The organism is Hymenobacter oligotrophus (assembly GCF_003574965.1).
Taxonomy (GTDB): Bacteria; Bacteroidota; Bacteroidia; order Cytophagales; family Hymenobacteraceae; genus Solirubrum; species Solirubrum oligotrophum.
Map to the genome: position 1 here is coordinate 1 of NZ_CP032317.1, position 115,343 is coordinate 115,343.

88 protein-coding genes and 1 tRNA gene (1 of these 89 running past the window's edge) are annotated in these 115,343 nt (G+C 58.6%); 50 read left to right on the top strand and 39 right to left on the bottom strand.

The window, feature by feature from the left end:
• Window positions 1-1,575 carry a chromosomal replication initiator protein DnaA gene (gene dnaA, locus D3Y59_RS00005; protein ID WP_119443170.1) on the top strand — a complete coding sequence of 525 codons (1,575 nt, stop codon included), beginning with the start codon at window positions 1-3 and terminating at the stop codon, window positions 1,573-1,575.
• Between the two features lie 174 nt (window positions 1,576-1,749).
• On the opposite strand, the gene D3Y59_RS00010 is transcribed toward dnaA, so the two are convergent.
• Both D3Y59_RS00010 and D3Y59_RS00015 read right to left on the bottom strand, forming a co-directional pair.
• Window positions 1,750-2,247: a hypothetical protein gene (locus D3Y59_RS00010; RefSeq protein WP_119443171.1), complete on the bottom strand. Its 498-nt coding sequence runs from the start codon at window positions 2,245-2,247 to the stop codon at window positions 1,750-1,752.
• A 103-nt stretch (window positions 2,248-2,350) separates the two neighbouring features.
• Entirely contained in the window at window positions 2,351-2,776 is a 426-nt protein-coding gene (locus tag D3Y59_RS00015; RefSeq protein WP_119443172.1) for an OsmC family peroxiredoxin, read from the bottom strand.
• Window positions 2,777-3,004: 228 nt separating this feature from the next.
• Between D3Y59_RS00015 and D3Y59_RS18095 the strand changes: the two genes are divergently transcribed.
• Both D3Y59_RS18095 and D3Y59_RS00020 read left to right on the top strand, forming a co-directional pair.
• Window positions 3,005-3,433: a hypothetical protein gene (locus tag D3Y59_RS18095; protein WP_162910424.1), complete on the top strand. Its 429-nt coding sequence runs from the start codon at window positions 3,005-3,007 to the stop codon at window positions 3,431-3,433.
• A 42-nt stretch (window positions 3,434-3,475) separates the two neighbouring features.
• On the top strand, window positions 3,476-4,972 hold the full coding sequence (locus D3Y59_RS00020; RefSeq protein WP_119443173.1) for a GH3 auxin-responsive promoter family protein: 1,497 nt from the start codon (window positions 3,476-3,478) through the stop codon (window positions 4,970-4,972).
• Between the two features lie 44 nt (window positions 4,973-5,016).
• Here the strand turns inward: D3Y59_RS00020 and D3Y59_RS00025 are convergent, their stop codons facing one another.
• Window positions 5,017-6,039: a helix-turn-helix domain-containing protein gene (locus D3Y59_RS00025; RefSeq protein WP_119443174.1), complete on the bottom strand. Its 1,023-nt coding sequence runs from the start codon at window positions 6,037-6,039 to the stop codon at window positions 5,017-5,019.
• Between the two features lie 222 nt (window positions 6,040-6,261).
• Here D3Y59_RS00025 and D3Y59_RS00030 point away from each other — a divergent pair, with 222 nt between their 5' ends.
• Window positions 6,262-6,855 carry a DUF3575 domain-containing protein gene (locus tag D3Y59_RS00030; protein ID WP_119443175.1) on the top strand — a complete coding sequence of 198 codons (594 nt, stop codon included), beginning with the start codon at window positions 6,262-6,264 and terminating at the stop codon, window positions 6,853-6,855.
• On the opposite strand, the gene D3Y59_RS00035 is transcribed toward D3Y59_RS00030, so the two are convergent.
• Complete coding sequence (locus D3Y59_RS00035) at window positions 6,852-7,820, bottom strand: phytanoyl-CoA dioxygenase family protein (protein WP_119443176.1); 969 nt, start codon at window positions 7,818-7,820, stop codon at window positions 6,852-6,854. The genes D3Y59_RS00030 and D3Y59_RS00035 overlap by 4 nt on opposite strands.
• Before the next feature lie 150 nt (window positions 7,821-7,970).
• On the opposite strand from D3Y59_RS00035, the gene D3Y59_RS00040 reads away from it, so the two are divergent.
• The 6 genes from D3Y59_RS00040 (at window position 7,971) to D3Y59_RS00065 (ending at window position 12,416) form a co-directional block, all read left to right on the top strand.
• Window positions 7,971-8,426: a 3-oxoacyl-ACP synthase gene (locus D3Y59_RS00040; protein WP_119443177.1), complete on the top strand. Its 456-nt coding sequence runs from the start codon at window positions 7,971-7,973 to the stop codon at window positions 8,424-8,426.
• Window positions 8,427-8,481: 55 nt separating this feature from the next.
• On the top strand, window positions 8,482-9,648 hold the full coding sequence (locus tag D3Y59_RS00045) for a 1-deoxy-D-xylulose-5-phosphate reductoisomerase (protein WP_119443178.1): 1,167 nt from the start codon (window positions 8,482-8,484) through the stop codon (window positions 9,646-9,648).
• Between the two features lie 44 nt (window positions 9,649-9,692).
• Window positions 9,693-10,109, top strand: coding sequence for a four helix bundle protein (locus tag D3Y59_RS00050; protein WP_119443179.1), 417 nt, complete (start codon window positions 9,693-9,695; stop codon window positions 10,107-10,109).
• 8 nt (window positions 10,110-10,117) lie between these two features.
• On the top strand, window positions 10,118-11,434 hold the full coding sequence (rseP, locus tag D3Y59_RS00055) for an RIP metalloprotease RseP (RefSeq protein WP_119443180.1): 1,317 nt from the start codon (window positions 10,118-10,120) through the stop codon (window positions 11,432-11,434).
• Window positions 11,435-11,542: 108 nt separating this feature from the next.
• A complete protein-coding gene (locus D3Y59_RS00060; protein ID WP_162910426.1) occupies window positions 11,543-12,037 on the top strand; it encodes a DUF6702 family protein in 495 nt (164 codons plus the stop codon).
• A gap of 94 nt (window positions 12,038-12,131) precedes the next feature.
• Window positions 12,132-12,416 (top strand): GIY-YIG nuclease family protein, encoded by a 285-nt coding sequence (locus D3Y59_RS00065; RefSeq protein ID WP_119443182.1) that lies wholly within the window; start codon window positions 12,132-12,134, stop codon window positions 12,414-12,416.
• A 154-nt stretch (window positions 12,417-12,570) separates the two neighbouring features.
• Here the strand turns inward: D3Y59_RS00065 and D3Y59_RS00070 are convergent, their stop codons facing one another.
• Entirely contained in the window at window positions 12,571-14,571 is a 2,001-nt protein-coding gene (locus D3Y59_RS00070) for an OmpA family protein (RefSeq protein WP_119446248.1), read from the bottom strand.
• Window positions 14,572-14,857: 286 nt separating this feature from the next.
• Here D3Y59_RS00070 and lon point away from each other — a divergent pair, with 286 nt between their 5' ends.
• The 4 genes from lon to D3Y59_RS00090 all read left to right on the top strand — a co-directional run bounded on the left by lon (window position 14,858) and on the right by D3Y59_RS00090 (window position 21,210).
• On the top strand, window positions 14,858-17,320 hold the full coding sequence (gene lon, locus D3Y59_RS00075) for an endopeptidase La (RefSeq protein ID WP_119446249.1): 2,463 nt from the start codon (window positions 14,858-14,860) through the stop codon (window positions 17,318-17,320).
• A gap of 104 nt (window positions 17,321-17,424) precedes the next feature.
• Complete coding sequence (gene porQ, locus D3Y59_RS00080; RefSeq protein WP_119446250.1) at window positions 17,425-18,483, top strand: type IX secretion system protein PorQ; 1,059 nt, start codon at window positions 17,425-17,427, stop codon at window positions 18,481-18,483.
• Between the two features lie 480 nt (window positions 18,484-18,963).
• Window positions 18,964-20,385 (top strand): ATP-dependent protease ATPase subunit HslU, encoded by a 1,422-nt coding sequence (gene hslU / locus D3Y59_RS00085; protein ID WP_119443183.1) that lies wholly within the window; start codon window positions 18,964-18,966, stop codon window positions 20,383-20,385.
• A 93-nt stretch (window positions 20,386-20,478) separates the two neighbouring features.
• Window positions 20,479-21,210: an SDR family NAD(P)-dependent oxidoreductase gene (locus D3Y59_RS00090; RefSeq protein ID WP_119443184.1), complete on the top strand. Its 732-nt coding sequence runs from the start codon at window positions 20,479-20,481 to the stop codon at window positions 21,208-21,210.
• Between the two features lie 174 nt (window positions 21,211-21,384).
• Here D3Y59_RS00090 and D3Y59_RS00095 read toward each other — a convergent pair whose 3' ends face one another.
• From D3Y59_RS00095 to D3Y59_RS00110, 4 genes are all read right to left on the bottom strand, one after another.
• The gene (locus D3Y59_RS00095; protein WP_119443185.1) at window positions 21,385-22,779 is read right to left on the bottom strand and encodes a RagB/SusD family nutrient uptake outer membrane protein; all 1,395 of its coding nucleotides are present in this window, start codon (window positions 22,777-22,779) and stop codon (window positions 21,385-21,387) included.
• A 21-nt stretch (window positions 22,780-22,800) separates the two neighbouring features.
• Complete coding sequence (locus tag D3Y59_RS00100; RefSeq protein WP_119443186.1) at window positions 22,801-26,010, bottom strand: SusC/RagA family TonB-linked outer membrane protein; 3,210 nt, start codon at window positions 26,008-26,010, stop codon at window positions 22,801-22,803.
• A gap of 436 nt (window positions 26,011-26,446) precedes the next feature.
• A complete protein-coding gene (locus D3Y59_RS00105; RefSeq protein WP_240410426.1) occupies window positions 26,447-28,093 on the bottom strand; it encodes a RagB/SusD family nutrient uptake outer membrane protein in 1,647 nt (548 codons plus the stop codon).
• A 20-nt stretch (window positions 28,094-28,113) separates the two neighbouring features.
• Complete coding sequence (locus D3Y59_RS00110) at window positions 28,114-31,248, bottom strand: SusC/RagA family TonB-linked outer membrane protein (RefSeq protein WP_119443187.1); 3,135 nt, start codon at window positions 31,246-31,248, stop codon at window positions 28,114-28,116.
• Window positions 31,249-31,654: 406 nt separating this feature from the next.
• Between D3Y59_RS00110 and D3Y59_RS00115 the strand changes: the two genes are divergently transcribed.
• The 4 genes from D3Y59_RS00115 to D3Y59_RS00130 all read left to right on the top strand — a co-directional run bounded on the left by D3Y59_RS00115 (window position 31,655) and on the right by D3Y59_RS00130 (window position 41,305).
• Window positions 31,655-34,645, top strand: a complete 2,991-nt coding sequence (locus tag D3Y59_RS00115) for a SusC/RagA family TonB-linked outer membrane protein (protein ID WP_162910427.1) — start codon at window positions 31,655-31,657, stop codon at window positions 34,643-34,645.
• A gap of 24 nt (window positions 34,646-34,669) precedes the next feature.
• A complete protein-coding gene (locus D3Y59_RS00120) occupies window positions 34,670-36,097 on the top strand; it encodes a RagB/SusD family nutrient uptake outer membrane protein (RefSeq protein WP_119443189.1) in 1,428 nt (475 codons plus the stop codon).
• 443 nt (window positions 36,098-36,540) lie between these two features.
• Window positions 36,541-39,852, top strand: coding sequence for a SusC/RagA family TonB-linked outer membrane protein (locus D3Y59_RS00125; RefSeq protein WP_119443190.1), 3,312 nt, complete (start codon window positions 36,541-36,543; stop codon window positions 39,850-39,852).
• A gap of 19 nt (window positions 39,853-39,871) precedes the next feature.
• Window positions 39,872-41,305, top strand: coding sequence for a SusD/RagB family nutrient-binding outer membrane lipoprotein (locus D3Y59_RS00130; RefSeq protein WP_119443191.1), 1,434 nt, complete (start codon window positions 39,872-39,874; stop codon window positions 41,303-41,305).
• Window positions 41,306-41,453: 148 nt separating this feature from the next.
• Here the strand turns inward: D3Y59_RS00130 and prfB are convergent.
• From prfB to D3Y59_RS00170, 8 genes are all read right to left on the bottom strand, one after another.
• Window positions 41,454-42,531 (bottom strand): peptide chain release factor 2 gene (prfB, locus tag D3Y59_RS00135; protein ID WP_205590854.1). Its coding sequence is split into 2 segments (ribosomal slippage): window positions 41,454-42,479 and window positions 42,481-42,531, totalling 1,077 coding nucleotides; the frame shifts between segments, so codons are not numbered across the junction.
• A gap of 148 nt (window positions 42,532-42,679) precedes the next feature.
• Window positions 42,680-43,744, bottom strand: a complete 1,065-nt coding sequence (locus tag D3Y59_RS00140) for a branched-chain amino acid aminotransferase (protein WP_119443193.1) — start codon at window positions 43,742-43,744, stop codon at window positions 42,680-42,682.
• Between the two features lie 66 nt (window positions 43,745-43,810).
• Window positions 43,811-44,359: a cob(I)yrinic acid a,c-diamide adenosyltransferase gene (locus tag D3Y59_RS00145; protein WP_119443194.1), complete on the bottom strand. Its 549-nt coding sequence runs from the start codon at window positions 44,357-44,359 to the stop codon at window positions 43,811-43,813.
• A gap of 121 nt (window positions 44,360-44,480) precedes the next feature.
• Complete coding sequence (locus D3Y59_RS00150; protein ID WP_119443195.1) at window positions 44,481-45,209, bottom strand: ABC transporter ATP-binding protein; 729 nt, start codon at window positions 45,207-45,209, stop codon at window positions 44,481-44,483.
• Window positions 45,210-45,221: 12 nt separating this feature from the next.
• Window positions 45,222-47,933: a tetratricopeptide repeat protein gene (locus D3Y59_RS00155; RefSeq protein ID WP_119443196.1), complete on the bottom strand. Its 2,712-nt coding sequence runs from the start codon at window positions 47,931-47,933 to the stop codon at window positions 45,222-45,224.
• Between the two features lie 3 nt (window positions 47,934-47,936).
• On the bottom strand, window positions 47,937-48,224 hold the full coding sequence (gene gatC, locus D3Y59_RS00160) for an Asp-tRNA(Asn)/Glu-tRNA(Gln) amidotransferase subunit GatC (RefSeq protein ID WP_119443197.1): 288 nt from the start codon (window positions 48,222-48,224) through the stop codon (window positions 47,937-47,939).
• Window positions 48,225-48,260: 36 nt separating this feature from the next.
• A complete protein-coding gene (locus D3Y59_RS00165; RefSeq protein ID WP_240410428.1) occupies window positions 48,261-49,088 on the bottom strand; it encodes a lysophospholipid acyltransferase family protein in 828 nt (275 codons plus the stop codon).
• A 59-nt stretch (window positions 49,089-49,147) separates the two neighbouring features.
• Window positions 49,148-49,720, bottom strand: coding sequence for an NUDIX domain-containing protein (locus D3Y59_RS00170; RefSeq protein WP_119446253.1), 573 nt, complete (start codon window positions 49,718-49,720; stop codon window positions 49,148-49,150).
• Window positions 49,721-49,910: 190 nt separating this feature from the next.
• Here D3Y59_RS00170 and D3Y59_RS00175 point away from each other — a divergent pair, with 190 nt between their 5' ends.
• Together D3Y59_RS00175 and D3Y59_RS00180 are read left to right on the top strand one after the other, a co-directional pair.
• Window positions 49,911-50,159, top strand: a complete 249-nt coding sequence (locus D3Y59_RS00175; protein ID WP_059072483.1) for a hypothetical protein — start codon at window positions 49,911-49,913, stop codon at window positions 50,157-50,159.
• Between the two features lie 115 nt (window positions 50,160-50,274).
• A complete protein-coding gene (locus D3Y59_RS00180; protein WP_119443198.1) occupies window positions 50,275-50,850 on the top strand; it encodes a ribonuclease HII in 576 nt (191 codons plus the stop codon).
• 83 nt (window positions 50,851-50,933) lie between these two features.
• Here the strand turns inward: D3Y59_RS00180 and D3Y59_RS00185 are convergent, their stop codons facing one another.
• From D3Y59_RS00185 to D3Y59_RS00195, 3 genes are all read right to left on the bottom strand, one after another.
• Window positions 50,934-51,389: a response regulator gene (locus tag D3Y59_RS00185; protein WP_119443199.1), complete on the bottom strand. Its 456-nt coding sequence runs from the start codon at window positions 51,387-51,389 to the stop codon at window positions 50,934-50,936.
• Window positions 51,390-51,455: 66 nt separating this feature from the next.
• Entirely contained in the window at window positions 51,456-52,988 is a 1,533-nt protein-coding gene (locus D3Y59_RS00190) for a sensor histidine kinase (RefSeq protein ID WP_119443200.1), read from the bottom strand.
• 23 nt (window positions 52,989-53,011) lie between these two features.
• Window positions 53,012-53,380, bottom strand: coding sequence for a CZB domain-containing protein (locus D3Y59_RS00195; protein WP_119443201.1), 369 nt, complete (start codon window positions 53,378-53,380; stop codon window positions 53,012-53,014).
• 160 nt (window positions 53,381-53,540) lie between these two features.
• On the opposite strand from D3Y59_RS00195, the gene gcvT reads away from it, so the two are divergent.
• Both gcvT and D3Y59_RS00205 read left to right on the top strand, forming a co-directional pair.
• The gene (gene gcvT / locus D3Y59_RS00200; RefSeq protein WP_119443202.1) at window positions 53,541-54,644 is read left to right on the top strand and encodes a glycine cleavage system aminomethyltransferase GcvT; all 1,104 of its coding nucleotides are present in this window, start codon (window positions 53,541-53,543) and stop codon (window positions 54,642-54,644) included.
• A 90-nt stretch (window positions 54,645-54,734) separates the two neighbouring features.
• Complete coding sequence (locus D3Y59_RS00205; RefSeq protein ID WP_240410430.1) at window positions 54,735-55,475, top strand: 2-phosphosulfolactate phosphatase; 741 nt, start codon at window positions 54,735-54,737, stop codon at window positions 55,473-55,475.
• Window positions 55,476-55,609: 134 nt separating this feature from the next.
• On the opposite strand, the gene D3Y59_RS00210 is transcribed toward D3Y59_RS00205, so the two are convergent.
• Both D3Y59_RS00210 and dtd read right to left on the bottom strand, forming a co-directional pair.
• The gene (locus tag D3Y59_RS00210) at window positions 55,610-55,936 is read right to left on the bottom strand and encodes a nucleotide pyrophosphohydrolase (RefSeq protein WP_119443203.1); all 327 of its coding nucleotides are present in this window, start codon (window positions 55,934-55,936) and stop codon (window positions 55,610-55,612) included.
• A gap of 12 nt (window positions 55,937-55,948) precedes the next feature.
• Window positions 55,949-56,407, bottom strand: coding sequence for a D-aminoacyl-tRNA deacylase (dtd, locus tag D3Y59_RS00215; RefSeq protein WP_119443204.1), 459 nt, complete (start codon window positions 56,405-56,407; stop codon window positions 55,949-55,951).
• 46 nt (window positions 56,408-56,453) lie between these two features.
• Between dtd and D3Y59_RS00220 the strand changes: the two genes are divergently transcribed.
• Window positions 56,454-57,995 carry a hypothetical protein gene (locus tag D3Y59_RS00220; protein ID WP_162910428.1) on the top strand — a complete coding sequence of 514 codons (1,542 nt, stop codon included), beginning with the start codon at window positions 56,454-56,456 and terminating at the stop codon, window positions 57,993-57,995.
• Here D3Y59_RS00220 and mltG read toward each other — a convergent pair.
• A complete protein-coding gene (gene mltG / locus D3Y59_RS00225; RefSeq protein ID WP_119443206.1) occupies window positions 57,992-59,059 on the bottom strand; it encodes an endolytic transglycosylase MltG in 1,068 nt (355 codons plus the stop codon). The two genes, D3Y59_RS00220 and mltG, sit on opposite strands and share 4 nt — an antisense overlap.
• A gap of 115 nt (window positions 59,060-59,174) precedes the next feature.
• Window positions 59,175-60,653, bottom strand: a complete 1,479-nt coding sequence (locus tag D3Y59_RS00230; RefSeq protein ID WP_119443207.1) for a helix-turn-helix domain-containing protein — start codon at window positions 60,651-60,653, stop codon at window positions 59,175-59,177.
• A gap of 170 nt (window positions 60,654-60,823) precedes the next feature.
• Here D3Y59_RS00230 and aceB point away from each other — a divergent pair, with 170 nt between their 5' ends.
• Both aceB and aceA read left to right on the top strand, forming a co-directional pair.
• Entirely contained in the window at window positions 60,824-62,452 is a 1,629-nt protein-coding gene (aceB, locus tag D3Y59_RS00235; RefSeq protein WP_119443208.1) for a malate synthase A, read from the top strand.
• 238 nt (window positions 62,453-62,690) lie between these two features.
• Window positions 62,691-63,989, top strand: coding sequence for an isocitrate lyase (aceA, locus tag D3Y59_RS00240; RefSeq protein ID WP_119443209.1), 1,299 nt, complete (start codon window positions 62,691-62,693; stop codon window positions 63,987-63,989).
• A gap of 216 nt (window positions 63,990-64,205) precedes the next feature.
• Here aceA and D3Y59_RS00245 read toward each other — a convergent pair whose 3' ends face one another.
• On the bottom strand, window positions 64,206-65,390 hold the full coding sequence (locus D3Y59_RS00245; protein ID WP_119443210.1) for a ribonuclease D: 1,185 nt from the start codon (window positions 65,388-65,390) through the stop codon (window positions 64,206-64,208).
• Between the two features lie 596 nt (window positions 65,391-65,986).
• Here D3Y59_RS00245 and D3Y59_RS00250 point away from each other — a divergent pair.
• Entirely contained in the window at window positions 65,987-69,016 is a 3,030-nt protein-coding gene (locus D3Y59_RS00250) for a SusC/RagA family TonB-linked outer membrane protein (RefSeq protein WP_119443211.1), read from the top strand.
• A 36-nt stretch (window positions 69,017-69,052) separates the two neighbouring features.
• Window positions 69,053-70,444 carry a RagB/SusD family nutrient uptake outer membrane protein gene (locus D3Y59_RS00255; RefSeq protein ID WP_119443212.1) on the top strand — a complete coding sequence of 464 codons (1,392 nt, stop codon included), beginning with the start codon at window positions 69,053-69,055 and terminating at the stop codon, window positions 70,442-70,444.
• Window positions 70,445-70,607: 163 nt separating this feature from the next.
• Here the strand turns inward: D3Y59_RS00255 and D3Y59_RS00260 are convergent, their stop codons facing one another.
• On the bottom strand, window positions 70,608-71,084 hold the full coding sequence (locus tag D3Y59_RS00260; protein WP_119443213.1) for a hypothetical protein: 477 nt from the start codon (window positions 71,082-71,084) through the stop codon (window positions 70,608-70,610).
• Between the two features lie 152 nt (window positions 71,085-71,236).
• On the opposite strand from D3Y59_RS00260, the gene D3Y59_RS00265 reads away from it, so the two are divergent.
• The 3 genes from D3Y59_RS00265 (at window position 71,237) to msrB (ending at window position 72,691) form a co-directional block, all read left to right on the top strand.
• Entirely contained in the window at window positions 71,237-71,500 is a 264-nt protein-coding gene (locus tag D3Y59_RS00265) for a hypothetical protein (RefSeq protein WP_119443214.1), read from the top strand.
• Window positions 71,501-71,902: 402 nt separating this feature from the next.
• Window positions 71,903-71,975, top strand: a tRNA-Lys gene (locus tag D3Y59_RS00270).
• 149 nt (window positions 71,976-72,124) lie between these two features.
• Window positions 72,125-72,691: a peptide-methionine (R)-S-oxide reductase MsrB gene (msrB, locus tag D3Y59_RS00275; protein WP_119443215.1), complete on the top strand. Its 567-nt coding sequence runs from the start codon at window positions 72,125-72,127 to the stop codon at window positions 72,689-72,691.
• A gap of 24 nt (window positions 72,692-72,715) precedes the next feature.
• On the opposite strand, the gene D3Y59_RS00280 is transcribed toward msrB, so the two are convergent.
• A complete protein-coding gene (locus tag D3Y59_RS00280; protein ID WP_119443216.1) occupies window positions 72,716-73,144 on the bottom strand; it encodes a DUF2721 domain-containing protein in 429 nt (142 codons plus the stop codon).
• 156 nt (window positions 73,145-73,300) lie between these two features.
• Here D3Y59_RS00280 and D3Y59_RS00285 point away from each other — a divergent pair, with 156 nt between their 5' ends.
• Window positions 73,301-75,874 (top strand): M14 family metallopeptidase, encoded by a 2,574-nt coding sequence (locus D3Y59_RS00285; protein ID WP_119443217.1) that lies wholly within the window; start codon window positions 73,301-73,303, stop codon window positions 75,872-75,874.
• A 74-nt stretch (window positions 75,875-75,948) separates the two neighbouring features.
• On the opposite strand, the gene D3Y59_RS18420 is transcribed toward D3Y59_RS00285, so the two are convergent.
• The 3 genes from D3Y59_RS18420 to D3Y59_RS00300 form a co-directional block, all read right to left on the bottom strand.
• Window positions 75,949-76,425 (bottom strand): hypothetical protein, encoded by a 477-nt coding sequence (locus D3Y59_RS18420; protein WP_205590855.1) that lies wholly within the window; start codon window positions 76,423-76,425, stop codon window positions 75,949-75,951.
• Between the two features lie 56 nt (window positions 76,426-76,481).
• On the bottom strand, window positions 76,482-77,705 hold the full coding sequence (locus tag D3Y59_RS00295) for an S-adenosylmethionine:tRNA ribosyltransferase-isomerase (RefSeq protein WP_119443218.1): 1,224 nt from the start codon (window positions 77,703-77,705) through the stop codon (window positions 76,482-76,484).
• Window positions 77,706-77,835: 130 nt separating this feature from the next.
• A complete protein-coding gene (locus D3Y59_RS00300) occupies window positions 77,836-78,624 on the bottom strand; it encodes a class I SAM-dependent methyltransferase (RefSeq protein ID WP_119443219.1) in 789 nt (262 codons plus the stop codon).
• Window positions 78,625-78,834: 210 nt separating this feature from the next.
• Here D3Y59_RS00300 and D3Y59_RS00305 point away from each other — a divergent pair, with 210 nt between their 5' ends.
• The gene (locus tag D3Y59_RS00305) at window positions 78,835-79,416 is read left to right on the top strand and encodes a hypothetical protein (protein WP_119443220.1); all 582 of its coding nucleotides are present in this window, start codon (window positions 78,835-78,837) and stop codon (window positions 79,414-79,416) included.
• A gap of 84 nt (window positions 79,417-79,500) precedes the next feature.
• Here D3Y59_RS00305 and priA read toward each other — a convergent pair whose 3' ends face one another.
• From priA to rpsF, 6 genes are all read right to left on the bottom strand, one after another.
• A complete protein-coding gene (gene priA / locus D3Y59_RS00310) occupies window positions 79,501-82,026 on the bottom strand; it encodes a replication restart helicase PriA (RefSeq protein ID WP_240410432.1) in 2,526 nt (841 codons plus the stop codon).
• A 156-nt stretch (window positions 82,027-82,182) separates the two neighbouring features.
• Entirely contained in the window at window positions 82,183-84,240 is a 2,058-nt protein-coding gene (locus D3Y59_RS00315) for a thioredoxin domain-containing protein (RefSeq protein WP_119443222.1), read from the bottom strand.
• 92 nt (window positions 84,241-84,332) lie between these two features.
• Window positions 84,333-86,300 carry a GSCFA domain-containing protein gene (locus D3Y59_RS00320; RefSeq protein WP_119443223.1) on the bottom strand — a complete coding sequence of 656 codons (1,968 nt, stop codon included), beginning with the start codon at window positions 86,298-86,300 and terminating at the stop codon, window positions 84,333-84,335.
• Window positions 86,301-86,469: 169 nt separating this feature from the next.
• Window positions 86,470-86,913: a 50S ribosomal protein L9 gene (rplI, locus tag D3Y59_RS00325; protein WP_119443224.1), complete on the bottom strand. Its 444-nt coding sequence runs from the start codon at window positions 86,911-86,913 to the stop codon at window positions 86,470-86,472.
• A 30-nt stretch (window positions 86,914-86,943) separates the two neighbouring features.
• The gene (gene rpsR, locus D3Y59_RS00330) at window positions 86,944-87,195 is read right to left on the bottom strand and encodes a 30S ribosomal protein S18 (RefSeq protein WP_119443225.1); all 252 of its coding nucleotides are present in this window, start codon (window positions 87,193-87,195) and stop codon (window positions 86,944-86,946) included.
• Between the two features lies 1 nt (window position 87,196).
• Window positions 87,197-87,571 carry a 30S ribosomal protein S6 gene (gene rpsF, locus D3Y59_RS00335; RefSeq protein WP_119443226.1) on the bottom strand — a complete coding sequence of 125 codons (375 nt, stop codon included), beginning with the start codon at window positions 87,569-87,571 and terminating at the stop codon, window positions 87,197-87,199.
• A gap of 379 nt (window positions 87,572-87,950) precedes the next feature.
• Here rpsF and D3Y59_RS00340 point away from each other — a divergent pair, with 379 nt between their 5' ends.
• The 18 genes from D3Y59_RS00340 (at window position 87,951) to D3Y59_RS00425 (ending at window position 112,608) form a co-directional block, all read left to right on the top strand.
• Window positions 87,951-89,282 (top strand): cytochrome c3 family protein, encoded by a 1,332-nt coding sequence (locus D3Y59_RS00340; protein ID WP_119443227.1) that lies wholly within the window; start codon window positions 87,951-87,953, stop codon window positions 89,280-89,282.
• Between the two features lie 102 nt (window positions 89,283-89,384).
• Window positions 89,385-92,465 carry a TAT-variant-translocated molybdopterin oxidoreductase gene (locus D3Y59_RS00345; RefSeq protein ID WP_119443228.1) on the top strand — a complete coding sequence of 1,027 codons (3,081 nt, stop codon included), beginning with the start codon at window positions 89,385-89,387 and terminating at the stop codon, window positions 92,463-92,465.
• 28 nt (window positions 92,466-92,493) lie between these two features.
• Window positions 92,494-93,948 carry an NrfD/PsrC family molybdoenzyme membrane anchor subunit gene (nrfD, locus tag D3Y59_RS00350; protein ID WP_119443229.1) on the top strand — a complete coding sequence of 485 codons (1,455 nt, stop codon included), beginning with the start codon at window positions 92,494-92,496 and terminating at the stop codon, window positions 93,946-93,948.
• Window positions 93,941-94,465, top strand: coding sequence for a DUF3341 domain-containing protein (locus D3Y59_RS00355; protein WP_119443230.1), 525 nt, complete (start codon window positions 93,941-93,943; stop codon window positions 94,463-94,465). Before nrfD ends, D3Y59_RS00355 begins: the two co-directional genes overlap by 8 nt.
• Complete coding sequence (locus tag D3Y59_RS00360; RefSeq protein WP_119443231.1) at window positions 94,465-95,190, top strand: c-type cytochrome; 726 nt, start codon at window positions 94,465-94,467, stop codon at window positions 95,188-95,190. The genes D3Y59_RS00355 and D3Y59_RS00360 overlap by 1 nt, the downstream gene beginning before the upstream one ends.
• 5 nt (window positions 95,191-95,195) lie before the next feature.
• On the top strand, window positions 95,196-96,515 hold the full coding sequence (locus D3Y59_RS00365; RefSeq protein ID WP_240410434.1) for a quinol:cytochrome C oxidoreductase: 1,320 nt from the start codon (window positions 95,196-95,198) through the stop codon (window positions 96,513-96,515).
• A gap of 43 nt (window positions 96,516-96,558) precedes the next feature.
• Window positions 96,559-97,623, top strand: a complete 1,065-nt coding sequence (locus tag D3Y59_RS00370; RefSeq protein ID WP_119443232.1) for a cytochrome c oxidase subunit II — start codon at window positions 96,559-96,561, stop codon at window positions 97,621-97,623.
• A gap of 48 nt (window positions 97,624-97,671) precedes the next feature.
• Window positions 97,672-99,504, top strand: a complete 1,833-nt coding sequence (locus D3Y59_RS00375) for a cytochrome c oxidase subunit I (RefSeq protein WP_119443233.1) — start codon at window positions 97,672-97,674, stop codon at window positions 99,502-99,504.
• A 107-nt stretch (window positions 99,505-99,611) separates the two neighbouring features.
• Window positions 99,612-100,691, top strand: a complete 1,080-nt coding sequence (locus D3Y59_RS00380; protein ID WP_119443234.1) for a COX15/CtaA family protein — start codon at window positions 99,612-99,614, stop codon at window positions 100,689-100,691.
• Between the two features lie 51 nt (window positions 100,692-100,742).
• On the top strand, window positions 100,743-101,606 hold the full coding sequence (cyoE, locus tag D3Y59_RS00385) for a heme o synthase (protein WP_119446256.1): 864 nt from the start codon (window positions 100,743-100,745) through the stop codon (window positions 101,604-101,606).
• 10 nt (window positions 101,607-101,616) lie between these two features.
• On the top strand, window positions 101,617-102,204 hold the full coding sequence (locus D3Y59_RS00390; RefSeq protein WP_119443235.1) for a cytochrome c oxidase subunit 3: 588 nt from the start codon (window positions 101,617-101,619) through the stop codon (window positions 102,202-102,204).
• 26 nt (window positions 102,205-102,230) lie between these two features.
• Complete coding sequence (locus D3Y59_RS00395) at window positions 102,231-102,989, top strand: cytochrome c oxidase subunit 3 (RefSeq protein ID WP_119446257.1); 759 nt, start codon at window positions 102,231-102,233, stop codon at window positions 102,987-102,989.
• 86 nt (window positions 102,990-103,075) lie between these two features.
• Entirely contained in the window at window positions 103,076-103,426 is a 351-nt protein-coding gene (locus D3Y59_RS00400; protein ID WP_119443236.1) for a cytochrome C oxidase subunit IV family protein, read from the top strand.
• A gap of 71 nt (window positions 103,427-103,497) precedes the next feature.
• A complete protein-coding gene (locus tag D3Y59_RS00405) occupies window positions 103,498-104,103 on the top strand; it encodes an SCO family protein (protein WP_262696976.1) in 606 nt (201 codons plus the stop codon).
• Complete coding sequence (locus tag D3Y59_RS00410) at window positions 104,090-104,653, top strand: DUF420 domain-containing protein (RefSeq protein ID WP_240410436.1); 564 nt, start codon at window positions 104,090-104,092, stop codon at window positions 104,651-104,653. The genes D3Y59_RS00405 and D3Y59_RS00410 overlap by 14 nt, the downstream gene beginning before the upstream one ends.
• A 41-nt stretch (window positions 104,654-104,694) precedes the next feature.
• Window positions 104,695-104,949: a hypothetical protein gene (locus tag D3Y59_RS00415; protein WP_119443238.1), complete on the top strand. Its 255-nt coding sequence runs from the start codon at window positions 104,695-104,697 to the stop codon at window positions 104,947-104,949.
• Between the two features lie 250 nt (window positions 104,950-105,199).
• Window positions 105,200-108,901: a sensor histidine kinase gene (locus D3Y59_RS00420; protein ID WP_119443239.1), complete on the top strand. Its 3,702-nt coding sequence runs from the start codon at window positions 105,200-105,202 to the stop codon at window positions 108,899-108,901.
• 107 nt (window positions 108,902-109,008) lie between these two features.
• A complete protein-coding gene (locus D3Y59_RS00425; RefSeq protein ID WP_119443240.1) occupies window positions 109,009-112,608 on the top strand; it encodes a hypothetical protein in 3,600 nt (1,199 codons plus the stop codon).
• 22 nt (window positions 112,609-112,630) lie between these two features.
• On the opposite strand, the gene D3Y59_RS00430 is transcribed toward D3Y59_RS00425, so the two are convergent.
• From D3Y59_RS00430 to D3Y59_RS00440, 3 genes are all read right to left on the bottom strand, one after another.
• Window positions 112,631-113,248 (bottom strand): 3'-5' exonuclease, encoded by a 618-nt coding sequence (locus D3Y59_RS00430; protein ID WP_162910431.1) that lies wholly within the window; start codon window positions 113,246-113,248, stop codon window positions 112,631-112,633.
• Window positions 113,249-113,335: 87 nt separating this feature from the next.
• Window positions 113,336-114,253, bottom strand: coding sequence for a hypothetical protein (locus D3Y59_RS00435; protein WP_162910432.1), 918 nt, complete (start codon window positions 114,251-114,253; stop codon window positions 113,336-113,338).
• Between the two features lie 324 nt (window positions 114,254-114,577).
• Window positions 114,578-115,343 carry the final stretch of a beta-N-acetylhexosaminidase gene (locus D3Y59_RS00440; protein ID WP_240410438.1) on the bottom strand. The gene runs 1,256 nt beyond the window's last position, so the window shows 766 of its 2,022 coding nt (coding positions 1,257-2,022); its start codon lies off the right edge, out of view; it ends in the stop codon at window positions 114,578-114,580.

A 115,343-nucleotide genomic window follows, 5' to 3' on the forward strand; every position in this document is an offset into this window, starting at 1 on the left:
ATGCAGAAGGATTGCCGTACCGTTTGGGCCAATTGCCTGCGCGTCATCCGGAGCAGTGTCGGAGAGCAGAGCTTCCGTACATGGTTTGAACCCATTGTACCGGTAGGCCTGCAGAAGAACCTGCTCATTATTCAGGTTCCTAGCCAATTCTTTTACGAATGGTTGGAGGAGCACTATGTTGACGTGCTCAAGAAGGCCATTGTGCAGGAACTCGGCGCCGAAGGCCAACTGGAGTACTCCATCGTGGTCGACCAAGGCAACGAGCAGGCCCGCCCGCGTACGGTAAACTTGCCCGCTACCCGCGGCGGAGCGCCTCACCGGCCGCCCACGCACACGCCCATGGCAGCGCAGGTGCGCCCCATGGCGCCGCAGCAACCCAGTGGTGCGCAGGCCGGGCAGCAAAACTTTGCCGGTGCCAACAGTGCCGCGTACCCCAAGCGCCAAACGCCGCCGGCCGCCGCTGCTGCCGTAGCCGCGGCTGCCGTGGCACCGCCGCCACCGTTGCGCAACCCCTTTGAGGTGCGCGCCGTGTCGGACCGCAGCTACCTCGACTCCCAGCTGAACCAGAACTACACGTTCACGAACTACATCGAGGGCTCGTGCAACCGGTTGGCGCGCTCGGCGGGCTGGGCCGTGGCCAACAAGCCGGGCACCACCTCCTTCAACCCGCTGATGATTTACGGCGGCGTGGGCCTAGGTAAAACGCACTTGGTGCAGGCCATCGGCAACCACATCAAGGAGCATTCGGGCAACAAGTTCGTGCTGTACGTGTCGGCCGAGAAGTTTACCAACCAGTTTATTGAAAGCCTGAAAACCAACTCGGTGCAGGATTTCGGTAACTTTTACCTGCTGGTGGACATCCTGATTCTGGACGACGTGCAGTTCCTGGCCGGTAAAGACCGCACCCAGGAAATGTTCTTCCACATCTTCAACCACCTGCACCAGGCCGGCAAACAGGTTATCATGACCTCCGATGTGCCGCCGCGCGAGCTGAAGGGGTTTGAGGAGCGTTTGTTGTCGCGGTTTAAGTGGGGCCTTACCGCCGATCTGCAAAGCCCTGACTTTGAGACGCGCGTGGCCATCATCATGAACAAGATGCAGGCCGACGGCATCGACATTCCGCCGCAGGTAGTGGAGTACCTCGCGTACTCCGTGGAAACCAACGTGCGCGAGCTGGAAGGCGTGCTGATTTCGCTGATTGCGCAGTCCTCGCTGACGCGCCGCGAAATTGACCTGGAAATGGCCAAGCAGGCCCTGCGCCACATCATCGAGGATGTGGAGGCGGAGGTAAACCTCGACTTCATCCAGAAGACCGTGGCCGAACACTTCGGCATTGCGGTGGACTTGCTAAAGGCCAAAACCCGCAAAAAGGAAGTAGTTACCGCCCGCCAGGTGGCGATGTACTTCGCCAAGGAGCACACCAACCACTCGCTCAAGAGCATTGGTTACCACTTCGGCGGCCGCGACCATAGCACTGTAATTCACTCGGTGCAAACCGTGTCGGACCTGATTGACTCGGACAAAACCTTCCGGACAACCATTCAGGAGCTGCGCAAGAAATTTACAAGCAAGTAGCCTGTAGCGCGGGCTTGGCCACGCCTTCCTGCGGTTCAGCCCGCGTTTGCCAGAACATATTCGTCTGGGCAGCTCCGCGCGGTACCAATCGTTCTGCTAAACGCGGGCTAAAGCCCACGCTACATAAAAAAGCCCGCAGCAATGCGGGCTTTTGCATTTCAGAGCACCTAGGGCTTACAGCTCGGAAGCCGAACGCTCGCGCAGCTCAAGGCCGTTGCGCTGGGCAAAGTTGCTGAGCATGCCGCGCAGGTTTTGCCGCCGCTGGCGGCCGCGCACTTGGCGCAAATTGAGGGCGTAGCTGGTACCATCGTGCAGGCGGAGCAGCAGCTGGTTGGGCTCTAGGTCGAGGGCCCGCATTTCTTTGGCGGCAAAAGGCTGCTTGGGGGCAAACAGGCCAGACTTATGCACCAGGTAATCGGGCGTGATTTCGAGGTAGGTTTGGGTGCCGAACAGCGGCAGGTTCTGCACCGAGATATAGAGCAGGAACACCACCGCCAGACCTAGGAACATCCAGTCGAGGTAGCGCAGCACGCCGGGCGTGCGGTTTGGGTCGCCGAGGATGGAAAGCAAAGGGTAGGCTACCGCTACCAAACCGAACACAAACTGCCCGAAAAACGGGACGCGGGAGGTGTTGGCCGGCTGCAGACCAATGCGGGTATAGGATGACGGCATAGGCAGGGGAGAGATTCAGCCGGCAAAACTAATACAAAACCGTTGGGTGCGGATTTAAGCACCCGGAGCCGCAACGCCGCGGCGTGCGGCCCCGGGTGGCTGTTCACTTCAGCTTAGCCTCCAAAGTCATTTCGGGTACGGCCGAGAGCAGCTGCGAAATGGGGCAGTTTTGCTTGGCGTCTTCGGCGTATCGCTGGAAATCCTCGGCGCTGAGGTTCGGTACCTGGCCAGAAGTAGTGACGGCAATCTTTACCACTTTGGGCGACATGTTGCCCGGGTCGAGCGTCACCTTCGACTCGGTGCGCACCTGTGTGGGCGAGTAACCTTCGCGGGTAAGCAAGCTCACCAGGTACATGGTGTAGCAGGAGGCGTGGGCGGCTCCAATCAGCTCCTCGGGGTTGGTGCCCTTCTGGCCCTCAAACCGGGCGCCTACCGAATAGGGGACCTGAACCGTGCCGCTTTGCGTCGTGATTTCGCCGCTGCCTTTGATGTCGCCGTTCCAGACGGCCGTACCGCGTTGGTTGATCATGGTATTTGGGATAGGGGTGTGGGAGAATGAGCTGATGCGGTTTTAATACCAACAGAACAATGCGGAAGTTTAGGAAAGCAATGTAGTCATCGTATTCGCGCCGTATTATTCGTCAACATTATGGATGCAACGAGAAAAACAATTGGCTTTATCAATCTGACAGTTGACTTACGTAAGGCATTTATCTGTTTGGGATGGTTGGGTTTGGCTTTGTTTCTAATCGACTAATTGTTCGATTACGTGCCTCTTGAAACCACGCATGATGGCTTACTCAAAGTGTTCAATAAACTTAAAAACCTGTTATTCTTTATTGTTTGGCCTGGCGCTGTGCTCCTGCATATCAAGCCAGTACTAAGTGAGCGGCAATGGTCTGTCGTGCGAATAATAAGCGTAATAATCAGCATGCCGTGGCTGTTAGTAGCCCTAGCGTTATCAGCCTTTGATAATGAAGAAAGGTGGAGAGACCGGCAGGTTGTATATCGGCATGCTACCAATCCAGAAGCGCGAATTGCCGCGCAGTATTTGGAAGATTGGCCCACGATCAACCAAGAAGAACGGGTTGTAAAGCTCACTCCTGTGCTGGCGTTGTGGCAGCGCGTCGAACCCGTAGATACGGCCACTTTCGACACAACGGGCTGGCAGCGCGTACCGCAATAGCCGCTACATTTACCGCCCCGCCTTTTCCTCAAGTTCTTCCGCATGGGCCTGAAGTCCTTCCTGAGCCGCCCGCTCGCCGCCTACACCGTTAGCCAGTACCAGAAATGGGCGCACCAGCCCGAGGTGGCCCAGCAGCGCATTCTGCAGAACCTGCTGCAGCAAGGCACCGCCACGGCTTTCGGCCACGACCACGGCCTAGCCGATGTGCGCTCGGTGCAGGACTTTCAGGCGCACGTGCCAGTGCGCGACTACGAGGCCCTAGGTGCGTACTTCAACCGGGTGAAGGAAGGGGAGCGGGACGTGCTCTGGCCGGGCAAGCCGCTGTACCTGGCTAAAACATCGGGCACTACCTCCGGCACTAAGTACATCCCCATCAGCCAAGACAGCATCGGCAACCACATCAACGGGGCCAAGGATGCTCTGCTACACTACGTGCACCGCACGGGCAAGCCGCAGTTTCTGGATGGCAAGCTCATCTTCCTCTCAGGCTCGCCCGAGCTAGAAGAGGTAGGCGGCATCCCGACGGGGCGTTTGTCGGGCATCAGCAACCACCACGTGCCGGCTTACCTGCGCCGCAACCAGCTGCCGAGCTACGCCACCAACTGCATTGAGGATTGGGAGCATAAGCTCGACCGCATTGTGGACGAAACCCTAGGTCAGCCGATGACGCTGATTTCGGGCATCCCGCCGTGGGTGCAGATGTATTTCGATCGGCTTACCGCACGCACGGGCAAGCTGGTAGGCGAGGTATTCCCCGAGTTCCAGCTGTTCGTGTACGGCGGCGTCAACTTCGAGCCCTACCGCCGCAAGCTGCTCGAAAGCATCGGCCGCTCGGTAGATACGCTGGAGCTGTTTCCGGCCTCCGAAGGCTTCTTTGCTTTTCAGGACGAGCCCGGTAACCCCGGCATGCTGCTGCTGGCCAACGCGGGTATCTACTTCGAATTTATTCCGGCCGAGCGGTTCTTCGAGCCCAACCCGCCGCGCCTGACGCTGGCCGACGTAGAGCTGGACAAGAACTACGCCTTGGTGGTAAGCTCCAACGCCGGCCTGTGGGGCTACTCCGTGGGCGACACGGTACGCTTTACCAGCTTGCGCCCGCACCGCGTGGTGGTATCGGGCCGCATCAAGCACTTCTTGTCGGCCTTCGGCGAGCACGTGATTGGCGAGGAGGTGGAGCAAACCTTGCGCGAGGCGCTGCAGCAGTTCGCGGAGGTGGAGGTGACGGAGTTTACCGTGGCCCCGCGCGTGAGCGAAAACAAAGCCGAACCCTCGCGCCACGAGTGGCTGGTTGAGTTTGCCCGCCCGCCCCACGACCTAGGCGCCTTTGCCGCCGCATTGGATGCGGGTCTGCGCCGCCGCAACGTGTACTACGACGACCTGCTCGCGGGCAATATTCTGGCGCCGTTGCTGCTCACGCCGCTGCCGGCTGGCGCTTTCCAGCGCTACATGAAAAGCCAGGGCAAACTAGGCGGACAGAACAAAGTACCTAGGTTGAGCAACGACCGGAAGCTGGCCGAAGGGTTACAAGCAGTTGGGTAGCCGAGTTCAGCCTGACTCATCTTTGCGCGTACGACTTAGTGTTGCTACGGTGCTCGATGACCTTGCCGAAGCTTGCGGCGCTGCTCCTCTATGCGGGCGTAAATTTTGTTGAAAAAGCGGTTGCGCTCTTTCTCCGACACCTGACTGATGAGCGTTGATTTCTCCGTTTGAACGCGCATCCACTGTTTTACCTCGGTGCAGAAAGAGGCATCGGTGGTGTGCAGGTAATCCATGCCGTTGTAGCTCACCAGCACGCGGTCGTGGCCCTCGGCGGCGGTCAGGATGGTGTTGTCGAGCAGCAGGATTTCGTTGAAGTAGAGTTGGTAAGGCGCTACCTCTAGATTGTGGCGCAGCGTGCGGCCCGCAATGGCTTGCCGCTGAATGTGCTGGACTAGCGCCTCTAGGGTATCGAGCAAGCGCGGCACGTCGGCGGGTTGCTCGTAGAGGCCGGCGTCGTGGTAGTACTCGATTTGGCGCAGGGTGCTGTTTACCGTTTCGTCGTTCCAAATTTCGACCGTGGGCATGCGCAAGTATTGCTCGGCGGCGGCGGCTCCCGCGGCTATTACCTCGTTGGGGATGTGCTGGGCGGCGTAGCGCAAGTTGCTGAAGGCCTCAACGGTTTTGATGGTTTTCAGCCAGAAAAACACCTTAAACCGGGCCAGCTCCGGAAAAAGAAAGTGGTAAATGGCCGGAATATCCTTGGCGGCGTAGCTGATGTGCGCATTGGCCGCGGCCGCTTGGCCGAAGTAGCTTGCCGTGTAGCGCAGGTAATCACTGATGCCGCCGGGCTGGGCGTTGATGCTCATGCGCTGAAACGTGACCGACTCGCTCGGACTGGTCAGCAAATCGGTAAGCGGCAGCTGGAAGTGCTGGGCCAGGCGCGTGGCCTCGTCGAGTGATAAGGCGGTTTCGCCGCGCAGGCGGCGGTAGGTGCTATCGGTGCTGAGCTGCAGCACATCGGCTACTTCATCAACCAGCGACAAATGCGCGGGCAAGTGCCCCCGCAGTCGGGCAAAAAAAGCGGTTTGGGCCGGCAGCGCAGGAACAGACTTAATGGATAACCCCATAAAACGCGAACGGCTGCCCTAGGTAATACTTGCAAAATCTGAGTTGGCAGGCCGCCGAAGTTGCAATAAATACCGCTTGCGGCAAACTCTGCGGGCGTTGAGGCGGGCAGTTGCAATTTCTGCAAGTGGCGGAGCCGCAGAGCTCGGCAAGGCCGTTGGGCGGCAGGTGGCCAGTGCTCTAGCTTTGGGCAGTGCTGCGTTTCACCTAGCCCAAACCATGTTATGAAGAAATTGCTACTCTGCCTCGCCGCGCTGTTGAGCGCCCACCTAGGGCACGCGCAGAAGACAGTTGCGAAGCTCAACACCGTAAGCCTGCTGTACCGCACGGCTTCGGTGCTGGCCGAGCGGCAAGTGCATCCAGCAGTCAGCGTGCAGCTGGGCGTGTTTTACACCCACAGCACCGGCCAGATGTTCAGCGACCGGGAGCTGTCGGGTTTTGGCATTACGCCCGAAGTGCGGTTCTATCCCTCCGGCACCGCTTTGCAAGGTTTTTACCTAGGGCTGTATGCGCGTTACCAGCACTTCCGGGCGCACGAGGACATCAAGCAATCAATGTTTCCAACTCGCCCCGAAGACCAAACCCTGCCCGGTCGGCCCATCGACGGCACCATCAACGCCTTTGGACTGGGCTTAACCACTGGCTATCAAGTGCGCATAACCAAACACCTCCGGCTCGATCCGTTTGTGGGCCTGGGTTTCAACACGGCCTTCAGCAACGTAACCACGCCGGGCTTTACCAACCACGAGTTTTACACCGCCCAAACCCACGACGGCGCCGAGCCACGCCTGGGCCTGGCCGTGGGCTACGCGTTTTAGGGCTGCTCGCGCAAGGCCGGCCGCTGCGTGATTTCGTGGTAGCAAATCACGTCGTCGGCGAAGTAGTGCAGCACCATGCTTTGGCGCGTGCGATGGGCAGCTTGGATGGGCATGCCGCCGTGCAGCAGGTTGGCGTGCCACAACAGCACGTCGCCGGCTTGGGCATGAAACTCCTCGGGGCGTAGCTGGTTTTGCTGCACCACGGCCTCGATGGCGTTTTCGTAGGCTTTGTAGGCCGATTCGCCGATGGTGAAATGCGTGTTGCCGTGCGGGTAGTCGTTGTTGAGCACGTAGGGCAGGCGGTGACTGCCGGGGTAGTAAAACACCGGCCCGTTGCTGGCGTCGATGTTCTCCAGGGCAATCCAGGCAGCCACCATGTAACCCAGGGGGTAGGTGGTCATGTGGATGGTATCGGAGTGGGCGCGCTGCTGGCTGCCCTGGATGAAGTTGATGCTCTGGAACGGATGCGTCACGGGCTTGCCCAGCAGAAAGCCGAGTACCGCGTGCAGCTCGGGCTTGGCCACGATGCGCCGAATTGCCTCCGATTGGTGAATGGCGAACATGATTTTGACGTGGCTGTAGCGCCAGTTGGCTTCGCCTTGCCCAATCAGCCGCTCAATTTCGCCGTTGATGGTGGCCACTTCATCGGGGCTGAAAAATCCACGCAGCACCATGTAGCCGCGCTCCGACCACAACCGAATACCCTCCTGAGTAGCTGGCGAAAACTGCTTAAACTCCGGGTAGTTGCTGGCTGCGAGGCGGCTGTCGTGCACATCGAAGCGCGGCGGCTCGCCGGCACCTAGGGCTTTGAAGTCGTCGGAAGACACCGATTGGTACACGCGCTTGCGCAAGCCGTAGCGGCGGTACAACTGCTCGTTGTGGCGCAGTTTGCGCTGGTGCAGAAAGTTGTAGACCGTGTACGTTAGCTTCAGGGAACGAAGCTTGTGGCGTAAGAAATCGAGCATGGAGAAGCCGCAATTGCCAGTTTCGAAGGTACCGAAAACCCCAGAGTACGCCGCAACCTAGGGCAAGCAACAAACCGTAAAGCGGGTTTCCTGCCGGGATTGTGTTCTTTTGCGCAGAAGGCTTTCAGTACCGGGTCTTTCGCTTTTGCCGTGGCTACATTCAATAAACGCTCCTTATACACCGCCTGCCAAACCTACGTGCAGCAGCGCATCGATACTTGCCAAGCGGCCATTCAGGCCGCGCAGGAGTCGGCCAACAGCGAAACCAAGAGCAGCGCCGGCGACAAGTACGAAACCGGCCGGGCCATGGCCCAGAACGAGCGCGACCGTAACGCCGTGCAACTGCACGAAGCCAAGAAGCTACTGGCCGAGTTGGAACGCATCGATCCGGAGAAGCCATGTGATGCAGTGTGGCCGGGTGCCTTGGTGCGCACTAACATAGGGCAGTTTTACGTCGGCATCAGCGCCGGCAAGCTCGCCATTGATGGGGCTGAATATTTCGCGGTATCGGCCGCGGCGCCCATTGCGGCAGCTTTAAGCGGCAAGCGCGCGGGCGAGCAGGCTACTTTCAACGGAAAGCAGATCCGAATCGAGGCTGTGGTGTAAAGACAAGTACCTTTGCTTACCAGTGCCGCCCGCAGTTGCAGGCATTCTCGCTAGCATGTCTTCGTATCAGCCCCGTTCTCTTGCCCTCCTAGGTTCTACCGGTTCCATCGGCACCCAAACGCTCGATGTCGTGCGGGCCCACCCGGGGCGCTTCTTGGTAGTAGCTCTCACCGCCCAGCGCAATGCCGACTTGCTGGTGGCGCAAGCGCGCGAATTTCGGCCCGCGGTAGTGGTAATTGGCGACGAAGCCCAGTACGCCACGGTGCGCGAGGCCTTGACTGATCAGCCCGAAACCCAGGTAATGACCGGGCTCGATGCCTTGGCCGAAGCCGCCGCCCGTCCCGATGTGGATGTGGTGCTTACGGCGCTTGTGGGCTACGCTGGCTTGCTGCCCACCATAGCGGCCCTTAAAGCCGGCAAAACCATCGCCCTGGCCAACAAGGAAACCCTGGTGGTGGCCGGGCAGCTGGTTACGCGCCTGGCCCGGCAGTCCGGCTCGGCCATTTACCCCGTCGACTCGGAGCACTCGGCCATTTTTCAATGCCTGGTAGGGGAGGAGCCTAATTCGGTTGAGAAAATCATCCTCACGGCTTCGGGTGGGCCTTTCCGGGGCCGCTCGGCGCAGGAACTGGCTACCGTAACCAAGGCCCAGGCCCTGAAGCACCCCAACTGGGACATGGGCGCCAAAATCACCATCGACTCGGCTTCCCTGATGAACAAAGGCTTGGAGGTGATAGAAGCCAAATGGCTTTTTGGGCTGACCGACGAGCAGATTGAAGTGGTAGTACACCCGCAAAGCATCATTCACTCGCTGGTGCAGTTCACGGATGGCTCGCTGAAGGCGCAGCTCGGGCTACCCGATATGAAGCTGCCCATTCAGTACGCCCTGGGTTACCCCGAGCGCCTGCCCAACAATTTTCCTCGGTTCAGCTTCCTGGATTACCCACAGCTCACCTTCGAGCGGCCCGATGGCGACACCTTCCGCAACCTGCCGCTGGCGTTTGAGGCCATGCGCCGGGGCGGCAACGCGCCGTGCGTACTCAACGCCGCCAACGAGGTAGCCGTAGCCGCGTTCCTGCGCGACCAGATCGGCTTTCTGCAATTGCCCGATGTGGTAGAAAACTGCCTCGCCCGCGTTTCGTACCTTGCCGAACCTTCGCTCGACGACTACGTGCACACCGACGCCGAAACTCGGCGGGTGGCTTCGGAGTTGGTGAAGTGAATTAGTTGTCAGTTGTTGGTTGTTAGTTGTCAGTAAGCAATGTCATGCTAGAGCGTCCGTATACCGAACTGCAGGTATGGCAACGGTGCCGGGCGTTGGTGGGGCAGATTTACGACCTGACGCGCGGTTTTCCCCGTGAAGAGATGTTGGGGCTGACAAACCAGATGCGGCGTGCGGCGGTATCCATTCCCTCGAACATTGCGGAAGGCTGCGGACGCCAGCACCAGCGCGACACAATCCAATTCTTGTTTGTGGCTCGCGGTTCGTTGTTCGAACTCGAAACACAATGTTATTTGGCAGCTGATCAGCAATACCTCTCAGCCGAGCAACTGCAGGCGGTGCTTGCCAACCTCAACGACTGCCGAAAACTGCTACAAGGCTTCATTCGCTACTACCGAAACCTCTCACCTTCGTCGGGAACAACCCTGCCTGACAACGGACAACTAAAAACTGACAACTAAAGCAACGAATGGATATTCTGGTAATGGCTGGCCAGCTGCTGCTGGGGCTCACCATTTTGGTGGGCGTGCACGAAGCAGGGCACATGCTGACGGCCAAATGGTTTGGAATGCGCGTGGAGAAATTCTCCATCGGCTTTCCGCCCAAAATCTTTGGCAAAACCATTGGCGAAACCGAGTACATGATTGGTGCGGTGCCCCTAGGTGGCTTCGTGAAAATCACCGGCATGGTGGACGAGTCGCTCGATACCGAGAGCCTTAGCCAAGAGCCCAAGCCCTACGAGTTCCGGGCCAAGCCGGCTTGGCAGCGCCTCATTGTGATGCTCGGCGGCATTATTGTAAACGTGCTGACGGGTATTCTCATCTTCACGCTGCTCACCTACAAGTACGGCGAAAGCTACCTGCCCGCTACGGAGGCGCAGCGCTTTGGCGTGGTGCCCAACGAGCTGGGCAAGCAAATTGGCTTCCGGCCCGGCGACCGTATCGTGAAAATCAACGGCCGCCCGTTCGAGCAGTTCAACGACGTGTACGATGTGGACGTGGTGCTCGGCAACGGCAGCTACTACACCGTGGAGCGCGCAGGCCAGCTCATCGACATTCCGGTGCCCCAGGACTTTATGGACAAGATGGCCGACCAGGACCAGGCCTTGTTCGTGCAGCCGCTCGACCCCTTTGTGGTGGACGAGGTAGTGCCCGGCGGCCCGGCCTCCAAAGGCGGCCTGCAACCCAACGACCGCATCGTGCGCGTGGGCAGCGCCAACATCGAGTTTTTCCCGGAGCTGCAAGCGGCGCTGAAAGTTAACGCCGGCAAAGCCACGCCGGTAGTGGTAGCGCGCGGCGACCAAACCCTTACGCTGACGCTGAACGTGGACGAAGAAGGCAAGGTAGGTTTCCGGCCTAAATCGTTGCTGAAGTACAGCACCCGCGATTATAGCTTAGCCGAGGCCGTTCCGGCCGGTACCAAGCAAGCTTTCGGTATTGTAGCAGCGCAGGTCAAGGCTTTTGGCAAAATCTTCCGCGGCGAGGCTTCGGTAAGCAAATCCCTAGGTGGTCCCATCGAAATTGCGCAGCAGTACGGCGGCCGTTTCGATTGGCTGAAGTTCTGGACCCTGACGGGCATGCTCTCGATGGTGCTGGCGTTCATGAACCTGCTGCCCATCCCGGCGCTCGACGGCGGCCACGTGATGTTCCTGACCTACGAAATGCTATCGGGCCGCAAGCCTTCCGACAAGTTTTTGGAAAACGCCCAGAAGGTAGGCATGGTGCTGCTGCTCTCGCTGATGGCCTTCGTGCTCATCATCAACCCGTTCATCAAGTACGTGCTGTAGCCCCTAGGTAAACTACTCGCAACTGCCGTAATGCCATCTTCTCCGCAAGATGGCATTACTTTTTCTTGGCGGTTGTTGAGTCCATAATTCATCTAGTCTTCCTTACTCATGCGTCGTTTCGTTGCTTTCCTGGGTGCATTGCTGGTAGCCCTTGCGGCGTGGGCCCACCCGTACCACGCCAGCATCATGGAGGCCAAGCTGAATCCCAAAACGCAGCAGCTCGAAGTAGCCCTTAAGGTATTTACCGACGATATGGAAACGGCCCTGTCGCAAGGTGCGGCCCGCCCCGTGCGCCTGCTTGAAACCCCCGCTGCCCAGCTCACGCCCTTAATCAGCAACTACCTACGGCGCAGCATTGCCGTGGGTACCAAGCCCGGCGAAGCACTGCCCCTGAACTACCTAGGCATGGAGCGCGAAAAAGACGCCCACTGGATATACTTCAGCGTGAAGCTGAACAAACGCACGCAAGGCATCAACCTGAGCCACCGCCTGCTGATGGAGCAGTTCTCCGACCAAATGAACATTGTGAACCTGGAGGCCAACGGCAAAAAGCTAAGTGCCCTGTTCCGCAGCGGCAACGACACGCAGCGCATAAGCTGGTAGCCGTTCCCTTGGCTGTCATTGCGAGGACGAAGGACGAAGCAATCGGTCCTGAGCTGGGCGCTACCGCTCCTTCAGCAGCAACCGTAAACCGGATATGCGCCACCATCGCTACTTTGTTTACATCCTCACAAACCAGAACCACATGGTGCTCTACGTCGGCGTTACCAACGACCTAGGGCGCCGTGTGACTGAGCATCGCTCCGGTGTGCACCAAGGCTTCACGAAGCGCTACAACGTAACCAAGCTCATCTACTTCGAAGAGTACACAGACATCAACGCAGCTATTGCGCGCGAAAAGCAGTTCAAAAGCGGCTCGCGGCAGAAGAAGCTGGACGCTGTGGCCAGCCTGAACCCGAACTGGGATGAGTTACTGCCCTAGGTGGGTTTTCGCTTAGTGCTGGCTGAAGGGTTGTGCCCTGCCCAGGACCGATTGCTTCGTCCTCGCAATGACAGCTGGTTATTGAAAAAAGTCGCGGGCCCGGAGCTGATACAGCTCCGGGCCCGCGACTTTTTCTGGCCGACCTAGGGGGTGGCTAGTTCCAGCCGCCGGCATCCTTGTCGGCGGGTTTCTGCTCCGATTCGGGCTTGATCAGGCGGAACTCCACGCGGCGGTTGATGCGCATGTCCTCCTCAGTTACTTCTTCCTTAAGCGGCTCGGTGCTGCCGTAACCGCGGCTCTCAATGCGGTTGGGTTTGAGCTTGCCTTTGGTTTCGATGTAGCGGCGAATGGCGTCGGCGCGGTCTTGCGAGAGTTTCTCGTTCACGTCGGGGTCGCCTTTGGCATCGGTGTGGCCCGAAATGCGCAAGCGGTGGTTCGGGTGGTCGACCATAAACACCACGATGCGGTCGAGGGTGACGTGCATCGAAGGGAGGATGTTGGATTTGCCTTGGTCGAACTCGATGTTGCGGAAAATCAGCGGGATGTTGTAGTCGATGCTGGTGGTCATCAACTTCATTACGGTATCCTGCTTCAGGCTAAACTGCTTCTCCACAGTAAAGTACTCGGGGCTCTGGATGAGCATCACGTACTTCGAGCCGTCGATGAGGTCGAAATCAAACGAGCCATCGGGGCGGATGTACTTCGAGGCCACTTCAATGCCGTTGTCGACATCGATGATGCTCACAATGCCGCTGAGGGGCTTCTGCGTTACCGAATCGACGAGCGTACCCTCGAAGCGCGTGGTGGCCAGCGGCTGGGCTTCCATGGGCAGCGGGAAGGAGTACAGGTCGAGGTTCTTCATCTTCTTCTCCTCCGAGCGGGCGTAGTACAGGTTCTTCGATTCGCCGTCGATGGTGAAGTAGTACTCCGAACCCTTGCCATTCACGAGCGGGCCGATGTTGATGGGCTCCTGCCAGCGGCCTTTGGTGCGGTAGGCTTTGTAGATGTCGAAATCGCCGAAGTTCAGCAGCTGCCCGCGCGACGAAAAGTACAGTACGTTGTAGAGCGGGTGGTAAAAGGGGCTTACCTCGCTTTCGCGCGTGTTGATGATGGGGCCCATGTTCTGGGCCTTGGCCCACTGCCCGTTCTTCAGCTTGTGGGTAAACCAAATGTCGGACATGCCGAAACCACCTAGGCGGTCGGAGGCGAAGTACAAGGTGTCCTCGGTGCGCGACAGGGTAGGCTGCGAGTCCCAGGCGTTGGAGTTCACCTGCATACCTAGGCTTTGCGGCACCGTCCACTGGCCGTTTTTAAACTGGCTCACGAACAAGTCGCAGTTGCCGTGGCAGGTGGGGCACTCGCAGCGCGAGAAATACATGGTGGTGCCGTCCTTGGTAAGGCAGGCCGAACCCTCGTTGTAGGGCGAGCTGATGGGCTTGGGCAGGGCCTCGGCATCCGACCACGACTCGCCCTGGCGCTTGGCCATGTACAACTCCTCGTCCACGATGTTGTGCAGGCCGCGCGTTTTGCGCTTCGAAGAGAAGATGAGCTGCTCCGAGTCGTCGTGGTAGCTAGGGCCGTAGTCCTCCACCTGCGAGTTAATGCCCTGGCCCATGTTGGTGTACACGCCTTTGGGCGGCCGGAAGGTGGCAATGTTCTTCCGGTACTCCACAATTTCGTAGTACGTTTTTAGGGGCACGTACAGGTCGGCGTCCTTCTGCTCCAGCGAGTCGTAGTACAGCTGAATTTTGCTGACGTCCTGCCGGTGGTGCTTCAGGGCCAAGCGGTAATAGGCCTTGGCTTTTTCCTCGTTGCCGGCGCGCTCAAACAATTGCCCCAGGCGCCAGAGCATCATGTTGTCCTTGCTGAAGTTCTGGATACCGAAGTTGGCCACGTACTGCTCCAGCAGGTTGCGCGCCGGGGTCCAGCTTTTGCGCTTTTCGGCGCGGGCTATTTCGCGCAGCGCTTTTTTGTCCTGGAAATAAGCAACACGATTGATGTTGATAAAGTCTGGGGTGGCATCGGGACGCACCCGAAGCTGGCGAACCTTGCCCGAAAGGGCGCGCTGGCGGTACGGCTTATTTTGCGCGGCAAGCACACCCGCAAAACACAACCCCACCAGCAGCAAAAAAAGTGGGCGAATCAGACGAAACATAGGAAGGTAGTCGGCACGAAAGCCCAACGTGAAGCGGGAGCTACGGCCTTCAAAAATATAGCTTTTAGCTGATGACGCAGTGCCCGGCTGACGCCTTGTCGGCGGTAAAGTGCAGGCATGGCGCTTGGCAGTGCCCTAGGCGCACGTGGCACGGCACTTGACAAAGCGGTATCTTCGTTTAGTGGACGGCAGCGTGGGTGCTTTTTTCTGCCAATCTGGCGCTGCTGTCGTTTCCTTCTCTATGTCGAAAAATTCGAATCCGCGCTTTCCAGCTTCCTTCCTGCTCATGACCGAAGACCCTGATGGAATGGTGTCGGTAGTATCGTCCGACTCGGAGCAGGAACCCGCGGCGCAAGGCGAAGCGCCGGAAAAACTGCCCATTTTGCCCGTGCGCAACACGGTGCTGTTTCCGGGGGTGGTGCTGCCCGTTACGGTTACGCGCAAAAAGAGCATTCGGCTGGTGCGCAAGGCCTACAAAGGCGACAAGCTGATTGGCGTTATCGCCCAGAAAAACTCCAATGCCGAAGACCCCGTGCTGACCGACCTCTACCAGGTAGGCACCATGGCGCGCATCCTGAAGCTGCTGGAGCTGCCCGATGGCAACACCACCATCATCATTCAGGGCCAGCAGCGTTTTCGGTTGGCCGAGATGGTGCAAACCACGCCCTACTTTACGGCGCAGGTAGACTACTTGCCTGAGCTGCTACCCACTCGCCAGACCAAGGAAGTAAAAGCCTTGATGGCCTCGCTGAAAGAAGCGGCCACCAAGATGCTGAAGCTGAACCCCGAAATTCCGCAGGAAGCCCAGGTTGCCCTCGACAACATTGAGTCGCCGGGCTTTCTGATTCATTTTCTGTCTTCGAACCTTAACGTTGAGGTAGGCCAGAAGCAGCGCCTGCTCGAGATAAACGAGGCTGTAGAGCGCGGCACGCAGCTGCTCGAGCTGTTGCTTAAGGAAATCCAGCTGCTCGAGATTAAGCACGAAATCCAGAGCAAGGTCCACACCGACATCGACCAGCAGCAGCGCGACTATTTCCTGCGCCAGCAGCTGAAGGTGTTGCAAGACGAACTCGGCCACGAGGGCCCCGACCAGGAGCTGGATAAGCTGCGTCAGCGCTCAAAGGACAAAAAGTGGCCCGAAACGGTAGCCAAACACTTCCAGAAAGAGCTTGATAAGCTAAGCCGCATGAACCCGGCCGCCGCCGAGTACCCGGTGAGCCTGAACTATGTGGAGTTCTTGCTCGATTTACCGTGGGGCGAGTACACCAAGGACAACTTTAACCTGAAGCGCACCCGCAAAATCCTCGACCAGGACCACTACGGCCTGGAAAAGGTGAAGGAGCGCATTCTGGAGTACTTGGCCGTGCTGAAGCTGAAACAGGATTTGCGCGCGCCCATTTTGTGCTTGTACGGCCCTCCTGGCGTGGGCAAAACGTCCCTAGGTCGCTCTATTGCTACGGCCCTAGGTCGGAAATACGTGCGCCTGTCGTTGGGCGGCGTGCGCGACGAAGCCGAAATCCGCGGGCACCGCAAAACCTACGTGGGCGCCATGCCGGGCCGCATCGTGTCGCAGATTAAGAAAGCTGGCGCCTCCAACCCGGTGATGATTCTGGACGAGGTGGATAAGCTGTCGTCGGATTTCCGCGGCGACCCCCAAGCGGCGCTGCTTGAGGTGCTCGATCCGGAACAGAACTCGACGTTCACCGACAATTACCTGGAGGTAGAGTACGACCTCTCGCGTGTGCTGTTCGTGGCTACTGCCAACTCGCTCGACACCATTCACCCGGCCCTGCGCGACCGGATGGAGATTATCGACCTGACGGGCTACACGCTGGAGGAGAAAACCCAGATTGCCAAAAAGCACCTTTGGCCCAAGCAAGTAACCGAGCACGGCCTCACCCAAAAGGATGTAACCATCAGCACCGCCGCCGTGCAGCGCGTGATTGACGATTACACCCGCGAATCGGGCGTGCGCAGCCTGGAGCGCAAGCTGGGCGCGTTGGCGCGCAACATTGCCAAGCACAAGGCCATGAACGAGCCCTTTCCGGGCAAGCTCGAGCCCGATGATGTAAGTAAAATCCTAGGTGCTGCTATCTTCGACCGCGACCTGTACCAGGACAACGAAACCGCCGGCGTGGTAACGGGCTTGGCCTGGACTTCGGTAGGCGGCGACATTTTGTTCGTGGAGAGCCTGCTGAGCCGTGGCCGTGGCAAGCTCACGCTTTCGGGCCAGCTGGGCGACGTGATGAAGGAATCGGCCGTGACGGCGCTGAGCTACTTGCGCAGCCGCGCCGAGGAGCTGGGCATCGACTACCGCGTTTTCGACCAGTACGACCTGCACATTCACTTCCCCGAAGGCGCCGTGCCCAAAGACGGCCCGTCGGCCGGTATTGCCATCTTCACCAGCATTGCCTCGGTATACACGCAGCGCAAAATTCGCTCGCACTTGGCCATGACGGGCGAAATTACCCTGCGCGGCAAGGTGCTGCCGGTGGGCGGCATCAAGGAGAAGTTGCTGGCCGCCAAGCGCGCCGGCATCCGCGACGTAATTCTGTGCGAGAAAAACCGCAAAGACCTGCAGGACATTCCGGCCGAGTACCTCAAGGGCATTACCATTCACCACGTCGACCGCGTGGACGACGTGGTGCGCGTGGCTTTGCTCGACGAATTAGTGACAAACCCCATGAAGCTGACCGTGCGCGACGAAACCGCCGCCCCCGCTCCGCTGCATGCAGTGGAGGTGCAATAGCCAAGCGTTGGCTTACATCAAACGGCGCCGCACTACGTTAGTGCGGTGCCGTTTTGCTTAATGGCGTGTGCTACATCCGCCGCCAGCCGGCTATCTTAGCTACGATGATTCGACCCGTACGCCGTTTCCTAGGTGCTCTGTTGGTGTTGCCCGCTTTGCTGCTGGGCAGCGAGGCGTACGCGCAAATAGGCGGGCAGCGGGCGTTTGCTTCCCTAGGTCTGCCACCTACGGCTTACCTAGCCGGGGTAGGCGGGGTGAGCGTATCGGGCCGCAACAACGACCCCGGCATGCTCTACGGTAACCCGGCCCTGCTCAACAGCGACATGGACGGCCGCCTAGCCCTGAGCCACGGCGACTACCTGGCCGACATTAGGCAGAGCACTGCCGCCTACGTGCGCAACACCGAGCGGCTTGGGCGCTGGGGCTTCGGGCTGTCGTACCTGAGCTACGGCGACTTTGAGATGTACGACCCGGCCGGCACGCCCCTAGGCCAGTTTTCCGTCAACGATTACCACCTCAGCCTCACCAACGCCCACACCTTCGGCAACTTTACCATGGGTGCTACGGCGCGCTTGGCGGTAGCCGGCATTGCGGGCAACCATTCGGTGGCGGTGCTCACCGATGTGGGCAGCGTGTTTAAGCATCCCGAGCAGGACTTTACCGTTGGCTTAGCCGTGAAGAACCTAGGGTACCAGCTGAAACCTTTCGAGGGCAGCAGCCGCGAGCCAATGCCGTTTGATGTGCAGCTAGGCGCCAGCATCAAGCCCGAGCACATGCCCGTGCGCTTTACCATCACGGCGCACCACCTGTATCAGCTCGATATCGTTTACCTCGACACCTTGCAGCAACGCCGCCAGAGCCTCGATGGGCAGCAAGAAACACCCAAAAAGAGCCTAGGCGACAAAATTGCCCGGCACTTTGTGGTGGGTGGCGAGCTGATTTTGGGCAAAAGCCTGAACGTGCGCGTGGGCTACAACCACTTGCGCCGCCGCGAGCTGCGCCTTGATAATGTCTCGGGCGGGGCAGGTTTCTCGTTTGGCGCGCTGCTGAAGCTTGGGGCCTACCAGTTCGAATACACGCGGGCTATTTACCACGTATCGGGCGGCACTAATTACCTCACGTTGTCGCGCAACGTGCACGAGTTGTTCGGCAAAAAGGAGTAGGACCGTTGCGCCAGCTGTCAATGCGAGCAAAGCGAAGCAATCGGTCCTGAGCTGAGCACAACCGCTCACCTAGCACTAAGCGAAATGTAGCGCGGACTTTGGCTACGCCGACCTTCGGTTGTAGTTCACGTCCCCGGATAGTAATTGCTGTTTCCGGACGTAGGGATGCCGCGCGTGTAGCGCGGACTTCAGTCCGCGTTTGCCAGAGCGAAGTGGGTGGAGCAAAACTCACGGTATCACCCGTTCACACCAACGCGGGCTAAAGCCCGCGCTACGTGGTTTTCGCTTGCTGCTGGCCGAACGGCCGTGCCACGCCCAGGACCGGTTGCTTCTTCCTTCGTCCTAGCAATGACAGCGGGGGACTTGCTCTGCCAGAACGGCACGCCTAGGTTTTCGCCACAGTTTTTGCAGCCTGGGCAACCCTTACCCCATTGCTCAGTATCTAATCAGCTGGCGCGCCCTAAGCGTGGCCCCTTGCTCATGCTCGACTCTGCAACGTTTCTCACCCCGGCTCAAATCGTAGCCGAACTCGATAAATACATTGTTGGCCAGCACGATGCCAAGCGCAACGTAGCCATTGCGCTGCGCAACCGCTGGCGCCGCCTGCACGCGCCGCAGGAGATGCAGCGCGAAATCGTGCCCAACAACATCCTAATGATTGGCTCGACGGGCGTCGGCAAAACCGAAATTGCCCGCCGCCTGGCTGCCATTGCCGATGCGCCCTTTACTAAGGTAGAGGCCTCCAAATTCACGGAAGTAGGCTACGTAGGCCGCGACGTGGAAAGTATGGTGCGCGACTTAGCCGAACAGGCCGTGCACCTGGTAAAGCAGCGTCGCAAGGAGGCCGTTAAAGCCCAAGCCGCCCAAGCCGTTGAGGATACCATCCTCGACGCGCTGATTCCGCCCATCCAAGGCACCGGTGCCTCGGTGGTTAACAAGCCGGGCCTAGGTTTTGGCGGCATGGCCGCTTCCGACGATATGCCGCAAACCGATATGGAGCTGAACGAACGCACCCGCGAGCGGTTCCGCGAAAAGCTGCGCCGCGGCGAGCTGGAAGACCGCCGCATTGAGGTAAAAGTGCAGCAGGGGAGTGGCCCTGGCATTAGCACGCTGGGCGGGCAAGCCGGCCTCGACGAAGCCTCGCTGCAGGGCCTACAGGATATGCTCGGTTCGATGATGCCCAAGAAAACCCGCAAGCGCAAGGTTACCATTGCCGAGGCGCGCAAAATTTTGCTCGACGAAGAAGCGGCCAAGCTCATCGACATGGACGAGGTGAAAGACGAAGCCATTCGCATCACCGAAAACGCGGGCATCATTTTCATCGACGAAATTGACAAAGTAGCCAGCAGCAGTGGCAGTCAAAAAGGCGGCCCCGATGTAAGCCGCGAAGGTGTGCAGCGCGATTTACTGCCTATTGTGGAGGGCTCGGCCGTGAGCACCAAGTACGGCGTCGTCAACACCGACCACATTCTGTTCATCGCCGCCGGAGCGTTCCACGTCAGCAAGCCCTCCGACCTCATTCCGGAGCTGCAGGGCCGTTTTCCTATTCGCGTAGAACTTCAAAGCCTCACCAAGGACGACTTTTACCGCATCCTGAAAGACCCCAAAAATGCCCTCACCAAGCAGTACGAAGCCCTGCTGAAAGCCGAGGAAGTGGAACTGACCTTTGAGGACGCCGCGCTGGAGCGGCTTGCCGAAATAGCCTTTGAGGTTAATAGCGAGGTAGAAAACATCGGTGCCCGCCGCCTGCATACCGTGATGAGTCGTTTGCTCAACGACATTCTGTTCGATGTGCCCGACCGCATCGGGGCCAATGCCCACATCCTCATCGACCGGGCTTTGGTAGACGAGCGCCTGCAGAACATGGTGAAGAACCGCGACCTGAGCCAGTACATTCTGTAAGGCGCCCTAGGTGCCGCAACCGTAAAAAGGGCAGCCGAAGGGTTGCCCTTTTTGCTTTCTTACGTAGTGATTGGCAAACCCTCCGTTCCATCTATGCACTACTACATCATCACCGGTGCTAGCCGCGGCCTAGGTAAGGCTTTGGCTGAGCAGGCACTGGCCCGCCCCGATACCACCGTGCTAGGAGTGTCGCGGCACGCTACCATCGAACACCCGCGCTACCACCATCAACCACTTGACTTTTCGGATGTGGTAGCCGTGGAAAACAACCTCCACAAAGTATTCATGACGCGGCCCGATGCCAGCAGCATCACCCTCATCAACAACGCGGCCGTGGTGGGCGAAATCGGCTACCTGGGCGAGCACCAAAACGAGCACTTCGCGTTTGTGTTCGACGTGAACGTGATTGTGCCGGCCATGCTTATGAACACCTTCCTGAGTGCCTACGGCAACCTAGGGTGCCCGCGCACGGTGCTCAACATTAGCAGCGGTGCCGCCCAGCGTCCGGTCGATGGCTGGGGAGCGTACTGCGCTTCCAAGGCGGCCCTGGATATGCTTAGCCAGGTGGCCCAGCACGAGCAGGAGCTACGCGGCTCGGGTGTGCGCATCCGCAGCCTGGCGCCGGGCATTGTGGATACTGAAATGCAGGAGCAAATCCGCAGCTCCGATGAGCGGCAGTTCAGCCAGGTAGCGCGCTTCGAGGCCTACCACCGCGAGGGCCACTTAGCCCAACCGCAAGAGGTAGCCCAACGCATCATGCGCTGGATTACGCAACCTACCCCCGCGCAAGAGCCCGTAGTGCTGCGCATCGACACCTTGCCCTAGGTTGGGACGAAGTATTTAGTATTGGGCAGTCGGGATCAAGCTAATCAGTACCAGCGAAGCATCTTCCAGCCAACGGCGCGGCCGCATTACTTACCCAATATTCATTCAAGAACTCACGACAAACAAAAAGCCCCGACCAAATGGCCGGGGCTTTTTGTGTAAAAGAGGCTGAGCTTAGTAGCCAGGGTTCTGCTCTACTACGCCAGGCGAGGTTTGCAGTTCGCGCTGAGGAATGGGCCACAGGTGGCGGAAGGTTTGCGTAACGTCGGCACGAGCAGCCTGTACCGTGTTGGTACGACGCAGGTCGAACCAACGGTGACCTTCCTGAGCCAGCTCGATACGGCGCTCCTGCAGGATAGCAGCAATCAGCTGATCCTTCGTGAGGGTGGTAGCGCGCGGGGTGAGGCCAGCGCGGCTACGTACCGTGTTCAGGATGCCCAGAGCGGGTACTAGGTCGCCGTTCTGCGCCAAAGCCTCGGCGCGGGTCAGCAGCACCTCGGCATGACGAACCAGGATAGCGTTGTCGTCGCCGGCCGCTACGCGGAAGTACTTACGGGTAGTGCCCGTGGGGTACACCGGAGTAGCATTGGCAGCCGTAACCGCGTTCACGGGCAGGCGGGTGTCGCCTGATTCGTGCGCAGCGGGTAAAGCCGTAGCGGGGTCAACCTCGTTGCGGCCGCCGTTGGCCGACGGGAACCAGAAGAAAGCCAGCGAGTTCGAGTCAACGTTGTCGAAGGGCAGCTCCCAAATTGACTCAGCCGAGTTTTTCTGGGTGAAGATGTTGGCGTATACCGGCTCTAGGCTGAAACCCGTAATCTGCGCCGTGTAGTTAATTACGGCATCGTAGTTACGGTTGCGCAGCTCAAAGCGCGAACGCAGCGCCAGCGCACCGGCCTTGGTGATGCGTGCCTTGTTCGAGCCGCCTAGGTTCGCGATGGCGAAATCCAGGTCGGAACGGATAAGCGCGTTCACCTCAGCCTCCGAAGCGCGAGCAATTGGCGCAATCTCCGAGCCAGTGATGTTGGTGGTTGGCACCACGCGCAGCGGCACACCCAGGCCACCAGCGTAGCCGTAGCCTTGCGGCGAACCGCCCCAGTAACCGATCAGGTTCATGTAGTGAAACGCGCGCAGGGCACGGGCTTCAGCAATAGCCTGGTTTTTGTTAAAGGCCGGGTCGTTCAGCTTTTCGGCTTGCTGAATGATAAAGTTAGCGCGGTTGATGCCACCGTAGATCGAGTTCCACATGCTGGTTACCTCGACGTTGTCCGGCAGAATCTGGTTCTGGGCAATCTGGGCAAACGATGGGAAGGTACCCGTGTGGCGGGCGTTGTCGGCGCCTAGGTCGGCAAACAACTGGTAGCGCAGGCCCCAGTAGTTGACGCTCTGCAATACGTCGTATGCACCCAGCAAACCGGCCTCAATGTCCTGGCGGGTTTCCAGGCCAGCTTCGGCGTCAAGGCTGGCCCGCGGCTCAACCTGCAGCGCGTCCTCGCAAGACGAAGTGCCAAAGCCTAGCGTCAGCAGGAAAGCTGCTGCCGTAGTGAATCGGCGAATGGAAGAGAAATTCATTTCTACAGTCGAGTTAATTTATTAGAAACCGAGGGAGATGCCGCCCGTGATGGTGCGGGCTTGCGGGTACACCAGGAAGTCGGTACCCAGCGACGTGTTCGAGCCGCTGAAGGTGTTTACTTCCGGGTCGAGGCCCGAGTAGTTCGTCAGCGTAATGAGGTTCTGAGCCTGCACGTACACACGGGCAGTGTTCAGTTTCACGCGGCCGATCAACGACTTGGGCAGGGTGTAACCCAGGGTTACTTGCTTCAGACGAGCGTACGAACCATCCTCGATAAAGCGGTCAGACACGCGGCGGTTGTTGTTGGGGTCGCCGTATACTGCGCGCGGAATATCGGTGTTCGTGTTGGTCGGAGTCCAGCGGTTCAGCACTGCTTTGTCCTGGCCGAACACGCCGTTCATGCCCTGTGCAAACGAAATGTTGTTATTGTAAATTTCGTTCCCTACGCTGTACTGAACAAAGGCCGTGAAATCAAAGCCCTTGAAGCGGATTGTGTTGGTCAAGCCGCCGTAGAAGTCCGGCTGAGCGTTACCAATAATCTCCTGGTCGTCGCCAGTGATGCGGCCGTCGCCGTTGATGTCGCGGAACTTGATGTCGCCGGGGCGGGTAAGCGTCGACTGGTAAGTTGCAGTCGTGCCAAACTTGGCCTTAGCAGCAGCATCCAGCTCGTTGATTTCCTCCTGGTTTTGGAAGATTTTCTCGACGCGGTAGCCACGGAAAGCGCCTAGGGGCTGGCCTTCAGCTACCCAGCTAGCAAAGCCAGCCGCGAAGGGCGTGCCGTCTACCAGCTTGGTTACCTTGTTACGGTTGAAGGCAATGTTGAAGTTGGTCGTCCATTCAAACGAGCCTTCCGATTCGCCACGCAGGTTTACGGTGGTCAGAGCCAGTTCAAGACCTTTGTTCTCGATGCTGCCCACGTTGGCCAGGTACGAGAGGAAGCCCGTGTTGCCGGGCAGCAAGCGGCTCAGCAGCAGGTCGCGGGTATCGCGCTGGTAAGCATCAGCTGCCAATACAACGCGGTTGTTGAACAAGCCCAGGTCCAAGCCAATGTTGGTTTGGTTGGTGCGTTCCCACTTCAAATCGGGGTTGGCAAGCTGCGACAGCGCCAAGCCACCAATTTGCTGGAAGTTGGCACCCGTGCCGATCAGGCCGCGCGAAGCGAAGTTAGCAATTTCCTGGTTACCCGTTTGGCCGTAGCTAGCACGGAGTTTCAGGTCGCTCACAGCAGTTACGCCTTTCAGGAAGCCTTCTTCCGAGATACGCCAGCCCACCGAAGCAGCCGGGAAGTAACCAAAGCGGTTGTTGGCACCGAAGCGCGACGAACCGTCGCGACGAACGCTGGCCGATACCAGGTACTTGTCGCGGAACGAGTAGTTAGCGCGGCCTAGCAGACCGAAAATACGCCACTCGGTTTCGCTCGACGAAGCAGCCGTTTTCTGGGCACCTGCCGACAGCTGCTTTACATCGTTGCCAGGGAAGCCCGTGGCCGAAGCAAATACCTCGTTAAATACGCTTTGCTGGTATTCGGCTACCAACTGCGCACCTAACGAGTGCGACTCGCCGATAGTTTTGTTGTAGCTCAGGGCGCTGGTGTGGTTCCAGTTCAAATCCTGGCGGTACGACGACGTAGCCGAGCCGTTCGAGCCAGCACCGGTGTTGGTGGTGGTGGGGAAGAACGTGTCGTCTTTGAACGTGAGGTAGTCCAGGCCAAACGTAGCGCGGTACTTCAGGCCCTTCAGGATGTCGAACTCGGTGTACTGCGAACCGATGATACGGGCGCTAACACCTTTGATGGTGGGCTCGAGAGCTGCAGCCAGCGGGTTTTCGGTAGAAGCACCGGGGTCTTTGGCATAGGTGCCATTGGCGCGGTACTTCGGAATGTCGCTTGCTACCAGAACGGCGGTGCTAAGCACACCGTTGATGTTGTTGTCGTTCTGGATACGGTTGTTTACCGAGCGGTTCAAACCAACGTTCAAACCCATCCGAACACGGTCGCTGATGCTGTTTTCGAGGCTTACGCGGGCGCTAGCACGCTTAAAGCCCGAGCCCAGAATCGTACCTACGTTGTCGAAGTAGCCAGCACCTACACGGAAGCGCGTACGGTCGTTACCACCCGAGAACGTAAGCTCGTAGTTGGTGATGGGAGCAGTGCGCGAAATCTCCTTGCCCCAGTTGGTGTTAGGAGCAGAATCGGGGTTCTGGAACTGCGCCAGGTCGCGAATACCGTCGCCGTTGTCAACGGTGATAAGCTGACCAGCTGCTACGCCTGCACCAGCGTCGCTGAACAGGTATGCGGCGAGGTCGGCGTACGAACGCCAAGGAGTAGCGCTGAGGTTAGAGGCAACAATTTGCCCGGCAGCGTTACGTGGGTAACGGTTTTCTACTTGCTCCAGGAACAAGCGCACCTGATCGGGGCCGCTGATGTTCTCGGGCATCTTCCACATGGTTTGGGCACCACGGTAGTAGTCCAGCGTAATGTTGGTTTTGCCAGCCTTACCACGCTTGGTAGTGATAAGCACTACGCCGTTCGAAGCACGCGAACCGTAGATAGCAGCCGACGAAGCATCTTTCAGTACCTCAATCGACTCGATGTCGTTGGGGTTGATGTCCGACAGCGAGTTGGTGAGCTGACCACCTGCACCGATGTTGGTGTAGCTACCCGTGTTGATGGGCAAGCCGTCTACTACGTACAGCGGTTCGTTGCTGGCGTTCAGCGAGGCAGCACCACGTACGCGCACCGAAATGCCCGAACCCGGAGTACCCGAGCTTTGAGTTACCTGCACACCGGCCGCACGGCCCTGCAGCGCTTGGTCAACACCAGCAATGGGTTGGTTTTTGAACTCCGACGCCTTTACAGCGGCAATAGAGCCAGTTACTTCGCGGCGTTCCTGCGCGTTACCGAAACCGGTAACAATAACTTCGGTCAGCTGCTTCGAATCGGTAGCCAGGCCAATGTTGATCTGGGTATCGGTACCAATTGCGCGCTCTACTTTGATGTAGCCAAGTGAGCTAATCTCGAGAGTGCCGCCGTCGCCCGGAACACCTAGGGTAAAGGTGCCGTCCGAGTTCGTTGATACACCTGTGGTAGTGCCTTTCAGCAACACCGTTGCACCGGGAAGACCTTCGCCGGTAGCACGGTCGGTTACCCGACCAGAGATCTGGCGGGTTTGAGCATCCACATGGTGAGCCAGGGCTACCAATGGTACTAAACCCAGTAAAAATTTGTTCATGCGGTTAGAAGTGAGTGAAGTGACAACCGATTTCCAATTTATGCAGGTAAAAGGATTTTACCTAGCAACTGACAATGCTAAAAAAACTTGATTCGGAAAATTTGGCAAGGGTGCGCCCATTTTTTACCAATCTGGCAATTGGGGTCTCGTCCGCCTAGCCATTACCAACACAATGCTCTCTGCCTAGGTTACCTTCCGAAACTTGCCCATAAGAATAGCAGTTATTCAGCCGACAAGCAACCAAACTTTTTCTTTTTTTAAGATCAGAGGCAAATTATTGTACGTACATGTAACAATACCAAGTTGTAGCTTGTACAAAATTTAAATATTGCACTATTTTGATTGCAGCTTGTTCAGTACGTCATAGCCATCTGCTTAAAACGAAAGCCCCGCCTGAACTCAGGCGGGGCTTTCGTTTTAAGCAGATGGCTATGTATTAGTAACCGGGGTTCTGCTGAGCAGCCAGTACAGGGTTGTTAGCCACTTCGATGGCCGGAATCGGCCACAGGAAGCGGTAGTCGCTGTAGGGAATTGCGTTAACCGAGCCAGTGATGGCAGGCGGCGTACCGCAGTTGTAGTTGGCTGCAATCGACTGCGAGTTGCCAACCTTGGCCGGAATGCCGCCCGCAGGGCGCGGGCTAAACGGCGTAGGCGACAAACGGTGAATGTCGTCCCAGCGGAAACCCTCGGCCACAAACTCAATGCGGCGCTCGTTCAGAATAGCTTGTACCAGTGCATCGCCGGTCAGCGTAACGGGGTACAAGTCGGTTGCCTGCACGGCGCGGCCGCGCACGGCGTTCAACAGAGCTACGGCGCGCAAGCTGTTGCCTAGGCGGGCCTCCGCTTCGGCTTGGTTCAGCAGCACTTCGGCGTAACGGCTGATGGGCGCGAAGTCGGTGTTGGTAGCGGCGTCCTTATACTTAAAGCTGTGGTAACGAGCCGGGGTGGCGGCGTTGCCTTGCAGCAGCTGCGTGCGGCGCAAGTCGTTGCAGGGCCAGAAGCTAGCGTTGTACAGGATCGGGCTGATGGCAATCAGGCCGCGGGCTTGAATGCCAACGGGCGCGGCTGCCGGCGAACCGTAGAAGTTCGGCAGAGCGCCGTTTACCCCCGGGTTGTCATCGGAGCTGTTCTCGATCGAGAAGATGTTCTCGGCCGTAACGCTGGTACCACCCGGGAAAGCTGCCTGCGGCGTGGCTTGTAGCTGGTAGCCACCTAGGGGGCTGCTGAAACCGCCAGGAGCAGAAGTGCTTACCGCAACCAGTTTGTCGCCTTCAGCTTTAGCTGCCGTCCAGTTTTGCTGGTGCTGGCGCAAACGCTGCTTCAGCGCAATAGCGGCGCCTTTAGTAGCGCGCGAAACGCGCAAGTTGCCAGTGCGAGTAGCGGGCAGGCTTTGCTCAGCAAAGTCGAGGTCGGCTAGCATACCCGTGTATACTTCAGCTACCGAGTTGCGACCAACGGTTTTGGCGCGTTCCAGTGTGGCAGCCGTGTTCACGGCGAAGTCGCGGTACGGTACGCCGGGGTTGTTGCCGTTGTTGTCGGAGAACGGACGCGCGAAGTTCAGCAGCAACTCGTGGTAAGCCAACGCACGCAGGTAGCGGCACTCGCCCTCGTAGGCGGCGGCCGTAGCCTGATCGATGGTGCCGCGCTGCTGCGCTGCTCGTACGCCTTCGATTACCACGTTGCACTGGTTGATGAGCGCATACAGGTTCGACCACATGCCCACTACGTTGGGGCTCGAGGAGGTTTGCGTGTTGGAGTACACGATGCCGAAGAAGCCGGCCATGTCTACCACGTCTTCGCCGCGCATATCACCGAACTCGGTAGCAGCCGAGCCAAACGGATAACCGCGGGTTTGCAGAGCGCCGCCGTTCAGCGGGTCATAAAAGCCCGATTGCGCAGCGTTGTACACGCCGGTTACGGCCAGGGCAATGCGCTCCGGAGTTTGGAAAGCGGCCGATTCGGTAATGGCGTCCTTCGGCTCTAGGTCGGTAACGTCGCAAGAGCTCATGCCCAGCGACAAGAAAGCTGCCAAGGCCATGGCCCGCAGGCTTAACGGCGCGAAGCGAAACAGTACGTTATTCATGAATTCGGAGTCAGACGGGATTAGAAGCTTACGTTGAGGCCCGTGGTGAACACGCGCTGCTGCGGGTTGCTGTTGTAGTCAATACCGAACTGCGTGTTCTGCTGCAGGTTGCTGTTGCCCGACGAGTTTACTTCGGGGTCAACGCCTTTGTACTTCGTGAACGTGAAGGCGTTCTGTACTTGGCCGTACACGCGAATGCGGCTCAGGCCCGTGAAGCCCAACAGGTTTTGCGGCAGGGTGTAGCCCAGCGAGATGTTCTGGATGCGCACAAAATCCCCGTCCTCAACAAAGCGCGATACCGCCGAGTTGTTGAAGTTGATGAAGTCGGAGTTGTTGTAGCGCTGCTTCGGCACGTCGGTTTGCTGGCCGGGAGTCGTCCAGCGGTCCAGAATTTCGGTGCCGTTATTCAGGAACTCCTGGCGCAGCAACTGCTGGCGCGTTACGTTCATGATTTTGTTGCCACCCGAGAAACGGATGAACACCGAGGCATCGAACCCTTTAAACGTAAACGAGTTGGTGATACCGCCAAACCAGGTGGGGTTGGGGTTGCCCAGCACCTTGCGGTCGGCGTTGGCCTGCAGCGGCGTAACCGTCGAACCTAGGGCTGCGCCAGGGTTGGCGGGGTCGTAGGCGTAGTACGAGTTGTTGTCGACGTTGGCTTGCACCAGCGAACCGTCACCTTTGCGGTAGATCGGGTAGCCGTTGGCCGGGTTTACACCCTGGAAGTCGTAGCCGTAAATGGCGCCGATTACTTCGCCTACCCGCGTGATGTTGTAGGTAGCCAGGATGTCGCCGTTGCCACCGAGCGACTTAACCACCGCCTTGTTGGTGGCAAAGTTTAGGTTCGTCGTCCAGGTGAAGGCTTCGTTCTGGATGTTCTGCGAGTTGAACGTGAACTCGAAGCCTTTGCTTTCGAGGTTGCCCACGTTGGCGCGGTACGAGTTGTTCGGGATGCCCAACGAAGCAGCTACCGGCACGCTCAGGATAAGGTCGCTGTTGTCGTTGATGTAGTAATCGGCACCAACGGTGATGCGGTTATCCAGGAACCCTAGGTCCACACCGATGTCTTTCTTCTTCGACTGCTCCCACTTCAGCTCGTCGTTGCCGAACTGCGCGTCGCGGTTGTAGCCAATACCGTTCTGGGCACCGTACTTGCCCGGGCCAAACAAGCTGGCGTAGGCAAACGCACCGAAATCAACGTTACCCACCACAGCGTAGCTGGCGCGGGCTTTGAAATCGGAGATGAAGCCGAGGTTCAGGTTCTTGAAGAAAGGCTCTTCCGAAATACGCCAGCCCACCGAGCCGCCCGGGAACAAGCCGTAGCGGTTGGCCTCGGGTAGGTCCGAAATACCGTCGTAGCGCAACGAGGCGCTGAACAGGTAACGATCCTTGAAGGCATAGTTCAAGCGGCCGAACAACGAGCTAAAGCCGCGCTCTACGTAGCCACCGCCCACGGTCGGGGTGGCAAACGTGTTCGAAATAAGGCTGTTCGGGCCGAAGAAGCGGTCCGAAAGGCCAGTGGCCTGCGACCAGAAGAACTGCGCTTTGGTTTTCTGCAACTCCGAGCCTACTACCACACCCACCTTGTGCTGGTCGGCAATCAGTTTGTCGAAGTTGATGGTGTTCTGCCAGTTCCAGCGCGTGGTAGGCGAGGACTGCTGGTAGATGATGCCGTTCGGGCCACGACCGTCGCCGTGACGCGGGTCGTTGTACTGGAAGTCGTCGTTCAGGAACACGTCGGTGCCCAACTGGCTGCGCAGGCGCAAGCCTTTCAGCGGCTCGGCTTCCAGGTAGGTGTTGCCCAGAACGCGGTAGTTGGTAGCCCGGTATACGTTATTCTCCAACGGGAAAATAATGTTGGGGTAGTTGAAGGCAATGCCGAGGGTGTTGTTGCCCTGCCCAATCACCGCCGGGTTGGAGGTGCTGATGTAGGGTGTGCCGTCGGGGTTGCGGGCCGGGACGTTCGGGAACAGCGACAGGGCGTTGGTAACGTTGCCCGAGAGGCCGTTTACGCTCGTGTTCAGGCCGTCGGTGTTGGTACGCGTCAGGCCTAGGTTCATGCCCACGCGCAGCCATTTCAGCACCTCTTGGTCGAGGTTGGTGCGGAAGGTGATGCGTTGCAGCGAGTTGGCTTTGATAACGGCGTTCTGATCGGTGTAGCCGGCCGAGAAGAAGTAGTTGGTTTTCTCGGTGGCGCCGCTTACCGATAGGGCGTGGTTTTGCTGGAAGCCCGTGCGGAAGATTTCGTCCTGCCAGTCAGTGCTTACGCGCTGCCCGTTCTGCTCGAAGGGGAAAGCTTGTGCGGGCTGGCCGGCGTTGCTCAGGCGCTCGTTGTTAATTTCGATGAACTGATCGGCATTCAGTACCTCGTAGCGCTTCACGGTTTGCGCCCAACCAAACCAGTTGTCGTAGCTAACCTTGGCTTTGCCCAGGCGGCCGCGCTTCGTGGTAATAAGGATAACGCCGTTGGCACCGCGCGAACCGTAGATAGCCGTTGCCGAACCGTCTTTCAGCACCTCGTACGACTCGATGTCGGAGGGGTTGATGTCGGCCAGCGGGTTGTTCTGCACTACGCCAGATTGGTTGCCCGTAATAATCGGTACACCGTCGACTACCACCAGGGGCTGCGCTTGCGAAGTGATGGTGTTGGTACCGCGAATACGGATACGCGGCGTAGAGCCTAACAAGCCCGACGGTACGGTGGCCTGCACGCCAGCGGCCCGGCCTGCCAGTTGCTGGTCGAAGCTTGGGGTGGGAAGGTTGGCAATGTCTTCGCCTTTCACCGAAGCAATCGAGCCGGTTACGTCGCGGCGCTCCTGCGTGCCGTAGCCCGTTACCACCACTTCGCTCAGCTGCTTGTTGTCGGCTGCCAAACCAATGTTTACTTGGTTTTCGGCACCTAGGGCGCGCTCAATCGACACGAAACCCACGGAGCTGATTACCAGCGTACCGCCCGACGCCGGAGCACTCAGGGTAAACGTACCGTCGGAGTTCGTCGATACACCCGTGGTGGTGCCTTTCAGCAGCACCGTGGCTCCGGGAATACCTTCACCGGTGGCCCGGTCAGTTACGCGGCCTGAAACGGACCTGTCTTGGGCTACCGTCTGGTGGGCCAAAGCCACCAGGGGTACTAGTCCCAGTAAAAGTTTGTTCATGCGGTTATTAAATAGTGATTGAGATGGTGTTGAGCCGATGAGGCTCATCAAATGGTGCCAAAAGATAGCGAAGGAAAATCTTGGGCAAGTGCTTTAATCATTTTTTAAGCTATTCAAGGACGTTTTGGATTAAGTTAAAAAACAAGACATATATAACTTTTAAGTGGTCCTCAGAAGTTTGTACAGATCAAAACTGCCCGTAAAATCCCATAAATCTTGTATCAGTGCTACATAATGATGGATTAAATGGTAAATATTGTTTTTCATATGTAATTGAACTTTATTAGAATAATTTAACAGCATGTTGTTTAAGTAAATGAATTAGTGATACCTTATCCTGTTCACTCACCAAATCATCCTAAGAAGAGTGCGTATGAAAACACTGTTAGCTGTTACACCGCTAGCAATGGTTGCCCTTGTGGAACCGGCGCTGGCACAAAACCGGGAGATTAGCGGCAGGGTTACCGATGCGGCCACCGGGCAAGGATTGCCCGGCGTTACGGTTCTGGTAAAAGGAACCACAACGGGGGCCTCAACGAATGCTGACGGCGCTTTTTCCGTTAGTGCCCCGGCATCGGCCACAACCCTTACGTTTAGCTTCGTGGGGTACAAGTCGGTGGAGCGTCCTATTGGCACTTCCAGCGCTATTGATGTGGCACTGGAAGCCCAAACTCGTCAGATCGACGAGGTAGTGGTAACGGGCTTGGCCACCAGCGTAAAACGCTCGAACCTGGCCAACGCCATTACTACCATCAGCGCCAAGGAGCTGGTAGGCAGCACGCGGCCGGTTACGGTTGATGCGGCCCTGAGCGGCAAGGTAGTGGGCGCCAACATTGCCCAAACCAGTGGTGCCCCCGGCGGGGGCCTGTCGGTGCAGCTGCGCGGCATATCTACCATCAACGGTTCGTCGCAACCCCTGTATATTATTGACGGGGTGTACGCGGTAAGCCAGGAGGTAGGCAACGGGGCTGGTTCGGCGGCGTTTTCGTCGGCTTCGGCCGGGGTAGGGCGCACCACCCAGGACAACGGCATCAACCGCTTGGCCGACCTGAATCCGAACGACATCGAGTCGATCGAGATTCTGAAGGGCCCGAGCGCGGCGGCCATTTACGGTACGCGCGCCAACGCGGGCGTGGTCATCATCAAAACCAAGCGCGGGGCGGCGGGCCAAACCCGCGTAAGCTTCACGCAGGACCTAGGGTTTGCCCGGGCTTGGCGTTTGCTGGGCCAAGAAGACTGGACGCCTGAAAAAATCGACCTGTTTTACACCGGCGCCCGCGCCACCGAAGAAAAGCGCCTGCTAGCCGAAGCGCAACAGAACGGCCGCATCGTGAACTACGAGAAGGAGGTGTTCGGCAACACGGCCTTTCTGCGCAACACGGGCCTGAGCGTATCGGGCGGCAACGAGCGCACCAAGTTCTTTGTGTCGGGCTTTACCACCAACGAGGAAGGCATTGTAAAGCGTACCGGCTTTCAGCGTCACTCCATCCGGGCCAACATCGACCAAAAGATTGGCAACCGCATCGACCTAGGGGTTAGCTCCAACTACATCAACTCCTTAAACAAGCGCGGCTTCACCGGCAACGATAACCGTGGCATTAGCTTGGGCTACACGCTGGCCGGGGTGCCGACTTATGCGCAGTTGTTCCCGAACGCGGTCGGCGAATTCCCCGACTCGCCCTACACCGGCGACAACCCGCTGGCCGTAGTGGAGCGCGCCATTAACGAGGAAGAAACCAACCGTTTCGTGCAAACGGCCACGGGCACGCTGCGCATTATCGACAACACCCGTACCTCGCTGCGCTTGGCGGTGCAAGGCGGCGTCGACTACGCCAACAGCACGGCCCAACTGGCTATTCCGCCCGACATGCAGTCGCAGCGCGGCGTGGCGCTGCCGGGCGCGGCGCGCGTGGCCAAAAACGAGTTCTTTAACTCCAACATTCAGGGCTTCCTGATTTATGACTGGCGCCTAGGTGAAAACCTGAACCTGACCTCGCAGGTGGGTACGGTGCGCCTCTCGCAACGCACCAACCTTACCTTCAACCAAGGCCAGAACCTGTCGCCCGGTCCGCCCTACACGCCCAACCGCGGCACCGTAACCACCCAAGAAACGCTCATCACCGAAGAAGCCGACCTTGGGTTTGTGGCCCAACAAGAGGCTAACTTCCGCGACATGGTAATTGCCACGGCTGGCATCCGCTTCGATAAATCGAACCGCAACGGCGACCCCGACAAGTACTATGCCTTCCCGAAGGCCTCGTTGGCCGTGAACGTGGCCAAGTTCGGCTTCTGGGCGTTTGAGCCGGTAACGATGGTGAAGCTGCGCGCGGCCTACGGCGAAACCGGTGGGCCGGCGTTCTTCAATGCGCTGTACTCGCCGCTCACGGCCATTTCGACGGGCGGCCGTCCTGGCTTGCTGCCTTCCACGCTACTAGGCAACCCCGACATCCGGCCCGAAACTGCCTCGGAGTTTGAGACCGGTATCGACCTAGGGTTTCTCGACAACCGCGTAACGTTGGAGGCCTCTTATTATAATAAAGAGGTATTCGACCTAGTAAACACCTACGTGCTGGCGCCGAGCGTAGGCGTAACCTCGCTGCGCGCCTACAACGTGGGCGACTTGCGCAACCGCGGCCTGGAGCTGTCCCTAACCGCCAACCCTGTGCGGAAAGACAAATTCAGCTGGACTTCGACTACGCAGTTTTGGCTGAACCGCACGGAAGTAACCCGCCTCGCCGAAGACCCGCTGGTGGTACCGCCCTTCAACACGGGTTTAGGCTTTGGCAACACGTTCGGCCGCAACCTGTTCATCGTGGGCGAGTCGCCTTCGCGGTGGTACGGTACGCCCGTTAACTTTGCCACGAACAACAACTTCAGCGGCCTGACGCGCTACGAGGAGGCACAGCCTACGTTCCAGATGTCATTCCTGAACTCCATCAGCCTGCTGCGCAGCTTTGAGCTGTCGTTTTTGCTGCACTGGAAGAAGGACGGCTACAACAGCAACCTGAGCCGTCTGTTGCAAGACGAAAACGGCACCACCGAGGATTGGAGCGAACCGAGCGGGCAAGTAGCCGCCGATGGCACGCCCCTCACAAAGGGCCAGTTCCGGCAAACCCAACCGGCGCGCGAGTACATCCAAAACGCGGGCTATGTGCGCCTGCGCGAGGCCTCGTTGTACTACACCGTGCCGGCCGGCGTGCGCACCAGCTTGTTCAACGATTTCGTGAAAAACATCCGGGTGGGTGTTTCGGGCTACAACCTGATTACCTGGACCGACTACGTGGGTTACGACCCGGAGGTATCGAACTTTGGCGCCACCGGCAACTTTGCGCAGGTAGATGTGGCCTCATATCCCAATACCCGCCGCGTGTTTTTCCACCTCAACCTGGATTTTTAGGTCCGACCTCTTCCGCCAACTTCTATGCTAGCCATACGACATAAACTTTGGGCCGCCACGGCCCTGCTGCTCACGCTGGGCTCGTGCGGGTTCTTCGACACCGACCCCGTGCCCGATCCCAACAACCCGAGCCTCGACACGGTACTGAACAACGCCTCGCGCGCCCAGCTCGATGCCTTGGCCGTGGGCGTGGAGGCCTCGTACCGCAACCAACACACCACCAACGCGCCCTACAACCAAGTAATTGGCACCTTCGGGCGCGAGGTGGTGGTGCTGGCCGGTACCGAGTCGCGCTGGTACGGCGAGCTGCAAGGCACGCGCGGCCGCCTCGACGACGCTGCCTACTACAACGCCTACTACGTGCCGCTGGCCCAGATGCGCCGCGCCGCGCAGGTGTTTCGCGAATCGGCCAACAACAGCCAGGCATACAACGAGCAACAGAAGCAGGGCGTAGCCGGCTTTACCTACACCTACGAGGCCTTGGCGCAGTTGCTGTTGCTGAATATGCAAGGCGAAAACGGCATTCGTACCGACGTCAGCAACGTGCTGCGCCCCGGGCCCTTCGTAACGCAAGCCCAAGCGCTGACCAACATCCGCCAGTTGCTCGACCAAGGTGCTGCTGCCCTCGACCAGGCAGGTACCAGCTTTGGCTTTACTCTGAGCTCGGGTTTCGCCGGCTTTAACACGCCAGCTACGTTCCGGCGCTTCAATCGTGGCTTGGCTGCGCGTGTGGCCCTCTACCAGCGCGACTACGCCGGTACTCTCACGGCCATCGGGCAATCCTTTTACGACCCCACGGCCAGCCTGTCCCTAGGTCCGAAAATGACCTTTAACCCGGCCACCGCTGGCGACCAAGGCAACCCGTACTTCCAAGTGCCCAACACACCCGGCATTACGGTGGTGGCCGTGCCCGATAACTTTGTGACGGAGGCCGAAACCGGCGACGCTCGCCTGTCCAAGGTCGGCACCCGCACTACGCCCCGCGTTACGGGCGGTATCACGGGTACTTACGAGCCGCGCTTGTTTGCGTCCAACGTATCGTCGCTCGACATCATGCGCAACGAAGAGCTGATCTTGATTGCGGCCGAAGCCAAAGCCAACTCCAACCGCTTGGCCGATGCCCTAGCCGACGTCAACGTCATCCGGACAGTTTCTGGCCGTTTGGCTGCGTTGCCGGCCGGCTCGTTCATTAACGTAACCGTGGCTACCGATGAGATTATTCGCCAGCGCCGCTACTCGCTGTTCTACGAGGGGCACTACTTTGTTGATTTGCGCCGCCTGGGCCGCCTGCCCACCGCTGCTCAAACGCAAAACGTGGTTGTAGCCCCGCTGGGCACGCCGCCCTATCCCTTTACGCCGCAAACGCTGGCGTTCAGCAGCGGACAATACCGCCTGTTCGACCGCATCGAGCGGCCGGCCGCCGAAAAAGCCTGGGACGCCATCAACCCCTAGGTAGGTAAGTTGACTTGGTACAAAAAGGCCCCGCACCAAATTTGGTGCGGGGCCTTTTTGTTGGCAGTTCCTCCGCTGTGTGTATAGGTCTAGCGCAAAAGCCCTATTCGGAGGCAGCCCTACTCAGTTGCACATTCACGCAGACCTAGGGCCTCAGCCGGTCAACATTTGCCAAACGCCTAGGTGAACGAGTGGTATGAGCGACGAAAGGACCCGCAAAACCGAGATTAAAGCAGAAAGTTTTAGCAACGAACATATTTTGTATAACACTTATAGCATTTAACAAGAAATTAATACACAGTTAATTACAAACTCAACTAAGGAATAAACAACGCAACATTGCCGCTACGGCGCGCTACACCCCTGTTTTTACATGGTGCATTCAGGTTAAAACCAATTAACTTGCTTTTTCACTCACCATATTTTCCAATACCAAATCATTTATGAGAAAACTGTTAGCTGTACCCCTTCTGGGGGCGGTAGGTATCGTTCAGCCTGCCGTAGCGCAGACGAGGGAAGTAAGTGGCCGGGTAACGGACGCTGCTTCGGGGCAGGGTTTGCCCGGTGTAACGGTGATAGTTAAAGGAACTACTACCGGTGCATCGACCAACGCCAACGGCGAATTCACTTTGGCTGCGCCAGCTGGTGCCACTACGCTCACGTTCAGCTCAATCGGTTACCTGCCGGTAGAGCGCACCATCGGTACTTCTTCGACCATCGACGTGGCGCTGAGCACCGACACCAAGCAGCTGAGCGAAGTGGTGGTTACGGCCCTTGGGGTTGAAAGAACCCGCAACTCGCTGCCGTACGCAGCCACGCAGATTGAGAACGAGACCATCACGAAGGCCCGCGCCACCAACGTGGTAAACGGCCTGTCGGGCAAGGTTGCCGGCGTGCAAATTCGTCAGAGCAACTCGCTCGGCGGTTCGTCGAACATCCTCATCCGCGGTACCAAATCAGTATCGGGCAACAACCAACCGCTGTTTGTGGTTGACGGTGTGCCGATCAGCAACTCGAACACCAACACCGCCGACCAGCGTACCGGCCGCGGTGGCTATGACTACGGTAACGCTGCCGCTGACATTGCCCCCGACGACGTGGCCTCGGTAACGGTGCTGAAGGGTGCTGCTGCAACCGCGCTGTACGGCGACCGTGCCGCCAACGGCGTTATCATGATTACGACCAAGAAAGGCCGCAAAGGCCTGGGCGTAACTATCAACACCGGCCTCACGGCTGGTAAGGTTGACAAGAGCACCTTTATTAAGTACCAAGACCGCTACGGTGCTGGCTACGGCAACTACTACGAAGACCCCTCGGGCAAATTCCTGTACCGCGACATCGACGGCGACGGCAAGGATGACCTCGTGGCTCCGCTATCGGAAGACGCTTCGTACGGTGCAGCCTTCGACCCGAACCTGAACGTGTTCCAGTGGGATGCCTTCGATCCGGCTTCGCCGAACTTCGGCAAGGCGCGTCCGTGGGTAAACGCTAAAAACGGCCCGATTTCGTTTTTTGAAACGGCTGTTTCCACCAACAACAGCGTAAGCATCGACGGCGGCAACGACCTCGGTACCTTTAAGCTGGGCTACAACGATATCCGCGACAAGGGTATCATGCCGAACAGCCAGGTTAACAAGAACATTGTCAACTTTGCTGGCTCGCTGAACGTTACGCCCCGCCTAACTACCAGCGCCTCGGTAAACTTTACGCGCATTAAGGGCCTGGGCCGTTACGGCACGGGTTACTCGTCGCGCAACCTGATGACGAACTTCCGCCAGTGGTGGCAGACCAACGTCGACATCAAGGAGCAGAAAGCCGCTTACGACCGCAACAACCAGAACGTAACCTGGAACTGGCACGATCCGGACGATCTGACCGCTATCTACTGGGACAACCCGTACTTCACGCGCTACCAGAACTTCCAGAACGACCAGCGTAACCGTGTATTCGGTAACGTAGTAGCTACCTACAAGTTTGCCGATTGGTTTAACCTGATGGGCCGCGTAACCCTCGACTCGTACGACGAGATGCAGGAGGAGCGTCAGGCTATTGGGGCAACCACCAACGACCAGCCCGCTTTCTACTCGCGCTACGACCGCACGTTCCGCGAAGCCAACTACGACCTGATTGGTAACTTCAACAAGAACATCACCGAGAACTTCTCGTTCCGGGGCTTGATTGGTGCCAACATGCGTCGGGAGCGTACGCAATCGATTCGTTCGTCTACCAACGGTGGCCTGGTTGTGCCCGGCTTGTACTCGCTTTCGAACACGGCCCAGCCGCTTACGCCTCCCGGCGAAGTGGACTACCGCCGCGCCGTTGACGGTGTATTCGCCAGCACCACCTTCGGTTTCCGCGAGATGGTGTTCCTCGACCTGACGCTGCGCCGCGACGTATCGTCGACGCTGCCGAAAAAGAACAACAGCTTCTACTACCCGTCGGCCGCCGTGGGCTTCGTGTTCTCGGAACTGCTGAAGGACGCAACGTGGCTGTCGTATGCTAAAGCACGCGCCAACTACGCCGAAGTAGGTTCGGGTGCCGAAGCGTACAACGTTGTCGACGTGTACGACAAGCCGACTGCATTTGGCAACGTGCCTTTGTTCTCGGTTCCGGGTACCAAAAATAACCCCGACCTGCGTTCGGAGCGTACCAAAGCTGCTGAAGCCGGCGTAGAAATGGCCTTCTTCCAAAGCCGTTTGGGCTTCGACGCTACCGTATACCAGTCGAACTCGGTTGACCAGATCATTCCGGTTGCTATTTCGTCGGCTACGGGCTACAACTTCCGTTACGTAAACTCGGGTAACGTACGCAACCGTGGTATTGAGTTGACGGCCTACGTAACGCCGTTCCGTTCGGACGACCTGAACTGGACCGTGAACGTGAACTGGACGCGCAACCGCAACCAGGTAATGTCGCTGTACGAAGGTGTTGACAACGTGCAAATCGCCAGCTACCAGGGTGGCGTAAGCTCGAATGCCACCGTAGGCCAGCCCTACGGCGTGCTCCGTGGCTCGAACTACGTGTACGACAGCAACGGCAACCGCCAGGTAACGGTAACCAAAAATGCTGCTGGCATCCCGACGGCTGCTTACTTCAAGCAGAGCGCTACGGCCAACGAAGTAATTGGCGACCCGAACCCGGATTGGACGGGCGGTATCGGCAACACCTTGTCGTACAAAGGCATTTCGCTGTACGCTTTGGTTGACTTCCGCAAGGGTGGCGACGTGTTCTCGCTCGACCGCTACTACGGCTTGGCTACGGGCCTCACCCCGGAAACCGCTGGCAACAACGAACTCGGGAACCCCTCGCGTAACCCCATCGTTCGCAATGCCGACGGCTCGTACGCTCCCAACTCGGGTGGTGTAATTCTGGAGGGCACTTACGCCCCCGGCACCACCATCAACGGTGTTGATGTATCGGGTCAGCCCAACGCTGTTCGCACCAGCAACACCAACTACGGCCTCTACGGCTACGTTCGTAACCCTGCCGCTGGCTTCGTGTACGATGCTAGCTTCGTGAAGCTGCGTGAGGTATCGTTGAGCTACTCGCTGCCGAAAACGCTGCTGGCCAAGTTTGGTCCGGTACGTGGCATCGATTTGTCGCTTGTAGGTCGTAACCTCTGGATTATCCACAAGAACCTGCCGGATGCTGACCCGGAGGACGCTCTGAGCTCGGGCAACGCCGGCCAGGGTTACCAAGTAGGTGCTTACCCCAACACCCGTACGATTGGTGGTAACATCCGCTTCAGCTTCTAATTGAATTCGATTCTCAGAAATGAAAAAGCTTCTGTTATTCTGCATCCCGGCGCTGTTGTTCACGACGTCGTGCGTGGATTCGCTGGAGGATGACTACAACGTCAATCCCAAGGCGGCCACCCGCGTACCGGGCGAAACGCTGGTATCGAACGCCCAGCGCAACCTGGCGCGTACCATGGTGAGCGGTAGCGTAAACCTGAACGTATTCCGTTTGTACGTGCAGCAGTGGGCGCAAACCACGTACTTCGACGAAAGCACGTACGACATCAACACGCGTAACATCAACGGTGCATTCTGGAATGCGATGTACCGGGACGTGCTGCGCGACTTGGTGGAAGCCAAGCGCCTCATCCAGGCCGACAACACCCTCAACCCGAAAGTAAAGGCCAACCAGTTGGCTTCGATTGAGGTGCTGGAAGTGTACGCTTGGTCGACGCTGGTGAACACCTTCGGCGACGTGCCTTACAGCGAAGCCCTGGACTTTGCTAAATCGCAGCCGAAGTACGACGACGATAAGGCCATCTACAACGACCTGATCACCCGTCTGAACACGGCCATCGGTCAGTTCGACGCTTCGGCCGCTGGCCTAGGCGACGGCGACTTGCTGTACCACGGCGATGTGAACGGTTGGATGAAGTTTGCCAACTCGTTGAAGCTGCGCATGGCCATGACCATCGCCGACGATGATGCTGCCAAAGCAGCTACCATGGTTCGCGAGGCTGCGCCCAAAGTGTTTGCTTCGAACGACGACAACGCACAAGTGACTTTCCTGAGCACGCCTCCGAGCACCAACCCGCTGTGGGAAGACCTCGTGCAGAGCGGCCGTAAGGACTTTGTGGGTACCAGCCTGTTCGTAGGCACCCTCAACGACCTGAAAGACCCGCGTCTGGATGAGTACTTCAAGCCCATTGCCAACGGTACTTACAAAGGCGGTGTGTACGGCTCGAACAACAGCTCTACCACCTCGTCGAACCCCGGCCCGGCGCTGGAAGATCCGGCCCTGCCCGGCGCGCTGATGTCGTACTCGCAAGTACAGTTCCTGCTGGCTGACGCTGCCTCGCGCGGCTTCAACGTAGGCACGGGCACTGCGGAGTCGTTCTACAACGCTGGCATCACGGCCTCTATCCTGCAGTGGGGCAACACCGCGGCCGAGGCTGCTGCTTACCTGCTCCAGCCAGAAGTGGCTTACACCACCGCCATGGGTACTGCCAAGGAGAAAATTGGCCGCCAGGAGTGGATTGCGCTGTACGGCCAACCGGTTGACGCCTGGACGGAATACCGCCGCCTGGACTCGCCGAAACTGACGGCTCCTGCAAGCGCGCTGTCGGCTCTGCCGCTGCGTTTCATCTACCCGATTGCCGAGCAGAACGTGAACGGCAGCAACTACGCAGCTGCGGCCTCGGCCATCGGCGGCGACGTTGTGACGACTAAGATCTTCTGGGACAAAAACTAGTCACCGAAGAATCTATCAAACAAGAAAGGCTGCCCAATTGGGCAGCCTTTCTTGTTTAAGCCAGCGCACCTGCCGGTTTTAATTGAAAAGAGGCGGCTCCCTAGGTGGGGCCGCCTCTTTTGCCGTATGGCACCTAGGGCATTGGCAGTTAGCTCTCCATCAGGAAGGCTTTGATGTACTCGTCTAGGTCGCCATCGAGCACGTTTTGCACGTCGGAGCGCTCCACGCCGGTGCGCAGGTCTTTCACGAGCTTGTAGGGGTGCAGCACGTAGTTGCGGATTTGCGAACCGAAATCGATGCGCTTTTTACCGGCTTCTACCTCGGCTTTGGCGGCGTTGCGCTTCTCCATTTCTATCTGGTACAGGCGCGACTTCAGCATGCGCAGCGCGTGCTCCTTGTTCATGAGTTGGCTGCGCTCAATTTGCACGGCAATAACAATACCCGACGGAGCGTGCGTTAGGCGTACGGCCGTTTCTACTTTGTTTACGTTCTGGCCACCGGCGCCGCCGGCCCGGAACGTATCCCAGGTGATGTCGGAGGGGTTGATGGCGATGTTGATCGTGTCGTCGACCACCGGGTAGGCAAATACCGACGCAAAGGACGTGTGCCGCCGGCCGCTGCTGTCGAAAGGCGAAATACGCACGAGGCGGTGTACCCCAATTTCGCTTTTGAGGTAGCCGTAAGCAAACTGCCCTTCTATTTCGAGAGTGGCCGATTTGATACCGGCGCCTTCGCCGGGCTGGTAGTTTACCTCGCGCACCGTAAAGCCGTGCTTTTCGCCCCACATGATGTACATGCGCATGAGCATCTCGGCCCAATCCTGGCTTTCGGTACCGCCGGCGCCCGGGTTGATTTCGATGATGGCCGACAACTGATCTTCCTCGCCCGATAGCATACGCTTAAACTCGAGCTGCTCCACAGCTTGCACGGCCCGCTCGAACTCGGCGCGCATTTCGGGCTCGGTGGCTTCGCCTTCCTTGTAGAAGTCGAAGAGCACGTCCGCGTCGTCGACGGCTTTTTGGGCCGTTTCGAAATCGTCGGTCCACACCTTTATGCCTTTCAGCTCTTTCAGGGTGGCCTCGGCCTTCTTGGAGTCGTCCCAGAAGCCCGCCGATTGGCTTAGCTCTTCGAGCCGGTTTACTTCGGCTTTGCGGTTATCGTAGTCAAAGATACCTCCTTAAGGCCTCCACGCGGCCCTTCAGGTCTTTCACTTGTTCAGTGGTCATCTGAGCGAAAGGGTAGGGGGTTAATGTATCGAATGCGGGTTGCCTGACGGGGCAACTGGTTGGCAAAGGTAGTCTGCCGAAAACGAAGCCGCCTGCTACGACCTAGGGCCACAGCAGGCGGCAGTACTAATGCGGTTGCAACGGCGGGCTAAACGCGCACCATCCAGCCGTGGGGATCGGGCGCCTCGCCGCTCCGGATGGCATCCAAGGCTTCGCCTACGCGCAGAGAAAAAGCATTGGCCGTGGTTTGTGGCAGTTCGTAGTCGGTGCCCTCGTAACCAATGGTAGCAATGGGCGCAATGGTGGCGGCAGTGCCTACCCCAAACGCCTCGTTTAGCTTGCCTTGCTTAAGGGCTTCGATGATTTCGAGCACCGAAACCTTGCGTTCTTCCACCGTCAGGCCCCAGTCGCGAGCAAGCTGCAGTACGCTGCGGCGCGTAATACCATCGAGAATGGATGAGCTAAGCGCAGGCGTTACCACGCGGCCGTCAATCACAAAAATGGCGTTCATGGTGCCCGACTCCTCTACGTAGCGGTGCTCGGAGGCGTCGGTCCAGATGAGCTGGTTGTAGCCTTGCTGCTGCGCCAGCTTAGTGGGGTACATGGCTGCGCCGTAGTTACCAGCGTTTTTGGCGTAACCGGCGCCGCCTTCGGCCGAGCGCACGTATTTGTTTTCGAAGCGTACGCGCAGGGGCTTGTTGTAGTACTTGCCCACGGGGCAAGTGAAGATCATAAAGCGGTAGGCATCGGAGGGGCGCACGCCGATAAAGCCATCGGTGGCGAACATAAACGGCCGGATGTACAGCGAGCTACCGGCGGTGCTGGGTACCCAGCCCGCATCGAGGCGGATTAGCTGCGACAACCCCTGCATGAACAGCTCCTCCGGAATTTCGGGCATGCACATGCGCGCGGCCGATTCGTTGAGGCGGCGCCAGTTATCGAGCGGGCGGAACAACGCGATTTCGCCGTTGGGGGCTTTGTAGGCCTTCATGCCCTCGAAAATAGCCTGGCCGTAGTGCAAAGCCGAGTTAGCGGGGCTCACGGCCATGTCGCCGTAGGGCACAATTTGCGCCGCTTGCCACTCGCCATCCGCATAATCGACGGCGAACATGTGGTCGGCGAAGATTTTGCCAAACTCAATGTTGGCGGGGTCCAGCTCACCCAAGCGCGAGGCGGTGGTGGGCTGAATGGAAATCGTCAGCGTATCAAGCATGACTAACAGGAAAATCGGTGGGGGAATGCGAAGAAGATGGGGGTGCTTGGTTCTGAAACGGGGCGGCTACTGACGCGGTTGCCAAATAATTTCTTCGGCGCCTAGGTCGCGGGCCATGCTGCGCGCCAGCACAAACAGGTAATCGGATAATCGATTTAAGTACTTGACAACCAGATCGGGTACGAACGATTCTTCGCGCAGCGCTATGGCAAGGCGCTCGGCCCGGCGGCATACACAGCGCGTTACGTGGGCCTGCGAAACGGCGGGGTGACCACCAGGCAGGATGAAGTGCCGCAGCTCGGGTAGTTCTTCGTTCAGGCGGTCCATCTCCTGCTCCAATTCGTCCACGTCGGCATCGAGCAAATCGGGCAACTGCATGCGCGAGCGTTCGGGGTCGGAGGCCAGGGTAGCGCCAATGGTAAATAGTCGGTCTTGTATGTGCTTGAGCAGGGTGCGGTGAGGCAGGTTTACCTCCTGGTCGCGCACCAGGCCCACCCACGAGTTGAGCTCATCGACGGTGCCGTAGGCCTCGATGCGCAAGCTGGATTTGGGTACGCGCGTGCCTCCAATAAGCGAGGTCAGGCCTTGGTCGCCGGTGCGGGTATAAATCTTCACAGAAAACGGGTGGAAAGGAGCTGGCTAAGGCGCAAGCGAAATTAACAGGTAAAAAAGAAAGTGCCCCAACGGGCGGGTTGGGGCACTGCTTCGAACGGCGCAACCTAGGGCATAACAGCAATTAGCCTTGCGTGTTTAGCGCCAGTTGGTGCGTGGCTACATCGTGGTTGGGCAGGTCACTTTCAATGAGGCCATCGCGCAGGCGCACGATGCGGTGCGAGTAGCGGGCTATGTCCTCTTCGTGCGTTACCATGATGATGGTGTTGCCTTTCACGTACAGGGCCTCGAAGAGGTCCATGATTTCGTGGCTGGTTTTGGTGTCGAGGTTGCCCGTCGGTTCGTCGGCCAGAATAATGCTGGGGTTGTTGACGAGGGCCCGGGCAATGGCCACACGCTGGCGCTGCCCGCCCGAAAGCTCGTTGGGCCGGTGCTTGGCGCGGGTTTCGAGCCCCACGCTGCGCAACGACTCCATGGCCCGCGCCTCGCGCTCCGATTTGGAGTAGCCTGCGTAAATCAGCGGCAGGGCCACGTTGTCGAGCGCCGTGGCGCGCGGCAGCAGGTTGAACGTCTGGAACACGAAGCCGATTTCGCGGTTGCGCACATCGGCCAGTTGGTTGTCCGTCATGCGGCTTACGTCCTTGCCGTTGAGCACGTACTGGCCGGTGGTAGGGGTATCCAGGCAGCCCACAATGTTCATGAGGGTGGATTTGCCCGAACCCGAGGGGCCCATGAAGGCTACGTACTCGCCGCGCTGAATGCGGATGGTAACCGAGCGCAACGCGTGGATTTCCTCGGTGCCCATACGGTACACCTTGGATATGTCGGAGGTTTCGATGACAGGCGGCAGCATGAGGTCTTGGGGTTAGTTCCAGGGTGCTACGGCGGCCCGGTGGGCGGCACGCCGCTTGTCGTAAAGCTTACGAAAGGTAATATATTCTGACGAGGGAAGCAACGTGGCAAGTTTAGCAAAAGACGCGGTGGCGTATTCTTCCAAACCCGCATCGGCGGCGGCCAGCACGTAGCCCCGCAGCATCGCCACCGACTCGGGGTTGTACGACACCGCCCGGCGCATGATTTCGTAGGCCGTAACAGGGTCTTGGTGCCGCGCAAAGTACGCCGACGCCTGCAGCATGCCCGCTTCGTCGAACGGATCGGCTTGAGTGAGTTGCCGGTATCTCTTGGCTGCTGCCTTGGCATCTGGGGTGGCGGCGGCGGTAGCATAGGCTTTGGCCAAAGGCCGCGCAACCTTGGGTGCTGGCAGAATCTGGCCGGCCAAAAGGGTGCCTAGGCGGTTTTCGCTGCCTGGCACGGCGGCAGCGGCGCGGCGCGCAACTGCGCGGGCCGAGTCGGGCTGGCCGGCCCAAGCCAAGGCGTAGGCCCTAGGTTGCAAGGCCGCAGCGTTGCTGGCTTGTTCGGCCAGGGCCAAGCGGGCCGCCGCCGAGGGGTACAGGCCACGCTCGAGCAGATACATGCCCAGCACGTGGTGGTAATAACCGCTTGTAGCGCCCGTGGCCAAAGCTTCGAGCTGATCGAAGCCGGGCGCTGGGCGCGCGCTGCGCAGCTGCTGCAGCCCGCTCACAAACGTAAGCTGATCGGCAAACGGATCGTTGGCTTGCACTTGCAGCAGGTTTCGCACCAGCGGCAGCGTGGTCGTATCGTGGCCGGCTGCCTGGGCCAGTCCTAGGTGGTAGAGCTGCGCAAACTGCACCACACTCAGCACCGAATCGACGCCCAACTTGGTGGCGGCAACGGGTTGGTAACGGCCGCGCAGCAACTCGAGCACCAGGGTGTTGTTTTGCCAAGCGGGCCACTCGGGGTTGGGCGTTTCGCGGGCGGCATCTTGCGCGCCCTGCAGCTGATTATTTTTCAGCAGAAAAGCCAACCAGTTGGTGTGCGGTACGGGGTCGGCGTTGCTGGCGGCAGCGGCGCGGCTGTAATAGTGCAGCACCGAGTCGGGCAGCGAGGAGCGCGAGTAGAGCTGCGCCATTTCGGCGTTGAGTCGGCCGCTGGCCGGAAAAGCCTTCAGGCTTTGACGCAGCACCTGTTGGCGTTCGAAAAAGTCGGTGGGCTGATCGAACCGCGCGGCCAGCCGCATCCACACCTTCTCGTTGGGCTCGCGGCGCAAGGTGCTGCGCAAAATGTTGATTTCGTTTTGCCGCTGGGCCTTGGCCTGGTACAGCGCCGCCCTACCTAGGGCTGCCCGCGCATTCAGCGGGTCAAGTTGGTCGGCCTCGGCGTAGTAGCGCTCCGCCAACAAGGCGAGGTACAGGTTATCGGGCTGCTGCTCGCTTTGCAGGCGCGTTAGGTCGCCGAATTGAATGTACTGGCCGGCGCGGGCACGGTCAAGCAAATCAAACTGGTTGCGCAGCAACACCGCGCCCACCAGGCCCACGCCCAGGATATACACCAAGTAATAGGGCATGCGACGCGGTTCGTAAGCCACGCGGTGCACCTGCAGGCGCTGCTGAATCAGCGGGCCGAAATTGAGCAGTATGTACAGAAAAAAAGCTAGGCCAATGGCACCCAAGGCCAGGGCTACAAAGTCGCGCGTGGCGTGAAGCAGGGGCCCGTTGAGCGTGGCCGCAGCATAACCCAAGGTGCCCGTGGCCACTAACAGCAGTGCTATGTACAGCCAAGGAGCCAATTGCCGCGGCAGCCACGCGCGGTAAGTGGGCTGGCGCAAGGGCTGGGTAAACCAACCCACCGCGGCCGCAATCAGCAGCAGCGCCAACGGGTTGAGCTGAACCCCCGGCAGTACGGCCAGCTGGCCGCCGTTCCAGGTGTACATCAGCAAAATGCCGAGCAACAAAGCGCCCGACAGCACAAACGGAACCAAGCCGAACCGGCCCTTGGGCGTAGCGCCTTGTGTGTTCAGCCAGAGCAAACCGAATATTAACTCGCCCCCAAGCCACAAGGCCAGCAACGCCACCACAGCCGCACCGGCTAACGTACCGTATGCCGCCAAGTGCAGCACCACGAAACTGGCTGGGTGCCGGGTTTTAACCAAAAGCAAAGCACCTAGGGCCGCTATCAGCAAGGCAAACAACGCCAACCGCCAGCTTAAGCTTACGCCCTCGAAAAAAGCATGCAGTGCGAAAGCCGCGCCCACAAGCACCGCAATGCTTAGGATCAGGAAGTACTGATCCTGCTCGCCAAAAACGCCCAGCAAATCCATGCTGAGCGACATCAGCAGGAAAATAACCGCCGCTGCCCCGGCCACGAAAGCCGGGCGCCGCAGTTGGCTAATGGCGGCCAGCCAAACAACTAGGCCCAGCCCAAGCAACGCAACCCAAGCCGCCGCCGCCGCCGGCCACAGATTGGGCCCGGCAACGTCGTAGGTTTGGGTAACGAGGTAAGCGTTGGCCGGCAGGTTCAGGGTATCGGTGCCGGCGGGCAGCTTGGCCACAGTGGCGGGCACGGGCGTGAGCTGCGCAATGGTGCCAATGGGCAGCGTGTGCTCGGGCCCCGCAACGTAGAAATAAAGCGCCAGCCCCAGTGCCGCCAAGAGCACTCCGAGCAGGCCCCGCAGCAAGCTGCGCGGGGTATTGTGCGTTACCGATGAAAGCTCGCGCACGACTTACTCCAGTACTTTGGGCACGCGGAAGTAGTCAGAATCTTTGCGCGGGGCGTTTTGCAGGCCTTCGGCGTGCGAAATAGAGTTCTGGGGTTCGTCGGGGCGCAGCACGTTGATTTCGTGCGAGAGGTGCACCAGCGGCTCCACCGTCGAGGTATCGAGGTTGCCTAGCTGCTCAACCCAAGCCAAAATCTTGTTGAGGTCGGTGAGCATTTGTTGCTCGTTGCTTTCGTCGAACTCGAGGCGGGCGAGGTGGGCCAATTGGCGCAGGGTATTCAGATCGGTGCTCACGGGTGAGGCAAGTAAATTAAAGTCAGGAATGAAATATCAGCGGGCCACCGGCGTGCCAACGGGCCTGGGTGGGGCGTTTTGCGGCCGCACCTTCACAAATGGGCTGGGCGCAGGTACGCCAGCCGCTTTGGGGTCGAACTCGCTGGCAATGATAGCACGTACGCGCTCTTTTAACGCGGGTAGGTCGTTTAGGGTGAGCCCGGCCGTCGGGATGGGCTCGTGCAGCACAACACGCAGCGGCGAGTAGCGCACCCGCAGCCCGCCCACATCGGGCATAAAGCGGTGGTTGTAGGGCATCGTAACGGGCACTATGGGCACGCCAGCCGCAATGGCCAACTGAAAAGGGCCGTCTTTAAACGGCAGCAATTCCTGGCCGGGCTTTTCGGCAATGGCGCCCTCCGGAAAAATAACCACCGAGCGGCCGGCTTCCAGCGTTTGGCGGGCCTGCACCAGCGCACGGCCGCGGCTCACGCGGTTTTCCCGGTCGACGCTGATGTAAGCGCGTTCAAAAATGGGACCCCACAGCGGTACCTTAGCCAATGAGCTTTTGCCCATGATGTTCAGGTGGCCGGGTATAGCCTTGAACAGCAACGGAATATCGATGTAGGAGCTGTGGTTGGGCACGTACACGCACGGCTGCCCTGCAGGCAGCTTTTGCTTGTGCACCACCGCAACCGGCACACCCCACATGCGCAGAAACAACATCGACCAAGCCCGGTTGAGCGCGTGCAGGTAACGATGCCACTGCGGCTGCCGCGAAAAAAGCCATTGCAGCGGGTACGTGACCACAAAGGGCATCACAAACCAAAAGGTTGCCCACGTGGTGTAGATGCGGTGCCCGATATATTGCAACAGCCTGCGCATAGCTACAAAGGTAAGGCAGCGGTGCCAAGATGCATGGCCACCTAGGGCATAAAGCACCTCTAGCTTAGGTTCCGTTCGCGCAGCACGCGCTCGGCTTTTAGCAGCCCGGCCACGCTAATGGCGTCGGTAATTCGGTTGTCCATACACATCTGTACGGCCTCGGCCAAAGGTAGCTTCCAGAGGTGCAGCTCCTCGGTTTCTTCGGGAGCCACTTCGCCGTGGGTTAGCTCCTCGGCCAGAAAAACAAAACCTTCTTCGTCGGTAACGGAGTTGGAGGTGTGCAGGCGGGCAATGTTGGTCCAGCGGCGGGCGGTAAGGCCGGTTTCCTCTTGCAACTCGCGCTGCGCCGATTCCAAAATGTCTAGCTCGACCGGGCCACCGCCCATAGGGATTTCCCAAGAGTACTCGTTGAGCGGGTAGCGGTATTGGCCCACCAACCAAGTGTTGCCCTCGGCATCGATGGGAATGATACCTAGGGCTTTATTTTTCATCGACACCACTCCGTAAATGCCGCGGCCGCCCGTGGGGTTAATTACTTGGTCTTCGCGCACGCTGATCCAAGGATTTTGGTATTTGGCCTCGGAACTCAGGATTTGCCAGGGGTTGCGGGTTTCGTCGGGGCGAGAGTGCATATCGATGAAAGAAAAGCCTAGGTGCAAAACTAGCAAAGCCTCGCCAGGGGCTTACGCTGGGTACCAGCGCATGACTGGTGCGGGAAAAGCACGGCAACGGCGTTTGCTTAACATATACTTAACTCCATATTTGTTAAAGCCGTAACTTAAGTCAGCCGGCCGCCCACATTCCGGTCGGTACACCGCACTTATGGCTAACTCGCAGAAAAAAGGCGCCACCAACCAAGACACCAACAACATCGGCGACCCGCTATTCAACCTTAAGCATGCTCAAGTAGAAGCTGAACTGCAGCAACAAACCGGCGGCCTAGGTCCGCTTACCAACGAATACATCAGCACCGACGAAGACGGCGAGCTGGACGAAGGCCCGCGCGACAGCCAGGGCCGCCGCCGCGGCGAACCCGGTATAGATTTGGGCAGCACGGCGGGCAAGCACTAGCCTCGCCTGTTTGTTGCTCATGCAATGCAAATCGTCCTTCTGGCAGCCGGCCAGAAGGACGATTCTTTTTGTGGCGCCGACCTAGGGGCCGTTCGTGCCTAGCTTTGCGGCCACTATGCTGCTTGCATCTTACACCGGAAAGCCTTTGGAGGCAGGGCTCGACGAAGCAGGCCGCGGCTGCCTGGCCGGGCCAGTATTTGCCGCCGCCGTCATTTTGCCCCTCGATTTGACCATTCCGGGCCTCAACGACTCGAAACAATTGAGCGCCCGCCGGCGCGAGCAATTGCGCGAGCTGATTTGCCGGGAAGCCGTGGCTTGGGCCGTGGCCGAAGCCTCGCCCGACGAAATTGCCAGCATCAATATTGCGCAGGCCAGCTACCTGGCCATGCACCGGGCCGTGCGCAACCTGGGGGTGGTGCCCGCGCACCTGGTGGTCGATGGCAACCGCTTTAAGCCATACCCGGGCATTGAGCACACCTGCATTGTGAAGGGCGATGCGAAATACCTAAACATTGCCGCCGCCTCGGTGCTGGCCAAAACCTTCCGCGATGAGCGCATGCACGAGCTGGATGCGGCCTTTCCGGAGTACGGCTGGCGCCAGAACGCCGGCTACCCCACGGTGCTGCACCGCAACGCCATTCGGGAGCACGGCCCCACGCCGCACCACCGCATGGGTTTTCGGCTACTTTAGCGGCCCTAGGTGCTAGTACAGCTGATAAGCGCGAAGGCCCGCCCGGCACTGCCGAGCGGGCCTTCGCGCTGAATTGACGAGAGCTAATGCGGTTGCTCCTTTAGCTGCAGCAGATCCAGAAACAGGCTAAACCCGTCGACGGTGGCACCGCCTTCGCCGAACTTGTCGAAGCACAGCGGCTTGATGATGTAGCCGCTCACGGCCAGCTCGCGCGCTTTCAGGCGGTCCGATTCGAGGTCGGAGGTGGTCATGATGAACACGTTTAGGCCTACGAACTCGGGGTCGGAGCGGAGGGCTTCGAGGAGCTCCAGGCCGTTCATGCGCGGCATGTTGATGTCGAGCATCACCACACTGGGCTTGGCAATGCGCTCCTTTCCGTTTTCGCCGCGCAGCAGCGAGAGGGCGTCGCGGCCGTTGCGGGCGATGTGCAGCGGCACCTCAATGTGGTGCTTGCGCAGCTCGCGCTGCACATTCATAATGTCCATCTGGTCGTCTTCAACGAGCAGAATGCTGGGGGAAGCGTGGGTATCGGCAGACATGGGTATCGATCGGGGTAGAAGCGAGCAACTCGGTGGAGTAGCACCCGTGCTATACGGCGTTTTGCCTTACGGGATAACCTTGGCTGAGCGCGGATTGGTTGCCAGGCGCGCCGCCGACGCTTTTGGCCAGGTAAACGTAAAGGTGGCGCCGGCCCCTTCGCTCGAGTCGAGACGAATGCTACCGCCGTGGCGCTCAATGATTTTCTTAACGATGGCCAGGCCCACGCCGGTGCTCTCGAGGGTGTCGCGCTCGGTCAGCGTCTGGAAAATGACAAATACCCGCTCGTGGTACTCCGGGGCAATGCCGGGGCCGTTGTCGGCCACGGCAAAGGTGTATTCGTCGGGGCTTTCGCGCAGCGTAATGCGCACCAAGCCGTTAGCGGGGTCGTGGTGGTATTTGAGGGCGTTGCTGATGAGGTTGCTGAACACTTGGTGCAGCTCCACGCGCGAGGCCGTGAGGGTGGGTAAGTAGGGCGGCAGCACCGTGCGGAAACCCGCGGGCGGCGCCAACGAGTCGATGATTTCGGTGAGCAGCTCGCGCAGGTTTACGCGCTCCTGCTGCTCCTTTACGCGCCCGATGCGGGCCAGCTCCAGAATACCGCTGATGAGGTTTTCCATGCGGTGCACGCGCGTGCGCATCAGCACCAAAAACTCCCGGATGTGGTCGGGCAAATTGTCGCCCATGTCTTCCTCAATCCAGTGCGAGGCGCTTTCGATGCCGCGCAGGGGCGCCTTCAGGTCGTGCGACACAACGTAGGCAAACTGGTCGAGCTCCTGGTTGCGGCGCTCCAGCTGCGAAATTGTCGACTCAATGGTGCCCGCCATCGAGTTGAGCGAGGTGGCCAGCTCGCTGAGCTCGTCCTGCTCGTCATCGGCGAGGCGCACGTGGTACTCGCCGTTGGCAATGCGCGTGGCCAGCTGCACCATGGAGTTGATGCGCCCGGCCAGCAGCCGCGTAATAACCACGGCCGAAACCAGCCCCAGCAGCAGCGCCAGCAGGGTAATGACAATGGACAAGATGCGTGTTTCGCGGATGCTGTCGGTCAGCTTGTCGCGCTGCTTCTCGCGCGAGGTCAGTTCTTCGCGGTCGAAGCCCCGAAACAGCACCCGAATCTGGTCCATCAGCTGCTTGCCGGTTTTGTCTTCTACCAAGCTGCGGTGCTCCATGCCGTCGACGCCCTCTTGCCGCGGGTTGCGCAAGCGGGCCTGCCGCTTTTCGCTGATAAGCAAATGCGAGTACGCCGACCACCGCTCGTAGAGCTCCTGCGCCCGCAGCAAGCGGGCGTACTGCGGTTCGTCGGGCTCAAACTCGTCGCGCAGGCGGGAGAAGGAGCCCAGGAGCTGCCGCTCGCCCTCGTAATACGACTCAAGCAGGCCTTCATTGCCGATCAGCAAATACCCCCGAAAGCCCGATTCCATATCCACGATGTGGCGGAGCATGCGCGTGGATTGCGCCGTGCGGTTTTGCGACTGCGCAATGCGCTCGGAGTTGCGCAGCACCTTGCGCGACAACTGGTAGTTGACGATAACAACCGTAACGAACAGCAGTGCAATGGCTAAAAAGCCAATAAACAAGCGGGTGGAGAGCTTTAGCTTCATGCTACGAGGCGGCGCCCGGGGCGCTAGCGGCCCTCTTTACGCAACTTTCGCTCAAGGGTATTGATCAGCTCCAGCACCTCGTCGGTGAGGGGGTTGATGCCGCTGAGGCCGCGCTGGGCTTGCTCGGCGTGGCCGGCCTGGTGCAAATCCATCAGCTTGTTGGCGGCTTGGTGAAGTTGGCGGTGCACGCGGTCGAGTTTTTGGGCTTCGGGCATGTCGCCAAACTGCTGCAAGGCCACGTTGGCAATCCACTGACCTAGGGCGCACACGTCGGGGTCGCGCACGGGGGCTTCGTCGATGCCGCTGCCGTACAAGTAGGAGCGTAGCTTGGCTTTGAACAAGATATGCTTGAGTCGGGCCGCGTCAATCTCCCGCTTGATGTCTTCACTCATGTGATAATTGGCAGAACGGCGCACGTAAGGTTGCTTGCCCTTCTACGGCAAAGTTAGTCGATTGGGCGGCGGCGGTTTTCGGCTACTTTTGCGCCGGCTTGGCAGCTTGGGTTGCCGGGTTGCTTCTTCCCACCGATTCTCGCAAGCTTCTCTTCCCACCATGAGCGAATTGAAAACCGTCGTGCTGAACGACGTGCACCAGCAACTCGGCGCCAAAATGGTGCCCTTCGCCGGCTACAACATGCCCGTGCGCTACTCCTCCGACCTCGACGAGCACCACACCGTGCGCCGGGCCGTGGGCATTTTCGACGTGTCGCACATGGGCGAGTTTCGGGTGCGCGGCCCCCGTGCCCTCGATCTTATTCAGCGTGTAACCAGCAACGACGCCAGCAAGCTTACCCCGGGCAAAGCGCAGTACTCGTGCCTGCCCAACGAGCAGGGCGGCATCGTGGATGACCTGCTGGTGTACAAGCTGGCCGACGAGGATTACATGCTGGTGGTAAATGCCTCCAACATCGAGAAAGACTGGAACTGGATCAGCCGCTTTAACGAGGAGTTCGGCGCCGATATGGAAAACGTGTCGGACCAGATTAGCCTGTTTGCGGTGCAAGGCCCCAAAACCGCCGACGCCCTGCAAAGCCTCACCGACGTTGACCTGAAGTCGATTCCGTACTACTCGTTCGTGCAAGGCACTTTTGCCGGGCACCCCAACGTGATTATTTCGGCTACGGGCTACACCGGCGCCGGCGGGTTCGAGCTGTACATCCCGAACGAAGCTGCCGCTGATATCTGGAACAAGATTCTGGAGGCCGGCAAGCCCTTCGGTTTGAAACCCATCGGCCTAGGTGCCCGCGACACGCTGCGTCTTGAAATGGGCTTCTGCCTCTACGGCAACGACATCGACGACAATACCTCGCCGCTCGAAGGTGGCCTGGGTTGGATTACTAAGTTCACCAAAGAGTTTACCAACAGCGCAGCCCTGAAGCAGCAGAAGGAGCAAGGCGTGCAGCGCAAGCTGGTGGGCTTTGTGATGGACGGCCCCGGCATACCACGCGCGCACTACGAGCTGGTAAACGAAGCCGGCGAGAAGATCGGCGAGGTTACCTCGGGCACGCAGTCGCCGAGCATGAGCAAAGGCATTGGCCTAGGCTACGTGGCTACCGAGCTCAGTGCGCCCGGCAGCAAAATCTTCGTGCAGGTGCGCGGCAAAAACCTGCCTGCTACCGTTACCAAGCTGCCCTTCGTGAAAGGCACGGAGGAATAGTCAATTAACAATCAATAATGAGCAATGAACAATGAGCAAGGCCGCGGCTTCGGCTGCCGAAATTGCTCATTGTTCATTGCTAATTGATCATTGAAACTCGATATCTGTTTTTCGCCGGAGCTGTTGCCGCTCTATGACTTGCGCGGCCGCGTGGCCGTGGTAGTCGATATTTTGCGGGCAACCTCCAGCATTGTTACGGCCCTGGCCAGTGGCGTTACGCACGTGTTTCCGGTGGCCGAGCTAGCCGAGTGCCAGGCCCTAGGTGCGCAGCACGGCTGCCTCACGGCGGCCGAGCGCGACGGCCGCGCTGCCGAAGGTTTCGACCTAGGCAACTCGCCCTTTGGCTACCTCGATGGCGTACTGCCCGTACGGGGCCGCGCCGTGGCCATCAGCACCACGAACGGCACCCAGGCCTTGCGCCGTTCGCTCGCGGCCGATGCCGTGGTGGTGGGCGCCTTCCTGAACCTAGGGGCCGTGGTGGAGTTTGCCCGCGCGCAGCAGAAAGACGTGGTGGTGGTGTGTGCCGGCTGGAAAGGCAAGTTTTGCCTTGAAGACACAGTATTTGGCGGTGCATTGGCCGAGCGCCTGGCCGACTCATTCGACGTGAGCAGTTCCGATGCCACGCTGGCGGCTTTGCACCTCTGGCAGCAGGCCAAAGGCGATTTGCACGGCTACTTGTTGCAATCGGCCCACGTGCGGCGCCTCAATTCGCTGGAGGCCAACAAGGACTTTGCGTTCTGCTTGCGCGTGGACGAGTACCCGGCGGTGCTGCCTATCTGGAGGGAAGATCGGCTGGTGGCACTGCAGCACGAAGTAGCGCGGACTTTGTAGTCCGCGTCCGCAGATAGTAAAATCAAACGGCTCAGAGCATAAGCACTGGGCCGTTATTGTATAAAGCTAGTCTTGCTTTACCGGTCGTTCTGGCAAACGCGGACTGAAGTCTGCGCTACAGCGGCTACATCGTGCTACTGCAGCTTCTCGTTTTGCTTGTGGCGGTCGGCGTCGCGCTTGGTTTTCTTCTCCAGGTTGCGTTGCAGAGCCTCAGTCAGGTTTACGCCGGTTTGGTTGGCCAGGCAGATGACCACGAATAGCACGTCGGCCAACTCATCAGCCAGCACTTTGTCGCGGTCGGAGGGTTTAAACGACTGCTCGCCGTATTGGCGCGCTATGATGCGGGCTACTTCGCCAACTTCCTCGGTGAGCATGGCCATGTTGGTTAGCTCGTTGAAATAGCGCACGCCGGTGGTTTGTATCCACTGGTCCACGGTCTGCTGGGCTTCTTCAATGGTCATGGCACCTAGGGGTTATGCGTTGTTGGAGGTGGGCGTGTCGAGCACAATGGTAACGGGGCCGTCGTTGAGCAGGCGCACCTTCATGTCGGCCCCGAAGCGGCCAGTGGCTACGGGGCGGCCCATCAGCTGCTCGAGTTGCTGCACAAATTGCTCGTAAAGCGGTATGGCAATGGGCGGCGGGGCGGCGGCAATGTAGCTGGGGCGCGTGCCCTTGCGCGCATCGGCCAGCAGCGTAAACTGGCTTACTACCAGCAAGTCGCCGCCTACATCTTGCACCGAGCGGTTCATCTTGCCTTCGTCGTCGTTGAAGATGCGAAGCTGCACCAGCTTGCGGGCCATCCAATCGAGCTCGGCGGCACCGTCGGAGTGGGTAAAGCCGGCCAGTACCAGTAAGCCGGAGCCAATCTGGCCCGTGATTTCGCCATCAACGGTAACCGAAGCTTCCGCGACGCGCTGCACAACTACGCGCATACAACAAGGGGTAAAGACGAACAGGAACCGCAAAGAAAGGCAGCAAATGCCCATCTTCGCCCACGTGTCGACCTTCGTAGCTCCTCCACCTGCTGCCGTTGTTTACTGGCGTTGGCTGCTGCCGGCCTTGCTGGCCGTGGCGGTTTTGCGCTTGTGGGGCTTGCCAAGCGCAGCCCTGCCCGATTACGACTCGGTGCGCAATTGGCAAATCATTCAGGAAGTAGCGCAGCTCGATTGGCGGCACATCTTCCATCACGGCAGCCCGGGGTTTTACCTGTTTTTTGCGCCTGTTACGTGGCTCAGCACCGACTACCGCGTGTACCTAGTGCTGAATGCCTTGGTGGGCGTGGCGGCCCTAGGTGTGTTTATGAGCTGGATAGCCCAGGCAGCCCGCCTACGCGGCCCCGAAACCGCATTGCTGGCACTGTTGGCTGGCTCGTCGGTGTTTCTCACCTTCTCGGGCCGCGATTTTACCATGAGCTCCTTAAGCCTGCTGGCATTGGCCGGGCTGATGCGGGCTCATTGGCGGCGTTTGCAAGTGCCCACGCGGCGCAATTTGCTGCGCTCGGCCGGGTGGCTGGCCTTGGGGCTCACCATCAATTACAAGTTTTTGCTCACGGCGCCCATTTTGCTGGTGCTCGAGCTGTTGCAGGCCGATGGGCTGTTGTGGCGCCGGGGCAATTGGTGGCGGGTGCTGCTGGTAGTGGCGCTGCCCTTTGTGGTGTTGGGCGTGCTGGCCTGGGTGCTATCGGGTGTGCCGCTGTGGCGCTGGCCGGCGGTGTACTTCGTCATCATGTTTCCGGCAGCGGCCAACGCGGCCGGGCGGCAAGGCACTGTGCAGGTCGATTTCAGCTACTACCTGCGCTACCTCACCGATTTTGAGTCGCCCTTTTTGCTGCCGGCCCTAGGTATGGCGCTGGTGTGGTTTGGGGCCGATTTGCGCCAACGCCCAACCACCATGGGGGCCTACTTGCTGGTGTGGGCTGCTTGCACGCTGGCGGGCATGTCGTTGCTGATAAAAGCGCCGCGGGGGTTGTTGTTCGGCTACATCCCCATGTATGCCTTGCCCGTGTTGCTGCTGCAAAAGTGGCCACGTAGTGTAGCTCTGGTGTTGCTGGTGCTAGCCCTAGGTTACAACGGCTGGCAAGTGCAACGGCAGGTGCTGGCCTACGCGCCCTCGAGCTACCCGCAAGTGGCGGCCTGGCTGAAGCAGCGGCAAATTGCTCGGGTAGCAACTTCCGTAGGCATAGGCTTAGCGCCGGCAGCCGCCCCTCAGCAAATAACCGTTGCGGGGGCCAACAACCTAAGGCAACTGGCTGCGCTGCGGCGGCAAGGCTTCCGCTACCTGTTGCTCGATGACTACTACCGCGTGGCCGGCGTGCAGCCGTTTGATACGCTGCGGCGCGCGCCCTACGTAGCGGCTTGGCCCGAGCCCTTGCTACGCTCGCCGCTGTTGTACCTCGAGCATTCTGAGTACACCGGCCTAGGTTACCAGGCCACTTTGCAGCGCCAGCAGCAAGCCGCCCGCGATACCCTGCAATTGCGGCTGATCGACCTAAGTAGATTGCCGCTTTCGGAGGCGCGTTAGCGCTTGATCTTAAGGCTATCGAGCCAGCGCTGGTACTTGCGGGCATTCTGCTTGTGCTTGGCGTAGGAGGCGGCAAAATCGGAGTAGCCGCTGCCGCCGGGGCGGGCGCAGAAGAACAAGTAGTCGTGCTGAGCGGGCTTTAGCACAGCATCTAGGCTTTGGCGGTTGGCCGAGGTAATGGGGCCGGGCGGCAGGCCTTTGTGCTTGTAGGTATTGTAAGGCGAATCGACGAGCTTATCCTTGTTCAGCACGCGCTTCACGCCAAAGTTACCAATGGCCCACAGCAGCGTGGGGTCGGCTTGCAGGCGCATGCCGCGGCGCAGCCGGTTGAGGTACACGCCGGCAATTACGGGCTTGTCTTCGGGCTTGGTCGTTTCGCGCTGCACAATGCTGGCCAGCACGTGCACTTGGGCAGGGGAGAGGCGCAACGAATCGGCCCGGCGCTGGCGCTGCTGCGTCCAAAACCGCCGGTGGTGCGCCGCCATGCTGTCCAGAAACTGCTGGGCCGAGGTATTCCATACCAAGCGGTAGCGGCCGGGGATAAACAGCGTCAGCACGGTGGTGGTATCGACGCCGTATTGTCGCTGCAGGCGGTATTGCTCGCCTAGCAAGCGGCGCAGGTGCGTAGAGTCGGCTTCGAGCTGGTGCTGCATCTGGCGGGCCAGTTGCGGTTTGTATTTGAAAGCATCGAGCACAAACTCCAGGGTATCTTGCCGGCCCTGCATCAGCATAGCTAGCAAAGCGTCGTTGCCTAGGTTGCTATCGAGGCGGTAACGGCCGGGGCGTATCTGGGCTGGGTAGCCCTTGCGCTCGGCCAACCACCGGAAAGTAGCAGGCTCCTGCAACAGCTCGTGGCGCTCGAGCGAGTCGAGCACATCTTGGTAGGTGCCGCCGGTACGGATGTAGAGATAAGCTGGGCCAAACGGCGAAGGCTCTACGTTGGGGCGCCACAAGATGCGCCAAGCCCCGTACAGCCCCGCACCCGTCGCAAGCAGTAGCACCACAAACAGTGCCCAGCCAACGCGGCGCCACAGCAAAGCAGATTTATTCTTTTGGTAAGTCAATCACAACAAAACTAACGCAGCTTGGGAAGAGGCAACCGCGTGGGTTGCCTCGGCCGCGTGTACTACCATAATCAACCAGCTCCGGCCATTGCCCGAGCCGTAAGGCACCTAGGGCCTAAAGGCCTTGCACCAACGCCGCAACGGCCGCCGCCAGTTCGTTTTTGCGTTGTTGCTCCGCAATCTTGACGGGCGGAGCGGCCCGCACCTCGCAGTCCGGAATGGAGCACCGCTCGCAGGTTTCGTTTACCCAGCGCATCGGAATTGCCTCGTCGCCCAAAAACGCCACCTTCTGCCGCAAATTGTCGTCGATGGGCAAACCAACGGTTACGCTGGTGGCGTGGCCCGAGCCATCGTAGCGGGCAATGGTAAGGCAAAGGTATTCGTCGGGGGTTTGCCAGTAGCGCGAGCGTTGGGCGGCCACGCGCAAGCCGGGGCTGCCGGCCTGGCGCGCCTGCTCCATCAGCCAAAGGCTTACCCACCGGCGGCAGTAGTGCTCTTGCAGCTCGTTGCCGTGGGGGTTGTGCAGGCGCGAAAGGTGCAACTCTTTGGTCAGGCGGAAACCTTGGGCGTCGGGCTCTTGGTCGAAACGCAGGAAAAACAAACTGCCAATGCCAAAGTGCCGCGCCAGCAGGTTGGTTACGCGCTGCAGCAGCATTTCCGGCGACACCTCGTAGCGCGCAAGCAAGCCGAGCAGCAGGGCCGCATTCCAACGCGGCGCCGAGAAAAACGCCTGCAGATCGGCCACCAGCTGGCTTTCCTCCATCAGCAACGCCACGGCGAAGTAAGAAGCGCGAAAGTGGTTCAGCACCTGCTCGAACGAGCCAGGCGTGGCCGAGGGTACATTGGTGTAGGGCCGCTCTTTCAGCCCTAGGTAGTTGAACGCTACCTCGCGCCCTAGCACAAAGATTTCCTGCGCCCGCGAAAGCCCAGGCCGCAGCAGCAAGCGCCGCGCGGCAGGCTGGTACACCGAGCGCAGCTCCTGCAGGGCGGGGTATTCGGCCAGGCTGTGGCGGTCGATGAGGTAATGGTACTCCTGGCCGAGCAAGTCTTCGAGCTGATGCAAATCGAAGGGCGGTTCGGTGCGTAGCCGGAAGCGGGCTACGCAGCTGCGCACGGCGTCTTCGAGGTCGTCGAAGTAGTTGTCGTGCATTTCCTGGTAGGAGCGGAGCGCCGCCAGGTAAAAGTTTTCCTGCCGCATTTCGTAGTTGCGGGCCAGCTCCAGTATGGTGCTGATGAAGGCCATTACCCGCGTGGGCGCATCCGATATCATCTCGATAAGCCGAGCCGGATCGAGCCCAAACATATCCAGCGGAAACTCGCGCAGCACATCCGACTGCAACAGCTCCGAAATGGGCGCCAAGCGCTTACCTAGGTGCAACGACACCAACTCGTCGTAGCTCACGCCCAGCACCCGCGCAAAGGCCATGATCTTGTCGGCCTTGGGGTACTTCTTGCCCTTTTCAATCTCGTTGAGATACGAAACCGAAACGTCGACCGCTTGCGCCAGGGCGGCTGGCGTGAGGCTGCGCTCCTGTCGGAGCTGACGCAGCTTTAAGCCGAAGATTAAGCGGACTACCTGAGCGTGGGTAAGCATGCAACGGTGGAGTGGTATGAAAGCAAAGAAACAAAACCCGCCCCAGATGCAGTGAAAAGCTTGATTCAAGCTAAATTTTATCATTTAGCGAAAATTCGCTTGACAATAATAATTCGCTCGCGTATGTTTGATACAGATACTCGCAACACAGCCCCACCAACCAAAACACTATGGAAACGCTTGACCAGCCAACTGTTGCCCTCAAAACTGATTATTTATGCCCCGAGCGCGTGAAAGTGCTTGGCCGCTGCACCGCCGCTTACGCCGAGGTACTTACCCCTTCGGCTCTAGCTTTTGTGGCAGCCTTGCACCGCCACTTTGAGGCACGGCGGCGCGAGCTGTTGCAGCGCCGGGTGCAACGCCGTGCCGAGTTTGCCGCTGGCCGGCTACCCGATTTTCTGGCCGAAACCAAGCAGCTGCGCGAAAGCGACTGGAAGGTAGCTGAGTTGCCCACCGATTTATTGGACCGCCGCGTGGAGATTACCGGCCCCACCGAGCGCAAAATGATCATCAACGCCCTAAACTCGGGTGCCAAGGTGTTCATGGCCGATTGCGAAGACTCGCTGGCGCCTACTTGGGATAACGTGGTGCAAGGCCAGATTAACCTGCGCGACGCCGTGCGCCGCACCATCTCGCTCGAAACCCCGGCCAAAACTTACAGGCTAAACGAGCGCACCGCTACCCTAATGGTGCGCCCCCGCGGCTGGCATCTGCCCGAAAAGCACGTGCTCGTGGATGGCGAAGAAGTGAGCGGCGCGCTCTTCGACTTTGGGCTGTATTTCTTCCACAACGCCCACGAGCTGGTTGCCCGCGGCACTGGCCCGTACTTCTACCTGCCCAAGCTCGAAAGCTACCTAGAGGCGCGCCTCTGGAACGAGGTGTTTGAGTTTGCGCAGTGGGAGCTGAAAATTCCGAAGGGCACCATCAAGGCCACGGTGCTCATCGAAACGCTGCCGGCTGCCTTCGAAACCAACGAAATTTTGTGGGAGCTGCGCCAGCACTCGGCCGGCCTCAACTGCGGCCGTTGGGATTACATCTTCTCTTACATCAAAACCCTAGGTGCCCGGCCCCAGTACCGCCTGCCCGACCGCTCGCAAGTAACCATGACGGTGCCCAACATGGCCGCCTACGTGCGCTTGGTAATCGACACTTGCCACCGCCGCGGGGTACACGCCATGGGCGGCATGGCCGCGCAAATTCCGATTAAGGACAACCCCGCCGACAACGCCATTGCCCTCGACAAGGTGCACAACGACAAAGTACGCGAGGCTACCCTTGGGCACGATGGCACGTGGGTGGCGCATCCTGCGTTGGTACCCGTTGCGCTGGAGGTGTTCGATAAGCTGATGCCGCAGCCTAACCAGATTGACAAGCCCCGCTCGGAGCAGCCGCTGCCCAGCGCCGCCGAGTTGCTGCAAGCCCCCGAAGGCACCATTACCGAAGACGGCATGCGCCAGAACATCGATGTAGCCCTTCGCTACCTAGGAGCCTGGATTGGTGGCAACGGCTGCGTGCCGCTCTACAACCTAATGGAAGATGCCGCCACCGCCGAAATTTCGCGCGTGCAACTGTGGCAGTGGCTACACACCCCCGAAACCGAGCTGGCCGATGGCCGAGCCATAACGCCGGAGCTGTACCGCGAGCTGCTGCAAGATGTGGTGGATAAGTTGCGGCGCGAAGTAGGGGAGGATACCTACCAGGAGTACTACCGCTCCGCCGTGCACCTGCTCGACCGCCTCGTGACGGCTGATCAGTGCGCCGATTTTCTTACGCTGCCAGCTTACGAAGTACTGGCTTAAGCAGCCCTAAATCATGTAGCGCGAGCTTCGGTCCGCAGCCTAGGCGTGCAAGTGCCAATCCGCTGGATGATTGGTGTTACCGCCGAACTGGGCTGAAGTTCGTGCTACATCGGGCTACTGCTTGCCTGCTGCGGGCACATCCATCTGCTTACCGCTTGCCTTAAGCCGCCTAAAAAAAGTGGCCTGGCTTCTCGTTGCCCTAACCGTCTCTGTTTTCTACTCCCAAAACACTACTCCTATGAACCGCGCCGAACGCATTGCCGCCATCAACCAAGATTGGGCTACCAACCCCCGCTGGAAAGGCATTGAGCGACCCTACTCTGCCGAAGACGTTGTAAAGCTGCAAGGGTCTGTAAGAATTGAACACTCGTTGGCGCGGCACGGGGCCGAGCGGCTCTGGAAGCAGCTGCACACCGAGCCCTACGTGGCAGGCCTAGGAGCCCTTACCGGCAACCAGGCCGTGCAGGAGGTGCAGGCCGGCCTCAACGCCATCTACCTTTCGGGCTGGCAAGTAGCCGCCGACGCCAACCTGGCCGGCCACATGTACCCCGACCAAAGCCTATACCCCGTCGACTCGGTGCCCGCCGTGGTGCGCCGCATCAACAACGCCCTGCTCCGCGCCGATCAAATTCAGCACCTCGATGGCAAAGACGGCGACGAAAACCGCGTGAATTACCTCGTGCCTATTGTGGCCGATGCCGAAGCCGGTTTTGGCGGCAACCTGAACGCGTTTGAGCTGATGAAGATGATGATCGAAGCCGGCGCCGCGGGCGTGCACTTCGAGGATCAGCTGTCGTCGGCGAAGAAGTGCGGGCACCTAGGCGGCAAGGTGCTGGTGCCTACCCAAGAGGCCGTGCAAAAGTTGGTTGCCGCCCGCCTTGCTGCCGATGTGCTGGGTGTGCCCACGCTCATTGTGGCCCGCACCGATGCCGACGCCGCCGACCTGCTCACCTCCGATGTAGACGAGCGCGACAAGCCCTTTGTGCTGCAAGAAGCCGAACGCACTTCCGAGGGCTTTTACCGGGTGCGCTGCGGTGTAGAGGCGTGCATTGCGCGCGGCCTGGCCTATGCACCTTATGCCGATATGCTCTGGATGGAAACTTCGCACCCCGACCTGGAGCAGGCCCGGCAGTTTGCTGAAGGCATCCACGCCAAATACCCGGGCAAAATTCTGGCCTATAACTGCTCGCCCTCGTTCAACTGGGCCGCCAAGCTGACGGTGGAGCAGATGGAAACCTTCCGCGAAGAGCTGGCTGCCATGGGCTTCAAGTTTCAGTTCATCACACTGGCCGGTTTCCACGCCCTCAACACCAGCATGTTCGAGCTAGCCCAAGCCTACCGCGACCGGGGCATGGCCGGCTACTCGGAGCTGCAACAACGTGAGTTTGCCCTCCAGCAACACGGCTTTAAGGCCGTGAAGCACCAGGCTTTCGTGGGCACAGGCTACTTCGATGCTGTGCAGAACGTGGTGTCGAGCGGGCAGGCTAGCACGGCCGCGCTGGTGGGCTCTACCGAAGAAGCGCAGTTTCAGCACTAAGCCACTAGCCACACTTGCCTAGGTCACGTCAAGCAGGAGCATTACTCCTGTCATGTCGAGCGGCAGCAAGACATCTGGGGTAGAATGTTCGCGCTGTTTTTAGTTAGATGTCTCGCTTACGCTCGACATGACAACAGCGCCGATACTACCGCTACAAAACAACAGCGCCCGGCTTGGCTGCCGGGCGCTGTTGTTTTGGGATTTACCTAGGGCTGCTTACGCATTCACCGCATCGAAAGGCTCGGAGATAAAGCCGTAATCGAGGTTGTGGCGTTGGGTAGCGTCGCGGAGTAGCTGTTTTTGCCACGGGCGCAGCACGCGTTCGGTGCCTTGCTCCACGATGTCGGCAATCAGCCGGTTCGAGAGTACCAAGTTGGCCACGTAGCTATTGATGTCGTTGGCAATGTGCGCCTTCAGCGTCATCAGGAACTGCTCGCGAGCATCGGCGCGGGCGGCACGCTCGCCGTTAAGCCGACGACGGAACGGAAAGCGGCGCTGGTCGGCAGTCATGGGCGGCTCGGGCACGGGCACAAACTTATCCGGCGACATGGCCGCGAGCTGTTGAAGGTACGGCTCGCGCTTCAGCTCGGGGTGCAAGCCGCGGGCGGCGCGCCAGTCGTTGGTGCTGCGTGGGGTGTCGCGCACCAGCTCCGAGAGGCGGTCGTTCGAAAACACCATGTACGGCGGCCGGTCGAGCTCCTTGGCTACTTGGTCGCGCAGCAAGTACAAGTCGCGGAACAGCGGCAACTCGTGCGGCTGAATGCGGTACTTGCCCGCAATGCGCAGGTAAGGGCGTTCGTCGCGGGTGTAGCGCACATCTTCCAGAATGGCGTTTTCCTCGGCGCCCCACTGCGTGCGGCCCAGCTCGGCCAGTTTATCGGCCAGGCGGTCGGCCAGCTCCAGCAGGTACAGCACGTCGTTGGCGGCGTACTGCTTTTGAGCCTCGGTGAGTGGGCGCTTCAGCCAGTTCGACTTCTGCTCGCCCTTATCCACCTCAATGCCCAGCTCGCTCTGGATCAGCCGACCTAGGGCAATGTTGTTGTCCGACTCGGCCAGCAACGTGTGCAGCACGCTGGTATCGGTAATGCGGCGCACGCGCACGCCGTACAGCTCATCGAGCAGCAGAATATCCGATTTGCAGCTGTGGAATACCTTTTCCACGTTGGCATCGCCCAGTATGTCCCAAAGCGGCTGCAGCTGGGCGGCGGCATCGACCAGCGGAATCGGGTCGATGAGGTATACCGTGGCCCCGTCGAAGAGTTGGATTAAGGCAAGATTGCGGCCGTAGTGATGGCGCATGTCGTCGAACTCCAGGTCGACGGCAATGCGGGGTTGGTTACGCAGCCAGTCGGCGGCTTGCCGAATTGCATCGGGCGTAGTGAGGTATTGTATTTCAGCCATTAAATAACAAGTAGGCCACAAGGTAGAAACCTTACGCGAAGGTAGTAGCGCGGCTGCTTCGTACCCGGTAAAGGTAGGCAGGCCAAACGATGTACGCCAGCACCGGGCCCACGCCCTAGGTGCGGGTAGCCGTGTTTGGGCACCCTACCGGGCCTCCGCACGCCGTAGCTTGCCACCCGAGGCTGAGGCACATGCCAAACACGGCGTGCGAAACCCAGCCAGGATGCAAACGTACCGGTTTCGCAACACGTATGAGCCTGCTTATAAATTTTGGTAGCACCATTACCAGAATAATTGGCTTCTGATTGCTCGGGTAGTGATATAATGTTGCGCAATAGTTATATTAGTTGCAAGCCAAGGCGTATTTTGCCAGTTGGCGGCAGTAAACCTTTCCACGGCTTTTTACTTCTTTTGACGCACAATGCTCGACAGGAAATTTTCCTAGGTGCCGGAAGCAGCTCCGGCCGCTGGGAACTGGCCTCGTTGGCGGCACCGCGGGTAGCGCTGTTAGCGGGCTAATTTCCAACGCTTAGCAGTAAGCATGGCATCACTTTTTTCGCTTTTCACTCACCAAACCGGCCGCAAGGCCACCCATTATGGATCATAAACTTCTACTCTCGCTGGCCCTCATGGGCCCAGCGGCAGTGGTAGCCCAGGCCCAAACGCGCACCGTAAGCGGGCGCGTTACGGCCGTAGCCGACGGCACCGGGTTGCCAGGGGCTACGGTATTGGAGCGCGGCACCACCAACGGCACCAGCACCGATGCCGATGGTAATTTCCGACTCACGGTGCAGCCCGGCGCCACGCTGGTTATTAGCTCGGTGGGATTTACCACGCAAACCATTCCGGTGGGCGAGCAGTCTACCGTAAACGTGCGCTTGGATACCAACGCCCAGCTGCTCAACGAAACGGTGGTAGTAGGCTATGGCACGCAGGCCAAGCGCGAACTTACCGGCGCCGTTACGCAAGTAGGCTCACGCGAGGTGGAGAACGTGCCCGTGGTCAGCTTCGAGCAGGCCATTCAGGGCCGTACGCCGGGGGTGCAAATCAACCAGGGCACGGGCAAGCTCGGGGCCGGGGTGCAGATTCGGGTACGCGGTGCGGCCTCGGTATCGGGCTCCAACGAGCCGCTTTACGTTATCGACGGCATTCCGATAACCTCGCAGGACGTGGGCGCCGCCAACGACGAGCCCATCAACCCGCTGGCCGACCTGAACCCGAACGACATCGAGTCGATTACCATCCTGAAGGACGCAGCCGCCTCGGCCATCTACGGTGCGCGCGCCTCCAACGGGGTAATTCTGGTAACCACCAAAAAGGGGCGCCAAGGCGCTACCCGCGTAAATGTGGGTGCCTACTACGGCCGCAGCGAGCCTACGCGCTTGCGCGAGTTCCTGAACGCGGCCGAGTACAAAGAGCTGTTCACGGAAGCCATTACCAACGCTGGCCTCGTCGACCCGAACGACCCGGACTTGTACCCGACGGTGGCCGATGCCTTTGAGGGCGAAGCCGGCCTCGACCTCAATTCTAATTTCGATACCGACTGGAACCGCGCTGCTTTTCGCACGGGCAGCGTGCAGCAGTACGACGCCAACGTAACCGGCGGCGACGCCAAAACGCGCTTCTACCTTAGCGGCACCTTCAACGACCAAACCGGCATTATTGTGGGCAACCGCTACCGCCGCGGTTCGTTGCGCGCCAACATCGACCACAACATTACCGAGAAGCTGAAAATCGGCTTTAACATTTCGGCTACGCGCTCCGTGAACGACCGCGTGCCCGACGACAACGCCTTCTCGAACCCGGTGCAGCTGAATGCAATTCCGCCTATTCAGCAGAAGGAAGACCCCAACGACCCCACCGGCCTAAATCGCAACACATTCTACTACAACGCACTCGTTGATGTGGTAAATGCCAGCAACCGCGCCGGCACGTACCGCTCGTTCAGCAACCTGTCGTTGCAGTACCAGCCCATTCAGGGCCTTACGCTGCGCTCCGAGCTGGGTGCCGACTTCCTGAACCTGAACGAGAACATCTACCGCGGCCGTTACACCCTCGACGGGGCACCTACCGGCTACGGCTACTCCAACCAGGTTCAGTCGGTAAACTACACCACCAACCAAACGGCCACCTACCTGAAAACGATCGGGGCCGATCACACCTTCGAGGGCTTGGTGGGCTTCTCGTTCCAGCGCTACAACCAGCAGGGCACAGCCGCTGAGGGCCGCGGTTTCCCGAACGACCAATTCCGGCGCATTGCATCGGCCTCGCGCATCATCTCGGGTAGCTCGTCGCAAACCGACTACTCCTTTATCTCTTACCTGACGCGCGTCAACTACACCTTCCGCAACAAGCTGTTGCTATCGGTGAGTGCCCGCGCCGACGGTTCGTCGCGTTTCCCCTCCGACCGCAAGTACGGCGTGTTCCCGGCTGGTTCGGTAGGTTACGTAATCACCGAGGAGGACTTCCTGCGCGACAACTCGGTGCTGAGCCTGCTCAAGATTCGTGGTTCGTACGGCATCACGGGCAACGCCGAAATCGGCAACTTCAGCTACCAGCGCTTGTTTAGCACGCTGGCCTACGCCGACCAAGCCGGTATTGTGCTGGGTACCAACGTGGGCAACCGCCGCCTCTCCTGGGAAACCACCAACCAGGCCAACGTAGGCCTCGAGTTTGGTTTGCTCAACAACCGCATCAGCGGCGAGGTTGACGTGTACGAGAAGCGCACGGGTGTAGTAACCGATGGCGGCGCACTGCTGAACCTGCAGTTGCCCTACACCGGCGGCTACCCCATTGTGACGAAGAACCTAGGCGAAATCCGCAACCGCGGCATCGAGCTGAACCTGAACACGCGCAACTTCGAAGGTGACTTTAAGTGGAGCACTAACTTCAACATTACCTTCAACCGCAACGAGGTAGTCGACCTCGACGGGCAGGAAATTTTCGGCGGTGGCCGCAACGTCGGCCGCATCCGCGAGGGCGAACCGATTGGTATATTCTGGGGCAAGAAGTACGCCGGCGTTGACCCCGCCACCGGCAACGCGCTGTACTTCACTGCCGATGGCGGCACCACAGCCCGCTACGCCGATGCCGTGGACCAGAAGCTAGGCGACCCGAACCCGAACTTCACGGGCGGCCTCACCAACACGTTCTCGTTCATGGGCTTCGAGCTGTCGATCCTGAACCAGTTCACGCAAGGCAACGATATTTACAACGTGGCCGGCCTGTTCCAGTCGGTAAACGGCGACTACTTCGACAACCAAACCCGCGACCAACTGCGCCGCTGGCGCCAGCCCGGCGACGTAACCGACGTGCCGCGTGCCGAGCTGTACGCCGCCAACGGCTCGCAGCCTTCGTCGCGCTGGGTTGAAGACGGCTCGTTCTTCCGTTTCAAAAACGTAACCCTCGGGTACAACCTGCCCAAAACGCTCATCGAGCGTGCCAAGCTGCAGTCGGCCCGCATCTACGTAACGGGGCAGAACATCCTCACCCTCACCGATTACACCGGCTACGACCCTGAGGTGAACACCACCGGCTTAGGCAACACCAACGTGCTGCTGGGCCACGACTTTTACACGCCGCCGCTGGCACGCACCGTGCTGGTGGGCGTAAACCTGGGCTTTTAACCGAACACGACCGTGAATACTTTTCTTTCTCACGTAATGCGGCGAACCGCCGCGGCGGGCCTGCTCCTCACGCTGGGGCTTGGCACCGGCTGCCAAGACCAGCTGGACCTGCAGCCGCAGCAATCCGTTGATGCCGAACAGGCCCTGAGCACGCCCGAAGGCGTTGACGCGGCCGTGGTAGGGGGCTACGCCCGCCTGGGCCGCCCGCAGCTCTACGGCACCAACCTTTTGCTGATTCCGGAGCTGTTGGGTTCCAACAACTACATCAACTGGCTGGGCACGTTCCAGAGCTACCGCGAGCTTTCGCAGAAGACGAACCTGACGAGCTTCAACGTAGAAGCCGATCGGACCTTCGACCACGCCTACCGCACCATCAACCACGCCAACCTCATCATCGACGCGTTGCCCGTGGTAACCGACCCGGCCAACCGGCAGCGTTACGAGGGGGAGGCCCGCATGATGCGCGCGATGGTGTACTTTGAGCTGGTGCGCCTGTACGGGCAACCGTACCGCGCCGGCCAAACCAACAGCCAGCCGGGCGTACCCATCAACCTGACGCCAAACAAAACCGAAGAAGACGCTTCGCGCCGGTTGCCGCGCGCTTCGGTAGAGGAGGTGTACCAGCAGGTTGTAACCGACTTGCAGGCCGCTGTGCAGCTGTTGCCTACCAACAACGGCACCCGCCTCGACCGTTACGATGCACAGGCTTTCCTCTCGCGGGTACGCCTGCAGCAGGGCCGCTACGCCGAAGCCCTGACTTTGTCTAACGAAGTAATCAACAACAGCGGCGCCAGCCTCAACCCCTCGGTGCTGTCGGCCTTCACTAACCGCAACACCCGCGAGTCGCTGTTCGAAATTCAGCAAAACGACCAGAACAACGCCGGTGCCGTGAACGACGGCCTCGCCACGTTTTACACCAGCCGCGCTTCGGGCTTCAACGGCCGCGGCGACGTGCAGATTACCGCTGCCTTTGCCAGCCAGTACGGCCCCGGCGACCAGCGCGGCTCCGGCCCGATCCTGGGCTCGTTGATTTACACCGGCGACGGCCCCCGCGCCGGCCGTCTGCGCAACTTCAAGTACAACGACCCGGGCCAGAACATCCCGCTGATTCGCTTGGCCGAGATGTACCTGACGCGTGCTGAATGCAACGCACGCCTGGGCTCGACGGTAGGCGATACGCCCCTGAACGACGTGAACCGCATCCGCCGCCGCGCGGGCGCCGCGGCCCTCACTGCCGTTACGGTCGACGACGTATTGAAGGAGCGCGAACTGGAGTTGGCCTTCGAGGGTTTCCGCCTGCACGATTACAAGCGCACGCAGCGCAATATCACGTCGGTGTATACCTTCGATAGCCCGCGCCTGGTGCTGCCCATTCCGCAGCGCGAAATCAACTTGGGAAGCGCGTTGCCGCAAAATCCCGGCTACTAGGTGCTTACGCCCTAGGTTGCCTAACCAAAAAAGGCCACTCTGCCCTGGGCAGAGTGGCCTTTTGCATTGCTGGCCCGGCCTTACCTAGGGCTACGCAAGGGCTGCCGTTTGCATGGAGCGGCTTTGTTTAGGCACGTGCCCAAGGCTGGGCTGCTGCGGCCGGTTAGTCTTCGTCCTCGTCTTCGTCGGCTTGCTGCTGAAAATCCAACTCCGAGACCAGCTCAAACGCTTCTTCGATTACTTGATCCATGGCCGGGATGGAGTCGGCATCGAGGGTGCGCTCGAACAAGCCCAGCAGTTGGCTGCCTTCTTCGTTCACGTACAAATCGGTGTACAGGCGCTCGAAGCGGTGTGCTTCCTTCGTGATAACGGCGTCGATTTGCTGCGTGGAGCGCGCCTCCAGGGCTTTGTGCAGCACTTGCATTACCTGCCGGCTTTCGTCGTGGTCGCCTAGGTCGGCCAAAGCCTTCATCAGGCTCATGGCCACCAGCAGCCGCACGCGCTCAAAGCGAAAGCCTTGTTCGGCCGGGGGCACCTGCTGCAGCGTGTGGTAGGCTTGGAGGTCGTGGGGCTGCAGGTAAGTGGGGCCCTCTTGGCGGAAGGCGGCGCTGAGCAGCTGCTGAAAAGTAGTGGCGGGCATAGGCACTAAGTAACCGGAGTAGGCTGCAAAGGAACGCATTTGCTCGCAGCCGGCGCGCGGGCATCGCCGCGCAGCGCTCGTTTACGTACGCATAACCCTGCAGCCCGCAAGCGGGTTGTGGTTGCGCATCACCTAAAACTGCTCGAGCTGAAATGACGCACAAAACCAAATGGTTGGTATTTGCCCCTAGCGGGCTGGTAGTAATAGGCCTTGGCGTATGCCTGATTCAGTGGGCCTCCAAACGCATGCAGGATGGCGCCGCTACCAAAGATTGGGTAATGGCTGGCACCGTGGCGCTGGGGGTGTTCAACGCCGGGGTAAGCCTGTTTGGGCGCGGCGTGGCCGAGAGTGTGCTTTACCAGCTTAAGGAGAAACCAAGTAAGGAGGCTAGCCCGGCCAAGTTGCCGCAGGATTAACCCGCAGCGCGCCGGGGCAAAAGCAGAAAGCCGCAGTCAAAGACTGCGGCCTTGCCTACGTGCCAGGTAATTTCTCACCAATACCCTTTTCTGGCACTTTTGCTTTCTAAGTAGCTGGCCGGCCCTCACCACAAAAGCCGGACAGCGATACAAAAGTACAGCGGCCACGGGGGTAGGCGGCCCAAACTGGCTGAACGGCAGCCCGAACTGTGTGAACAGTGCACTTGCCTAAGCGAGCGTGCGCGGTGGCTTTCAACTCAGTTCGGGCTTGCTGTCAGTAGTAGCCTGAACGCCGTACCAGGCAGCGGCCGCAAAAAAAATTTGCAAGTTTCGGACGAGCTGTGTTAAGTTTGCACCCCGTTTCAGCAATGCCTGTGCACGCAAGCACGCCGACCGGAAAACGATTCTGTAGCTCAGCTGGTAGAGCAATACACTTTTAATGTATGGGTCCTGGGTTCGAATCCCAGCGGAATCACTCCAAAGCCTCGCACTTCTGCGGGGCTTTTTTGTTGTAGCAGGTATCAGCTGCTGCCGTGCTCGCCCGCTTACCGCCTAGGTACTGGGCCAGCCCAAAACCGATGCAGGCCGCAGCTGCGTAAGCATTGCAACATCACCTTCTGCACTATGCACATTCGTTCGGCTGTATTGCTGCTGCTAGCGGCGGGTTGGTTTTCGGGGGCGCAAGCCCAAACCAAGCCGGCAGGCGCCAAGCCACCAAAGCCCGCGGCGGCCAGGCCGGCCGCGCCGCGCAACCCCTACTACTCGCGCACCGATACCACCCGCTTGCGCCTCTCCGACGCACAATGGCAAAAGGTACTTACGCCGGAGGTGTACCGCGTGGCCCGCGGCAAAGGCACGGAGCGCGCGTTTACGGGCAAATACTGGAACGCCACCGGCCGCGGTACTTACTATTGCGCACCCTGCGGCAACGCCCTGTTTCGCTCCGATGCCAAATTTGCCAGCGACTGTGGCTGGCCCAGCTTTTTTGAGCCCCTGCGTGCCAAATCGGTGAGGTACTTGCCCGACAACACGTACGGCATGGAGCGCATCGAGGTGGTGTGCGGCCGTTGCGATTCGCACCTCGGCCACATTTTCGACGACGGGCCCGCGCCCACCTACAAGCGCTTTTGCATGAACTCCATCGTGCTCGACTTTGTGCCGAGTGGCGTGGCCAGCTTTGGCCTGCGCTAACGCAGCGCGCCTCGGAGTACCTAATCAACGGCGGTTGGCCTCGTGGGCCTGCCGCCGTTGTTCGTTTTGTTGCAAGTCGTTCAGCTCGATGTTGAGGGCGTCTACGGAAATCTGAATTTCCCACAGCGACAACCCCAACGATACCAGCAACATCAGCAAACTGGCCCCGAACACGAGCTTGCCTAGGTTGGCGAAACCGGCGTACAGCAAAAACATACACAGTACGCAGCCAAACATGCTGGCAATACCTACGGCCTGCATGTTGCGCACTAGCCCCAGGCGCCGCCGCAGGTTCCGGATTTGCCGCATGTAATGTTCGTTGTGGGTTTCGGCGTACTGCGCCTTAAGCGTGCGCACTAGGTTGGCCAAGGCCAGAAAGCGGTTGGTAAACGCCAACAACAGCAACGACAACGCCGGAAACAACAAGGCCGGGGTGGTAAGCGAAATATCCATAAGCTCAGCAATAAGCAGCAGCGGCTGGCCCGGTGCGGCGAGCCTAAAAGTACCTAGGGGCGGTAGTATAACCACATCGGCTACCTTGCGGCGTACATTCGCTGCAGGGCCGCAGGTCCTTTCATCTACCCACGTTTTTTCCACCTAGGCAAAACGATGACACTACCGTTTACCCGCGTGTTGCGCGCCGGGCTACTGGCCCTGAGTGTGGCAACGGCCGCCCCCAGCGTGGCGCAGCAGGCGCTGCAGTCGCCCGAGCAGTTTTTGGGGTACAAGCTGGGCAGCCGCTTTACCTACCACGCCGATGTGCTGCGCTACGCCGAGTACCTGGCGCAGCAGCACGCCGACCGCATGCGCATCGTGCCCTACGGCCGCACCTACGAAGGCCGCCCGCTCGAGGTGGTGCAAATAGCCTCCGCGCGCAACCTGCAACGCCTCGACGACATCCGGCGCAGCAACTTGCGCCGCGCCGGCCTCGAAAGCGGCACGCCCAGCCTCGATCAGCCGGCCATTGTGTGGCTGAGCTACAACGTGCACGGCAACGAGGCCGTGTCGAGCGAGGCCGTGCTGCAGGTGCTCTACGACTTCAGCAACCCGCAAAACAAAGAGGCGCAAGCCCTGCTCGAGCGGGTGGTGCTGCTGATTGACCCCTGCGTGAACCCCGACGGGCGCGAGCGGTACGCGCAGTGGTACGGCCGCGTGGCCGGGGCGCCCGCCAATGCCTCGCCGCTTAGCTGGGAGCACCGCGAGCCGTGGCCCGGCGGCCGCTTCAACCACTACATGTTCGATCTGAACCGCGACTGGGCCTGGCAAACCCAGCGCGAAAGCCAGCAGCGCATTGCCTTGTACAACCAGTGGCTGCCGCAGGTACACGCCGATTTTCACGAGATGAGTGCCGAAGCGCCGTATTACTTCTCGCCGGCGGCTAAGCCTTTCCACGAAGACATTACGCCTTACCAGCGCAAGTTTCAGAACGTCATCGGCGACTACAACCGGCAAGTGTTCGATAAGAACGGCTGGCTTTATTTCAGCCGCGAAACTTACGACTTGTTTGCGCCCAGCTACGGCGACACCTGGCCCTCGTTTAACGGCGCCATCGGCATGACGTACGAGCAGGGCGGCAGCGGCCGCGCCGGCGTGCGCTACATCAAGAGCGACGGCGACACGCTGACCTTGGCCGACCGCATTGCCCACCACCACGCCGCCAGCTGGGCCACCATCAGGGCCGCCGCCGACCACCAGCAGGAGATGCTAAAGGAGTTCGACAAGTACTACCAGGATGCCCGCCAGCGGCCCCGCGGCCGCTACAAGAGCTACGTGGTAAGCGGCTCGCCCGAGCGCATGGCGCCGCTCGTCGATTACCTGCAGCGCCAGCAAATTCAGTTTGGCTACCTAGGCGAGCGGCGCAAAACCCAGGCCTACAACTACAGCAGCGGCAAGCGCGAAGGCGTAACGCTGCAGCCTACCGATGTGGTCATTAGCATGTACCAGCCCAAATCGACGCTGGTAAAAGTGCTGTTTGAGCCGCAGGCGGCCTTGGAAGACTCGCTGACCTACGACATCACGGCTTGGGCCTTGCCCTACGCCTACGGGTTGCAGGGCTACGCGCTTACCACTAACCTGAAGGCCGGGGGCAAGGCACCTGCTGCGGCAAGCAAGCCCAACGCTACGCTGCCCGCCGCCGATGGCACCACCTACGCCTACATTGCCCGCTGGAACTCGCTGCGCGATGCGCGCCTGCTCTCGGCTTTGCTGCAACGCCAGGTGCGCGTACGCGTGGCCTACCAGCCCTTCGAGGCCGGTGGGCAGAAATTTCAGGCCGGTACGCTGCTGATCAACCGCGGCAACAACCAAAACCTGGGCAACCGCTTCGATGCTGTGGTGCGCAGCCTGGCCGATTCGGTGGGGGCTGAGCTAACGGCCGTGAAAACCGGCTTTGCCACCGAAGGCAGCGACCTGGGCTCGGGCAACGTGCACGGCGTGGCCCGGCCCAACGTAGCCCTGCTGGCCGGCCCCGGCACCGATGCCACCGCTTTCGGCGAGGTGTGGCACTTCTTCGAGCAGCAACTGGGTTACCCCGTGTCGGTTATTGGCACCGATTACTTTGCCTCGGTGCCGCTGAACAAGTTTGATGTGCTGGTGCTGCCCGATGGCAACTACGCCGATGTGCTAAATGAGCGGCAGCTCGAAAATCTGAAAACTTGGGTGCGCAGCGGCGGACGTCTGGTAGCCATGGAAGGCGCCATGGGTTACTTGGCCGGCAAAAAAGATTTTGCGCTGAAAACCAAATCGGCCGACTCAAGCCAAACCAACTCCAAGAAAGGCGCTGCCCCCGCCGACCCTTACCGGCAGCTGCGCCGCTACGGCACCGCCGAGCGCGAGGCCTTGCAGGAGCAAGTGCAAGGCAGCGTGTACCGCGTGGAGCTCGACAATACGCACCCGCTGGCCTTTGGCTACCCCAGCAGCTACTTTGCCTTGGTGCGTAGCCCGCTCAACTACCAGTTTTTAGGCGAAGGCAGCTGGAACGTAGGCGTGCTGAAAAAAGGCCAGGCCGCCTCGGGCTTCACGGGCAGCCAGGTGCGCGCCAAACTCAACGACACCGTAGTGCTGGGCGTGCAGGACCTCGGCCGCGGCCAAGTGGTGTACCTCGGCGACAACCCGCTGTTCCGGGGTTTTTGGCAAGCCGGCAAATTGCTGTTCACGAATGCCATTTTTATGGTGGGCCAGTAGGCACCTAAGGCTAACTACCAAAAAGCCCCGCCGGAGCAATCCGGCGGGGCTTTTTTATGGGTTCGAGGCGAGGGTTAGTCTACGATGTCCTCGGCTTTGTTGCCTACTTTTTTGGCGCCGCTCTTAACGCCGCGGCCTACTTTTTTAGCGCCTTTGCCCACGGTGCGGCCTACTTTCTTACCGCCGCGCTTTACGTCGCTGCCCGTGTTGCTTACCATACGGCCAGATTTGGTGCGCTCGTAGGGCGTGTTGGTGCCGGTGGCGGGCGTAGCCGAGCTGTTGGCATCGTTCGTGGTCGTGGTGCCCGTCATGGTGCCGCCAGTAGTCGTCGTGCCCGTGGTGGTGGTGCCGGTGTTGTACGTACCCGAGGTAGTACCCGTCGACATGGTGCCCGACGTGGTGCCAGTAGACATAGTACCCGAGGTAGTGCCCGTAGTGGTGGTGCTACCGCCGGTGGTGGTAGTCGAAGACGACGAGGTGGTGCCGGTTTGGGCCATGGCCGAAATGCTGGTCAGCGCAACGGCCGACAGGAGCATCAGTATCTTTTTCATAGGATGAGGTCAGATTAAGAATCGACCTTTCTACGCAAACCCGGCAACAAGGATACTTAAGGCAGTAATAAAGAACTGTCGCCGTAGCTTAAAAAGCGGTAGTTGTTGGCCAATGCGTGGTCGTACACACGGCGCCAGCCGGGCCCAATTAAGGCCGCAATGAGCAGCAGCAGGGTGCTTTCGGGCTGATGAAAATTGGTAATAAGCCCTTGCATGGCCCGAAAGCGGTAGCCCGGCGCAATTAGCAGCTGCGTGCTGGCTTGCAAGGCATCGTCGCCGCGGCGCTCCAGCTCATCGAGCAAGGCTTGCAGCGCCGCTTGCATGGGTACTTCGGTAGCGTGTTCGTAGGGCTCCCACTGCTGCACCACGCCCGATAAGTTGCCGCCGCGCACCACTCGGCAGCCTAGCCAGTACAAGCTCTCGAGCGTGCGCAGGCTGGTGGTGCCCACGGCAATAACGGGCCTAGGTGCGTGGGCTATCAGCTGGCGCAGCACCTGGCGGGTGGCGCTTATCGGCTCGGAGTGCATGGCGTGGTCGGCCATCTGGGCGGCTTTCACCGGCTGAAACGTGCCCGCACCCACGTGCAGAGTTAGCTGCGCGCTCTGAATGCCGCGGGCCCCGAGGGCTTGCAATACGCGCTCCGTAAAGTGCAGCCCGGCCGTAGGCGCCGCCACGGCGCCGTCGTGGGCAGCGTAAACAGTCTGGTAACGCTCGTCGTCGGTGGGGTTGGCTTCGCGGTTGAGGTAGGGCGGCAGCGGCAGGCGGCCCGCGCCGGCCAGCACCTGCGCAAACGGCAACTCAGCCGGCTGCCACCGAAACCGGATTAACGAGCTGCCTTCTTCGGCGGCTTCGCGCTCGGCCTCGAGCACGGCGGTTTGGCCATCGGGCGTGGTAAAGGTGGCCTGCACGGCGCCAGTTTTCCAGCGCTTGCCGTTGCCCACAAGGCAGCGCCACACGCACGCGCCGGTTTGTTGCATGGCCGGCTCAATGGCGCGGCTGGGTGCTACGGGTTCCAGGCAAAATAACTCTATTTGGCCGCCGGTGGGCTTGTGCAAATACAGGCGCGCCCGCACCACTTTCGTGTTGTTGAAAACGAGCAATGCATCAGGAGGCAATTGCTCGGGCAACTCCCGGAAAATATGATCGGCAATAGCGCCCTGGCGGTACACCAGCAGGCGCGAGCCGTCGCGGTCGGGTAGGGGCTCCGGCGCGATGCGCTCGGCCGGTAAGTCGTAGGCGAAGTCCTGTATGGAAAGCTGGCGGGGGTCGGGGGTGTGCATCGGGGCAAAATTAACCCAGTGGCCAATACGGCGCTGCCCTAGGTAAACGGGGTACAAACAACACGGCCACACCCGTAAAGTTGGGTGTGGCCGTGCTTTGCGAAGTTGGAAGGTTGCGCACCTAGGCGACTTAAGGGCGCTTGAAAATCAGCAAGTGTTGCTGCGGCAGCGCCTTGATGTTCTCGACAAACTGCAACCCCACGGCTTGCAGCTCGCGGCGGGCCTGTTCTTCGCTCATCCGATGAATGCGCTTGATGGGCACGTTGGGGTCTTCGGCGCGGTACTCTACCAGCGCCACGCGGCCGCCCGGCTTCAGCGAGTTTTTAATGGCGCGCATCATTTCCCTGGGGTGGTCAAACTCGTGGTAGGCGTCCACAATCAGCGCCAAATCCACGGCGTTGGCCGGTAGGTTGGGGTTTTTCACGGTGCCCAGCACGGGCTCCACGTTGGCAACCTTGCGGCGCTGGCTGGTGGCTTGCAGCTTTTCGAGCATTTGCGGCTGAATATCCACCGCCAGCACTTTGCCCTGGGGCACCAGCTCGCTCATGCGGAAAGTGAAGAACCCGGTGCCAGCGCCAATATCGGCCACTACATCGGTGGGCTTCAGCTTCAGCTCGCGCAGCAAAATATCGGTGCCTTCTTCCTGCTCCCGATCGGGGCGCTCCAGCCAGCCGGCGCCGTCGTGGCCCATTACGTGCGCAATTTGGCGGCCCATGTAATAGCGGCTAATGCCGTTGGGGTCTTGGGGGGCGCGGCGTTGGTAGCCAGCCGTATCGGGCGAGGCCTCGGTGCGGCCCTGCACCACACGGGCGGCGTCGCTTTCGGCAATGGGCGTTTGGGTGCAGGCAAACAGCAGCGCAGGCACCGCAAAGGTGGCCACTACTGCTCTGCGCAGAAACAAGGAGGCATCCGTAGGCATAGGCACGTGCAAAGAAAACGGCAACTGCGGGTTTAACAACGCTTGCCGCCAAAACCGTTCGCTGAGCCCTAACGCCAGAAAAAACCCAATTGATCCTCAATCAATTGAAGAAAGAATATAGTTAATACTTCTTTTCTCTGTGCTAACTCCTATTTTCGGCTCAAATTCGTACCATTCCTTGGTTCAAACCTTTCTTAACCCATAATCACTATGAAGCAACTTGCCTCTGCCCTCCAGAAAATGGCTGCTGCGGCCCTGTTTGCCGCTGCCCTCACGGGCTGCGCACGCAACGAGTACGCCATGCTGCCCAAAACCAGCTCGTACCACGGCGACCAGCACCGCTCGGTAGCCGTTAAGCCTGCCGCTCCGGTAGCCGAGCAAACCCCGGCCGCTGTAGCCACCGAGCCCGTAGCGCCGGCTGCCACGGTAGCTGCCGCACCCGTGAAAGAAGAAGCCGCTGCTCCGCGCAAGGCTGCTAAAGTAGCCAAGCAAGAGCGCGCCGAAGTAGCTTCCGCTCCCGCTGCTAAGCCCAATTTGGTGCAAAAAGCTCTTGTTGCTAAAGCACTGAAGAAAGTAGACAAGCTGGCTGCTAAGGCCGAGCTGAAAAAGCAGTCGAACGCTGCTTCGGCCGACGACGCCAACGCCCTGGCTAAAAACATCAAGCTGGGTATCATCCTGCTGCTCATCGGTGTTCTGCTCGGCATTTTCGGCGGTATCATCGGTCTGCTCGGTCTGATCTTCGCCATCATCGGTATCGTACTGATCGTACTCGGCCTGCTCGAAGAAATCTAGGTCGTACGCAACGTATCAGCGCAAACAAAAGCGCCCCGGCTGTAATAGCCGGGGCGCTTTTGTTTGCGGGCCCTAGGTGCAAGGCTACATCGGGTCCACGTCGGCTACAATGCGGGCCTGTCGGAAATCCTTTTCGTCGCGCACCAGCGTAATGGCCTCCAAAATTTGTGCTTTGGCGTGCTTCAGCACCGTGTGCTCGCGGCTGAGCTTGATGGTAATTTCCTGCAGGTAGAAGTTACGGATGCGAAAAATGTACGGTGCCTCGGGCCCCAGCACCGCATCTCTACCTAGGCGCTCCACCAGTTCCTGCGTCAGCAGTACGGCGGCTTCTAGGGCCATACGCTCTTCCACGTGCTTCACCGTAATCTTGATGACGCGAGCAAACGGCGGGTACATGTGCTCGCGGCGTTGCGCAATTTCGTACTCGTAGAAATCCTGGTAATCGTTGCGCATCACCTTGTCGAAGATGGGCTGTTGCGGGTCGCCGGTCTGCACGATTACCTTGCCTTTTTTGCCCTTGCGCCCCGCGCGGCCGCTTACCTGCACAAACATTTGGTAGGCCCGTTCGTGCGCCCGGAAATCGGGGTAGTGGATGATGCTATCGGCGTTGATAATGCCCACCAGGCTCACGTTGCCGAAGTCGAGGCCCTTGGTCACCATCTGCGTACCCACCAGCACGTTGGTGCGCTGCTGCTCAAAGTCGCTGATGATTTGCTGGTAGGCGTTTTTGGCGCGTGTGGTGTCTAGGTCCATGCGCTGCACGTTGGCCTCGGGCAGCATCAGCTTCAGGTCGTCCTCGATGCGCTCGGTGCCAAAGCCCATGGCCCGAATTGCGCGCGAGCCGCAAGCCGGACATTCGCGCGGCATCACCTCGTGGTGCCCGCAGTAGTGGCAGCGCAGCTCGTGCGCGTTTTTGTGGTAGCTGAGGCTCACGGCGCAGCTCTTGCACTTGGGTATCCAGCCGCAATCCAGGCAGCTGATAAAGGGCGAATAGCCGCGGCGGTTCTGAAACAGAATCACTTGTTCGCCCTGCGACAAACGGCCTTCGATTGCCGCTGTGAGCTCGGGCGTGAAGTGGTGCGAAGGTTTCTTCTGACCTTGCTGCGCGTTTCGCCGCGTATCGATCAACTCGATTTCGGGCAAGCCTGCCTCGCCAAAACGCTTGGTAAGCGGCACCAGGCCCCAGCGGCCCGCCCGGCACTGGTAGTACGTTTCGACCGACGGCGTAGCCGACCCCAGCAGGATTTTGGCGCCTTGGAAAGTACCCATCATCAGGGCTACTTCGCGGGCGTTGTAGCGCGGGGCCGGGTCGTACTGCTTATAGCTCGATTCGTGTTCTTCGTCGACGATGATCAGCGACAAACTATCGAAAGGCAGAAACACGGCCGAGCGCACGCCCACCACCACCTGAAAGCGGCCCGAAAGCACGCCGTTCCATACTTCCACGCGCTCGTTGTCGGAGAACTTGGAGTGGTACACACCTAGGCGCGAGCCAAATACGCGCATCAGGCGCGTCACGATTTGTGCCGTCAGGGCAATTTCGGGCAGCAGGTACAGCACTTGGCCGCCGCCTTCCAGCGCTTTCCGAATCAGATCGATGTAAATCTCGGTTTTGCCGGCACCGGTTACGCCGTGCAGCAGCGTAATGTCCTTCTGCCCAAACAGCTCCAGCACTTGGTCGCGGGCTTTGGTTTGGGCTTCCGATAACTCGAAGGGCATTTGGTTGCCTTCTTTTTCATCGAGCGGGAAGCGCGACACAATCTGATCGAACTGCTCGAGCACGCCGTTTTTGATGAGCGTGTTTACGGCAGAGGGCGAGAGGTGCGGCGAGCTGGTGAGGGCCGCTTTCTCGAGGCCGGTGTGGTTGGCGTGCTCGTTTTGGTACACCGGCACGCGCTGGATGTAGCGCATCAGCACATCCAGTTGTTTTGGCTTGCTGGCGAGGTTTTCAAATAAGCCCTCTAGCGCTGCCTCGGCCACGAAATGATGCGCCAGGCGCACCTTCTTCACCACCTTGGGCGCGTACTTATCGGCAATGTGCTCGAACAGAAAGACAACGTCCTTCTGGATCAGACTCTTGATAACCTTGTGGAACGAGCTGATGCCTAGGATTTCGCCCACCTCCGAAAAAGTCAGCGCTTTGCCGTCTTCGGTACCTAGGGCTTCCACAATTTTTTGCTCCTGCTCGCTTAGCGGGTAGGGCGTGCCTTCCGACAGATACTGCGGATGCAGCTGCACCCGCGACTCGGAGCTGAGCTTTAGCGCCGAGGGCAAAGCCGCGTTGATGACCTCGCCCAGCGTGCACATGTAGTACTCCGCAATCCAGCGGAAAAGCTTGAGTTGAGGCTGCGTAACCACCGGCGCATCGTCGATGAACTCGAGGATATACTTGGCCTGGTAGTCCTTGGGCGGGGTTTCGTGCACGGCCGCCACAATGCAGCTCAGCGTCTTTTTCGCGCCAAACTGCACCAGCACCCGCCCGCCAATTACCACTTGGTCGTTCAGCTCGAAGGGTACGCGGTACGTGTAGAGCTTGGGCAGCGGCAAGGGCAAAATCACGTCGGCGAAAAGCGTAACGCGGTCGGCCGCGGCGGGCTCGGACTGGGGCAAGGAGAAAAGGTGCGTTTGGGACACGGTTCTATCAGCGGCGAATAACAAAGATAGCCCGCTAAACGCCAGAACAATCCTGCCGGCAGAGCATCCGGAAATGGCTATTCAGCCATGTGCCTGCCGCAGAGCCGCCTGTTGGAACCTAGGGCCCCAACATTAGCCGCGCAGGGTTGCCGCCTGCAGTTGCGCCAATGCCTCGGTGGGGTTGTACACCGGCTGTTGGCAGGCGCGGTTGTAGCACACGTAAATGGTGGTTTGGCCCTCGGCGGCGTGGCGGTTTTGCAGTAGCGGCAGTTCGCTGCTGGTGTTGGTGCCCGCTAGCACGGCGTTGGGCAGGTAGTGGCGGCTTAGCTCGCGCCTAAAGTGCTCCGCTTCGGGCCCAATCACGGCTACCTCAGCTAGCGGAGCCAGGAGGCTGAGGTACAACGAAGCCCAATTGCCGAGATGTTGCGGCTCATTTACAGCCAAATCCTGCGCAAGGGCCAGCATATTGGTGGCCCGTTCGTGCCAAGCCGGTACATCGAGCAGGGCACCTAAGCGCAACAGGTTATGCGCCATCAGGGAGTTGGAGCTGGGTATTACGTTATCGAACAACTCTTTCTTACGCGCAATCAGTGCCTCGCCGGTATCGTCGGTGTAGAATAAGTGCGAATCGGCTTCGTCGGCGAAGTGTTCGAGTACGTACTCCGTCAGCTCGCGGGCGCGTTGCAGCCACCGTTCGGCAAAGGTGGCTTCGTAGAGGGCCGTGTACGCATCAATCAGCAAGGCATAATCTTCCAGAAAGGCCACAATGGTAGCGCGGCCGTTTTTGTAGTTGCGCCACAGCCCTTGCCCGCGGCGTAAGTTTTGCTCGATGAACTCGGCATTTTGCAAGGCCAGCTCGAGGTATTGGGGCAGATGAAACGCCCGGTATGCGTCGACCAAACCGCGCAGCATGAGGGCATTCCAGCCAGTCAGGATTTTATCGTCGAGGGCGGGGCGGGCGCGTTGGCTGCGGTAGGCGAGCAGTTTTTCGCGCCAACCGGCGGCCAAGCTTGCTACCACGCCAGGGGTTAGTTGGTGTGCTTCGGCAAACGCGGCATCGGATTGACGGCGGTGCAAAATGTTGTGCCCGTGCTCCCAGTTGCCCAGGGCTGTGCAGCCGTAGTACTCGGCCGCCAAGGGGGCCTCGTCACCTAGGGCTTCGCGCAGTTGCTCCAGGCCAAAGACGTAAAACTTGCCTTCTTCGCCCTCGCTGTCGGCATCGAGCGAGGCGTAAAATCCGCCTTCCGGGCTCATCAGTTCGCGCTGCACAAAAGCCACAGTTTGCTCCACCACTTCGCGCCACTGCTCGTCTTGGGTAAGCTGATAGGCTTCGGCGTACAGGCTGATAAGCTGCCCGTTGTCGTACAGCATCTTTTCGAAGTGGGGCACCAACCACGCATCATCCACCGAATACCGCGCAAAACCGCCGCCTGCTTGGTCGTAGATACCGCCCCAGGCCATTTCGCGCAGCGTTAGGTTAGTTTGCTGCAAGGCAGCATCGTTACCGGTTAGCGCGTGCGCCCGCAGCAAAAAGCGCCAGATTACCGGCATCGGGAATTTGGGGGCTTGGCCAGTGCCGCCGCGTTTAGCATCGAAGTGCTTGGCTAGGTTGCGCAGCAGGGTGCCAAACGCTTGTTGCCCCACGGGTTTGGTGCTGATTTTGGCGCCGTACTTCTCCAAATCGTTGGCACGCAGCACCCGCGCAAAATCCTCGGCCGATTTATCCAGCTCCGCCCGATGCTCGCTGCCGTAGGCATTGGCAATTTGCTGCAGCAGCTCAAACCAGTTGCGCGACGGGAAGTACGTGCCGCCATAAAAAGGTTTTGCCTCCGGTGTCAGAAACACGTTCAGCGGCCACCCGCCACCTAAGCCCATGGCTTGAATGGCATCCATGTACACTTGGTCCACGTCGGGCCGTTCCTCCCGATCGACCTTAATGCACACAAACCGCTCGTTCATGATTTGGGCAATTTCTTCATGCTCAAACGATTCACGCTCCATTACGTGGCACCAATGGCAGGCCGCATACCCGATGCTTACCAAAATTGGCTTCTGCTCTTTTTGAGCCCGGCTAAGCGCTTCTTCGCCCCACGGGTACCAGTCAACGGGGTTGTAGGCGTGCTGCAGCAAGTACGGGCTCGATTCGTGCGCCAGACGGTTGGGTTTGGCGTGGGGGGCAGGCGTTGGCATAAGCAAATGCGAATTCGGATGGGCAGCACTATTGGAACTTGTACGCGTACGGGCTTAAACAGCAAACCCGGCCACCTAGGGCCGGGTTTGTTTTATTCTGCGGTTGGTGGTGCCTGCGGCTTGCGGCGCGGCGGTCGGCCACGGCGCTTGGCCTCCGTCGGTGGCGCCGCATTAGCATCCGCATTCGATACAGCCTCTGCCAACGGAGCCTGCGGCTCCGGGGTCGTTGCCCCCGGGTTATTCGGCTTGCGCCTAGGTGCCGGGCGCTTGCGGGCAGGAGCAGGGGCGGAGCCAATCTCGGCAACCGGAGCGGTTGGCTCTGCCGCCGGTGCCGCCGGCGTAAGAGTAGGCAAAGCGTCGATAGCCGATTCTACGGCCGCCATCAATTTGCTGGTGCCCTTGCCTCGGCCAGCGCGGCTGCGCGACTTGGGCTTTGGCGGCTCGTTGGGGCTGGCCGTTGGGGCTTGGGTGGGTGCCGCTGCAAACGTAGGCACGGCTTCGGACGCGACGGGTGGCTGGGGTTCCGGCGCGCTTCGCTCGGGTTGTTCGTCGGGTTGCGGTTCGGCATACAAAACCGGCGATTGGCGAGCGGGCCGCCCGCGCCGCTTAGGAGGCCTAGCCGTAACGGATTCCGGTCCGGTTGGCTCAGGTGTCGGCTCTGCGGGTGCCAGCGCAACCGGCGAAGCGGCTTCAACAGGCTCGTTTGGCACCGTAGCTTCCACCAACAGTTCCTGCGGATTTTCTGCGCTGGTTTCGTCGGTGTCCGGTCTGTTTTTCTTTTTGTGCTTACGCCCGCCGCGTTTGCGCTTGCGCCGTTTGGCCGGGCCTGCTTCCGTCGTACCCGATTCCATTTCGTGAGTTACCTCGGCGGCCGGGCGCACGTCCTCGGCCTCATCGGATTCTTGCTCAGCCAAGGCTTCGGCCCACAGGTCGGCCGCATCAACTGCTGGCTGAGCAGCAGGTAGGGGCGCGGTCTGCCTATCGGTTTGGGGCGCCTCCACAGGTTCGCTTCCTTCGCCGATATCAATGCGCTCTTCGCCGTCGTCGTCCGGTTCGGGCGGCAACACAGGTTTCGGGGGCGGTGGCAAAGCCACGATGCGCTTGTGCACATCGCGCAGCTCCGCGCGTACATCAACCCGGCCCGCAAGGCGCTCGAGCCGTTGCTGAGTTTGCTCCAGAAAATGGCGGTGCTCGGGCGCGCCGGCGTGCAAGGGGCGGTGCTCAAGAGCCCGCCGAATGCCGTCCCATTCCTGCGCAAATTGCCGGAAAGCGCTGTCGAAGTAAACCGCCGTAAACTTCTCCCAGATGTACTGTTCTGCCACTTCCGTCAGATGAATCATGTCGGCCGCGTAAAAGCGGTAGTCGCGCAAGTCATCCAGGAGCAGCTCGTATGCCGGAAAGTAAGTGGCCTGCGGCAACAATTCGCTCAGGTAGTGGCAAGCTACCCGCAGCACCGATTTGCTTACTGCGTTTAAGGGAAGCGTATCGCGCAGGTGCCTTACCGGGCTAACCGTCAGCACCAGCCTCAGCTTCGGATTAATTTGCCGTAGCAACGCGTACGCCTCGGTTACGGCTGTAATAATCTCTTCGGCAGATAACAGCTCCTTCTCAAAACGCTCGGCTGGGATTTTATGGCAGTTATTTACCACTTCCCCCGTTTCCTGCAGGCGGTAGCCAAACGCAGTACCTAGGGTCCAGATAAGCACGTCGGCCGAGCGTACAAACTCGGCGGTTTCGCGTACGGTTTGCTCAATCCGCTGCAGCAGGGCAGGAGGGGAGTCGGCACCTAGGGTGGCGTGCAAATCAAAGCTCTGCCAACGCCCGCGGGCTTCAACCAAGTGCTGTTGCCAATCGGTTTCTTCGCCGGCCACCGCACGCAGCAGCCGCGCCGCCGCCAGCGGGTTAAACACAGTGCCAAACGGGTTTACAAGCGTGCGCACCTTGTGTTGGGCCAGCCGCTCACCTATGACATCGGAAAAGCACGACCCTAGGGTAAGCACACGTGCCCCCAGCGAAAGAGGTTGTGCGTCGGGTCGAAGTAGTAATTCAGTACGAAACATTAGCAAAAACAGCCCCTAGGGCCGCATACGGAAGGCCAACCTACGCAACTAGCAGCTTACGGCCAAAACTTAACTTGGATTGGTGCAGCTTTTGTTGCCGAAAACGGCCAATGAAAAAGCCCTACCGGGTGGGCAGGGCTTTTCTTAACGATGCGCATGCGCAAATAGCTTACTCAGCTACAACGTTTACGCGAATTTTGTGCTTCACCTCGCGGTGCAGATCGATAGAAGCGGTGTATTCACCTACAGCTACCGGATCCGAATCGAGGCTGATGCGCTTACGATCTACTTCAAAGCCTTTGGCCTTCAGTACATCGGCAATTTGCAGCGTCGTAACACGGCCGAAAATCTTGCCCGACTCGCCTACTTTCGCAGGAATGTCGATGCTCAAGTCGCCGATGCGGTCGGCCAGGCCTTGCGCGTCGCTCTTAATCTTATCGGCTTTGTGCGAAGCCTGACGTACGTTCTCGGCTACGATTTTCTTGTTGGTCTTGTCGGCCAATACAGCCAGACCTTGGGGCAGCAGGTAATTGCGGCCGTAGCCGGGCTTTACCTTTACAACGTCGTTCTTGTAGCCCAGGCCTTTTACGTCGTCTTTCAGGATAACTTCCATCTCGGTCAGTCGTCGTTAGGGGGTAATAGACTACTTCATCTGGTCAGCCACGTAGGGCATCAGCGCCAGGTGACGGGCTTTTGCCACGGCCTGCGCTACCTTGCGCTGGAATTTCAGGCTGGTGCCCGTGATGCGGCGGGGCAGAATGCGGCCCTGCTCGTTCACGAACTTCAGCAGGAAGTCCGGGTTTTTGTAATCTACGTAGCGAATGCCGGCCTTCTTGAAGCGGCAGTACTTCTTGCGTTGCTCCTGCTTGTGGATGCGTTCGTTGGCGAGGCTCATCTTACTGGGCTACTGCTTCTGATTGTTTTGCTTTCTGCTGGTTCAGCTCGCCCTTACGACGACGCTCGTTGTAAGCCACAGCGTGCTTATCCAGAGCGGTAGTAAGGAAGCGGATTACGCGCTCGTCGCGGCGGAAGGCCAGTTCCAGCGTGTCTACCAGCGTAGATTCGCCGGTGAATTCTACCAGGAAGTAGTACCCGGTCGATTTTTTCTGAATTGGGTAAGCAAGCTTACGCAAGCCCCAGCTTTCCGAATTCAGAATGTCGGCGCCATTTTCCTTAAGCACCTGCGTGAACTTCTCGATCGTCTCTTGAACCTGCGCGTCGTTGAGCACGGGCGTCAGGATGAAGACGGTCTCATAGTTTCTGTTTGCCATTGCGGAACAGAGAAAAAGTAAGTGAGACGATGAATGAGCCGGCAAAGGTAAGAGTTTTTCTTAATCAGCGAACGATGCGAATACAATAATTGTGTCAGTTTAAGAAGTAAAGCCACTGAAGATCAACTCGTAAACCTTGTATAGCGTAGTCGGTTAATTACAACGCGGGCCGCCCTCGTCTTTGTTTCTGGGTGCAAGATCTAGCAGAGGTATCCTTACACCTATATATAATAAGGTGTAAGTCAAGGCTTCTTAGAATGATTCTAAGCAATGGCGCTAGGCCAAAATTTAGCAAACCCCGGTTTGCGGTCTGGCAATCGTGGGCTACATTTGTGGCCCTAAAGCGCCCTGCTTTTACGTTTTTCCAGCACGTTTTGCAATGAGTAGCTTCCGACTACGTCCCTTTTCACACTGGCTCCTCGCTCTGTTTCTGACGTTTACTGCTGTTGGCCAAGTGGCCGCGCAGGACAACGCGACAGTAAGCAAGGAGGGTGTGACCCCCGGCGCCACTGCCGGAGCCGCCCCTGCGGCTGCAGCGGGTAGTGCCCCCGCCGGCGACGCTGCCGCCATTTCGGCCGGCGACGCTTTGTTCAAAGGCAACTGCGCCCAGTGCCACGCCATCAACGATGTGGTGGTAGGTCCCGCATTGGCCGGTATCGAGCAGCGTCGTCCGCTGCCCTGGCTAATTAAGTGGGTTCAGAACTCAAGCAAGATGGTAGCCAGCGGCGACGAGTACGCGGTGAAAATCTTCAACGAGTACCAGAAACAGCAGATGCCCAACTTCGCGTTAAGCGACGAGGAAATCACCTCGATCTTCGCTTATGTGAAAGCTGAAGCCTCGAAGCCTGCTAATGCCGCAGTAGGTGGTGATGACCGCGGTGCCGAAGGGAAACCCTCCGGTGAAGTAGCCGACGGCGCCGGTGCTGGTGCCGGAAAGTATGTGAACGTAGTACTCATCGTTCTGATTGTAGTACTCATCGTTCTGGTTGTTACCCTAGTTATCATCGCCAACATCATGCGCGATGTGCTGCGTGGTCGCAAAGACCTCGACGGCCGCGATGTTGAGATGATTGACCAGAAAACCGACTGGATGGCCATCCTGAAGTCGGGCTGGTTTAAAGGCACCGTTGGTACGTTGTTCGTACTTGTGGTTCTGTACGAATCCATCCAGGGATTGATGGCTATCGGTTTGCAGCAGGGTTACCAGCCGTCGCAGCCGATTGCGTTTTCGCACAAGCTGCACGCCGGCGAGCATCAAATCAACTGCGCGTACTGCCACACTTCGGTGTACAAGAGCAAGTCGGCTAACATTCCTTCGGCGAACATCTGTATGAACTGCCACTCGCAGATCAAAGCAACGTCGCCCGAAATCAAGAAGATTTACCGCGCAATCCAGCGCAACCAGCCGATTCAGTGGGTACGTGTTCACAACCTGCCCGACTTGGCTTATTTCAACCATGCGCAGCACACCCAAGTAGGTGGCATTGAGTGCCAGACTTGCCACGGCCCGATCCAGAACATGGAGGTTGTGTACCAGTACTCTGCTCTAACGATGGGCTGGTGCATCAACTGCCACCGCGAGACGCCGCTCAACACCAAAGGCAACGGTTACTATGATAACCTGGTGAAGCTGCACGATAATGCCAATGCCGGTGCTCCGTTCACCGTGTCGTCGAACGGCGGCACCGAATGCTCGAAGTGCCACTACTAATAATGAAAGTACTGAGCTAGGGTGTCGAGTAAGGAAGTAAGCCATTCGCTGCTTCGTACTGGATGCCCTAACTCTCTGCCAAATACGACTACCCAACCCACGATGCAAGAGTCGCCTAAGTACTGGAAGGGAATTGAGGAGCTCGAAAACTCGCCGGAGTTTTTGCATAACGCCCTGAGCGAATTCGGGACGTTGCCGGTGAAAGAAAGCCACCCCTCAACGGATGATACGGTTGCACCGCGTCGCGACTTCCTGAAGCTGATGGGCTTTGGCCTGGCTGCCGCTACCTTGGCTAGCTGCGAAGCGCCCGTCCGTAAAGCCATTCCGTACCTGAACAAGCCCGAGGAAGTAGACCCGGGTATTGCCAACTTCTACGCTTCAACCTACTTCAACGGTCAGGACTACAACAGCGTGCTTATCAAAACGCGCGAAGGTCGTCCGATCAAGGTTGAAGGCAACCCTGAGTCGCCGGTAACGCGTGGCGGTCTGTCCGCTCGTGGTCAGGCGTCGCTGCTGAACCTGTATGACCAGGCTCGTTTGCAGTCGTTTGCGATTAACGGTAAGCCTGCCGATAAAAACCAGGTTGACCAAGAAATTCGCACGAAACTGGCTGGTGTGAATGGTCGCATCGCAATCGTTTCGCCCACCATTATCAGCCCTACTACTAAGCGTGTAATTGCTGAGTTTGCAGGCCGTTATGCCAACACGGAGCACGTAATGTACGATGCTGTGTCGCACTCAGGTCTGCTTCGTGCGAACGGGGGCGTAGTTCCGGGTTATGATTTCAGCAAAGCAGCTGTAATTGTAAGCCTAGGTGCTGACTTCCTCGGTACTTGGGTTTCGCCCGTAGAGTACGCTTCTCAGTACATCGTTAACCGCAAGGTTTCTTCTTCGAAGCGGACGATGTCGCGGCACTTCCAATTCGAGTCGAACATGTCGCTCACAGGCGCAAATGCCGACGTGCGCGTAGCCGTTAAACCTTCGGAATTGGGGCAAGTTGCATTGGCTCTGTACAACGGTGTTGTGGGCGGCGGTGCTGGTTCTTCTTACAAGAACGCCCAACTCACCAAGGCCATCAACGAGCTGAAAGCTGCTGGCAGCCGTGCGCTCGTTGTGTCGGGTTCTAACGATGCAGCTGTTCAAACGCTCGTAACAGCTATCAATGCTGCCTTAGGTAACAACGGCACTACGATCAATCCCGCAACGCCTTCATTTGTGCGCCAGGGGGATGATGCTCGCATGGCCCGTTTGGTTGCAGATATGAAAGCTGGACAAGTAGGAGCAGTTATCTTCTACCATGCCAACCCTGCCTACGATCATCCGCTGGCTGCAGATGTAAAGCAAGCGCTGCAGAATAAAAACCTGCTTAGCATTTCGTTCAACGAAAAGATGGACGAAACCACCTTGCTTTGCCAGTACCAGTGCCCTGACCACAACTGGATGGAGTCGTGGAACGACTTCGAGCCCCGTCGTGGTGCGTTGAGCTTGTCGCAGCCGGTTATCACGCCGCTTTTCAAAACGCGCCAAGCACAAGAGAGCTTGCTCGTGTGGGCGGGTAATCCTAATACCTACTATAACTACCTGCGCAATAACTGGCGCGGTGTTCTAGGTGGCAACTTCCAGGCTGGCTGGGATAAAGCAGTACACGATGGTGTTGCTGCTGGTACCCTTACTGCAGCACCTACTGCACAAGTTGCGCCTGCTATTTCAGCTGACCAAGCTGCCAGTCAAGTGGCCGCCTCTAAGGCTGCTTCGGGACTTGAGTTAGCGCTTTACGAGAAAGTTGGTGTAGGCAATGGTTCGCTTGCCAACAACCCGTGGCTGCAAGAGCTCCCGGACCCAGTTTCCAAAGCTACGTGGGGTAACTACGTTACCGTTTCCCGAGCTATGGCAAAGGAGCAAGGTTGGGAGCAAGGCGATGTAATTCGCGTTACGGCCAATGGCAAGTCAGTTGAATTGCCAGTGCTGATTCAACCAGGCCAAGCGCAAGGTTCAGTAGGTATCGCAGTAGGTTACGGCCGCGAGAAGGCCGGCAAAGTGGGCGACAAAGTAGGCGCTAATGCCTTCCCGTTGGCTCAGCTCCGCAACGGCGCCATTGTTTACAATGTGCCCGTAACGCTGGAGAAAACTGACGCTTCGCAGCCCATTGCCCAGACGCAGACACACCACACCATAATGGACCGCAAGCCGGTGGTGCAGGAAGCAACGCTGGCTCAGTACATCAAGAATCCTAAGGCCGTAACTGAGTACGACAAAATCTCCACGCCGGAAGGTTTGGAGAAGCCGAACAAAGTTTCGCTGTGGCAGGACTACGAGTACAAGAACCACCACTGGGCTATGGCTATCGACCTCAACTCATGCATTGGCTGCGGCTCGTGCGTGTTGGGTTGCCAGGTTGAGAACAATATCCCAGTAGTTGGAAAGCAAGAAGTAATCAACCGTCGCGAAATGCACTGGTTGCGTATCGACCGCTACTACAGTTCGAATACGCACAAAGATTCATTTGAGACGGAGGGTAAACTGGCTACCTACGCACTGATGGAAGACCCTTCGGATAACCCGCAGGTTATTTTCCAACCAATGCTGTGCCAGCACTGCAATCACGCTCCTTGCGAAACGGTGTGCCCCGTACTGGCTACCACCCACAGCAGTGAAGGTCTGAACCAGATGACCTACAACCGTTGCGTAGGTACCCGCTACTGCGCCAACAACTGTCCTTACAAGGTTCGCCGCTTCAACTGGTTCTCGTACTACTCTAACGAAAAGTTTGAGACCGTGAACGGGCACATGTTCACCGACCTAGGTCGCATGGTGCTTAACCCGGACGTTACGGTTCGTGCGCGTGGTGTAATCGAGAAATGCTCGTTCTGCGTGCAGCGCATCCAGTTGGGCAAACTCGAAGCCAAAAAGGAAAAGCGTCGTCCTGTTGATGGCGAAGTTGTAACGGCCTGCGCTCAATCTTGCCCCACTCAAGCCATTGTATTTGGCGACCTGAAAGATCCGAACTCTCGTGTGGCGCAAATCTGGCGCCGCGAAGATGGTGAGCGTGGCTTTAAAGTGCTCGACGCTATCAATACGCAGCCGAACATTACTTATCTGACCAAGATTCGTAACACGGACGTATCGAATTTCTTCGCGCCCGAAGCTGAGCATGCAGCAAAGGCTGAGCCCCACAATGCGTAAGTCAACCCGAAACTATTAACTGATCAATATGCAGCACGTTTCGCCTGTACGCCTGCCGCTCGTTACGAGTGGTAAAACGTACCACGACGTCACCCAGGACGTGTGCCGCCAAGTGGAGGCCAAGCCGAACATCCGCTGGATGGCCGCGCTAGCCGTTGCTTTGTTCTTTCTGGGCATTTTCTTTTACTCGGTTTACCGCACCCTGTGGTATGGTATCGGTGAATGGGGCCTGAACAAGACCGTTGACTGGGCTTGGGACATTACCAACTTCGTTTGGTGGGTAGGTATCGGTCACGCTGGTACCCTGATTTCAGCAGTACTGCTGCTGTTCCGCCAGAAGTGGCGCACCTCGATCAACCGAGCTGCAGAGGCAATGACCATCTTTGCCGTTATCTGCGCTGCAATGTTCCCGGTCCTGCACATGGGCCGTCCTTGGTTGGCTTATTGGGTATTGCCGCTGCAGAACACTTGGGGTTCGCTGTGGGTAAACTTCAATTCGCCCTTGCTTTGGGACGTATTCGCTATTTCGACCTACTTCTCGGTTTCGCTGGTTTTCTGGTACACAGGTCTGATTCCCGACTTTGCTACCATCCGCGACCGTGCTAAAGGACCCATTGCTCGTCGTGCTTACGCTTTGTTGAGCTTCGGTTGGAAAGGTGGAGCTAAGCATTGGTCGCGTTACGAGACTGTGTCGCTGATCTTGGCTGGTGTTTCAACGCCGCTGGTACTTTCGGTACACACTATTGTATCGATGGACTTCGCTACTTCGGTAGTACCAGGCTGGCATACCACCATCTTCCCACCTTACTTCGTAGCTGGCGCCATCTTCTCGGGCTTCGCTATGGTACTCACGCTAATGCTGATTACCCGTGTAGTTTTCCGTCTCGAAGACTACATCACGCTGGAGCACATCGCTCTCATGAATAAAATCATGATGATCACGGGCTCCATCGTAGGTGTAGCCTACATCACCGAATTCTTTATTGCTTGGTATTCGCAAGTAGAGTTCGAGCAGTACGCGTTTATCAACCGTGCTACTGGCCCTTACTGGTGGGCTTACTGGTCGATGATGACTTGCAACGTAATCTCGCCTCAATTGGTGTGGATTCGTCGTATCCGTTATAGCATCCCGGCAACCTTCGTCCTGTCGATCATCGTGAACATCGGTATGTGGTTTGAGCGTTTTGTGATTATCGTCACTTCGCTGCACCGCGACTACTTGCCCTCCAGCTGGGCAATGTTCTCTCCCTCGATCATTGACATTGGCATTTATGTAGGCACACTTGGTCTGTTCTTCACTTTGTTCTTGCTCTTTGCCAAGTTCTTCCCGGTGATCAACATGGCCGAAGTGAAGTCTATCCTCAAATACGGTGTGGACAACGGTCCGACTTATGGTGGCACTAACACAGGTGCTCAACAGTCGAGCTACCGTCCGACTGGTGCTCCTGCTTCTGCTCCCGTAAACTACAACAAGCATGACTAAGCGGTACGCGCTCGGCATCTTCGAAGACGAAGACGTGCTTCTGCACGCAATTGAAAACATTCGCGCTGCCGGCGTTAAAATCTACGACGTGTTTTCACCTTACCCAGTTCACGGCATCGACGATGCATTGGGTATTGAACGCTCGCGTTTGCCAATTGCTGCCTTCTTCTACGGGTTGTGCGGCTTGTCATTCGCACTCTGGATGCAGATTTATATGATGGGCTTCGACTGGCCAATGATTGTTGGGGGCAAACCTCACATCGGCCTTCCAGCCTTCATACCAGTTGCTTTTGAGCTGACGGTTCTCTTCACAGCCCACGGCATGATGATTACCTTCTTCCTTATCAGCAAGCTTTGGCCTCGGTGGCGCGTACCCGTGATGGACGTGCGCTCCACTGATGATAAATTCGTCATGGCTATTGAGCTTAAAGAGGGAACCGATCTGGCTCAGCTCACCCAACTGCTGCGTAGCAACGGTGCTTCTGAGGTGAACGAGAAAGAAATGACCAAAGAATAATGACGCATTTTGTAAAATACGGCGTCCAGGCTTCGGCCATTCTGTTCGCTTCGGTGCTAGTATCTGCTTGCAACGATGCCAACGATCCTGGCTTGGAGTATGCGCCTCAGATGTACGAATCTATTCCGTACGAGCCGCTGAAACAGTACGATGCCAACACGGTTAATCCGACTGGCATCAACATGCGGACTCCAGCCATTGCTACCGTTCCGCGTGGAAAGCTGGACTACTTCAACCACATCGGAAAGGATAGTGTAGGCATTGCAGAGCGCACGTTGCGCAACCCGCTTGCTTACAGCCGTCAGAATTTAGAAGAAGGCAAGGTTCTTTACACGCGCGTTTGCCAGCATTGCCATGGCGAACAAGGCAATGGCGATGGGCCAGTTGGTGTGAAGTTCAAAGGTGTGCCGAACTACTCGGCAGGTGCTTACGCAACCATGAATGACGCCCATATCTACCACGTAATTCAGTGGGGTAAAGGGCGCATGATGCCGCACGGTTCAATCGTAAATCCGGAGGAACGCTGGAAGATTGCGATGTACGTGCGCGTACTCCAGAAAGGAAAAGGTCCTGATGGCATGAGCGAGTTGGTACAAGACGAACTCACTCCTACCCAAAAAACCAACCCCGAAAACCAGGAGCCTTACGGGCAAGCACAAGCTGGCAAAGGTTCGGAAACCCCGGGCCAAGGTGGCACGGAAGCTCGTAACGGCACGGCAGAGTAATCTATATGGCTTCAACGCATCATCACGAACCTGTAACGGCTGAGTTCCTAGAACTTTCGCCCGCTGCTCGCCGTCGGTTCATCCTGTTCATTGTTGCCGGGGTCGTGCTTATGGCCATCGGTCTGATTATGGCTGCCATGAACATTGGCGGCCATCACGAAGTAGCCGCAGCTCACGGCGCCTCTGAAGGTGCTGGGGCTTCGGTTGAGCATGGTGGCGACCATGCTCCCATTTGGCTTCGTCGTCTTTTTGCTAGCCTCTGGCAAAGCAACACCTACTTGATCGGCATATCGGTTGTAGGTACTGTATTTGTCGCAATAAACACAGTTGCCTACGCTGGTTGGTCGATCATCGTTCGCCGGATTGCAGAAGCATTTAGTGCGTGGCTGCTGCCGGGCTTGGCGATTATGCTGATTGTTTTCTTTGCGAGCGGGCACAACCTGTTTCACTGGCGTACGGAAGGCATCATGGATCCTGCTTCAGAGCACTATGATGCCATTATCGCAGGCAAGTCGGGCTTTTTAAACTTGCCTTTCTACCTGATCAGAATGGTGCTGTTTGTACTTATCTGGTGGTTTTTCTCCGAACGTTTACGCAAGCTTTCGCTTGAGGAGGATCAACTAGGTGGTACGGGCTTTTGGGACAAAAGCATCAATGTTTCGGCGCTCTTCCTTGTTCTGTTTGCCGTAACCTCGTCTATTGCCGCTTGGGACTGGGTGATGTCGATTGACACGCACTGGTTCTCCACTATGTTTGGGTGGTATGTATTCGCCTCGTGGTGGGTAGCCGGCATCGCAGCTATTCTGCTAACCGCTATCTTCTTAAAGCAAGCTGGTTACCTACGCTTCCTGAACTCAAACCACTTGCACGACCTAGGGAAGTTGATGTTTGGATTCAGCATCTTCTGGACCTACATCTGGTTCTCGCAGTTCATGCTGATCTGGTACGCAAACCTGCCTGAAGAATCTGTGTACTTCAATCAGCGTTTGGGTGGGTTTAATGGTCAATACACGTGGCTGTTCTTCTTCAACCTGATCATCAACTTCGCATTCCCCTTCTTGGCTCTTATGACCCGGGACGCAAAGCGTCAAATGATTATGCTGAAGATCGTTGCCATTGCCGTATTGATTGGTCACTGGCTAGACTTCTACATGATGATCATGCCCGGAACGTTGAAGGCCGACAGTGGGTTTATCATAGAGATTGGTACCGCGCTGGTTTTCCTCGGCTCGTTCCTCCTACTTATGACGAAGCGTCTTTCACAGGCCTCGCTTATTCCTGTGAATCACCCCTTCGTAGAGGAAAGCGTTCATCACACTACCTAAGCCTTGCGCTGTTCGGACCACTGACTTTCACAACGTACAACTAATGATTGCTCTAGGTATCCTTCTGGCGCTGGTGCTTCTTCTGGTCGTGTTCGGCCTATTGTTCCGGCTTCAGATTCTGACATCCATTTTCTCGGGCAGCTACAATCGGCCGATTGGTCTGAGCAACCGAGTAAATGCCATATTAATGCTGGCCTTCCTGATCTTGGGTGGTGCCGCATTCGCTTACTCATTTGTCGATAATTTCGACAAGATGAACCCTCCGATTGCTTCTGTGCACGGGGTTCATACTGAGAAGCTTTTTTGGACTACGATGGTCGTTATCGGCATCGTATTCGTAATCACCCAGGTAGCATTGTTCGTTTATTCGTACCGCTACCAGTACCGCGAAGGGCGTCGTGCTTTCTTCTTCTCTCACAACAATAAGATCGAAATCATTTGGACTGTTATCCCCGCTGTGGTGATGTCCGGTTTGATTTTCGGCGGCTGGAAGGAGTGGACTAGCATCATGGGCCCCGCTCCTAAGGATGCCATTGAAGTAGAGGTGATGGGCAAGCAATTCAACTTTCTTGTGCGTTACCCTGGTCGCGACCAAAAGCTTGGTAACATCAACTACCGGTTGATTGACGCAACCAACGAGTTCGGCTTCGATTTAAATGACCAGCGTGGCATGGACGACTTTACCGCTGGTGAAGTTCACGTGCCGAAAGGCCACCCGGTGTTGATGCGTATCCGTTCGCGCGACGTGCTGCACGCTGTCTACGCTCCGCACTTCCGTGTGCAGATGTACGCCGTACCTGGTATGCCAACCAAGTTTTGGTTTACTCCTACGAAGACCACCGATGAGATGCGGGCGCAAACTGGCAACCCAAATTTCAATTATGAAATTGCCTGCAACCAGATTTGCGGTCGTGGTCACTTTGCAATGAAAGCTACCATCATCGTGGATGAGCCTGAAGACTACATTGCTTGGTATTCGCAGCAAAAGCCATTCGTAGAGCAAAACCCAGATGTTTTGGCCGACTTCAAACAGAAAAAGGCTACGTCTGTTGAACAAGCACAGGCTTCTGCAGCAGTACCTACTGTTTCGGCAAAAGCCGCCCTCTAACGAGTAACCAATAAGCACGCTTTACTGATGGCTGCATCTAATATTCCGATGGGCTCGGCGCCTACCAGCGCGCCGCAAATCCAGCATCACGTAGCCGGCGACCACCACGACGAGCACCATGATGAAGGCAACTTCTTGACGAAGTACGTCTTCAGCACGGACCACAAGATGATTGCTAAGCAATTCCTGATTTCAGGTATTGCTTGGGCTTTCATCGGTGCGACGCTCTCCACGCTGTTCCGCATTCAGCTTGGGTGGCCCGACGCTCAGCTTACCTGGCTCGAGCCTTTGCTCGGCCGTTGGGTAGAAGGTGGTAAGCTCAACCCTGAATTCTACCTCGCATTGGTAACTATGCACGGCACCATTATGGTGTTCTTCGTGCTGACTGCTGGTTTGAGCGGTACGTTCTCAAACTTCCTCATTCCGCTGCAGATTGGTGCCCGTGACATGGCTTCGGGCTTCATGAACATGCTCTCGTTCTGGTTTTTCTTCCTGGCGGGTGTAGTAATGTTCGTGTCGCTTTTCCTTGAGACCGGTCCTGCTGCTGCTGGTTGGACAATCTACCCGCCGCTGAGCGCTCTGCCGCAAGCAATTCCTGGCTCAGGCGCTGGTCAAACTTTGTGGCTGGTATCGATGGCTTTGTTCATCGTTTCTCAGCTGCTGGGTGGTGTAAACTACATCACCACTGTAATTAACCTTCGTACGGCTGGTATGTCGATGGCTAAGCTGCCGCTTACTATCTGGTCGTTCTTCCTGACTGCAATTCTGGGCTTGTTGTCATTCCCGGTTCTTTTCTCAGCCGCTTTGCTGCTGATTTTTGACCGCTCGTTTGGCACCAGCTTCTTCCTATCGGATATCTACATTGGTGGTGAAGCTTTGAACCACGTTGGTGGTAGCCCGATCCTTTTCCAACACTTGTTCTGGTTCCTAGGTCACCCGGAGGTTTACATCGTGATCATGCCGGCAATGGGTATCGTTTCTGAAGTTATGGCCACGAATGCTCGTAAGCCTATCTTCGGTTATCGTGCCATGATTGGTTCGCTGATCGGTATTTCGCTGCTGTCGTTCGTTGTGTGGGCTCACCACATGTTCGTTACGGGCATGAACCCTTTCCTCGGTTCGGTGTTCATGTTCCTCACGCTGATTATCGCAGTTCCTTCGGCAGTTAAAACATTCAACTGGTTGGCTACGCTGTGGCGCGGTAATATCCGTTTCACGACAGCTATGCTCTTCGCCATCGGTTTCGTTTCGCTGTTCGTTTCCGGCGGTCTGACTGGTATCATTCTAGGTAACGCTGCCCTCGATATTCAGATGCACAACACCTACTTCGTGGTAGCTCACTTCCACTTGGTAATGGGTAGCTCTGCTTTCTTCGGCATGTTTGCTGGTGTTTACCACTGGTTCCCGAAGATGTTTGGCCGAATGATGGACGAAAAGCTTGGCTATGTTCACTTCTGGCTCACCATTCTGGCTGCTTACCTGGTGTTCCTGCCGATGCACTACGTTGGTATTGCTGGCTTTCCGCGTCGTTATTACGCCTACACAGCTTACGAAACGTTTAATCAGTTCGCTGACCTGAACACGTTCATCTCGATTGCGGCCATCTTCGCTTTCTTTGCCCAGTTCGTGTTCTTGTTCAACTTCGTGTACAGCATCTTCCGTGGCCGCCGCGCTACCGAGAACCCCTGGAATTCGAATACACTTGAGTGGACTACCCCAGTGGTGCCTGGTCACGGTAACTGGCCTGGTGCAATCCCTGCTGTGTACCGTTGGCCTTACGACTACAGCAAGCCAGGCGCTGAACAGGACTTTATTCCGCAACACATTCCGTACTCGCAGACCGTATCTTCGAACCTGCCGTACGAGCGCGAAATGGAATAAATCACTTTCCAATAAATGCAAAAAGGGAAGCCACAATTTGGCTTCCCTTTTTCTTTTTCATCCAATACGGTAGGAACTTCGCCGCCCCATCTGGTTTTACATTTTAGATGAACACACCAGCTTTCGAACGTCGTTTTAGGTTTGTTGCTACGCTCACATTGGTAGCGGTGTACATACTGATTTTGGTTGGCGGCATTGTTAGAAGCACCGGTTCAGGTATGGGCTGCCCCGACTGGCCTAAATGCTTTGGGCAATGGGTGCCACCTACTCATATCAGCCAATTGCCCGCCAACTACAAAGAGATTTACACCGCGCAACGAGTCGCTAAAAATAAGCGCGTTGCTAAGACTCTTGAAAGCCTAGGCTTTGCTGAAGTAGCTGCTAACATTTTTGCGCACCCCAACCAATACATCGAAACGGACTTCAATCCTGTAAAAACGTGGATTGAGTACCTGAACCGTTTGACCGGCGTCGTCATCGGCTTTCTGATAATGTTGACGATGGTAGCTGCATGGCCCTATCGTAAGCGCGACCCATTGATCTTCTGGGCGGCTTTCGCAAGCTTCATTACCGTTGGGGTGCAGGGTTGGCTGGGCTCTTTGGTAGTGTCGACCAACCTGCTGCCTGTCATGGTAACTATCCACATGAGCTTAGCATTGGTCTTGGTTGGGCTGCTCATTTGGGCTGTTGTACGGGCAAGTAAGGTTAGCACTTTTGCGCATAAGCAGCCTTTAGGCATTAGTGTGGCTATCCTATTAAGCCTCCTGGTAGCACTGACTTTCCTGCAAATTGTCTTGGGCACGCAGGTGCGCGAGGATATTGATATGGTGGCATTTGGAATGAACTACCTTAACCGCGAACTGTGGATTGCGAAGTTGGGTGGCGTCTTTCGATTTCACCGGACCTTCTCGGCGGTTTTGCTGATTGGTAATGTGTATGCAGCGGTACGCCTTTTTCAAACGGGTATTCCTAGCTTGGCTAAAATGGCATATGCCACCCTGTTAGTGCTGGTGATGGAAATCATTGCTGGCGTTACCCTTGCTTACTTTGCCATGCCGGCTGCTGCCCAGCCTATTCACCTCACCCTAGGCACGTTGCTGTTCGGAGTGCAATTCCTCGCTTTGGTGCAATACCAAAAGCTAATGCAAATTCCGCAAGCAAGCCCGCATACGGTTGTTGTTGCGTAACTTTGCGGCCCATTTGTAGCCGAATGCCCGGCTTGATTGTTTCTGCTGGTGATGACAAAGGCCAGGGCCTACTTCCAACTTCTGAAATTTCGGCTTTCGCTCACGGTAGCGTTTTCTGCGGCCATTGGCTTCATGCTTGGCCAGCGCGAATTTGCTTGGCGCAGTCATTGGGCAGAAGCGCTATTGGTGATGCTTGGAGGCTTGCTGGTAACAGGCTCGGCCAACACCATTAACCAAATCTACGAGAAGGACCTAGACCGGCTGATGAAGCGCACCGCCCAGCGCCCGTTGCCGCAAGGGGTGCTATCGGTAACGGAAGCTTGGATTTTTGTTGTCGTGACGGGAATGGCCGGTTTGGTGCTGTTGGGGTGGTATTTCAATCCGCTTACGGCCGCCATCTCGCTGCTTTCGTTAATCCTGTACGGTTTTATCTACACGCCGCTTAAGCGTATTTCGCCGATTTGTGTGGCAGTAGGCGCAATACCCGGAGGCTTGCCGCCCATGATCGGGTGGGTAGCCGCCACTGGTATGCTCACAGTAGAAGCATGGATTCTGTTTGGCATTCAGTTTATGTGGCAGTTCCCGCACTTCTGGGCTATTGCTTGGGTGCTGGACGAAGATTACAGTAAAGCTGGCTTCCGGATGCTACCTACCGCAGGCGGGCGCGATTTGCGCACGGCTTTCCAAATCATGACGTACACGCTGCTTCTCATTCCGTTGAGCTTGTTGCCTATGCAATTCGGGATGACGGGGAAAACTTCGGCACTTATTGCTGTGCTGTGCGGAGTTTTATTCTTGATGCAGACGTTTTACTTGATGCGTACAGGTTCCAAGAAAGCCGCGATGCGCATCATGTTTGGCTCTTTTCTGTACCTCCCAATTGTGCAGATAGCCTTGGTAATTGACAAACTCTAACATTTCGGATATGCATCCTTCCGAGTCGTTAAACAACAAGCAGGTCGCCCTAGGTATTCATCCGTTGCGCTTCCTGCTTTGGCTGATGATTATCAGCATCACCATGATGTTTGCCGCTTTTACCAGCGCCTACATCGTGCGCCGGGGTGAGGGCGGCTGGCTCGAGTTCGATCTGCCCTCGGGGCTAATCTTTAACTCGGTGGTGATACTGCTGAGCAGTGCTGCTATACAATGGGCATGGCATTCGGCGCGCCGCGACGAGCTGCGCCGGGTTCAAGTGGCCATGCTGATAACTTTTGCCCTAGGTGTTCTTTTCCTTTTTGGGCAGTGGCAGGTATGGCAGGAGTTGGTTCAGAGCAAGATTTTCTTTGGTGGGGCCGACAGCAATCCGGCGGGTTCTTTCGTATATGTGCTCACCGGTGTACACGGCTTTCACTTGATAACGGGTTTGGTTTTCCTGGTAGTGGTACTGCTTAAAAGTCTGCGTTTTCAGGTTCATTCCCGGCAAATGATGGCCATGACCAACGGAACCATCTATTGGCACTTCCTGGGTGGGCTTTGGTTGTACCTGTATTTGTTTCTACTTTTGAACCACTGATTCCGTTTTTCTCGCACACTATGGCCATTTCCACTACGGCAACGCAGAACGCCGCATACGAAGCGCCGCGCAGCGGCACCTGGGACGGCGGCAACGAACCTTTCAAGGCTAGCTATGGCAAGCTGATGATGTGGTTCTTTCTGCTGTCGGATGCATTCACGTTCGCGGCATTCCTGACCACCTACGGCATGGTGCGTCACCGCCACCTTGCTTACACCGGTACGCCCGAGGCGTTCAAATTCAGCACCGCTTATTGGCCCATTCCGGAGAAAGTATTCAACGCTTTCCCCGGCCTGCACGGTGTTGATATTCCTCTGGCTTTCGTGGCCTTGATGACCATGATCCTTATCGTGTCGTCGGTAACGATGGTATTGGCAGTGGAAGCTGGCCACCGCATGGACAAGGACGACGTGCAGAAGTGGCTGCTGTGGACTATCCTGTTCGGTGGCATGTTCTTGGGCTGCCAGGCTTGGGAATGGGCTCACTTTATCTCCGGTACCGACGAGGGTACGCTGATGGCCGATGGTACGCGCTTCTTTGGTGCTAACCTCACCATGAATCAGTACGGCCCGGTGCTATTCGCCGACCTGTTTTTCTTCATTACAGGTTTCCACGGTACCCACGTATTCTCGGGTGTCTGCCTTTTGGTGTACGCGTTTATCGCCACCACCAACGGCACCTTTCACAAACGTGGCCACTACGAAATGGTTGAGAAGATTGGCCTTTACTGGCACTTTGTAGACCTGGTGTGGGTATTCGTTTTCACCTTCTTCTACCTGATCTAATTGCTTGATAGTTGAATGGCTAAATGGCTGCATGTTCATCGGACATCAACCATTTAGCCATTTGGCTGTTTAAACCTCGTCATAACATGGCTCACCACGCTCCCGAAAACGATTACAATGCCGAAGGGCACGCAGTACACGGCAAGCCCAACGTGAAGCCCATTCTGCGTGCACTAGCGTGGATTGTAGGCATCACAGCCTTCGAATTCTTGCTGGCTTTCGTAATGGATGCAAGCACGCTGCGCAACTCGATTTTCATCATCCTGACCATTTTCAAAGCCTTCTTCATCGTTGCCGAGTTTATGCACTTGCGCCACGAAACAAAGGGCCTGATTTGGTCAATCATGATTCCGATGGCCCTGCTCATTTGGCTGCTGGTGGCCTTGGTGTCCGAAGGTAGCTTCGTAGGCGAAGCCATCTTCAGCGCTTACAAATAAGGCATGAGGCCCCAGAAAATCTTAATACTGGGCCTGCTTCTGCTCTTGCCGGTACTGGCGTTTCTGTTCTTATACAGCTTCGGTACCAACCATTTCGCGCTGCGCATTTTCTACCCAGTTCGTGTCGATTCGACGCAGGTGGGGGGAAGTGGCAGCGCGATACGGTTTTTCACCGAGTTGGTAATTTCCGTTTGCAGAACCAGTCGGGGCAGCTTGTTACCGCCAAAAACCTGGAAGGCAGTGTGTACGTGAGCAGCTTTTTCTCTGCCACTTGCACCAAGGAGTGCCTCAAGCTGAACAGCCAGTTGCAGCGGGTGCAGGAAAAATTCAGGAAGGAACCGCGCCTGAAACTGATTTCGTTTAGTGTTGATCCGCAGCACGACTCGGTGCCTGTGCTGGCCGGCTATGCCGAGCAGTACGGCGCCATTGCTGGCAAATGGTACTTTCTGACGGGAGCTGCGGACAGTGTGCAGCGCTTGGCCGTGCAGGATTACAAGATTGCCCAGACCGAGTCGGCAACTATCGGCTCGGCAGTTGGTTTAGTACATAGCCAACGGTTGGTTCTGGTCGACCGCGATAAGCAGATACGAGGCATCTACGACGGCCTCGACCCGAAAGACGTGGACCGGTTAATGACTGAAATTCGCATTTTGCTTTACACTTATGACCACGACTAGCACCGGCGTAGTGGCTGGCCCCGTAATGCCGCGCGGGTACAAAGTGGTAATGATTGCACTGGGCGTTATCATCCCGATAGCGGTAGCCGTGCTCTACTATTTTCCGCAGCTTTTCCGCATCGAAGGAGCTGACGTAAGTTTTCTGCCGGCGGTTAACGCCGGGCTTAATTCGCTCACGGCGGTTTGTTTGGTGCTGGGGTATTACTTCATCCGCAACAAGGATGTTGCTAAGCACCGGACCATGATGGGCACTGCCTTTTTGCTCGGATCAATTTTTTTAGTGTCGTACGTGGTGTACCACTCCCAAGCTGAAACCACGCGTTTCGGCGGAGAAGGACTCATCCGTTACGTGTACTACTTCGTGTTGCTGACGCACATTTTGCTGGCGGCGGTAACGGTTGGTTTGGTGCTGTTCACGCTGTACTTTGCCATATCCAACCAGTTTGCCAAGCACCGCAAAATTGCGCGCTGGACATACCCCATCTGGCTCTATGTGTCGGTTACAGGCGTAATCGTATATTTCATGATTGCGCCGTATTACGTACACTAGCTCCGACGGAACTTCACTTCTGAAAAGCTGTTGAAAGAAGTATGAAAAAGGTATTGTTTGCCGTTTTGCCGTTGCTGTTGGTAATGCTGTTGAGCATTGCCCCGCGTGCTAGCTATGCGCAATGCACTCTGTGCAAAAACAACGTTGAGTCGGCCCGCACTGATAAAGACGGGTACGACATTTCGGGACTCAACAAGGGCATTTTGTACATGATGGCGGCTCCCTACGTCATGGGTGGTTTGGTTGGGTTCTTCTGGTACCGCAACGTGCGCCGTAAACGCCAGCAGGCTGCCTAACAAAAGCACCGTTGCTACGCTCTAGGTGCTCGGCAGTCCTACGGGCAAGCGCAGAGCTAAAGCCTGCCTAGGCGCCAATTTGCTAGGCCTGCCCACGAGCTGAGGTGGACACAACCACCTAGGGCAACAAACCGATCAACGAATATGCTTTGCACGCAAATGCCGCCGCCTGGCGGCATTTTTGCTTATTGCCCCGTCGAATGCTAAGCAAGTGCTTAATCTTGCTCCGGTTACACCCACAACTTTTTTAGTGACGAAGCGCTTTTCACCGCTGGTGCTGCTGCTGGCGGCTTTGCTCTGCTTTTCGGGAGCTTTATTGAGCAACCACTTTACGGCGCCGGGGGTGCTGATGCAGGCCGATATGACGCGGCTACAGCAACTGCTTTCGGGGGCCGAGCAGCGGGCCGAGCGCGAGGCGGAAAGCTTGGCCGTGCAGCTGCTGCGCGGGCAAGGCAGTTTTGCAACGTTGCAGGGAGCTACGTACCCAACGTTTGTCTTTAAAGGTACGCAACTGCTCTATTGGTCCGACCACACCATTCGGCCAGATGCGCAAAACGTAGCCCAGGCTTTCCGCGACAAGCTGGTACGGATGCGGTTCGGTACCTATTTGGCCGTGCGCAGGCCAGCGGGCAACTTCACTATTCTCACGTACATCCCGCTCCAACGGCAATACGGTATTAGCAACCGCTACTTGCGCGAAGGGCCAGAGCAGGCATTGTTTAAGGGCTCGGATGTGCAGTTGCTGCCCAGCGCCGAGCACAACGACCAGTTGCCTAGGTTGTACTCGCACGAAGGGCACTACCTTTTCTCGGTTGAGAGCCGGCAGCCTAACCCCGTTACCGGCAAATACCTGCCGCTGGCGCTGCTGGTCGTGGGGGTAGGCTTGTATGTGGCCGCTGCCTTGTTGTTCGGCCACGGCCTATTTAAGCGGCGTAAGGCCGGGCTAGGAGCGGTGGCAGTGGTGGCACCATTGGTAGTGTTGCGCGCAGTCCTGCTTCATTTCAACCTGCCGTTTTCATTTATTGAGCTACCGCTGTTCGACCCCAAGGTGTACGCGGCCTCGTGGGTATCGCCGTCGTTGGGCGATTTGCTCATCAACGCCGCGTTGCTCTTGGTGGTGGCTTGGTACACGCTGTTGCTTTTCCGGCGCTACGGCCTGTTGCGGTACATGCGCAGGGTAAGCGGGCAACCCAAACGGCTAACGGCGGCCGCCCTCGTTTTTGTCGTGTTTTATGGGCTGTTGCTGCTGCTGTATCATTTTTACCTGAGCACGGCTACCAACTCGCAACTGGTGCTCGATGTAACGCAGAGCATCCAGTTCTCGCGTTTCAAATTGCTGCTTTGCGCCGCCATCGTGATGCACACGGGCAGCTATTGCTTGGGCTTTTGGTTGCTCACGCAGCTGTACATGGCCGTGGTGCGGCCGCAGCCCAAGCCAATTCACTTGTTGCTGCTGGGCGTGCCGGCCTTGCTGATTTTGCCGGTGGGCTTTGCTTTGGGCGAGCCGATGCTGGGGATACTCGGCCTGACGCTGTTGTTCTTTTTGCTGCTGCGCATATCGTCGCTGCGGCTGCTTTCGGGAGTATTGCCGTACCGCGTGTACGTGTTCGTGTTTCTGATGCTGGGCCTGAGCTCCAGCCTAGGCTCGTTGGCACTGTACCAGCACTTCAAGGATCAGCTAATCCTAAGCAAGCAACGAATGGCCGGCAACTTGCTGGTCGACAACGACCTGCAGGGCGAGTTTATGCTGGTGGAACGCGCCCGCGACATTGCCGCCGACCCCGCCATCCGCACGCGCCTGGCTAGCCCTTTTGCCGATCAGGACGTAGTAAGGCAGAAAATTGCCAAGTATTACCTGCGCGGCTATTTCGATAAGTACGAGGTGCAGGTTACGCTGTTCGACGCCAATGGTATCCCGATGGACGAGCCGGCCAGCACGCCCCGGTTGCCTGCCCTGCGGCCGTCGTTGCTGCAGCAAGCCATACCTACGGACTTACCCAATTTGTACCTGCTGAACCCAGCCGGCTCTTTTGATACGCGCCGGTACGTTGCATTTGTGCCGGTGCCCACGGTGGCGGGCGATGTGGCCACCGTAATGCTGCAACTCACCCTAAAAAAGCTCACGGCCAACAGCGTAGTACCCGAGCTGCTGGTCGATCAGAACTTCTTTCAGCCGGGCCTAGGCAACGAGCTAAGCTACGCCGGCTACGAGTACGACCGGTTGGTGTACAGCGAGGGCGACTTCGACTACGTGAACAACTTGCCCGTGCCCGCCCTGCACGACGAACGCCTTTATACCGCTGGCGTGGTACTCAACGGCGGGCACCACCTAGGGGTAAAAGGCCCCCAGCACCGCAGCGTGGTGGTATCGACGCCCACGTACGCCGTGGCCGAGTGGCTAGCCAATTTCTCGTTCTGGTTTTTGCTGCATACGCTGGGCGGCGTGCTGGCGGGCGTGGTAGTGGTGCTGGTGCGGGGCCGGCACCCGCAGCTTTCGCGCGCCACGTTCAGCGCCAAAATTCAGCTGTTCCTGAACATCGGCATTCTGATGACGCTGCTGGTGGTAAGCCTGGCCACGGCCAGCCTGTTCACCGACACCTACAAGCGCGATTTGCGCCGCACCTACGAGCGCCGCGGCCAGCTGGCGCAGGCCACGCTGCTCAAAAACCGCGACCTGCTTACCGAGCCCGAAGGCCGCGAACGACTAACTGAGCTGGCCGAAAACGTTTCGACGCTAACGGAAGCTGACCTGAACCTGTACGACGCCAAGGGCCAACTGCTGGTGAGCAGCCAGCCGCTAATTTTTGAGTACGGCTTGGTAAGCGAGCTAATGAACCCCGAAGCCGTAACGGCCCTGGCCGAGCGCGGGCAGCCGCGTACTTTGGTAAACGAGCGAGCGGGGTCGTTGTCGTTTAATACGCTGTACCTGCCGCTTCGGGCGCAAACGGCCGCCCCGGGTGGGGGAGCGGTGCTGGGCTACGTGGGCATTCCGTTTTTCGATTCGGAAAAGGAGCTGAACACCAAGCTAACGGAGCTGACCACCACCATCCTGAACATCTTCACCGTGATGTTCATCTTGTTCTTGTTCCTCACGTTTGTAGCCACGCGCGTGCTCACGCAGCCGCTCAAGCTGATTACCGAAAAGCTGCGCCACACCACGCTCACGGGCCAAAACGAGCCGCTGGCCTACGAATCGAACGATGAAATTGGCCTACTCGTGCGCGAGTACAACACCATGCTGCACAAGCTCGAAGACAGCAAGCAGGAGCTGGCTATGCAGGAGAAGGAAGCCGCGTGGCGCGAAATGGCCCGGCAGGTGGCGCACGAAATCAAGAATCCGCTTACGCCCATGAAGCTGAGCCTGCAGTTTTTGCAGCGGGCCTTGGCCGAAAAGCGCGACAACATCGAGGAAATGATCGGGCGCATTTCGCAAACGCTCATCACGCAGATTGATGTGCTGACGGACATTGCCACCTCGTTCTCCAACTTCACCAACCTGCCCGCCATGCGCCCCGAGCGCCTAGGTATTGCCTCGGTGCTGCGGCGCTGCGTGGCCCTGCACCAGCACGTGCGCATGGAGGTAGAGCCCGGCGGCGAAGACGTGGTGGTGTACGCCGATGAAAGCCTGATCGTGCGCACCTTCAACAATTTGTTGCTGAATGCGTTGCAAGCGGTGCCAGAGGCGCGCAAGCCCGAGGTGGTGGCGCGCGTGCAGCTGCCCGCTCCGGGACTGGTGCGCATCAGCATTGAGGACAACGGCAGCGGCATTGCCGCCGACGTGCGCGACAACGTTTTCAAGCCCAACTTTACCACCAAGGAGAAAGGCTCGGGCATTGGCTTGGCCGTGGCTCGGCGCGGCATTGAGAGTGCCGGCGGTAAAATATGGTTTGAGACGACGGAAGGCCTAGGTACTACCTTCTTCATCGAGCTGCCGCAGGCGCCTAGCTTGTAATCTTAGTTGAAGCCCGGCGTCGGCAGGATTTTTCCGGCCGTATGCGACGTTAGCGTGCCGTACGTTATTTCGCCTTTGGGTTGCCGCCGCTCCGCCGCGAGCTTTCTATGTTGCCACTGATACGCTGCTACTTGCGCTGCTTTTTGCTGCTGGCTTTGCTGGCAGGTAGCGCATGGGCGCGTGCGCAACAGCGGCCCGAGCTCATGTCGTCGCGTAGGTGCGTGTGGGTGCGTGTGCCCGCCGGCCGCGACACCACCGAGTTTGTGCTTCGCGATTCGCTGACCGTAGTACCATCGTCGGTTTCCGTTTCGGTGCCGGGCCGAGCAGTGGCTTACGACCGCACCACCGACCGTTACCGCATTCTGTGGCCGAGCAGCCGCGTGGCTTCGCCCGAGCCCACCGAGCCCGAACTGCGCCTGCCCACCAACCGGCCCGATTCGGTGCTGGTATGTTACCGCGTGCTGCCCATGCGCCTAGGTGCGCCGGTAGCGCGCCGGCCCAGGGGGCTGATGGATACCATTAGCTTCAACAACCGGCCGTTTACGGGGTACGCGGGCCTAGGTCAGCAGGAGCAGATTTTGTCCACGCCGGGCATCAACAAAACGGGCAACCTCACGCGGGGCGTTTCGTTCGGCAACGCCCAAAACGTGTTCGTCAACTCGGCGCTCAACCTGCAACTCGAAGGCAAGCTCACCGAGAAAATCGGGCTTACGGCAGCCATCAGCGACCAGAATGTACCGTTTCAGCCCGAGGGCAACACGCAGCAGCTGCAGGAGTTCGACCGCATCTACATCACCCTTACGCACCCAAATTGGGCGCTTACGGCCGGCGACGTGGTACTGCGTAACAAGCCCGATTACTTCCTGCGTTTTTACAAAAACGTGCAGGGCGCGGCGGCCGAGGCGCAGTTTTGGCAGCGGCCCGGCTGGCGCAGCTCCACCAACGTGGCGGCGGGCGTGGCCAAAGGCAAATTTGCCAGCACCACCGTCGAGCCTATTGAGAACGTGCAGGGGCCGTACCGCTTGCGCGGGCCCAACGGCGAGCAGTTTATTATCATTCTGGCCAACTCCGAGCGCGTGTACCTCGACGGCCGCCTGCTGGTGCGAGGGTTTGATAACGACTATGTCATTGACTACAACACGGCCGAACTCACGTTTTCGCCGCGGCACCTCATCACGCGCAACTCGCGCATTCGCGTTGATTACGAGTACTCCGATTTCAACTACGCCCGCTCACTCTACCACCTCAGCCACTACCAGGAGGCCGGGCGCCTGCAGCTGCACGCCAACTACTACCGCGAGGCCGATAACCCCGACAACTCGCCCAACCTCACGCTCGACGACGACGACCGCGACTTTTTGCGCCGCTTGCCCGAAAATGTGAGCATTGCCGCCACGCCCGGCGCCGACTCGGTGAATTACGACCGCCGCCAAGTGCAGTATAACCGCGTGCGCTACCGCGACCCCGCTACCGGCGAGCAGCGCTGGGTATTTGAGCTACTGACCGACTCGACGCGCAGCGTGTACAACGTGCGCTTCACGGATGTGGGCGAGGGCAACGCCGACTACGTGCTGAGCACCGACCCCAACAAAACCAACGCCAACGGCCGCGTGTACGAGTACGTGCCGCCCATTGGCGGCGTAGCGCGGGGGCGCTACCGGCCCGAGCGCCTGCTACCCACCCCGCTCGAAAAGCAGCTGATTTCGGCTGGTGCCAACTTCCGGGTCGATTCGACCACCTCGGTGTTCGTGGATGTGGCCTCGTCGGACCTCGACCTGAACCGTTTCTCGCCGCAATCGGATCAGGGCCACTCCATGCGCGTGGGTTACGCCGTGCACGACAAGCCCTTGGCCGTGCCGGGGCTGCGCAACTACCGCTTGCGCTCCGCCATGGATTACGAGTACACCAGCCGCCGCTTTTCGCCCATCGACCGCTACCGCGACATCGAGTTCGACCGGAACTGGAGCACCACTGCTACGCAGCAGAGCAACGGCATTGGCGGGCGCCTCTCGCGCGAAGACAACATCTTCAACTTTGCGGTGGGCGCTGCCAAGGACCTCAACAACCACTTTGGCTACCGCGTGAGCCGGCGCTACCGGGCGGGCGAGGTAAGCGGCGTGCAACACTGGTTTGATGCCGCGCAGCGCGTGGGAGACGTGGAGCTGCGCGGCTCGCTGTTCTTGCTCGGAGCCGAAGCTGGCCGGCGCCGCTCCAGCTGGACGCGCGGCGAAGGCGCCGTGCGCTACGCCCGCGGCCCGGTGGTGCCCGGCTACGCCTACCGCTTCGATAAAAACCGCGTAGCGCTGCCTTCGGGCGACTCGCTCTCGTCGGCTAATTACTTCGACGAGCATGCTGTGTTTCTGCAAAGTCAGGACAGCGCCCGCACCAAATACCGCCTCGATTACACCTACCGCCGCGACCGTACGCCCAACGCCGAGCAAACCGCCCTGCAGCTGCGCGGCACCGCCCAAACCTGGCAGGGCCAGCTCACCACGCGCATCGGCCGCAACCAAGATTTGAGCCTGCTGGCCACGTACCGCGACTTGCTGGCCCGCGACAGTGCCCGGCAGCGCACGGCCCTAGGTCAGTTGGCCTGGAACGTGGCCTTGCTGCAGGGGCAGGTGCGCTCCGAGCTGACCTACAACGTAGCCACGGGCCGCGAACCGAAGCGCGATTACGTGTTCATACCGGTGCCCAGCGGCCAGCAGGGGCAAGGCACGCACTACTACGCCGGCGACCTGAACAACAACGGCCGCCAAGACAAAGAGGAGTTTTTGGAGGCCGCCACGCCCGATGCGGTGTTCCGCACCCACATCAAGGTATTTCTCTTTACCGATACCTACGTTACGGCCTTCACCAACCGCTTTGGTTACCGCCTGCTGCTGGCTGCACCTAGGGAGTGGCGCGATGGCAGCGGCTGGCGAGCCATGCTAGCTCGGTTTAGCAACGTGAGCAGCGTCAACCTCGATCGGCGCACCACTGAAAAGTCGCTGTCGGCGCGCCTGAACCCGTTTGCGTACCAAACCAACGACGAGCAGCTGTTGTCGCTCAACAAGCTCTTGCGCAACACGCTGTACTTCAATCGTTCCAATCCGGTGTTCGGCGCCGAGCTAACCGTGCTGCAAAACCAGCAGAAGACACTGCTCACCACCGGCACCGACACGCGCAACCTCGCCAGCCAAAGTGTGCTGCTGCGCCGCACCCTGGCGCAATCGTTTACCTCGCGCCTCACGGCCACGCGCAGCATCCGCGAAAACAGCAGCACGTACCTGCTCACGCGCAACTTCCGCATCCGGCAGTACGAGGTAGCGCCCGAGCTGAGCTTCCAGCCCACGGGCACGTGGCGCTTTACGGGCACCTACCAGCACACCACCAAGGAAAACGTGTTCGGCCCCGAAACCGGTGCCCGCGGTGCTTTCGATGAGCTGGGTGTCGAAACGCGCATCAGCCAGGTGAACAAGCGCACGGTTACGGCCGCCAGCCGCTACGTGCGCGTGGCCTACAGCGGCGACCAAGCCTCCGAAGCTTCGGTTGTAGGCCTCGAAATACTGCAGGCCCTGCGCCCCGGCAACAACGTAACCTGGACGATAAACTTGGAGCAGCGCCTCAGCAACGGCCTTAACATCACCATCAGCTACGACGGCCGCAAACCCGATGGCCTGCGCAGCATTCATACCGGGCGTATGCAGGCTTCGGTGTTGTTTTAAGTCCCTGAAATCCTAGGTGCTCTTAGTAGCGCCAATAACTAGCGCGTCGTACCGGGGCTTGCTTGCCCACCTTCTTGGTAATGTCGCGCTGGCGGAAGCAGAAATCGAACGGGTGGTTGCTGCGCAAGGCGCGCAGCGTTAGCTCGGCGCAAGCCAAGGCGTCGGAAAGGCTGTCGTGGTGGTTTAGCTCGATGCCGAAATGAGCCGACAGCTCGCTTAGCTTGCTGCGCCCGATGTGCGGAAAGGCATCCTTGCAGAGCTTGATTGAGCACATGCTGAAAAACTCGGGCATGGGCAGCTGGTGCGTGGCTAAGCTGTGCTGCAGCACGCTCACATCGAAGGAAGCGTTGTGCGCTACCACCAATTGCCCCTGCACGTAGTGCTCGATGCTGGACCACAATTGCAGCAGCGTAGCGGCGGGGCGCAGTTGCTCGGCCGATATGCGGTGGATGCTGTAGTTGATGCCCGACACGCGCAGCTCGGGCGGACGAATGAGGTGCTGCTCGCGCGCTACAACGTTGCCGCCGCGCACTTGCACAATGCCAATGGAGCAGGCGCTGTCGCGCTTCTCGTACGCCGTCTCAAAGTCAATAGCCGTGAAGTTGAACTCCTGAAGGTCTTGGAGAATGCGTTGCTGCATGGCTGCGCGGTAAACAGAAGGTGGGTAATGCGCCGGGCCTTGCCCGAAAAGCGGCATGCAATTACGCACTCTGCGGCCGCAACAACCCTACGGCAACGGCGCTTTTTGCCCGGCCGCTACCGTGGGGCGTGGCCGCACCAACGTGTAAAGCAGGCGGCCACGCCGAAGCTCGGCACCTTGCAGGCGCAGGCTGTAGAGGCGTACCGTGTCGGGTGTGCTTTCGTAGGCCAGGCGGCGTCGGCGCGGCGTGTTAGCATCGAGCAGCACGTAGTCGAGGTTGTTGGCGTGGGTTTCGGCGAAATCGGTGGCGGCTTGGTAGCTGCGGTAGCGCCCCAGGCCACGTATGCTGCCATCGGCACCTAGGCGCACCTGGTTGCGGCGCCCAGCCGAATCGGTAGCCGCGTAGGTGCCGGCTAGTAGTTGCTGGTGCACGAAGCGTTGCACAGCGCTGGCCTCGGTGCCCGCGGCAGTGGGGTTGCGCTGCAGCCTGACATAGCGCTCCGAGGCCAGCTGCCGGCCGCCCTTGCTGTAGCGGTTGAGCAGCAGGGTAGTGTCGGCCAAGCGCTTGTCGTAGGCTAGCTCAAAGGCATCGTCGGGCTTTTCGGCGTTGCGGTAGTTGGTGGGCAATGCCTTTTCGGCGGCACCCGGGCGGAAATACACCGTTAGCTCGCCGGCTTCGTGGTTGTTCAGGTTCAGCGCTACGCGCAGGCTATCGGCCGAGCGCGTGGCCGGGTTGATACGCAGGGCGGCAATACCCTGCAGCGCCGCCGCGGCTTGCAACGGCGAGCGGGTTCGGGCTATTTCGGCCATGTATGCCTCCTTAACCCACACGCCGCGCAGCATGGGGCCGTACTCGCGGGCCAGCGCCTCCACAGCAGCAGGCGTTACCGATTCGGCCGTGGAGGCTGGGTTGCGCTCGGCATCCTGCTGGCCGCGTTGGCAACCGAGCAATAAGCCGCCGCTCGAAAGCAAAGTGAATAAGAAGGGACGCGGGAAACCGGGCATGAAGACAGAAAAGAAGTTATTGGCCTTTACCGCAACTCGGCGCTTTGCGTTGCCCTAGGTGGTGTAGCGCCATGTAGCGCGGACTTTGTAGTCCGCGTCCACAGATAGTAAAATCAATCGTTGCGCGGTAGCGCGTGTAGCGCGGACTTCAGTCCGCGTTGGCGTGAACAGCCGGTCATGCGCGGTTTCGCACCTACGATTTCGTGCTGGCAAAGGTGGGCTAAAGCCCGCGCTACACGCGCTGTATCCCTAGGTCAAAAATTGCTATCTGTGGACGCGGACTACAAAGTCCGCGCTACACCGCGCAACGTGACCTGGGGCATCCTAGCGCGTAATGGCTTTCCGCACCACTTCAGCCAAAGGCAACTCGGTTTGGCCGGCGGGCTTCTGGGCTTGCTCTAGTTGCTTTTGCGCGGCCGCCAACCATTCGGCGGAAGCTGGTTTGCCCTTCTCCAATTGCTCAAGGCGCTGCAGCATCAGGGTTGATACAACGGTAAGCTGCGTGGAAAGCGGAGCGTACTCGCGCAGGCTGGGATTGGCTTGCAGCAGCGGCTGCACCAGGGCATCGTTCTGCTGCCATTGTTTTAGCTGCGTGCGCAGGCGGGCCAGCTGCCGCCGCGTTTCGGGGGTGTGCGGCAACTGCGTAGTAAGCGCCCGCGGATAGGAGAGCAGGCTATCGAGCGTCGCGCCAAACTGCCGCACCACTTCCGACTCGGCCGGTGCCGCATCAACCAAGCGGTTGAGCGGCGTTTGCGTGGTGTATTTGAAGCCCTGAAAATGGCGCTTGTATTCTTTAACGGGCTCCAGTGCGTGGGCCAAGGTGCGCAGCGGGGCCACATCGTGGCCGGCGGCCATCATGCCCAGCAGCTGCTCGGGTGCGCGGCGGTGTTGCAGACCCAGGCCTTCGAGCTGCGCCGATATAGCACCTAGGCGGCGGTACATATCGGGCACGTTGGTAACCGTAGCCTCCGACCACAACCGCTCGGCCACGGCCGCTGCCCGGGGCCACGTCCGCGAATCGTAAATAACCGAATCGGCAAACTCCGACCACATGGTAGCCTCGCCGCCGAGGATGCGTTTCTTCTCTTCG

Coding starts and splice junctions, on each gene's coding strand:
- dnaA (WP_119443170.1), top strand. CDS start 1: ATGCAGAAGGATTGCCGTACCGTTTGGGCCAATTGCCTGCGCGTCATC.
- D3Y59_RS00010 (WP_119443171.1), bottom strand. CDS start 2,247: ATGCCGTCATCCTATACCCGCATTGGTCTGCAGCCGGCCAACACCTCC.
- D3Y59_RS00015 (WP_119443172.1), bottom strand. CDS start 2,776: ATGATCAACCAACGCGGTACGGCCGTCTGGAACGGCGACATCAAAGGC.
- D3Y59_RS00020 (WP_119443173.1), top strand. CDS start 3,476: ATGGGCCTGAAGTCCTTCCTGAGCCGCCCGCTCGCCGCCTACACCGTT.
- D3Y59_RS00025 (WP_119443174.1), bottom strand. CDS start 6,039: ATGGGGTTATCCATTAAGTCTGTTCCTGCGCTGCCGGCCCAAACCGCT.
- D3Y59_RS00030 (WP_119443175.1), top strand. CDS start 6,262: ATGAAGAAATTGCTACTCTGCCTCGCCGCGCTGTTGAGCGCCCACCTA.
- D3Y59_RS00035 (WP_119443176.1), bottom strand. CDS start 7,820: ATGCTCGATTTCTTACGCCACAAGCTTCGTTCCCTGAAGCTAACGTAC.
- D3Y59_RS00045 (WP_119443178.1), top strand. CDS start 8,482: ATGTCTTCGTATCAGCCCCGTTCTCTTGCCCTCCTAGGTTCTACCGGT.
- D3Y59_RS00050 (WP_119443179.1), top strand. CDS start 9,693: ATGCTAGAGCGTCCGTATACCGAACTGCAGGTATGGCAACGGTGCCGG.
- rseP (WP_119443180.1), top strand. CDS start 10,118: ATGGATATTCTGGTAATGGCTGGCCAGCTGCTGCTGGGGCTCACCATT.
- D3Y59_RS00060 (WP_162910426.1), top strand. CDS start 11,543: ATGCGTCGTTTCGTTGCTTTCCTGGGTGCATTGCTGGTAGCCCTTGCG.
- D3Y59_RS00065 (WP_119443182.1), top strand. CDS start 12,132: ATGCGCCACCATCGCTACTTTGTTTACATCCTCACAAACCAGAACCAC.
- D3Y59_RS00070 (WP_119446248.1), bottom strand. CDS start 14,571: ATGTTTCGTCTGATTCGCCCACTTTTTTTGCTGCTGGTGGGGTTGTGT.
- lon (WP_119446249.1), top strand. CDS start 14,858: ATGACCGAAGACCCTGATGGAATGGTGTCGGTAGTATCGTCCGACTCG.
- porQ (WP_119446250.1), top strand. CDS start 17,425: ATGATTCGACCCGTACGCCGTTTCCTAGGTGCTCTGTTGGTGTTGCCC.
- hslU (WP_119443183.1), top strand. CDS start 18,964: ATGCTCGACTCTGCAACGTTTCTCACCCCGGCTCAAATCGTAGCCGAA.
- D3Y59_RS00090 (WP_119443184.1), top strand. CDS start 20,479: ATGCACTACTACATCATCACCGGTGCTAGCCGCGGCCTAGGTAAGGCT.
- D3Y59_RS00095 (WP_119443185.1), bottom strand. CDS start 22,779: ATGAATTTCTCTTCCATTCGCCGATTCACTACGGCAGCAGCTTTCCTG.
- D3Y59_RS00100 (WP_119443186.1), bottom strand. CDS start 26,010: ATGAACAAATTTTTACTGGGTTTAGTACCATTGGTAGCCCTGGCTCAC.
- D3Y59_RS00105 (WP_240410426.1), bottom strand. CDS start 28,093: ATGAATAACGTACTGTTTCGCTTCGCGCCGTTAAGCCTGCGGGCCATG.
- D3Y59_RS00110 (WP_119443187.1), bottom strand. CDS start 31,248: ATGAACAAACTTTTACTGGGACTAGTACCCCTGGTGGCTTTGGCCCAC.
- D3Y59_RS00115 (WP_162910427.1), top strand. CDS start 31,655: ATGGTTGCCCTTGTGGAACCGGCGCTGGCACAAAACCGGGAGATTAGC.
- D3Y59_RS00120 (WP_119443189.1), top strand. CDS start 34,670: ATGCTAGCCATACGACATAAACTTTGGGCCGCCACGGCCCTGCTGCTC.
- D3Y59_RS00125 (WP_119443190.1), top strand. CDS start 36,541: ATGAGAAAACTGTTAGCTGTACCCCTTCTGGGGGCGGTAGGTATCGTT.
- D3Y59_RS00130 (WP_119443191.1), top strand. CDS start 39,872: ATGAAAAAGCTTCTGTTATTCTGCATCCCGGCGCTGTTGTTCACGACG.
- D3Y59_RS00140 (WP_119443193.1), bottom strand. CDS start 43,744: ATGCTTGATACGCTGACGATTTCCATTCAGCCCACCACCGCCTCGCGC.
- D3Y59_RS00150 (WP_119443195.1), bottom strand. CDS start 45,209: ATGCTGCCGCCTGTCATCGAAACCTCCGACATATCCAAGGTGTACCGT.
- D3Y59_RS00165 (WP_240410428.1), bottom strand. CDS start 49,088: ATGCGCAGGCTGTTGCAATATATCGGGCACCGCATCTACACCACGTGG.
- D3Y59_RS00170 (WP_119446253.1), bottom strand. CDS start 49,720: ATGCACTCTCGCCCCGACGAAACCCGCAACCCCTGGCAAATCCTGAGT.
- D3Y59_RS00175 (WP_059072483.1), top strand. CDS start 49,911: ATGGCTAACTCGCAGAAAAAAGGCGCCACCAACCAAGACACCAACAAC.
- D3Y59_RS00180 (WP_119443198.1), top strand. CDS start 50,275: ATGCTGCTTGCATCTTACACCGGAAAGCCTTTGGAGGCAGGGCTCGAC.
- D3Y59_RS00185 (WP_119443199.1), bottom strand. CDS start 51,389: ATGTCTGCCGATACCCACGCTTCCCCCAGCATTCTGCTCGTTGAAGAC.
- D3Y59_RS00190 (WP_119443200.1), bottom strand. CDS start 52,988: ATGAAGCTAAAGCTCTCCACCCGCTTGTTTATTGGCTTTTTAGCCATT.
- D3Y59_RS00195 (WP_119443201.1), bottom strand. CDS start 53,380: ATGAGTGAAGACATCAAGCGGGAGATTGACGCGGCCCGACTCAAGCAT.
- gcvT (WP_119443202.1), top strand. CDS start 53,541: ATGAGCGAATTGAAAACCGTCGTGCTGAACGACGTGCACCAGCAACTC.
- D3Y59_RS00210 (WP_119443203.1), bottom strand. CDS start 55,936: ATGACCATTGAAGAAGCCCAGCAGACCGTGGACCAGTGGATACAAACC.
- dtd (WP_119443204.1), bottom strand. CDS start 56,407: ATGCGCGTAGTTGTGCAGCGCGTCGCGGAAGCTTCGGTTACCGTTGAT.
- D3Y59_RS00220 (WP_162910428.1), top strand. CDS start 56,454: ATGCCCATCTTCGCCCACGTGTCGACCTTCGTAGCTCCTCCACCTGCT.
- D3Y59_RS00230 (WP_119443207.1), bottom strand. CDS start 60,653: ATGCTTACCCACGCTCAGGTAGTCCGCTTAATCTTCGGCTTAAAGCTG.
- aceB (WP_119443208.1), top strand. CDS start 60,824: ATGGAAACGCTTGACCAGCCAACTGTTGCCCTCAAAACTGATTATTTA.
- aceA (WP_119443209.1), top strand. CDS start 62,691: ATGAACCGCGCCGAACGCATTGCCGCCATCAACCAAGATTGGGCTACC.
- D3Y59_RS00245 (WP_119443210.1), bottom strand. CDS start 65,390: ATGGCTGAAATACAATACCTCACTACGCCCGATGCAATTCGGCAAGCC.
- D3Y59_RS00250 (WP_119443211.1), top strand. CDS start 65,987: ATGGATCATAAACTTCTACTCTCGCTGGCCCTCATGGGCCCAGCGGCA.
- D3Y59_RS00255 (WP_119443212.1), top strand. CDS start 69,053: ATGCGGCGAACCGCCGCGGCGGGCCTGCTCCTCACGCTGGGGCTTGGC.
- D3Y59_RS00260 (WP_119443213.1), bottom strand. CDS start 71,084: ATGCCCGCCACTACTTTTCAGCAGCTGCTCAGCGCCGCCTTCCGCCAA.
- D3Y59_RS00265 (WP_119443214.1), top strand. CDS start 71,237: ATGACGCACAAAACCAAATGGTTGGTATTTGCCCCTAGCGGGCTGGTA.
- msrB (WP_119443215.1), top strand. CDS start 72,125: ATGCACATTCGTTCGGCTGTATTGCTGCTGCTAGCGGCGGGTTGGTTT.
- D3Y59_RS00280 (WP_119443216.1), bottom strand. CDS start 73,144: ATGGATATTTCGCTTACCACCCCGGCCTTGTTGTTTCCGGCGTTGTCG.
- D3Y59_RS00285 (WP_119443217.1), top strand. CDS start 73,301: ATGACACTACCGTTTACCCGCGTGTTGCGCGCCGGGCTACTGGCCCTG.
- D3Y59_RS18420 (WP_205590855.1), bottom strand. CDS start 76,425: ATGAAAAAGATACTGATGCTCCTGTCGGCCGTTGCGCTGACCAGCATT.
- D3Y59_RS00295 (WP_119443218.1), bottom strand. CDS start 77,705: ATGCACACCCCCGACCCCCGCCAGCTTTCCATACAGGACTTCGCCTAC.
- D3Y59_RS00300 (WP_119443219.1), bottom strand. CDS start 78,624: ATGCCTACGGATGCCTCCTTGTTTCTGCGCAGAGCAGTAGTGGCCACC.
- D3Y59_RS00305 (WP_119443220.1), top strand. CDS start 78,835: ATGAAGCAACTTGCCTCTGCCCTCCAGAAAATGGCTGCTGCGGCCCTG.
- D3Y59_RS00315 (WP_119443222.1), bottom strand. CDS start 84,240: ATGCCAACGCCTGCCCCCCACGCCAAACCCAACCGTCTGGCGCACGAA.
- D3Y59_RS00320 (WP_119443223.1), bottom strand. CDS start 86,300: ATGTTTCGTACTGAATTACTACTTCGACCCGACGCACAACCTCTTTCG.
- rplI (WP_119443224.1), bottom strand. CDS start 86,913: ATGGAAGTTATCCTGAAAGACGACGTAAAAGGCCTGGGCTACAAGAAC.
- rpsR (WP_119443225.1), bottom strand. CDS start 87,195: ATGAGCCTCGCCAACGAACGCATCCACAAGCAGGAGCAACGCAAGAAG.
- rpsF (WP_119443226.1), bottom strand. CDS start 87,571: ATGGCAAACAGAAACTATGAGACCGTCTTCATCCTGACGCCCGTGCTC.
- D3Y59_RS00340 (WP_119443227.1), top strand. CDS start 87,951: ATGAGTAGCTTCCGACTACGTCCCTTTTCACACTGGCTCCTCGCTCTG.
- D3Y59_RS00345 (WP_119443228.1), top strand. CDS start 89,385: ATGCAAGAGTCGCCTAAGTACTGGAAGGGAATTGAGGAGCTCGAAAAC.
- nrfD (WP_119443229.1), top strand. CDS start 92,494: ATGCAGCACGTTTCGCCTGTACGCCTGCCGCTCGTTACGAGTGGTAAA.
- D3Y59_RS00355 (WP_119443230.1), top strand. CDS start 93,941: ATGACTAAGCGGTACGCGCTCGGCATCTTCGAAGACGAAGACGTGCTT.
- D3Y59_RS00360 (WP_119443231.1), top strand. CDS start 94,465: ATGACGCATTTTGTAAAATACGGCGTCCAGGCTTCGGCCATTCTGTTC.
- D3Y59_RS00365 (WP_240410434.1), top strand. CDS start 95,196: ATGGCTTCAACGCATCATCACGAACCTGTAACGGCTGAGTTCCTAGAA.
- D3Y59_RS00370 (WP_119443232.1), top strand. CDS start 96,559: ATGATTGCTCTAGGTATCCTTCTGGCGCTGGTGCTTCTTCTGGTCGTG.
- D3Y59_RS00375 (WP_119443233.1), top strand. CDS start 97,672: ATGGGCTCGGCGCCTACCAGCGCGCCGCAAATCCAGCATCACGTAGCC.
- D3Y59_RS00380 (WP_119443234.1), top strand. CDS start 99,612: ATGAACACACCAGCTTTCGAACGTCGTTTTAGGTTTGTTGCTACGCTC.
- cyoE (WP_119446256.1), top strand. CDS start 100,743: ATGACAAAGGCCAGGGCCTACTTCCAACTTCTGAAATTTCGGCTTTCG.
- D3Y59_RS00390 (WP_119443235.1), top strand. CDS start 101,617: ATGCATCCTTCCGAGTCGTTAAACAACAAGCAGGTCGCCCTAGGTATT.
- D3Y59_RS00400 (WP_119443236.1), top strand. CDS start 103,076: ATGGCTCACCACGCTCCCGAAAACGATTACAATGCCGAAGGGCACGCA.
- D3Y59_RS00410 (WP_240410436.1), top strand. CDS start 104,090: ATGACCACGACTAGCACCGGCGTAGTGGCTGGCCCCGTAATGCCGCGC.
- D3Y59_RS00415 (WP_119443238.1), top strand. CDS start 104,695: ATGAAAAAGGTATTGTTTGCCGTTTTGCCGTTGCTGTTGGTAATGCTG.
- D3Y59_RS00425 (WP_119443240.1), top strand. CDS start 109,009: ATGTTGCCACTGATACGCTGCTACTTGCGCTGCTTTTTGCTGCTGGCT.
- D3Y59_RS00430 (WP_162910431.1), bottom strand. CDS start 113,248: ATGCAGCAACGCATTCTCCAAGACCTTCAGGAGTTCAACTTCACGGCT.
- D3Y59_RS00435 (WP_162910432.1), bottom strand. CDS start 114,253: ATGCCCGGTTTCCCGCGTCCCTTCTTATTCACTTTGCTTTCGAGCGGC.